Here is a 115,111-nt window from a genome sequence, read left to right as displayed (position 1 = left end):
CTACCCGAACACGGCATTCCTCAGCCCGGAAGGGGTGAACAGGGAACGCAAGTGGTGGAAATTCTGGCAGTAAGATAAGAAAAAACCGGGCTAGCCCGGTTTTTTTACTTATACACCCACTTTGCGACGAAACACCCAGCTGGTATCGTTCGAGGCTTCCGGCACGAAACCGTAGCCGTCGACGTCGAACTCTTTCAGCTGCTGCGGGTCGCGGATGGCGTTGACGGCCGCATAGCGGGCCAGCATGCCGCGCGCGCGCTTGGCGTAGAACGAGATGATTTTATATTTGCCGTTCTTCCAGTCCTCGAACACGGGCGCGATGACGGGCACGTCCAGCTGGCGCGGCTTGACGGATTTGAAATATTCCTCGGAAGCAAGATTGACCAGCACCTTGGCGCCCTGCTCTTTTGCCGTGCGGTTCAGGCCGTTGGTGATGGTGTCGCCCCAGAATGCGTACAGATCCTTGCCGCGCGTGGTCGACAGCCGCGTGCCCATTTCCAGGCGGTGCGGGTGGATCAAGTCCAGCGGGCGCAGCAAGCCGTACAGGCCCGACAGGATGCGCACGCGCGACTGGGCATAGTCGAGCTGGGCCGGCAGCAGGCTGCGCGCCTCGAAACCGGCATACACGTCGCCATTGAAGGCCATGATGGCTTGGCGCGCTTCCGCCAGCTTGGGCGTCCAGGAAGCGTAGCGAGCCACGTTGAGGGCCGACAAGGCATCGGAAATGCCCATCAGGCTGCCCACTTCGGCGGGCGAAAACTGGCGCATGCGGGCTATGAGCTGGGCGGAATGGTCGAGAAAATCGGGGGTGCTGTGCAACGAGGTTGTTGGCGGCGTCTCCAGGTCGAGACTCTTGGCGGGCGAAAGCACGATCAACATAAATTATCACTACAGAATAGAATTGCCGACATGATACCTGCTCCACAAAAACTCGTCCTCGACACCAACGTTTGCCTCGACCTGTTCGTCTTCAACGACCCGCGCTGGGCGCCCCTGCTGGCGGCCATGGAAAGCGGTGCCGTGCACGCCATCACGCGCGAAGATTGCCGCGCGGAATATCTTGTCGTGTTGCATTACAAACATTTGCCGCTCGACGAAGCCAGCCGCGCAGTCGCCGCCGCCCGCTTCGACGCCCACATCACGGTCGTGGCGCCGCCCGTCTCCGGCGTGCGCCTGCCCGTCTGCACGGACAAGGATGACCAGAAATTCCTCGAACTGGCGCGCGACGCCAACGCCGACATCCTCATCACCAAGGACAAGGCCCTGCTGAAACTGGCCCGCAAGACGGCCAAGGCCGGCATGTTCAAGATCATGGTGCCGGAAGGCTGGGCCTTGCCAGGCTGAGCCATCGAGGGCTGCACGGAACGCCACGCGCTGCGCTAGAATGGGAAACGATTCCACTTTCCGCACCGCGCCCCTACCGCTCATGAACAGCCCGTCCCTGCCCTGCACGACTCCCACCCTGACCACCCGCTTGCCTCTCGTGGGCACCACCGTGTTCACCCGCATGTCCAGCCTGGCGGCCCAGCATGGCGCCGTCAACCTTGGCCAGGGCTTTCCCGACTTCGATTGCGACCCGGCCCTGGTCGACCTGGTCAGCGACGCCATGCGCGCCGGCCACAACCAGTATCCGATGATGACGGGCGCCGCGCCCCTGCGCGAGGCCATCGCCGCGAAAATCGCCAGCTTGTACGGCCACGGTTATGATGCCGGCACGGAAATCACCGTCACGGCCGGCGCCACGCAGGCGCTCACCACCACCATCCTGTGCTGCGTGCACCCGGGCGACGAAGTCATCGTCATCGAACCGGCCTACGACAGCTATCTGCCCGCCATCGCGCTGGCCGGCGGCGTGCCCGTGCTGGTGTCCATGCAAGTGGGTGAGCAAGGCTACAGCGTGCCGTGGGACAAACTGGCCGCCGCCGTCAGCAGCAAGACGCGCTTGATCATCATCAACACGCCGCACAACCCGACGGGCACGATTTTGCGCCCGGCCGACATCGCCGCACTGGCCGACATCGTGCGCGGCACGCAAATATTGATCCTGTCCGACGAAGTGTACGAGCACATGGTGTACGACGGCGTGCCGCACGCCTCGCTTTCGCGCAACCCGGAACTGGCGGCGCGCAGCTTCATCGTCTCCAGCTTCGGCAAGACGTATCACGTGACGGGCTGGAAAGTCGGCTACGTGGCGGCACCAGCAGCCCTGACGGCGGAATTTCGCAAGGTGCACCAGTACAACGTGTTTACCGTCAACACGCCGATGCAGCACGGCATCGCCGGCTACATGGCAGACCCGCAGCCCTACCTGGACTTGCCCGCGTTTTACCAGCGCAAGCGCGACCTGTTCCGCGACGGCCTGGCGGGCAGCCGCTTTACCCTGCTGCCGGCCGACGGCACGTATTTCCAGTGCGTGCGCTACGATGCGATTTCGCAAGAGACCGAAGCGCAGTTCGCCGAATGGCTGACGACGGAAATCAAGGTGGCGGCCATTCCCGTCTCCGCGTTTTACGTGCAGGGCAAGGAGTCGGGCATCGTGCGCTTCTGCTTTGCCAAGAAAGACGAGACCTTGCGCCTGGCGCTGGAGCGCCTGCGCAGCATATAACCGAGCACTGAACATGGCTTCGCTGCGGCGGGGCAAAGGATGACAGATGGTACAGCGTCGCATCGGCCCGGCCGACCTGGTTCCCGGCGAACCCCTGCCCTGGGATCTGTTTTTGGCTGACCATAGTGCCGGCCCGCAACTGCGCAAGGGGCAGATCATCACGGATGGCACGCAGCTGGGCCGTTTGCTGCAGCTGGGCCTGTACGTGGGCGCGCCGGACCAGCCATCCGTCTTGCGCTTGCTCAATGAGGCGGCGCAACGCCTGGAACGGCTGCTACTGGACTTGCGCAGCGAAAGCAATGCCGAGCGCGACGTGCGCGACATCGCCCGCGAACTGCTGCGCGCGCTCGAACACGATGCCGATATCGCCCTGGCCAGCATCCTGCTCAACCAGATCGCCGGCAGCTACGCCGTGCGCCACTGCATCGAAACGGCCTTGCTGGCCATGCTGGTGGGCCGCGGCATGCACAAGTCGCACGATGAACTGCTGCTGATCGGCGCGGCCGCGCTGACGATGAACGTGGGCATGCTGCGCCACCACGACAGCTTCCAGGACCGGCGCGGCCCCCTGAACGACGACGAAATGCGCATCGTGCGCCAGCATCCGCAGGAAAGCACGGAATTGCTGCGCTGCGCCGGCGTCGATGACGAGGAATGGCTGAGCTGTGTACTCTTGCACCATGAAAACGACGACGGCAGCGGCTACCCGCAGGGGCGCACGGCCGATGAAATCCTGCAAAATGCCAAGCTGATCGGCCTGGCCGACCGCTATTGCGCCCGCGTCTCGGCGCGCAACTACCGCCGCTCCATCGTCCCCGACCAGGCGCTGCAGCACATCTTCCTCGACCAGGGCGTGCCCATCGACCCGCTGCTGGGCGAGCAATTCGTCAATCTGCTGGGCAAGTATCCGCCCGGCACCCTGGTACGCCTGCGCAGCGGCGAACTGGGAGTGGTGACGCAACGGGGCGCCGGCCATGTGCATCCGCTCAGCGACCCGCTGGGCGCGCCGCTGGCCGCCGCCGAGCTATCGCAGATGACGCCGCGCGACACGGGCGACAGCCAGTTCGCCATCGTCTCGTCGCTGCACGAAGACGATGCCGGCATGCATTTCAGCATGCGGCACGTGTGGGGCGACGAGGCGCGGCTGTAGGCTGGCCGGACACCAGGCACGGCTCACTTCACGGTTTCGGCGGGCGGATGCCCGTGTACTGTGCGCTGACCAGCAGCCATTGCTTGTCAACAAGCCGAGCGACATAGCCGGCGCGCAGGGCGAAATTGCGGGCTACCCCATCCTGGTTGAGACGGTAGGACAGCCGCGCCGAGATGAGCGCCGTATCGCCAAACAGGCGCACCACTGGTTCATCGACCTGCAGCTGGGGACTCGGCCGCTTCTGCTCCGGCGCATAGAAGGCGAGCATTTTTTCACGCCCGTCCACCTCGCCGACCGGCGATATTTCCACATAATTCTCCGCCGTGATGGCGTTCAAGGCCACTTGATCAAAGTTGCTCTGCGCCTGCGCATGGCGTTGCACCAAGGCGACCAGTTCGGCATCGGCGGGAGCCGCGTGCGCGCTGCCGATCGCACCGAAGGCGCCCAACAGACAAGTGGAGAGGACATGTGGAAGGGTCAATTTCATGCGTATTCATCCTGATCGGGGTCGTTGAGAAGCATCCGTTGCCTGCCGCGGCAGTATCGGACACTCGCTGGCGGGCGGCGCATCGCGAGAAAGCCCATCGTATGCTATCCCCTATCCCTCTTCTCGCGCATGCCATTGCGACAAAGCGCTTGAATCGGGGGTTGAAATGCCATTTCGCCGGCCCGGGATGCGCAGGGCGATGCCGTCAAAGACGCCCGCAAGCCATGCCTCAGTTCGCGCCTGCAGGAGCGTCCAGCAACTTCTGTTGCAGATCAAGGTTGAGCGCCCACTGCTCTTCCACGGGAATGGCGCGCCGCGAGCTGGTCTTGAGGGACCCTTCTTGCGTCCACAGAAACGGATAAAAATTCAGGCAGAGGTCGCCGGGCAAAGGCAATTCGGGCAATTCGTCAAACTCCTGCGCATCGCCGGGCTGCCGGCAGTAAAACTGCCGCAACTGGCGAGTAAAAGCCCATTCGACGAACGCCGTGTAGCCGATCTCCAGCGCTTCCCACGCCAGTGTCTCGGGCGCGAGGTAATACATCTTGCCCTGGTCGGCCCCGAGTGCGCCGCCGTTGATGGCAAAAAAGCCGCCGAGCACGTCGTCGGCCACCAACAGAAAGCCTTCGGCCTTTCCTTCGTTCCACATTGCAATGTTCCGCTCCAGCTTGCCATGTCCCGAGCCCAATATCCGCAGCCAGCCGTCATCCACCAGAATGCCCCCGGTTTCATAGGCGATGGCGCCGAGGGGGGAACGCGTGGTGACCTGCAGGCTCAGCAGCACATCTTCCCTGCCGGCCGAGGGCGGCAGCAATTCCACCGGGATGTCGGCCTCGCTGGCCCATTGCCGGATCAGCGGAAACGCCGGGTCTTCACTATCCAGTAATTCATTCAATGTACGCATTGCACCTGACCTTATCGATGACCGCTTCCGGCGGTCGGAGAGTTCATGACGACGCTGGCACTGCCAGGCGGGCGGCGCCCGGCATTCCAGCGGCTCGCCCCTGGCGCGATCCAGTATCGATGGCGACATCTGGACGCTGCGCAAATTTTACACATAGCCGCCCCGGCACCCCTGCACGCCTGCCAGCAGCCACGCAAAACCGGCCTGAGCCGCCGTCCCACATCCCGTGCATTCCCCCGAATCGACCGTTCATCCTGCGCCTGGCGCCATTCGTCGTCCCGCGCTCGCCCGTCAGGACGGCCGCACATACCATGCCGATATGACCACTCCACTCCAGTTCAAATCCGGCCAATTCTATGGCGACGTGCATCACGGCGCGCGCGGCAGCATCTTCGATATCCGCCGCCTGAAGGCCACGCGTGGCGAGGATGAAGTCGAAACGCACCGGCATGACGATGCCCACTTCGTCTTCGTTCTGTCCGGCACGTATATTTCCAGCGCCCTGCACGCCCCGCCGCGCGCGCCTTCGCCCACCCTCGTCTTCAATCCTGCCGGCACGACGCACCGCGACCGCTTCGTCGATGGCAAGGGCAGTTTCATGACGGTATCGCTCGACCCTGCCCTGCTGTCGGGCGCCGAGGAATTGCATGCGGCCCAGGAGTGCGCCACCGTGTTGCGCGATATGGCCAGCGCGGCGGCCGCGTTCCGGCTCGCGCGCGAAGTGGGCCGCGGCGGCGATAGCGCCTTGCTCGAAGCGGGCGCGTGGGAAATGCTGGCCAGCCTGCACAAGGCGCCCCGGCAGGCGCCCCCCGCCCTGCCCGGCTGGGCCCACCAGGCGTATGAAGCAGTGATGGACCTGGCCAATGACACGCATCTGCGCATCGCCGACGTGGCCGCCGCCCTGGATGTGCATCCCGTGCACCTGGCCCGCGTGTTCCGCCAGGCCTGGGGCTGTTCGCCGGGCGACCTGCTGCGCTGGCGCCGCGTCGACCAGGCCAGCGGCTTGCTGCGCCGCCCGGAACTGAGCATGGCCGACGTGGCGCTGAGCGTGGGCTTTGCCGACCAGAGCCATATGACGCGCGCCTTCCAGGCCCGTTACGGCATGACGCCCAGCAACTATCGCCGCCAAATGTTTCAAACGTCCAAGACAATGCCCAATTTGCAAGACTAGACTGCACTTTTCCAACTCAGGAGTACACCATGTTGCGATACATCCCCCTTCTTCTCGCCTTCGGCAGCAGCGTCCACGCAGGCGAGCTGGACGGCGTCACCACCGCCATCGAAGCGGGCGACTTCAAGCAGGTCACCAGCGTCGTGGTGGCGCAGCATGGCAAGCTGCTTTACGAACACTACTTCGACAAGGATGGCGCCGAAAGCCTGCGCAACACGCGCTCGGTGGGCAAGACGGTGGCCGGCATGCTGGTCGGCCTGGCCATCGAGCGCAAGCTCTTGCGCACCGACTCCCCCGTCCTGCCCTACTTTCCGGAACTGCGCCCACTGGCCCATGCCGACCCGCGCAAGGACAAGATCACGGTCGAGGATTTCCTGACCATGAGTTCGCTGCTCGAGTGCGACGACGACAACCAGCATTCGCGCGGCAATGAAGAGCGCATGTATCTGGTGGAAGACTGGAGCCGCTTCGTGGCGGACCTGCCGATCCGCGGCTTTCCCGAATGGCAGCCCCGCCCCGAGCAATCGCCGTACGGCCGCGCCTGGAGCTATTGCACGGCCGGCGTAACCCTGCTGGGACCGCTGCTTGAAAAGGTGAGCGGCCAGGGCGTGCCGGACTTCGCCGCCGCCAACCTGTTCAAGCCGCTTGGCATCGACAAGGTGAAATGGCAATTCCAGCCCAAGGGCAGCGCCATGACGGGCGGCGGCTTGCAGCTGCGCAGCGTGGATCTGATGAAGCTTGGCCAGCTCTACCTCGACGGCGGGCGCTGGCATGGCAAGCAGGTGATGCCGGCCGAATGGGTCAAGCGCTCGATCGCGCCTCACGCCAACGCGCGCGAAGGCATGGACTACGGCTACCTGTGGTGGCTGCAACCGTTCACGGCCAATGGCCGCACGGTGCAAAGCTATGGCATGGCGGGTTCCGGCGGCAATAAAGTGCTCGTCCTGCCGGAACTCGATGCCGTGGTCGTCATCACCACGACCAACTTCCAGGTGCGCGACGCCCATGGCATCAGCGAAAAATTGCTGACCAAGCTGATCCTGCCGGCATTGATGCGCCCGTAAGCGCCCTTCATTTTGCGGACGTCAGATACGCCCGCAAGCCATGCGTGAGCACGAAAGGAAACACGCTCGCGTGATCTTCATCCGCGAAGACGCGCAAGCGCGTCTTCAGGCCGGGGAACTTGCGCGATGTCAACTTCCCATCGAATTCGCGCAAGTCGGCCACCATGTCGGCGTCCTCTTCCGAACGCGAACGCTTCTTGCCCGCCGCCAACTTTTCCAGGCCGCCGATGCCGAAGAACACGGACGCGGGCAAGTCCTTGTGGCTGGCCGCATACGCCTGTTCGCGGTCGAACATGACGCCGGCGTCGTACCACAGCGACGGGCTGCCGAGGATGTAGTGCTCGAAGGTGCGCGGTTCCGTCAGCAGCAATTGCAGGCCCAGCAGGCTGCCGTAGGAATGGCCGATGAACACCTTGCGCTGCATGTTCGCGCGATATTGCTGCGCAATAAAGGGAAACACCTCGCCCCAGATGAACTGGCCATACGCCTTCGCTTCGCCGAACGCGGGCTGCCGCCCCGGCATGTCCGAGCGGTAATCGTGCTTGCGCGGCGTGGTGGGCGTGTAGTCGCGGCGCCGGCTGTACACCCCGCCATCGCCGTTGGCATACGACAAGCCGACCACGATGACCTCTTCCATCCCCGCATGCTTGTTCAGGCGCTGCGCGATATTGCGCACGACGGGAAACGCATAATTGGCGTCGACGACGAACAGCACCGGATAGCGCTTATTGCACTGCCGATAGGAATCGGGCAAGGCGACATATAGCTGATAGTCGCGTTTGAGGGCTTGCGCGCGGATGTCGCGCACTTCCGTATTTTCAAGAACGTAGCTGGCCGGGGCGCTGGCGGGGGCGGCCAGGGCGCTGTTGGCCAGGCAGCAAAGGACGATGAGCAGATGCAGAGGCTTCAAGCTGTTTCTTTCATTGAGGTAATAGTTACTTCGCCGTCGCCGCCGTCAGCTGCACCAGCTTGCGCTCGACAAAGGCCTGCAGCTGGGGCGACAGGGTTTGCAAGCCCTTGGCCCGTTCGAACGCCTGGCGCGCCTGGGCCGGGTGGTTGTCGGCTTGCAAGGCGATGCCGAGGCCCATCCACCAGACGCTGTTGTCGGGCACCGCCTGCAGGGCCAGCTGGTAGTGTTCGGCCGCTTCGCGGTAGCGCTGCTCGCGCTGCAGCACGCCGGCCAGGAAGGCGTGGTATTCGCCGCTGTCGGCGGCGTACGGCAAGCTGCGCATGAGGGTATCGAGGGCCGCCGCGCCGCCATTGGCCTTGTCCAGCTGCAAACGGGCCAGCATCATCGCTTGCGCCGGCTGTTTCGGGTCCAGCGCCAGACTCAGCTGTAACTGGCGGGCCGCCTCGTCGGGACGCTGCGCTTCCAGCAGCAGGCGCACCAGGGTTTCGCGCGCGCCCTGGTGGCGCGGATCCAGCTGCAGGGTCTGCTGCAAGGCCAGCATGGCGTCGGACACGCGGCCATCCTGCAACTGGGCCAGCGCGCGCCGGTATTCATTCTCCACGCGCTGCTGCGGCGTGACTTGTTTTCCGTCAATGATACGTTCACTCACAGCGGACGCGGCCGTCTTCACCACGGGCGCGCCAGCAGGCTTGACGGCTTGTTGCGTGATGCGGCGCATGTCGGCGGCACGCAGCTTGGCCGGCGCGGGGGCGGCTTCCTCGGCCTGAAATACGGGTTCGGGTTCCGCCGCCACGACGGGTACGGGCACGGGTGCAACAACGACGGCAGGCGCCGGTGCCGGCACTGGAACCAGGACCGGCGTACTGGCCACGCTGACCAGCACGGGCGGCACGGCCGGGCGCTTCAGGTAGACCCAGCCCAGGGCGATGGCGGCGGCCGTCAAGCCTGCGGCGCCGCCGAAGACCAGCGCGCGCGAGACGCCCCGCTCGCGTTCGGGCACGGAGCGGATACCGGCCGCGTCGCCGCGTCCATCGGGGGTGCCGCGGGCATCGAGGTCTTGCAACATCTTGTTAATCAGGCTCATCTACAGGCTCATCTTCGTCATCGGTTCAATAAAGTCCAGCTCGCGCCGCAGGCGGCGGCCAGCACGCCGGCGCCGGCCAGCCATGGCCACGGCCTGCGCCAAAAGCGGCGCGGCTTGCTGGCCAGGGTGTCGCTGGCGGCCAGCGCCACGTGGCGGCCGCCGACCTGCTGCCGCCCTTCGCCATACGCCACCATCAGCGCCTTGTGCGCCATGATATTGATCAGGCGCGGGATGCCGCCGGACGCCTTGTACAGCTTGGCCACGCCGCCACGGCTGAACAGACGCGCGCCATCGAAACCGGCCACGCGCAGGCGGTGCGCCACATAAAAATCCACGTCGTCGCGCGACAAGGGCCCCAGGTGATAGTGAAAGGTGATGCGCTGCGCCAGCTGGCGGATTTCCGGCAGGGCCAGCTTGACGTCCAGTTCCGGCTGGCCGAACAGCACGATCTGCAGCAGCTTGCGCTTTTCCGTTTCCAGATTTGTCAGCAGGCGCAGCGCTTCCAGGCTGTCGACGGGAATCGCCTGCGCTTCGTCCAGGCACAGCAGCACGCGCTTGCCTTGCGCCGCCAGGTTGAGCAGGCGCAAGTTGAGTGCGCGCAGCAACTGATGCTGCTCAATATCCTTTTCCAGCAAGACATCCAGGTCCTCGGCCAGCGCCAGGATCAGCGAACGGGGCGACAAGTTCGGATTCGGGATGTAGGCCGTGACGAAGTCCGGCCCCAAGGATTGCATGAACTTGCGGCAAAGAAAAGTCTTGCCGGTGCCCACTTCGCCAGTGATCTTGATGAAGCCCTCGCCATTGCGCGCCGCCACCAGCAAGGTGTTGAGCGCCTTTTGCGACTGCGGGCCGTTAAAGAAGAAACTGGTATCGGGCGTGAGGCCGAACGGCGCCTCGCGCAAGCCGAAATGGGCCTGGTACATTTAGCGCCGCTCCGACGGACGGCGCGGGTCGAGCGCCTCGATGCGCTTGCCCGAATCGAGCAAGTCCTCGTTCCAGCTATTGGCGCCATCGACGATGGTCGGCTTGATCAGCACCACCAGCTCGCGCTTCTGGATCACCTGCCCCGTGTTGCGGAACAGCGCGCCCAGCACGGGGATATCGCCCGCGCCCGGCACTTGCGAGCGGTCCGACGTCGTGGCCTGGCGCATCAGGCCGCCGATGGCGACGATGCGGCCGTCCTGGCTGCGCACCATGCTGTCCATCTCCGACGTGCTCGATGCCGCCAGCGGCAGTTTCAGGGAACCGGCGCTGCCCAGGTCGATTTCCTTGCTGATGGTCGACACCTGGCTGACGGATGGGTGCACGTGCAGGATGATGTTGCCATCCGCGTCGATCTGCGGCGTCACGTCCAGCACCACGCCGGAAAAGAAGGGCTGCAAGGTCACGTTGGGGCTGGTCGTCGCGCCGCTGGCCGTCGTATTCGTCGTGGTCGACACGCCCGTCACGTAAAACTCGTCCGTGCCGATCTTCAGCACGGCCTTCTGGTTGTTCATGGTGGCGATGCGCGGGCTCGACAGCACGTGCACGGAGCCTTGCGATTCCAGGAAGGAAATCATCGCCGCGAAATTGGCCGTCTGGAAGGCCAGGCCGAACATGGAACCGGCCGAGGTCGCCGCCGAGCTGAGGCCAAAGCCGCTGCTGGCCGTCAAGCCGCTGCCATTCGTCATGTTGGGCGGCTGGCCGCCATTGAAGGGCAGCGGCGCCAGGGTGCCGCCCGGCTGGATGAAGCCCGTCGAGATGCGGTTCGTGTGGCCGCTCTTGATCGAGGCGAACGAGGCCCAGTTGATGCCCGTCTGCGTGTTGTCGTTGAGTTCGACTTCGAGGATTTTCGCTTCCAGGATCACCTGGCGGTCGACGGACAATTGCGTGGCCTTCAAATACATGTCGACATTGCGCAACTCTTCCGGCATGGCGCGGATGACGATCACGCCCGATTGCGGGCTCAGCACCACTTGCCGGCCGCCGTCGCTGCTGCCGACGATGGCTTCCAGCGCCGCCTTCAGTTCCGGCCAGAAATCGGCCGTCGACGAGGTGGTCAGGTTGCTGCTGTCCAGCGTACGGCCGCCCTGGCCGCCATTCGTTTGCTGGTTCTGCTCGTTGTTGTTGCCCTGATTGTTATTGCCGCCATTTCCGCTGTTGCCGGAGCCGCCCGAATTGGTCGAGCCCACGGAACCGACCGACGTCGACGACACGCGCAAGTTGGAACTGCCGCGGCGCGCGCCCGTCAGGTAATTGACGTGGAACAAGCGCGTCTGCATGGTCAGGGGCTTGATGTAGATCTGCGTGCCCTCGACCTTGTAATCGTAGCCATACAGTTCGCGCACGGCGTCGAGCGCCTGGAACAGGGTCACGTCCTTCAGATTGGCGGAAATCGTGCCGCCGATGTCGGGATGGACCAGCATGTTGTAGCGCGTGCCGGCCACGATGGAAGTGAAGAACTGGCGCGCCGGCACATTGTTGAACGCCACGTTGAAGCGCTCGTCGAGCGCGGCGCGGGCCTTCGGCAATTGCTGGGCCAGGGCCGCCACGGGCGGCAGCAGCGCCGCTTCCACGGCATCCGGCTGGGCCGCCGGCGCCGTGGTGGCTGCCGCGCCCTTGACGGCATCGGTGATCGCATTATAGGTGTCGCGCTTGACGGGCGCGACATTGCAGCCGCCCAGGCCCAGGCTGACGCTGATGACAGCCGCCATCGTACTGATCTTGAACATGCTCGCCTTGTGTTGATTGAGTTGCTTGGCCACTTCTTCTACTCCTGCTTGCGGTCGGTCTTGCTATCGGTCTTGCGATCGGCCTTGTTGTTGGTCTTGCTACTGGGATACAGCTTGAAGGTTTCCAGTGATTTGCCACGCCGCAACAATACGGCCGTGTCGCGGATTTCCACCACCACGGCGTCGCCCACCTTGCCTCCCACCTTGACCGTCTGGCCATCGATGACGGCCAGGCGGCGTCCGCCCGGCTGGGTGGAAACGAGCACCGATTGCAGCTGCGGCCGGGCCGCGACGACGGGCGCGGCGTCGGCGGGCGCCCACAGGGCTGCGGGCGGGCGCGTCGGATCGTCGAGCGCCTGCGCCTGCGCGCCCGGCGATGCCAGGTTCAGGATCAGGAAGGGCGCCAGCAACGCGGAACCCAGGGTCAGAGTGCGATCCATGTATCGTCCATGCTGAGGGTATGTAAGGTCAGGGTCAGGGTGGCGCCCGGGTAACTGGCAGCGTCGAGGTGGGCGGCGCCCCAGAAGACGCGCGTCGGCATCGCTTGCAGCGCCTGCATGTATTGCACCATGTCGGCATAACTGCCTTGCAGCACCACTTCCACCCCATGCTGGTGCAGCAGTGGCGCCGGGGCCGGGGCCCTGGCCGCCGCATCGCCGTTCGCGCTGTCGGCCTGGCGCGCGCCCACGGCGCTGGCCGGCAGGGTTTTCAGCGACACCACGCGCAGTCCTGCGTGCCGGCGCAGCAAGTGTTCGAGCAAGGTGAGCATGCGCTCGGGCGCCACCAGACCATGCTGCTTCTCGCGCAGCGCCTGCGCCAGGGACGCCGTTTCCGCCTGCAAGGCCGCCAGGCGCTTGCGCGCTTCCTGGTCGGGATCGGTGGCATGGGCCAGCATGGTCAGCTCGATTTCCTTGTCGGTGGCGCTCAGGAGGCTTTGTTTTTGCGCAATGCTCGCCTCCAGCGCGGCGCGTTTCGCCAACAGGGGATTGAAGCTCATGAAATAGAACACGAACAGGACGGCGGCCGCACCGGCGCCGAACACCATCAGCCGCTCGCGCAGGCTGAGGGCGTCGAAGGCGGCGGCCCATTTCTTCAGCAAGGGCAGCATCAGCGTGTTCCTTCCGTAACAGGTTTCGGCGGCGTGGCAGGCCCGGCCGGGCCGGCGGCGCGGTCGGCCGACTGCAGGCTGAACGCGACATACGGCAGGCCAGGCGCCTTGCCCTCGGCCACGGCCGGCTGCCCGGACTGGTTAATGTCGAGGCTGGCGAAAGTCTTGCCTCGCAGTACTTCCTGCTGGCCCAGGCGCGTGATGTACGCGGGCAACAGCGACGCGTGCAAGGCGCGGCCCTGCAAGCCGAAGTCATTGCCGGCGCCGGCGATATCCACGCCCGTCAGCCATACGCCCTCGACCTTGGCCTGCGCCAGCGCGCGGAAATAGCCGGCATAGCCGAGGGTATTGCCCAGCTTGCCGCTTTCCAGCACGTTCGACGCATCCTGCAGCAACTGGCGTTGCGCCTCGACGGCCGCCAGTTCCTGCGCCAGCGTCGGATCTTTCTTGCGTGGAGGAAAATCGCGCAAAGCCTGGTCGCGCTTCGCCTCGCCTTGCGCCAGCGCCGCCTTGACGCCCGCTTCGCGCCGTTCCAGGCCGGTCAAGGCTTGCTGGGCCAGCACGCCCACGGCCAGCAGGGCCAGCGCCAAGCCGCCCAGAGCCAGCCCGGCCGTGCGCGCCGACATATGGTGTTTTTGCAGTTCAAACTGGGGATTGAACAGATTGATCTGCTGGCTCATGCGCCCTTCCCTTCATGCTTGCCCGGGTGCAGGCCAACCTCGCGCAAGCCGGCGCCGATGGCTAGGAAGTAGCGCGCCTGCATGGCGGGGTCGCGCAATTCGGCGGCCTGCGACAAGTCCAGCACCGTGGCCAGGTCCAGCTGCTCGACGGGCATGTAGAGGTTGTCGGCCAGATAGGCGTGCAAGCCGTCGGCCGCGCCCGTCATAAGCATCAAGCGGGCCAGCGAAATGAAATGAAACTGGCGGTCGAAGTGGTCGAACGAGCGCTGCAGTTCCAGGGTGACGCGGTCGTAATACTGGCTGGCGTCGGGCGACTGCAATTGCGTCAGGGTCACGTCGATGCGGCGCGCCTGGTAAAGCTCGCCATTGAAACTCATGGTCAGCAAGCCGCCGTCGCCATCGAAATACAGCACGGCGATGCCGCGTCCCGGCGTTTCCAGCAAGGTGGCGATATTGCGCTGCGCCATCTCGGGGATATCGATCACGGACAGGCCGATCTTGCATTCGGCGTACAGCGCCTGGCGCCGCGACACGGCGCTGTTGCGCGCGGCGACGGCAAACACGCTGCTGCCGCGCTGGGTGCCGTTCGGGTCGCCGGGGATGTCGAACACGTCGATGGTGGCTTCGGCCAGGGGAAAGTCAAGCATGTCCTTCAGGCGCCAGCCCACGGCCGTCTTCAGTTCCTCGCGCGGCACGGCCGGCGCTTCCAGCGACAGCAACTGGTACTCGCCGCCGGCCAGCACGGTGGTGCAGTGGCGCGCTGCCGCCTGCACGTCCTTGCCCAGTTTTTCCAGCACCTCGGCCGGCGCCGGCCGCGCGGCCGCCTGGTAACTGGCGCCCAGCACGCGCGGCATGCCGTCGGCGGGACGTTCGACAACGACAGCGCTGACGCCTTCCCGGCCAAACGCCGTGGCCAGCCAACCCTCATACTTCCTTGCTCTTGCGAATAAACCCATGCGACCTATCCAGTGTAAGTGCCTGCCCGATCTTGTCGCGCAGTTAATGCATCCAGCCAATTTTAATTCATGAAGCCAACTTTATTGTGTAAAAACAATAAATTAGCGATCTTTTTTTCATGCAGTTGACCTTACTGCGACAGCACGGCTTGCAGGCGGCGCTGGACGTAATCGGCGTTATTGCCCGCGTTAGGACAGAACGGCTTGACTGCGGCCGGCTGGTTGCACGCCGTGGCCGTGATGGTCCAGCTGGTCAAGGTGCCGGGCCCCTTGGCCGTGCTGCATTGCACGCTGACGCTGAACGACGACAGCGTCGTGCCCGCCGGCAAGTTGAAATCGGCCGGACCGATGCACGCCGCGCCGGCGGTCAGGCCGGCGCTGATCTGCTGCTGCAGCCCCCATTCGAGACCGGCGCGCGCGGCCTGTTCGGCGCGCACGCCCTGCACGTCCATGGCCGACTCCGTCTGCTGGAAAGTGGAGATATTCACCATCACGGCCGCCAGCGCGGCCAGCACCACCAGCAGGAAAATGGCCGTGACGAGGCTGAAACCGCGCATGCGGCCCGTGCGGTGGCGCAGCAAGCGCCTCATGGCGTATTCCTCGCCTGTACCTGTTGCACCAGACGCAGCACGCCCGTATTGCTGTTCGCCGCCCCCAGACTCAGGTCGATATTCACCAGACCCCGCTGCACGTTGGCCAAAATGCCATAGCTGAAACGGCAAGCCGTCACCTGGCGCGCCAGCAGTGCTCCCTTCTTCGCCTCCAGCGGCGCCGTGTTTTCCACAACCGGCTGGGTAGCCTGGATGACATAGCCCGCGTAACGGGTCAGGGTGCCGGTCGCCAGATCGCACGCATAGGTAACGGGCGTCGATACCACCTGGAAACGGTTCGATGGCGATGGCAGCGGCGCGGGCGCCGTCGTGAAGGGATAGCTGCCCAAGGTGACGACAGTGCCGGACACTGCCGTCACGGGCGCACGGTTGCAGCCATTTGCCGCGCTGCAGGCATACGCATTGTTCGGCGCGTCGTCCCCGCCCAGGTTGTAGACGACGATCTGATCGCCCACGCTGATCGCCTGGCGCGTGCCCAGCGCATCGGCGGGCATGGCGCCGACGACGGTGAAGCTCGCCGGAACGCCGGGGGCGGGAGGGGTCTCGAAGCTCAGCACATTGCCCAGACCGGCCGGGTCGCTGTCGCTCAGGTAGCGCCCGCCCGTCTTGGTCAGCAGCAATTCCAGGTACAGGCCATTGCCGCCCACGCGCACGCTGTTGGGCAGGGCCAGGCGCACGTCGCGCGTCAGGCGGCGCGCCGCCGTATCGGCCGTGTCGGCCAGCGCCGCGCGCGCGGTGGTGTCGATATAGCCTTGCACGGGCACGCGGATGAAGACGGCGACCATGGCGCCGATGATGCCCGTGATGACGATCACGATGACCATCTCGACGAGGGTAAAGCCGCGCGGGCGGCGCCTGGCGTTATAGAAATTTCTCATGGGATACTCATGGGATACTATTCGGCGCATAGCGCACGCGATAGCCGTCGAGCACGATCTGCTGGTCGGCATACGGCACGACCACCTGGATATGCAGGCTTTCCGTCGCAGGCAGGTTGTTCAGTGCTTGCTCGGTGATCGTCACCAAGGCAGTGTAATTCTGGGTGGGGCTGGCAGCCCAGGCATTACCCTGGGCATCCGTCGTGTACTCCTTGGCCGTGCCATACGCGCTCACGTAATCGTTGACGTTGTCGAACGGCCTCCCCGCGCCGTTCGCCTCTTCCCCCGGCCCTTCCGGGATGGCGCAGCCGGCCGGGCTGGTCGCCGTTTCCGCGGCCGGGTCTTGCGGATCGCAATAGGTAAACCGCGCCAGCTGGATTTCTTCCAGCATGCCTTCGGCAATCGCCAGCGCCTGCTTGCGCAGCTGCGGATCGGCGCTGTGTTGCGTCGTCAGGCTCATCACGCCCAGGATGGCGGCCGAGGCCAGGCCGACGATGACGATGAACAGCACCAGCTCGATCAGGGTCACGCCGCGTTCACGCTGGCGCCGCTGGCTAATGGACATAGCCGGTCTCCCCCTCGACCGTGACGACGCGCTCCGTGCCGTCACCCAGGATGCTGATGTTCAGCCGCGCCGGGAAAGCCGATGGCGCCGGGAACACATCGTTCTGCGCATATGGTTTGCCCAGCGCGTCGAAATAAAAACTGGGCTCGCCTGTCACATCGGTGGACAGCTTGACGCCGGACGGACGGCCTTCGCACAGCCAATTGCTCCCCAGGCAATACTGCTGCGTCTCCTTGCTGCCGCTGTTCTTGCCCGCGGGCGGCACCACTTTCTGGTCAGCGCTGCAAACGGCATCGAAGCACAGGGCCACGCTGTTGGCATCGATGCGCACAAACACGGCACGGTTTTGCGCCACCGCAAGTTTTTGCCCGTAGCGCACGATATTCGTCACCTGGTCGGCAAAACCGCGCGCGTCAAAAGTGTCGCGCTGGAAAAACCGGTTGACGGCAAAGGTCGCCAGCAAACCCGCCAGCACCAGCACGGCCACCAGCTCGATCAAGGTGAAGCCGCGTGGGCGGCACTGCAGCCTAGCCCGCGGTAGCGCCAGACGTTGCGGCAAGATGATCGATGGCAAGGACAATGGAGATACCCGTAAAAAAGCCCAACCGGCATAGCCTGGCGTTGGGCGGGCGGAAACATGGCGCGGCCGTGCCGGTTTGCCGGCACGGCATCTGCACGCCTGTATTAACTGCAGTTGGCCGGCGTGCCCAGGGCCGTCGCGTCAACCACCGGCGGCTGGATCGGTGTGGTGCCTGCGGCAGCCACGGCAGCCGTATAGGTCACCTTGCAATTTGGATGTTTACTGTCAGGCAATACAGTCAACACGGTCGCCGTTGCAGCAGTGGTGGTGGTATCGTAGTCAAGCAGACCACCTGCCGCCGCGGCGATGCCAGGCGAAGCGATAGACGGATAGCCGCTGACGCCCTTGACGTCCGTGCCTTCCATGGTGATGGCAACGCTGTCCGCAGGCGAACCCTTGACCAACCATTGTGCGTGGAACAGGGCCGAACCAGACTTCAAGGCACCCGCCGCCGCCTGCATCTTGGCCACGCGCGCCTCGGTCGACATGTCGATGAATTTAGGAATCGCCGTGGCGGCCAGGATGCCGAGGATCACGATGACGACGATCAATTCGATCAGGGTAAAACCTGCCTGGGCGCCGCTTTTCATACTACGTAAAGACTTGTTCATTCTTGCTTTCTCCAAAATCAAATAAAAAAACTTCAAAACCAACGCCATGACACCGTCGCTGCACCGGACCAGGAAGCGCGTCAGTTTGCCGCCGGGTCCGGCGATTGCCACACCACGATATCGGGTTCCTGGGCGAGCTTGTCAAGATCGGCATCCGCACGTGGCAAGGTTACCTTAAATTTCACTAAATCAACCCTTTTACTGGGAAAAATATTGCCATTACTAAACAAATAGATGATTTTTTGTTCTTTTTTATCGTACAGCCAATTCCCCGCAGGTAATTTTTCAAGCTCCGGCTGCGCGAACTCGCCCAGGTAGTTGGCCGGCTTATCCATCAGCCAGTCGAACGGGTTTTGCCGCGCCAGCGCCGGCAACTGGTCGCGCCGATCCGCCAGGTACAGGTGCAGCACCTGCACCCGCAAGCTGGTGCGCAGCACGCCCAGCATCTGCGCCACGGCCACCTGCTGCGCCTGTCGCTGGTAATAGCCGACGCGGTTCAGGAACACGGCCGTCAGGATGGCGAACACGCCCGCCACCACCGCCAGCTCGAACAGGGTGAAACCGCGCTGGCGGAACGGTTTTGCCATCAGTGCAGGGCCGCCCGGCCCAGGTCCCAGATCGGCAGGAAGATGCCCAGCGCCAGCACCAGCACCATGGCGCCGAGGAAGACGATCAAAATCGGCTCGATCTGCGCCGACAGGGTTTTCAGCTCGTAATCGACTTCGCGCTCGTACATGTCCGCGATCTCGTCCATCAGGTCGTCGAGCGAACCGGATTCCTCGCCCACGGCGATCATCTGCAGCACCACGGGCGTAAACACGCCGGCCGCGACCGAGGTGCGCAAGATGCTTTCTCCCCGCTCGACGCCGTCGCGCATCTGCTCCACGCGCGCGCTCAGATAGGTGTTGTCGACCGTTTGCGACACCACCGTCAGCGCCTGCACGATGGGCACGCCGCTCGTACTCGACAGGGCGAAGCTACGCGCGAAGCGGGCCATCGTGCCTTTCAGGATGATCTTGCCGGCGATCGGCAGGCGCAGCTTGGCGCGATCCCACTTATATAAACCCTCTTTCGTGCGCAGCCAGGCGCGCCAGCCGAAAAAGCCGCCCACGCCCAGCATCAGCAGGATGGGCCAGTACGTCACCGTAAAGCGCGAGATACCGATCAGGATGCGCGTCATCAGGGGCAGTTCTGCATGGAAGCTGGCGAACACCTTCTCGAACTGGGGAATGACGAAGATATTCACCACGATCATGGCGGCCAGCATGGCGAAGACGACGAAGGTCGGGTAGCGCGTCGCCGTTTTCACGCGCGCGCGCATGTCGCGGTCGAATTCCAGGTGGTCGAACAGGCGCAAAAACACTTCATCGAGGCGCCCCGTCATTTCACCCACGCGCACCATCGACAGGTAGAACGGCGTGAAGATGGCGGGATGGCGCGCCATGGCGGCCGACAGTTCGCGGCCCGCGTCGAGCGATTCGCGCACATCCTTGATGATGCGCCCGAATGCGGGACTGATGGCCGACTCCTGCAAGCCGGCCAGGCCGCGCATGATGGGCACGCCCGCCTTGAGCAGGGTGTACAGCTGGCGGCTGAACAATTGCACGTCCATGGGCGTGACCTTTTTCTCGGTCAGCTTGTCCCACCAGCCCAGTTGGTTGGCGCCCGCCTTCGTCACCGTCTGTTTCGTGGCGCTGATGTCGACGGGCGTGCTGCCGCCCGCCATCAATTGGTCGGCCACGGCGCCGCTGTCGGCACCTTCCATGACGCCGGTCAACAGTTCGCCGCTGGCGCTGCGCGCCTTGTAGGAGAAAAACGGCACCTCAATCCTCGCTCTGGTTGCTGATGCGCATCGCTTCCATCACCGTCGTGCGGCCCTGGACCACCAGCTGCACGGCGTGGCGGCGCAGGGTTTCGCCCGCCATCTGCGCCGTCGCCACCTTCATGAAGTGGGACGGATCGGCATGGTTGGCGGCATCGGCCACGGCGCGCGTGATTTCCAGCAATTCGTACACGCCCGTGCGGCCCCGGTAGCCCATGCCGTTGCAATGCGAACAGCCCTTGCCGTGGAAATACTGGTTGCGTTCGACCAGCTCGCCCAGTTCCAGGCGCAGCCATTCGTATTCGTTCGGCGTGGGCGCGTATGGCGTGCTGCAGCTTTCGCAAATCACGCGCACCAGGCGCTGCGCCAGCACGGCTTGCAGCGAGCTGCCCACCATGTAGCGGGGCACGCCCATGTCCATCAGGCGCAGCGGCGTGCTGATGGCGTCGTTGGTATGCAGGGTCGACAGCACCAAGTGACCCGTCATGGCGGCGCGCAAGCCGATTTGCGCCGTTTCCTGGTCGCGCATCTCGCCCACCAGCACGATGTCGGGATCTTGCCGCAGGGCCGAGCGCAGCACCCTGGCGAAATTCAGCTCGATCTTGTCGTTTACTTGCACCTGGTTAATGCCCGGCAAGCGGTACTCGACGGGGTCTTCCACCGTGATGAGCTTTTTTTCCACGGAGTTGAGTTCGGACAAGGCGCAGTACAAGGTCGTCGTCTTGCCGCTGCCGGTCGGCCCCGTCACCAGCACGAGGCCGTTCGGGCGGCTGACGATGGCGCGAAATTGCGCCACCAGCGCGGGCGGCATGCCGATGGCGTCCAGGCGCAAGGTCGTGCCGCCCTGGTTCAACAAGCGCATCACCACCGATTCGCCGTACTGCGTCGGCATGGTGGAAATACGCACGTCGATGCGCTGGTTTTTCACGCGGATGGCGAAGCGGCCATCCTGCGGCAGGCGTTTCTCGGAAATATCGAGGTCCGACATCAGTTTCAGGCGCAGCGCCAGCGAACTGGCGATCTTGCTGTCCGCTTCCGTCTGCAGGTGCAGCACGCCGTCGATGCGGAAGCGGATCTGCAGCCGGCCTTCCTGCGGCTCGATGTGGATGTCCGAGGCGCGCACCTGGGTGGCATCCTCGAACACGGATTGCAGCAGCTTGACGATGGGCGCCTCTTCCAGGCCAGGATTGGCGGCCAGCGCGCCGAAGTCGACGGAAACGTCGCCCAGGTCCTGCTCCAGCTCGCGCGTCAGGGTGGAAATGTCTTCCGTGCGGCGGTAGATGCGGTCGATGGCGGCCAGCACTTCCGTCTCATTGACGACGGCCAGTTCGATATGGCGCTTGACCAGGCGCGAGATTTCATCGTACGCGAACAGGTCCGTGGGATCGGACATGCCGACCAGCAAGCCCTCGCGGCGGTCTTCCAGCACCAGCGCGCGGAAGCGCCGCGCCTGGGTTTCCGGCAGCAGCCGCACCAGTTCGGGATTGATGTTGAAAAACTTCAGATTGATATAGGGAATGTCGAGCTGGCGCGCCAGGGCGCCCGAAATCTGCTCTTCCGTGACGAAACCGTGCTCGACAAAAACGCGGCCCAGCTTGCGTCCCGAACGCTTCTGTTCCGTCAAGGCCTGGCCCAACTGTTCTTCCGTCAGCAATTTCTGCTGCACCAAAATTTCACCGAGCCGGACTTTCTCTGGCCTTGCCATGCTTGCTCCTCGACAGATTCATCAGACGATGCACGCCAGCGGCGCGCGGGGGTATTTTATTCCAGAACCTGTTGTTTCTTAAAGAAAATACATTCCATCATTTGATTTTTGCGCATTTCAACACTCAGCAAGTAAACACTTGCCGCCCGCCGGCACCCATGACAATAATGGCGGTCGTACCCCGTCTTGCCTGCCGACCATTGCCACTATGAACGCCTGCGCCATCGAGTTCCACAACGTGCATCTGCAGCTGGCGGGCAGCATCGTGCTGCGCGGCGTCGACCTGCAGGTGCGCGCGGGAGAACTGTTCGGTCTGGTTGGCGTGAATGGCGCGGGCAAGACTTCCCTGCTGAAATGCCTGCTGGACTTCTGTACGCCGGAGCGGGGCGAGATCGCCATCTTCGGCCAGCCGCACCGGCATGGCGCGGCGCGCCAGCCCCTGTCGTTTCTGCCGGAGCGCTTCCAGGCGCCGTATTACCTGACGGGCGGCGACTTCCTGCGCTACCTGGCGCGCCTGCACAAGGTGCGCCCCGATGCGCAAGCGCTGCAGCAAACCCTGGACGCGCTGGACCTGGCGCCGGACGCCCTGCTGCGCCCCGCGCGCGAGTATTCGAAAGGCATGATGCAGAAACTGGGGCTGGCCGCATGCTTGCTATCGGGCAAGCCGCAACTGTTGCTAGATGAACCGATGAGCGGACTCGACCCGAAGGCGCGCGCGCAATTCAAGCAAGTCTTGCGGCAAGCGCGCGCGCAAGGCCGCGGCGCCCTGCTCACCTCGCATGCGCTGGCCGACGTGGAAGAATTGTGCGACCGCATGGCCATCCTGCATGGGGGCCGCATCGTGTTTACGGGCACGCCCGCCGAATGCCGCGCGCGTCACGGCGGCGCGCAAGACGCCAGCCTGGAACAGGCTTTCCTCAATTGCATCGCGGCATGAACGCCGACACGCACGTCCCGCCCTCCACGCCGCCCGGACGGCCGTATGCGCCCTCGCCGCACGGCATGTATCTGCGCCATTTCGGCTTGCGCACGGCGCCGTTCGGCATCACGCCGGATCCGGCCTTCTTTTATACGGGCAATACGCGGGGCGAGCTGCTCGCTGCGCTGCTGTATGCCGTCACGCAAGGCGAAGGCATCATCAAGCTGACGGGCGAAGTGGGCAGCGGCAAGACCATGCTGTGCCGCATGCTGGCCGAGCGCCTGCCGCCCCGGGTCGACGTGCTGTACCTGCTCAATCCCCGCCTGGAACCGGACGAAGTCCTGCACGCCATCGCCGCCGAACTGGGTCTGGAACTGGATGGCTGCCGCGCCGACGCCGTCCTGCGCGCCCTGCACGGCGAGCTGATCGCCAGGCATGCGGCGGGACGCCAGGTGGTGTTGCTGGCCGAAGAAGCACAAGCGATGCCGGGCGCCACCCTGGAAGCGCTGCGCCTGCTGACGAACCTGGAGACGGCCAGCCACAAGCTGCTGCAGATCGTCCTGTTTGGCCAGCCGGAATTGCAGGACACCCTGGACTTGCCCCAGTTCCGCCAGTTGAAGGAACGCATCACCCACAGTTTCAGCGTGCCGAGGCTGCCGCCAGCCTTGCTGGACGACTATCTGGCATGCCGCCTGGCCGCCGCCGGCCGCACGGCGCCGCTCGTTTTCACGCCGGCCGCGCGGCGCCGGCTGGCGCGCGCGGCGCAGGGCATCGTGCGCAGGATCAATATCCTGGCCGACAAAGCCTTGCTGGCCGCGTTTGCGGACGATGCGCAGGAAATCAGCGCGCGCCACGTGCGCCTGGCCATCGCCGACAGCCCCTTTTACCGCCCGCCCTGGCATGCGGGCAAGCTGCTGGCAGGCGCCTTGAGCGCGCTGATGCTGCTGCTGGCCTTTGCTCTGCTGTGGCAATGGCGGGCGGGCAGCGAGGATCCGACAGCGGCGACAGCCAGCATGGCGACGCCGGCAAGCCAGGCCTCCCAGGCACGCTCCGCCGCGCCCGCCGACGCGGCCCCAGAGACGCTCAAGGCAGCGCTTATGCGCGCACCGCAGCCCGCCCCGTCAACGCTGCTCGACAGCAAGCTGGCCGAATCGCGCGACTGGCTGGCGCGACAAGGGCCGAAGCAACTGGTGCTGCACATCGCCAGCCTGCCCGCCACCGAGACAGTTGCGGCGGAAACCTTCCTGCGGCAGGCGCAGCAAGCCACCGGCCTGCACGACCTCCACGTGTTTCGCCTGCCTGGCGCCATGCCCGCAACCGCGTCCGCGCCCGCAAATACGCCGCCCGCGACCTCCGCCGCGCGCCTGCTCATCGTCTATGGCAGCTTTGCCGACCAGGCCAGCGCCGAAGCCGTGTGGGCCAGGCTGGCCCCGGCGTCGCCGCAGAAAATATTGCTGAGCGACATAGACAGTATCCGCACAGAAATAAAAGCCCTGGCACCGGAAAAACCGGGGCGTGGCGCCCCCTGACTTTATTTCAGCATATTGCCTCCCAAGCCTGCACAGCCGATTGCTTTTAAGCGATCATGCTGGGTAAAATTACAAAAGCACAACACGACTTCAAGGGCGAACTTTTCATGACTCAACACCCTATTCCTGTGCTGACCTCTTGGGTCGCCCTCGCCTGCAGCACCATGCTGGCCGGCTGCGCCACGCATCAAACGCCGCTGTCGCCGGCCCACCTCAATGCCGCGCCCGTCGCCGCCGGCGTCATTCCCGAACCGGTGCAGCAAAGCAGCGCGCTGGCCGCGCCCCTGCCCGCGCCCAAGGTGGAAACCTACAGCGTCACCGTGCACAAGGTGCCTGTGCAATCGCTGCTGTTTGCGCTGGCGCGCGACGCGGGCATGAATATCGACATCCACCCGCAGATCGAAGGCAGCGTCACCCTGAATGCTCTGAACCAGACCCTGCCGCAATTGCTGGCGCGTATCGGCAAGCAAGTCGATATGCGCTACGAAATCGATGGCAAGAACCTGACGGTGCTGCCCGACGCGCCCGTCTGGCGCACTTACAAGGTCGATTACGTCAACATGGCGCGCAGCACCAACAGCAGCGTGAATATCGCCACGCAAATCTCCACGGCGGGCGGCGGGTCGAACAACGCCAGCAACCCCGTGGGCAGCACGCAAGGCAGCGGCGGCAACGGCAATAACAATTCGACCACCCTCGTCGTGAATCGTTCGGAAAATAATTTCTGGTACAGCCTGGAAAAGAATATCCGCGACCTGCTGCGCGAGACCACGCTCAACGACGTGCAGGTGGACCCGCTGGCGCAGCTGAACCAGCAATTGACGAGCATGCCCGGCCAGCAGGGACAGCAGGGACAGCAGCAGAACCAGGCCGGCGCCTACCCTGCCGCCGGTGCGGCGGGCCAGTACGGCGCCCAGCCGCCGATGCAGTATGGCAACCCGAACGGGAACCAGAATGTGCCGGGACAGCAGGCGCCCGGCCAGAATGCAGCTCCCGGCCAGCCGCTGGACGCGAACGGCATGCCGCTGCTCAAACTGGCCAACAAGGGCAGCCCCTCGTCCGTCGTCGTCAACGTCGAGGGCGGCCTGATCGCCGTGCGCGCCACGGGCCGCCAGCATGAAAAGATCGCCGAATTCCTCGACGCGGTATTGCACAGCGCCAAGCGGCAAGTGCTGATCGAGGCAACCATCATCGAGGTGCGCCTGAGCAATGAATACCAGCAAGGCATCAACTGGTCGCGCCTGACGGGCAGCCTGCAATTGCGCCAGGGACAAGTGGGCACGGCGGGCCTGTCCAGCGGCGTCACGCCGAACGCCACGCCCGGCATCTTCCTGCTCAATTATTTGAAAGACAGCTTTTCCACCACCATCCAGCTGCTCGAATCGTTCGGCAAGGTGAAAGTGCTGTCCAGTCCGAAGATCAGCGTGCTGAACAACCAGACGGCCATGCTGAAGGTGGTCGACAACAATGTCTTCTTTACCATCAAGGTGACGCCCGCCGTGATCAGCTCGACGGGCACCATCACCACGCCGGCCACCTATGAATCGAAGCTGGAAACGGTGCCCGTCGGCTTCGTCATGAGCGTCACGCCGCAGATTTCCGACAGCGATGAAGTGACCCTCAACGTGCGCCCCACCATCACGCGCATCGTCGGCTACGTGCAAGACCCGAATCCGGCCCTGGCCACGGCCAACGTGCAAAGCCGGGTGCCCGTGATCCAGGCGCGCGAGCTGGAATCGATCATGAAAGTGGGCAATGGCCAGATCGCCGTGATGGGCGGCCTGATGCAAGACTCCATCGACAATGCCAAGGATGGCGTGCCGGGCCTGTCCAGCCTGCCCTTGGTGGGCAATCTGTTTACCTACCGCAATGAGGCAAGCAGCAAGACGGAGCTGGTGATCTTCATGCGCCCCGTCGTCGTCAAGGATGCCAGTGTCGAGGGCGATTACCGCGATTACCGCTACCTGCTGCCCGGCCAGGCGCCGCTCAACACCCAGCCCTACACGGATGGCCCGCCAGCGGCGCCCATCCGGCCGCAGGCGCGCTTGCAGGGAGACTTCCCATGAGCTTGCTGATGCAGGCGCTCAAGAAAGCCGAGCGCGCCAAGCAGAACAGCCTTTCCGACGAAGAACTGGAAAAGCCGTCCGAAGCCTACGACCAGGTGCTGGAACTGGCGCCGGCCGACGCCCTGCCGCCCCGTCCCGCACCGGCGCCAGCGCCCGTGCAGCCGGCAAGCACCTTGCGCCTGGAGCCGCTGACGGACGCGCCCGCGCCGCAGCCGGCACAGAGTGCCTCCCAGCCTGAGCCACAGCCAGGGTCACAGCAAGGCGCGCAGTCAGGCCCGCCGCCCGAGCCGCCGCGCGCCCGTCCGGAAGCGCCGCCCGCCCGGCCACGCGCCAGCCGCAGCAATCCGCCGCCGAAAGGCCCCACGGGCCCCATCAGCGTCGACCCGGTCACCGTGCGCCTGGCCGTGCTGCTGGCGATCCTGCTGCTGGTGGTCGGCTCCATGGCGTACTGGTACTGGCGCGCCAGCACCAGCCCCGGCGCGGGCGCCAACTTGCCCGGCGTGCCCATGCCGCTGACGGATGCCCCTGGCACGGCCGGCGTCGCCGGCCCCGTCGTGGTGGTGCCGGCGACGGGTGCCGCGCCGCCGGACGCCATGACGCCCGCGGCGCTGCCGCCCGACACCCCGCGCGACGCGCGCCAGCCAGAGTCAGCACAGGACCAGCAGGCGATGATACAGGCGGCGGCCCAGGCCGCCGTAGCGGCGCAGCTGGCGCACATGGCGCCGCCCGCAGCGCCCAGCCTGCCACCGGTGGCCGCGCCCGACAACAGCCAGATCCAGGTGCAGCGCAGCGTGGCCGCGCCGCAAATCAACCCCGACGTGCAGCAAGCCTATCAAGCCTTCAACGGGGGCCAGTTGGGTCTTGCTCGTCAGCAATATGAAACGGTGCTGCGGCAGGATGCCACCAACCGCGACGCGCTGCTGGGCCTGGCGGCCGTAGCCCTGCGCGAAAACCAGGGCGCGCAGGCGGCGGCCCTGTACGTGCGTTTGCTGGAAATCAATCCCGACGATGGCGAGGCGCTGGCCGGCCTGATCGGGCTGCGCCAGGGCGACGTGGCGCAGAGCGAGGCAAAATTGAAAGCCATCCTGGCGCGCAACCCCGACAGCGCCCCCGTGCTGTTTGCACTGGGCAATGTGTACGCCAAGCAGCGCCGCTGGAACGAAGCGCAGCAGCAATTTTTCCGCGCCTACGGCGCCGCGCCAGGCAATCCCGACTATGCCTTCAACCTGGCCGTGGGCCTGGACCGGCTGAACCAGCCCCGGCTGGCCGCCACGTATTACCAGCGCGCCTTGACCCTGGCGCAAACGACGCCCGCCGCCTTCGACCAGGCCGTCGTGCAAACGCGCTTGCGCGAACTGGCTGCCCCTGCGGCCCCGGCCGAGCCGGCCATCATCACCCCCCGTCAGGAATAAGCATCACATGGCAGAACAGGCAAAACTTCCCCTCGGCAAGCTGCTGATCCAGAAAGGCGTGATCAGCGAAGACCAGTTGCGCATCGCCCTGATCGAACAGCGGCGCAGCAGCGAACCGCTGGGCAAGCTGCTGATCACCCTGGGTTTTGTCACGGAAGCCACCGTGCGCGAGGCGCTCAGCGAAAACCTGAAACAGGTCAGCGCGGACCTGTCCAGCCTGGTGGTCGACGCCATCGCCCTGAAATTGATCCCGAAGGACGTGGCCAAGCGCTACCGCGTCTTTCCCATCGTCTACGAGCGGCAGGCGGATAACCTGATCCTGGCCATGGCCGACACGAGCAACATCGTTGCGCTCGATCAAATCAGCGCCATGCTGGTCAAGGGCATCACGATTTCCACCGTGCTCGTCAACGAATCGGACATTTCGCGCGCCATCGACCAGTACTATGGCTTCGAGCTGTCGATCGACGGCATCCTGCACGAAATCGAGACGGGCGAAGTCAGCTATCAAAGCATGGCCTCGCCGTCGGACGAATACAGCCAGCCCATGGTGCGCCTGATCGATGCGCTGCTGGCCGATGCCGTGCAGAACGGCGCCTCGGACATCCATTTCGAGCCGGAACAGTCGTTCCTGCGCATCCGCTACCGTATCGACGGCATCCTGCGGCAAATCCGCAGCCTGCACAAATCGTACTGGCCGGCCATGGCCGTGCGCCTGAAGGTGATGTCGAACATGAATATCGCCGAGGCGCGCGCGCCGCAGGATGGGCGCATCAGCATCAAGTTTTCCGGGCGGCAAATCGACTTCCGCGCGTCGGCGCAGCCCACCACGCATGGCGAAAACGTCGTGCTGCGCGTGCTGGACCGGCAAAAGGGCATCGTGCCGCTGGACGCGCTGGGCCTGGCCGAGGCGGAATTGAACTTGTTGAAACTCATGATCGCGCGCCCCGACGGCGTGATCCTCGTGACGGGCCCGACGGGCAGCGGCAAGACCACCACGCTGTATTCGATACTCAACCATATCAATACGGAAAGCGTCAACATCATGACCCTGGAGGACCCGGTCGAGTATCCGATGAACATGATACGCCAGACCTCCGTCAACGAATCCGTCAAGCTGGGCTTTGCCGACGGCATCCGCTCGATGATGCGGCAAGACCCCGACATCATCCTCGTGGGCGAGATCCGCGACCGCGAAACGGCGGAAATGGCGTTTGCCGCCGCCATGACGGGCCACCAGGTGTATTCCACCCTGCATACGAGCTCGGCCATCGGTTCCGTGGCGCGCCTGCTCGACATCGGCATCTTGCCCGACATCATGGCCGGCAACATCATCGGCATCGTGGCGCAGCGCCTGGTGCGGCGTTTGTGTCCGCATTGCAAAGAAACCGTCATCGCCGATACCATCGAACGGCGCCTGCTGGGCCTTGTACCCGAGGCGCCCGCCGTCAGCATCTGCCGCGCCGCCGGCTGCGAACGCTGCGCGCACCAGGGCTACAAGGGCCGCCTGGCCATCATGGAAATCCTCAAGATGACGGCCGAACTCGATGAATTGACGGCGCGCCGCGCCAGTTTGCGCGAGCTCAAGGCCGCGACGCGCGCGGCCGGTTTCAAGGGCATCGTCGACGACGGCATGCGCCGCGTGCTGGAAGGCGTCACCACCTTGGAAGAAGTGGGCCGCGTAGTCGACCTGACGGAAAGGTTGGCCTGATGGCGCAATATGTCTACCGCGCAATGGATGCGGCCGGCGCCCTGATTCCCGGCAGCATGGAGGCGGCCAACGTGCCGGACCTGGAAGCGCGCCTGCACCGCATGCAGCTCGACTTGATCGACTGCAAGATCACGGGCCAGTACCTGGTGCTGCTGGGCAAGCGCATCATCCACCGCCGCGACCTGATCAATTTCTGCTTCCACATGGAGCAATTGACGGGCGCGGGCGTGCCCATCCTGGAAGGCTTGAACGACTTGCGCGAAAGCACGGACCACCCGCGCCTGCGCGAAGTCGTCACGGATCTGATCGAAAGCATCGAGGGCGGCCTGCCCCTCTCGGGCGCGCTGGCCCAGCATGGCGACATCTTCGACGCCACGTTCACCAGCCTGATACTGGCGGGAGAACAGAGCGGCCGGATCGCCGACGTCTTCAAGAACCTGTCGGAAAGCCTGAAATGGCAGGACGAGCTGGCCTCGCAGACGCGCAAGATCGTCATGTACCCCGTCGTCGTCGCCATCGTCGTGGCGGCCGTGACGTTTTTCCTGATGATTTACCTGGTGCCCCAGCTGACGGCGTTCATCCGCAACATGGGCGGCGAATTGCCGCTGCACACGCGCGTGCTCATTGCCGTGTCGAATGTCTTCATCGATTACTGGTATCTGCTGCTGGCCCTGCCCGTGCTGCTGTTTTTCGGCTTGCGCACGCTCATCCGCCGCAGCGGGGCGGCCCGCTACGCCTGGGATGGCTTGAAACTGCGGTTGTGGCTGATCGGTCCCGTGCTGCACAAGATCATCCTGGCCCGCTTCGCCACGTTTTTTGCCCTGATGTATGCCTCCGGCATCACCATCCTCGAATGCATCCGCCTGTCCGAGGGCATCGCCGGCAACCAGGTGGTGGCGGCCGGCCTGCGCCGCGCCGCCCAGCTGATCAGCGAAGGTTACGGCGTCACCGCCGCCTTCCAGCACACGGGCATCTTCCCGCCGCTGGTGATCCGCATGCTGAAGGTGGGCGAGTCCACGGGTTCGCTGGACACGGCCTTGCGCAATGTCAGTTACTTTTATAACCGGGAAGTGAAGGAATTGATTGAAAAAGTGCAAGCCATGATCGAACCGGCCATGACGGTCATCCTGGGCCTGCTGCTGGGCTGGATCATGCTATCGGTGCTGGGGCCGATCTACGACGCCATCAGCACGATCAAAACCTGAGGCCGCCGTGTTCCGCAAACAATTACTCTACCTCACCAGCGACGCCCTGTGCGCCTACGACTGGAACCACGGCGTGCTGGGCCCCGGCCAGGCCTTCCCCGCCAGCGCGGCCGGGCTGGACGGCTTCGCCGCGTGGCTGGAAGATCCGCAGGAGCGCAGGCTCGACGTGCCCGCCTACCTGCTGACGGACTTGATCGAGGAAGATTTCCAGCATCAGCTCGTGCCCCACGTGCGCGGCAAGGCGGGCCGCGCCCTGCTGGAGCGGCGCAAGCAGCAATTACACCGCGACACGCCCTACCGGGGCAGCACCCTGCTGGGGCGCGAAAGCACGGGACGCCACGACGACCAGGTACTGTTTTTCGCCCTCACCAATCCCACCTTGCTGCAACCGTGGACGGAGGCGCTCGAACACTTGCGCGTGCCCGTGGCCGGCATCTATTCGACCAGCCTGCTCAGTATCGCGCTGGTCAAAAAGTTGTCGATCGCGCATGAACACTTGCTGCTGGTGACGCAGCAATCGGGCGGCTTGCGGCAAAGTTACTATGAAAAGGGCCAGCTGCGCTTTTCGCGCCAGACGGCGACCATCGCGCTCGACGGCGTGGCTGTGAATATCGCGCTGGAAACGGAAAAGACACGGCAATTTCTCACCAGCACGCGCATGCTGGCGCGCGGCGACGTCCTGAATACCGTCATCCTGGCGCCGGCCGCACAGATCGCCAAGCTCGAACTGCTGTGCGACAACGGCGTCGAAGTGGCTTACCACTTCATCGACCTGCAGTTGGCCGGCGAACGGGTGGGCTTGCGCCAGACGCCGGCGCTGGCCGACGAATTGCTGCTGACCTTGCTGGGCAAGCATCCGCCGTCCAGCCACTATCCGCCCGGCGCGCTGGCCCGCTATTACCACTTCCAGCGCGCGCGCAAGACGCTGTACGGCGCCAGCGCCCTGATCGGCGCGTCGGCCGCCCTGTGGTGCGTGATCAATTTGCTTGGCGGCATCGCCGACGGGGCCAGCACGCAGCGGCTGGCGCAGGAAACGGCGTCCTACCAGGAGCGCTACCGCAGCGTCATGTCGACCCAGCCGCCGGCGCCGGCCAAGACGCAGAACATGAAAGTGGCCGTCACCCTGGGCCAGATGATCGCCAGCCAGGCGCCGGAGCCGGGCCGCCTGCTGGGCATGCTGAGCGCCGCGCTGGACCAGGCGCCGCAGGTCGCGCTGGGCCAGCTGCACTGGCATGCGGGCCAGGCGCCCGCGCGCACGGCCGCTGGCCAGCCGCCGCCGCAGCAGACTGCGCCGCCCCACAGCGCCCTGGCCGGCATCCCTGTCGCGCCGCCGCAGGCGCTGCGCCTGGAAGCGGACGTAGCCATGCCGAACAATGACTACCGCGCCGCCCTGGCCGCCATCACGGCCTTCGCGCAAACCCTGGCGCGCCAGCCGGGCATGCAGGTGACGATCGAGGAAACGCCGCTCGACCTGCGTCCCAGCGCGGCCCTGTCCGGCAAGAGCGCAGCGCCGGCGCAGGACAGCCAGGCCCGCTTTACCCTCTTGCTGGAGTGGCAGCCATGAGCGGCCCCGTGAAGCAGCCACCCCTGCCCGGCATGCAGCGGGCAGGCACGCCCATGCGCACCCTGCCCGCCTGGCTGGGCGAACTGCACCTGGTGCGCGCCGCCCTGCTGTGCTTTGCGCTGACCTTGCTGGCCAGCCTGCTGCTGCTGAGCCTGACCGCCGCCTATCGCATGCGCGAAGCGCAACAGCTATACCTGGCCCAGCACACGCGCGCGGCGGCGGCCACCCTGTTCAACCACGCGGAAGCGGAAAAACAGGAAATCCGCGCCTACGAACCGCAATTTTTGGCCCTGCGCCAGCGCGGCCTGATCGGCGAGGAAAACCGCCTGGCCTGGATCGACGCCATCCGCCGCAGCCAGGAACAGCGCAAATTGCTGCCGATCAGCTATGACATCAGCCCGCAGCAAGCGCTGCCCGTGCCATTGCCCATGGTGATGGGGCAATATCACCTGCGCGGCAGCCGCATGCGCCTGCAGATGGATTTGCTGCACGAAATGGACTTGCTGAACCTGTTTGACGATTTGCGCCAGGCCGGCTATTTCGCCGTGCAGGATTGCACGCTCAAGCGCCATGGCGCGGCCGGCGGCGAGGCGGTGCCGACCCTGGGCGCCGAATGCGAACTGCTGTGGCTGACCGTCAACAGCGTGCCCGTGCCGGGGCGGCCATGAGGTCCGCCCGCATCCTGTGCGCGCTGCTGGCCGGCGCCGCGCTCACGGCACAGGCGCAGCCGCTGGGACGTTTGTTCCTGTCGCCCCAGCAGCGCGCCCAGCTCGATGCGCAGCGCTACGGGCCGCCGCCACCCGATCCCGCCCTGGCTGCCCCCACGCCCCCGCCACCGCCGCCGCCCGCGCCGCCCGTGGAATTGAATGGCGTGGTGCAGCGCAGCAGCGGCCGCTCCACCGTCTGGCTGAACCAGGAAGCGCAAAACGAGCCGCACAACCGCCTTGCCCGCGACAAGCCCGGCACCCTGACCCTGCGCCTGTCGAATGGCCAGGCGGTGCTGCTGAAACCTGGCCAGCGCTACGACCCGGCCAGCGGCACGGTCACCGAGGCGCAGGAGACGCCGCCATGACGCCACGGCAAGCTCATTGTCAACCTCATCGGCAAGCTCGTTGGCAACCTCGTCGCCAGCGCGGCGCCGCCCTGTTGCTGCTGGTGGCCGTGCTGGGCCTGGGCGCGGCCAGCCTGCTGATCAGCGCCTTTGGCCGCAAGACGGGCGAGGCCGAACGCCAGCAGCGCACGCTGGACACCCTGGCGCAGGCGCGCGAAGCCTTGCTGGGCTTTGCGGCGGTCAATGGCCGCCTGCCCCGTCCGGCCGCCTCCGCCCTCGACGGGCGCGAACGGGCCGCCGACTGCGCCGACGATGCCGCCTGCAGCGGCTTCCTGCCGTGGGTGGCGCTGGGCGTGGCGGGCAGCGACGCCTGGGGCAAGCTGCTGCGCTACAGCGTCACGCCGGAAATGGCGCGCGCGCCCATCGTCTCGTTTTCCGCCGTCGCCAACCGGGTCGTGCTCGAGCGCGACGCGCGCGGCGAATTCGCCTACGTCGCGGGCCAGGCACTGTGCGACGTCAGCGTCGAATGCCTGCCCGTCGTGCTGTTCTCGCAAGGCAAGGACCACTACGGCACGGCCGCCAGCGGCGTGACGCAGATCAATACGGCACGCGGCAATGTCGACGAAGCCGCCAACGACCGCGCCAGCCGCAGTTTCATCGCCCGCCCAGCCACCGACAATGCCGCGCTGCCCGGCGGCGCCTTCGACGACATGCTCACCTGGATTACCTTGCCCACCCTGTACCAACGCATGCGCGCCGCGCGCAACCTGCCATGAGCCCCCGCCCGCATCCATCGCGCCGCCAGGGCGGCTTTTCCCTGATCGAGATCGCCATCGTGCTCGTCATCGTGGGCTTGATGATAGGCGGCCTGGTCACGCCCTTGACGGTGCAGCTGGAACAGCGCAAGGTGGCCGAGACGCAACAGGCGCTGAATGAAGCGAAGGAAGCGCTGACGGGCTACGCGCTGCGCTACGGCTACCTGCCCTGTCCCGCCATCTCCGCCATGAGCGGCCTGGAAGACCGGCGCGGCACCCGCTGCACGGGCGAAAAGCGCGCCGGTTTCCTGCCCTGGGCCACCCTGGGGCTGCGCCAGGGCGACAGCTGGAACAATCTGTTCCGCTACAGCGTGACGCCGGCCTTCAGCGACAGCGGCCAGCTTTTCAGCCTGTCGACGCCGCGCGACATCAGCATCGTCACGCGCAATGGCGGCGCGCTGCTGCAGGCGACGGCCTTGAACGACATCCCAGCCATGATCATGTCGCACGGCAAGAACGGTTTCGGCGCCACGGGCGTGCAGGGCCAGCGCCAGGCTGTGCCTTTCGGTAACAATGTCGACGAGCGCAACAATGCTACGAACGCTACCACCGTCATCAGCCGCGCCGCCAGCGGCCCGCAGCAGCCCGGCGGCGAGTTCGACGATATCGTCGCCTGGCTGTCGCCGAACATCCTGTTCAACCGCATGGTGGCCGCGCAAAGGCTGCCCCGCTGATGCCCATGCTCTCGCCCGCCGCCACCATCGCCCGCTACACCTTGCTCGAAGCGCTGCGCAGCCGCCTGCCGTGGCTGTTCCTGCTGGCCGCCTGCGGCGCCGCCGCCCTGGCCGGCTTCCTGCAGCAACTGGCGCTGACGGAAAGCGGCGCCGTGCAGGCGGCGTTGCTGGCGGCCGCCTTGCGCCTGGCCGGCGTCTTCCTGCTGGCCACCTTCATCATCACCAGCATGGCGCGCGAAGCGGCCGACCGGGGCCTGGAACTGCTGCTGGCGCTGCCCATGCCGCGCGCCGCCTACCTGCTGGGCAAGCTGCTGGGCTACGGGGCGCTGGCGGCCGTGCCCGCCGTGCTGTTCGGCCTGTTGATGACCCTGTTCGCCGCACCCGCGCAAAGCGCGCTGTGGGCGCTGTCGCTGCTGGGGGAATTGTGGATCGTCGCCGCCTTCAGCCTGCTGTGCGCGGCCAGCCTGCAGCAAGCCCTGCCGGCGCTTGCCGCGACCAGCGGTTTCTATGTGCTGGCGCGCATGCTGGGCAGCCTGCAACTGCTGGCGCACGGCCCGCAGGCGGGCGACTCGCTGGCGCAGCGGGCCACGGCCGGCGCCATCGACGTGCTGGCCCTGTTGCTGCCCCGCCTGGACGCCTTTGCGCGCACGGAATGGCTGCTGTACGCCACCGGCGACTGGCCAGCCCTGGCCAATGTGGCGGCGCAAACCGGCATCTACGTGGCCTTGCTGGCCAGCTGCGCGCTGTGCGACTTTTACCGCAGGAACATCTGATGGCCGCCGCCCAGCGCCCCTGGAGCAGCGTACCGCGCCCCCTGTGCTGGCTGCTGGCGGCATGCCTGCTGCTGCAGCTGGGCTGGCGCCTGGCGCAGCAGCAAGCGCCGGCGCAGGCGCGGCCCCTGCCCGCCGCGCCGCCGGCTGGCGTGGCGCGCCTGGCCAGCCTGGGCGAGCCGCTGGCCATGTCGAAAGCCATGCTGCTGTACCTGCAGTCGTTCGAAGACCAGGCCGGCGTCAGCCTGCCGTGGCGCCAGCTCGACTATGACCGCCTGGCCGGCTGGCTGGAAACGGCGCAAACGCTCGATCCGCGCAGCCAGTATGCGCTGGTGGCCGCCAGCGAAGTGTACGCGGGCGTGGCCGACCCACAGCGCGTGCGGCGCATGCTGGCCTTTGTCGCCGCCAGCTTCGCGGCCGACCCGCAGCGCCGCTGGCCCGCCATGGCGCAGGCGGCGCTGGTGGCGAAGCACCAGCTGCACGACCTGCCGCTGGCCCTGTCGTATGCGCGTGAACTGCGGCGGCTGGCGACGGGGCCGCAAGTGCCATCCTGGGTGCGCGAGATGGAAGCGTTCATCCTGGAAGACATGGACCAGCTCGACAGCGCCCGCCTGGTGATCGGCGGCCTGCTCGCCAGCGGCCAGATCAGCGATCCGCACGAACTGGCCTTCCTCGCGCGCCGGCTCGACGAACTTGCCAAGAAGAAAGCAAAGGCCACGCCATGACCCTGCCCTGCGCGCCCGGCATCAAATGCAGTAAACTGCCAACCCAAGTTGTCGCACTTTTTTTCCAAGGAAATCCCATGCTCCCACGCCGCCAGCACGGCTTTACGCTCGTAGAAATCGCCATCGTCCTGGTCATCATCGGCTTGCTGCTCGGCGGCGTGCTCAAGGGACAAGGCTTGATCGACAGCGCCAAGGTGAAAAACATCATCCAGCAATCGAATGCGCTGACGGCCGCCGTCAACGCCTACCAGGACAAGTTCCGCGCCCTGCCCGGCGACGACCTGCAGGGCACCCTGCACGTGCCCAATTCGGCCGGCAACGGCAATGGCGACGGCCAGATCGGCGACGGCCAGCCGCGCGAATTCACCCTGGCGCCGCAGCACCTGGCCCTGGGCGGCTTCATCACCGGCTCGTTCAACGGCACCTCGCAATTCATGACCAGCGCCCAGGGCGGCGCCGTCTACCTGTACAACGACGAAGTGGGCGGCCGCGCCGGCAACGGCATCCGTTTCGACAACTTGCCCGAAAGCTACGCGGAACAGATCGACAGCAAACTCGACGATGGCGTGGCCAGCACGGGCAGCGTCCGGGCGAACATGCCCTATGGCAATGCCGGTGCTATCATCCCCCGCACCGCCGTCTTCTTCTGAGCCGTCAGTCACTATCAAAGGAATACCATGCCACTGCACCGCAAACTCATCGTCTCCCTGGCCGCCTGCGCCTTGCTGGCCGGCAGCGCGCACGCCCAATACGTGGGCCCGACGGCCGGCCCGGCCGCACCCAGCAGCGTGGCCGCCATCCTGAAAAACCCCGTCGACGACCAGGCCGTCGTGCTGCGCGGCCATTTGCTGCGCAAAGTGGGCAAGGAGAAATACACGTTCTCCGACGGCACGGCGGAAATCCGCGTGGACATCGACGACAAGGTCTTCATGAACCGCAAGATCGACGCCAAGACCCAAGTGGAAATCCGCGGCGAAGTGGAGAAAGATTTCATGGAGAGCCCGGAAATCGATGTCGACGTACTGACCGTGGTGCAATAAGCATCGCCGCCCTCCCGCCGCCATGGCGGGATGGGCGTCCCCCCCTCCTCTGTATGCCTTGCGCAACCTTTTTTCCATTCCAGAAACTAGGCTTGTCAGAAGAATCAATTTCGTCTAGCATCTTTTCATTCAAGGTCAGCCAGCGCCAGCGTGAGCCTGCCTGTCGACTCATCCATTCTGGGAGCTTTCCGGGTGCAAGATTTGCCTTCGATACGCTCAAGAATTTCATGGCTGGTGCTCGCCTGGGTCATTCCGACGGCGCTCGTGTTTCTCCTGCTCGTGGCGCAAAGTTACACGCGCGAACGCGACCATGTCGTCAGCGAAACGGCGCAGGCGGCGCGCGCGGTGGCCGCCGCCGTCGAACGCGACTTGAACGGCGCCCAGATGGCCGCGCGCATCCTGGCCGGCTCGCCCGCCCTGCAAGCGGACGACATCGGCGCCCTGCGGGCCCTGGCCGCCGGCCTGCTGCAGCCTGGCCTGGCCGTCAGCGCCTTCATCGTCTCCGACGCCAAGGGCCGCCAGCTGATCAATACGACCCTGCCCGCCAGCCAGGCGCCGCCTCCCCTGCCGCAAAAATGGGCCGCCAGCATGGAGCGCACGCGCGACTCCGGCAAGCCGCGGCTGACCAGCCTGACCAAGGCGCCCGACAGCCTGCCGCAGCTGGCCCTGAACCTGCCCTTGCCGCGCAGCCAGGGTAGCGCCTACGTGCTGACGGCCCTATACCCGCCCGACTACTTGGCCGTGCTGCTGCGCGAGCTGCACCTGCCAGCCTACCTGGGCGCGGCCATCATCAATGCCGACGGCATCAACGTGGCGCGCACGCTGGCGCCGCAGCGCTATGTGGGCCAGCGCAGCGCGGCGCCCCTGCTGGAACAGATACGCCAGGCGCGCGAAGGCGTGCTGCGCCATGCCACGCTGGAAGGCATCGACGTGTATACGGGCTTTCGCCGCGCTCCGGACGCCGCCTGGACGGTGGCCGTCACCATGCGCACCAGCACGGTGGCGCAAGCCCTGCTGCGCTCGGTAGTCACGGGTTCCCTCATCCTGGCGCTGCTGCTGGGCGCCGGCTTCGCCCTGGCATGGCGCGTGGGCGGCCGCCTGGCCAGCACCCTGCAGGAACTGACGCAGCAGATCCATGCGCTGGCGCAAGGCAAACCCCTGCTCTCGAACCGGCACGCGGACCGCGAATCGGCCGACATGGCCAGCGCCCTGGGCGCGCTGGAACGCGACCTGCGGCGTCACCGCACGCAGCTCGAAAGCCTGGTGGCCGAGCGCACGCTGGCCCTGGGGAAGTCCACGCGCCTGCTGGAAACCGTGTACGCGACGGCGCCGATCGGCATGCTGTTCGTGGACCTGGACTTGCGCATTGTCATGATCAACCACTACCTGGCCGCCATCAACGGGGCCAGCGTGGCGCAGCACCTGGGCCGTCCCGTGGGCGCCATGCTGTTCGACGACGCCGTGCGGGCGGAGGTGGAACGCTGCGTGCGCCAGGTGCTCGGGACGGGACAGCCCATCGTCGACATCGAATTGAAGGGCCATAGCGGCCAGCAGCGCGAGCAATTGAGTCACTGGATCGTCTCGTACCACCCGATCTTCGGCCCGGAACAGCAATTGCTGGGCGTATCGGGCCTGTGGCTGGACATTAGCGAGCGCAAGCGCAGCGAAGCGGAATTTCGCCGCTCGAAACACCTGTTTGGCACCATTATCGAAAACATCCCGGCCATGGTCTTCGTCAAGCGCGCCGACAAGCTGAGCTTTGAAATGGTCAACCGCCACGCGGAACTGACCCTGGGACGCTCGCGCGAACAGTTGCTGGGCAAGACGGACCACGATTTCTTCCCGCCGCAGCAGGCGTCCTCCTTCGTCAGCGCCGACCGCAAGCTGCTGGCCACGGGGCAGATGGTGGAAATCGAACAGGAAGCGATCAATACGGCCGACGGCACCACGCGCCACTTCACCACGCGCAAGGTGGTCTTGCGCGACGATGCGGGGCGCGCCAGCCATGTGCTGGGGGTATCGATCGACATCACGGAACGCAAGCGCGCCACCGAGGTGCTGCACGCCACCACCTGGCGCCTGGAACAGAACGAACGCTTCATCCGCACCGTCACCGACAACCTGCCCGGCATGGTGTCGTACTGGGGCGCCGATTTGCGTTGCCGATTTGCAAATAAATTCTATAACGAATGGTTTGGCCGCAGCAGCGCCGAGCTGGCCGGCATCCACATGAGCGAATTGCTGGGGCAGGAACTGTTCGACGTGTATGCGCCCCACGTCGAGGGCGTGCTGGCGGGCCGGCCGCAAAGCTTCGAGCGCGACCTGCTCGATCCCGGCGGCCAGGTGTGCCACACGTGGACCAATTACATCCCCGATTTCGACGACGGCGGCGGCGTGCGCGGCTTCTTCGTGCTGGCCTCGGACGTTTCCGAACTCAAGCGCACGGAATTGCGCCTGCATGAACTCAACGAGCAGATGGTGCGCGCGCGCGACAAGGCCGAGGCCGCCAGCGTCGCGAAAAGCGAATTCGTCGCCAACATGAGCCATGAAATCCGCACGCCGATGAACGCCATTATCGGCCTGGCGCGCCTGCTGGAAGAGTCGCCGCTGGAAAGGCGCGAGCGCAGCTATGTAGGCAAGATCCAGATGGCGACGCAGTCGCTGCTCAATATCGTCAATGACGTGCTCGATTTTTCCAAGATCGAGGCGGGACAGATGGTGCTGGAGCAGCGCCGCTTCCAGCTCGAGCGCATGTTGGGCAGCGTGGGCGTGTTGCTGGCCAGCAGCGCCTGGGCGCGCGGCGTGGAGCCCGTGTTCGTGCTCGCCCCCGGCGTGCCGGACGAACTGATCGGCGACGCCCTGCGCGTGGAGCAAATCCTCATCAACCTGATGGGCAACGCTGTCAAGTTCACCTCGCATGGCGAAGTGGTGCTGTCGATCGACAAGGTGGCCGAGGATGCGGACAGCGCCACCCTCGAGTTTTCCGTGCGCGACACGGGCATCGGCATCGGCGCGGCCGAGCAGGAACGCATCTTCGACGCGTTTTCCCAGGGCGACAGCGGCACCAGCCGCAAATATGGGGGCACGGGACTGGGGCTGGCCATCTGCCGGCGCATGGTGGAATTGATGGGCGGCACCCTCAGCGTGAAAAGCACGCTGGGCAAGGGCTCCGACTTCCGCTTCCGCTGCCGCTTCGACAAGGTGGCGCCGCCGCCCGAGCCGCCCGGCAAGAGCGCGCCCAGGGTCCAGTCGCTGCTGATCATCGACGACAATGCCAGCGTGCGCGCCATGCTGGAAGAGTGGTGCGCGGCGCAGGGCTGGCACAGCCGCAGCGCCGACAGCGGCGCGGCCGGTCTGGCCCTGCTGCGCGCCCACAGCAGCGGCGGGCCGGCGGCGGACCTGGTGCTGCTCGACGCAGCCATGCCCGGCATGGATGGCATTTCCATGCTCACCGAGGCGCGCGCCGACGAACGCCTGGTACTGCCGCCCGTGATCATGCTGGTGGCCGACCAGGATAGCGAAAACCTCGAACGCCTGGCCGACAGCCTAATGTTGGCAGGCATCGTTTCAAAGCCGGCCACCCCGGCGCGCCTGCTGGCGGCCGTGACGGCCGTGCGCGAAGGCCGCAGCACGCCTTCGGCGCTGCCCGTGTCCACGCCCTTGTCGGGTTTGCTCACAGGCATGCGCGTGCTGCTGGTGGAAGACAATGAAATCAACCAGGAAGTGGCGCAATACATCCTGCTGCATTCGGGCGCGCGCGTGACCGTGGCCGCCAACGGCCGGCTGGCCGTCGACTTGCTCACCAGCACGCCGGACGCCTGGGACGTGCTGCTGATGGATTTGCAGATGCCCGTCATGAACGGCTACGACGCCACCCTGGCCATCCGCGCCCTGGGCTTGCCGGACTTGCCCATCATCGCCATGACGGCCAATGCCATGGACGAAGACCGCCTGCGCGCCATCGCCAGCGGCATGAATGCGCATGTGGCCAAGCCCATCGACGTCGACGAGATGATACAGACGCTGACCCGGCTGGTGCCGTCGCCCCCGGCTGGCGGCGACGGTGCCGTGCAGGCAGCCGACGCCGTCGCGCGGACGCTGGACTTGCCCGCCACGGTGCCCGGCATCGACCTGGCGGCGGCCCTGCACCGATTCGGCGGCGACTACGGCGCCTTCCTGGCCCTGCTCAAGCGCTTTGAGAATTCGCAAGGCGACGCCGTCGAGGAAACGCGGCGCCTGCTGGCCGCCGGCCAGGTGCAGCAGGCGGCGCAGCTGTTGCACCGCGTGTGCGGCGTGGCGGCCAACCTGGGCGCCACGCAGATCGCCAGCCTGGCCGCCGAGACGGAGAAAACGCTGAAAACGGGGCAATCGCACGCCACGGCCGCCATGCTGGGCCGCCTGGAACAGGCGATGGCCGAAGTCATCGAAGCGGCGCGCACCCTGCCTTCGCCCCTGCGGCGCGGCCAGCCGGCGGCGGCCGCGCCCGGCAGCGGGCCCGTCGACCTGCACGCCGGCCTGGCCGAATTGCTGGTCTTGATCCGCAACAACAACCTGAAAGCGCTGGCGCAATTTCACGCGCTGCACCCCGCCCTGCAACAGTCAGACCGGGAAGCGGCGCTGGCGATGGCACATGCGATTGAAACGCTGAATTTTGCCGAGGCGGAAGAACTCGTGCTCGATCAGCTGAAACGAGAGGAAAACAAGTGAGCTGGACCAACCTTGCCATGAACGGGCGCATCCTCATCGTCGATGACGCCATGGAAAACATCCAGATCCTGCACCAGCTGCTGCGCGAGGAGCACGACGTGCTGTTCGCCCTGAGCGGTGTGAAGGCGCTGGAAATTGCGCATAATCAACTGCCGGACCTGATCCTGCTCGACGCCGTCATGCCCGGCATGGATGGCTATGCCGTGTGCAGCGCGCTGCGCGAATCGGCCCTGCTGAGCGCCATTCCCGTCATCTTCGTCACGGCCCTGAACCAGCCCGAGGACGAGACGCGGGCGCTGGAAGCGGGCGCCGTCGATTTCATCACGAAACCGTTCAACGCGGCCGTCGTGCGCGCCCGCGTGCGCAGCCAGCTGACCATCAAGCGGCAGGCGGACGCCATGCGCGAACTGTCGCTGACGGATTCGCTCACGGGCGTGGCCAACCGGCGCAGCTTCAACGACACGATGGACAGCGAATGGCGGCGCTGCGCGCGCGACGGCGTGCCGATGGCCATCATCATGGCCGATATCGACCATTTCAAGGATTACAACGATACGTATGGCCATCAGGCGGGCGACCTGTGCCTGCAGCAGGTGAGCGCCGCCCTGCGCCGCTGCGCCGTGCGCCCGCCCGACCTGCTGGCGCGCTATGGCGGCGAGGAATTCATCATCCTGCTGCCGCAGGAAACGCGCGACGGCGCCGAAGTGGTGGCCCAGCGCATCCTCGACGAAGTGCGCGCGCTGGACATTCCCCACGCCAAATCGAGCGTCGGCCCGCACGTCACCGTCAGCCTGGGCATGGCCAGCGTCATGCCCACGGAAGGCATGGACCCCAGCACCCTGATCCGCGCCGCCGACGCCCTGCTGTACCGCGCCAAGCATACGGGGCGGGACAGATATTGCGCGTCGGAAGAGGAGTGAGCTGGCAGGCTAGCGGCTCCTTGCCGGCGCGGCATTGGAACGATTGGTCCCCGACGGCCGTCCCGTCGTGCTGGGCCAGCCGCCCGCATTGCCCGGGCCAGGACCTCTGCCCGTAGCGCCGCTGCCCCCGGCGGCCGCCTTGCCGCTGCCCGTGGCGCCCTTGCCGGCGCCGCTATTTCCACTGTTTGCCTTGTTGGACATCATCGCCTCCTTCGCCGGAAACCGCCGGCGCGCCAACAGCGTACACCTGGCGCACGCGCAGAAGCGCACGACTGCCTGCCGGCCGGCGAAGCGGGTTCAACTTGCCGCTCAGGGATAGCAGCGCATCAAAAACTCCGCCACGCACACGGGCTTAGTATCACCTTCCCGCTCCATGGTGACGGCCCAGTTGACTTGCGCCCCTTCCGGCAAGTCGTCGACGGAGAGGATGTCGAGGCGCGCGCGCAGGCGGCTGTTCACGGGCACGGGCGCGGGGAAGCGCACCTTGTTGAGCCCATAATTGATAGCCATGCGGATGCCGGCCATGTGCAAGGCCCCCTGCAGCATGGCGGGCAACAGGGACAAGGTCAAGAAACCGTGCGCCACGGTGCAGCCGTACGGCGACTCGCGCGCGCAGCGCTCCGCGTCGACGTGGATCCACTGATGGTCGTCCGTCGCATCGGCAAAGGTGTCGATGCGCTGCTGGGTGATGGTGAGCCAGTCGGAAACGGCCACGTGCTGTCCCGCCAGGGCCTGGAAACCGGCGATGCCGGCGATATCACGCATGGTGTTGCTCCGCTGGCTCCGCCGGGCGGCGGCCGAACATGCCCATGCCCTCCACCGTCGTCACCACTTCGCCGTGCTGGTTGCGCACGCTCCACACGGAAATGACGATGCCGCGGTCCGGTTTCGACGTGGATGGGCGCACTTCCTTGACTTGGTAGGTCAGCTGCAAGGTATCGCCCGCGCGCACGGGCTTGAGCCAGCGGATGCTGTCCAGGCCGGGCGAGCCCATGCTGGACGAATGCTTGAGCAGGTTATCCACCACCAGGCGCATCATCATGCCGCACGTGTGCCAGCCGCTGGCGATGACGCCCTTGAAGATGGTTTTTTCGGCGGCCGCATGGTCGACGTGGAACGGTTGCGGATCGAAATCCGTGGCGAAGGCGATGATTTCCCGCTCCGTCACGTGGCGCTGGCCCAGGTCGATTTCCAGGCCTTGCGTAAAATCTTCGAAATACCAGTGCTTGGGTTTGATTCCAGTCAATGCGGTCATGCGGTCTCCGTCGGCAAAAAGCCCGGCTGGGCGATAAAGCGTTCGATATGGTGCTCCACGTCGCCCAGGGTCAGGGCGATCATGGAGAGGCGCTTGAAATGGTGGGCGGCAGGCAATTCGTCCGTCACGCCCATGCCGCCATGCAACTGCACGGCTTGCTGGCCGACAAAGGTGGCGGCCAGGCCCACCCTCGCCTTGGCGGCGGACACCGTGCGGCGCCGCTCGGCCGCGTCGGCGCTGTCGGCCTTGGCGGCGGCCAACATGGCCATCGAGCGCGCCTGCTCCAGGTGGATGAACATGTCGGCCATGCGGTGCTGCAAGGCCTGGAACTTGCCGATGGGCGCGCCGAACTGCTGGCGCGTCTTCAGATACTCGAGCGTGGCGGCGAAGATGGCGTCCATGGCGCCCACGGCTTCCGCGCACAGCAGGGCGGCGCCGTAATCGACGGCCGCGTCCAGCACGGCCCAGCCCTGCCCCACCTGACCGATCAGCGCGTCATGCCCCAGCACCACTTGCACGAGGGTGACGGTGGCGGCGCGCTGGCCGTCGATGGTGCGGCAGTCGCGCACGGTCACGCCCGGTGCATCGGCGGGAACGAGGAACAGCGAAATGCCGTCCGTGTCGTCCTGGCCGCCGCCGCTGCGCGCGGAAACGATCAGGGAATCCGCCTGCGCGCCGTGGATGACGACGGTTTTCTCGCCGTCCAGCACGAAACCGTCGCCGCTGGCGGTTGCCGTGGTGGCGATGTCATGCAGATCATGGCGCGACTGGCGTTCGCCCAGCGCACACGCCAGTTTGAGGCTGCCGCTGGCAACCTGCTCCAGCACGGCGCCATGACCGCCCGCCAGGGTCAGGAAGCGCGCCCCCAGCACGGTGGCGAAATACGGTTCGACCACGAGGCCGCGTCCCAGTTCCTGCATCACCAGCAGCATGTCCACGGCCGTGCCGTCGAAGCCGCCCGCCGCGGCCGGCAGCGGCAAGGCCGTCATGCCCAGCTCGGCCAGGGTGGCCCAGGCAGCGCTTGAGACGCCCGTGGCCGAGTGGACGATCTGCTTGCGTGTTTCAAACGAGTAATCCTTGTCGACCCAGCGCCGGAGCGCATCGGCGAATTGCTGCTGTTCCTGATTAAAATGGAAGTCCATGTCGTCTCCTTCTGGCTTACAGGCCCAGGATCATCTGCGTGATGATATTTTTCTGGATTTCATTCGAGCCGCCATAGATCGATGTCTTGCGGTAATTGAAGTAATACGCGGCCAAGGGCGCTGCCAGGTCGTCGCCGGCTGCACTGTGCGGCGCGCCGCCATCGAGGAAAGCGGGATCGAAGGGCAAGGCTTGCGGGCCGATGGCTTCCACCATCAGTTCCGTCAGTTGCTGCTGCAATTCCGAACCGCGCACCTTCAGCATCGACGCCTGCGGTCCCGGCCCCTTGCCTTCATCGCTGATGACGCGCAAGACCGTCATTTCCAGCGCCATCAATTCGATTTCCAGGGTAGCGACCTTGGCCGCAAAGGCGGGATCGTGCAGCAGCGGCGCGCCGCGCTTGGTTTGCTGCATGGCCAGTTGCTTGAGGAAAGTCAATTCGCGCTTGGAGCGGCCGACGGCGGCGATGCCCGTGCGCTCGTGCCCCAGCAGATACTTGGCGTAAGTCCAGCCCTTGTTTTCCTGGCCCACCAGGTTGCTGACGGGCACGCGCACGTTGTCGAAGAAGACTTCGTTCACTTCATGTTCTTCATCGAGCATGATGATGGGACGCACGGTGATGCCCGGCGTTTTCATGTCGATCAACAGGAAACTGATGCCTTCCTGCTTGCGCACCGTGCTATCCGTGCGCACCAGGCAAAAGATCATGTCCGCGTGCTGGCCCAGCGTCGTCCAGGTTTTCTGGCCATTGACGATGTAATGGTTGCCGTCGCGCTGGGCCGTGGTTTTCAGGGAAGCGAGGTCGGAACCGGCGCCCGGCTCGGAGTAGCCCTGGCACCACCAGTCGTCGCAGTTCAGGATGCGCGGCAGATAATATGCTTTCTGTTCGGCGTTGGCGAAGGCCATGATGACGGGCGCCACCATGTTGACGCCGAAGGGCAGGATGGGCGGCGTGGCGGCGCGCGCGCACTCGTCTTCCCAGATGTGGCGCTGCACGGCCGTCCAGCCCGTGCCGCCATGTTCGACGGGCCAGGCCGGCGCGGCCCAGCCTTGCTTTGCGACAATCTTGTGCCAGCGCACGTAATCGTCGCGGTTCAGGCGCAGATGCTGGCGCACCTTGCGCTGCAAGTCCGCCGGCAAATGGGTGTCGAGGAAGGCGCGCACCGTGTCGCGGAACGCCGTCTCCCCGGCCGTGTAATGCAGGTCCATGTCTGTCTCCTTGTTCTTATCGGTTGCCGTGATGACTGCACGCAAGGAAGCTCAGCGCACAAAAAAGCACGACCGTTCTCAAGGATTGTACAACAGATTGGGAGCGGCGCCAGGGGTTTTACAAAGGCTGGCGCGCAAGGGAAGCGGGCGGAATTGATTGCCTGCTGCCGCAGGTACTTCGCCTATATGTGCGACAGGATATTAATGAGCTTGCCGAAAGGGTCGCGCACGAAAAACCGCCTGACACCCCAAGGTTCATCGACAGGACCATATTCAATGGGAAACCCCGCCACACGCATGCGTGCCAATGCGGCATCCACGTCATCGACTTCTATGGAAAGATCGGGCACAGCGGTGTTCGAGCCGCCTTGCGTCGCGAAGCTCACTTGCACGCTCATCTCGCTTTGCGAACCATACGTCATGATCCAGCCATGGTCCATCAACAGGCTCAGACCCAGCACGTCCTCGTAAAACGTCCGCGCCAGGCCCGGATCCGACGCCGGGAAATTTGCAACGATACGCTTGACTTGCATATTTTTCCTCCATGTCTATATAAGTCCAACCCTGCTCAATATCGTCATCCACGTCTCCAGACGTGTCCGCTTCTGGCGAGATTGCCACTGTACACAATTACCTTTGAAGCAACATCCCCCGCAGCAGCAATTCCAAAGCCGCGATTGCTTTTATCAGGCGCGCATTGCCTTCGTCACCGTCTGCGATCCAGAACGCCGCTTCTGCCAGGCTGCCGTAGATCAGCGAAGCCAATGCCTGTGGGCAAGCGTCAGCCACGATGCCTTGCTGAATCAGCTGCTGGATCAGCTTTTGCATCGACTCGAGGCAATGGCGCTGCGAGTCCGGTGAAGCGCCACCGAGGACTGCCCTGGCATCGCGCAAGACGATGCGCTGAATTTCCGGCTCCAGGGCCATCTCCAGATAGGCACGGCAGCGGCTGCGAAAGCCTTCCCACGAGTCTGCGGCGCTGTCGGAGATGGCTTGCAGGCGGCCATCCATTTCCGCATCGATCTGCTCCACCACGGCCAGCAGCAAGCCCTTCTTGTCGCCGAAGTGATGATACAGGGCGCCACGCGTCAGGCCTGCCTGCGCGGTCAGGTCGTCCATCGATGTGTCGGCATAGCCGCGCTCGCTAAACACTTTGCGGGCCGTGGCCAGCAACGATGCACGGGTTTCTTCCATTTCCACACGGGTGCGGCGAACCATTGCTCTCTCCTTACATACGCAGCGTATGATTATTTACATTCATCACGTATGTATATATACTATTCATACGCGCTGTATGTATTATCACTTTGATGCCCCTCCGTTGCAAGCAGGGCATGCGCCGTATATCAAATGATCACATGAAGGAAATGAACCATGAGTACGTCTCCCCACGTTGCCACAGAAACCACTGTGCGCCACCCATGGCTGGCGGTCGGCGCTGTCGGCATGGCCACCTTTTCGGTCGTGACGACGGAAATGCTCCCGGTCGGCCTGTTGACGCCGATTGCAGACACGCTGGACACCTCCACGGGAACCGCCGGCCTGATGATCTCGCTGCCAGCATTGCTGGCGGCCATGTTCGCGCCGCTGGTCGTGGTCGCATCGGGAAGCCTGGACAGGCGCAAGATTCTCTGTGGTTTGCTGACACTATTGGTGATCGCGAACATTGCCTCGGCCCTGGCGCAGAATATGGCGTGGATGCTGGCTGCCCGTGTGCTCGTCGGTTTTTGCATGGGCGGCATCTGGGCCATCGCCGGCGGCCTCGCTTCCCGCCTGGTTCCTGCCCGCTCGACCGGCCTGGCAACGTCGATCATCTTCGGTGGCGTGGCGGCAGCTTCCGTGCTGGGCGTGCCACTAGGCGCACAAATCGGCGACGTTGCAGGATGGCGCTGGGCCTTCGGCGTCATGGCGCTGTTCAGTAGCCTGGTACTGGCGCTGCATCTGGCTGTCATTCCCGCACTGCCCGCGGCCGGTGCGGCGACCTGGCGCCAATTCGGCAAACAGCTGCGCAACAGGCAGTTGCAAGCGGGGCTGCTTCTGACTCTGTTGCTGGTGAGTAGCCATTTCATGGCCTTTACCTTCGTGCGCCCGCTACTGCTGTCCGTGTCGGGGTTTGATGCGCAATGGCTGGGCGCACTGCTGTTTGCCTATGGCTGCGCGGGCATCATTGGAAACTTCCTGGTGGGCGTGGTTGCCGTGCGGCGCACGGCGACTACCATCATCGCCATCTCGGGCGGCCTGCTGCTCACGCCGCTGCTGTTCCTGGCGATCGGCGATTCCGGCATCGGCGGCGGCATGGTATTGCTGGCCTGGGGACTGGCCTACGGCGGCGTATCGGTCGGCCTGATGACCTTGATGCTGAAGGCGGCGCCCCGGGCCGTGGAGATCGTCGCCGCGCTGTATGTGGGCGTCTTCAATATCGGCATTGCGCTCGGGGCGTGGACCGGTGGCCAGGCCGTGGACAGGCTGGGCCTCTCAGCCAACCTGTGGCTTGCCGCAGGATGCGCCGCGGCCGCCTTGCTGTTGTCTTTTGGCATCCGTTTTGTTGACACCAACAAGCAGCCTGGCACCGCAAGAGACTGACTGTGGCCGCCATCATCCGTACAGATGCAGCAGCACCTGCACGGCAACGATCTTGACGATGGTCATGCTGGGGAAGATCATGGCGTAGCCCAGGTTCGGGCGGTCCGACTTGGCCAGGCGGTTGGCGAACACCAGCACGGCCGGGTTGCCCGTGGCGCCGGCCGCGATGCCCAGCAATTCAGGAAACGGCAGGCGCAGGAAGATCTTGCCCAGGATCACGACGAGCGCCACCACCACCAGCACCGTCACGGCCCCCAGCGCCAGCATGGGCAAGCCATCGGCGCCCACCTGCTGCACGAAGGGCAAGCCGGACGCCATGCCGACGGAGGCGAGGAAAATCGTCAAGCCATAGTTGCGCATCACCAGGTTGGCCGACAGCGGCAAGCGCCAGCTGATCTTGCCGACCCTGCCCAGGCGCCCCAGGATCAGCGCCATCACCAGCGGACCGCCCGCCAGGCCCAGGCTGAACGAACCGATCCACGGCAAGGGGATAGGTACCAGGCCCAGCAATACACCCAATACCATGCCCATGCCCAGCGAGACATAGCTGAACTCGGCCGTGGCCGTGATGGAATTGCCGAACAGCTTGCGCACGTCGGCTGCATGTTTCGCCGGTGCAATGGCCATCACCCTGTCGCCGAATTCCAGGGTCAGGAACGGGTGCGGCAGGATCATGGCGTCGCCACGGCGTATGAAGGCGATCTGCAGGGGAAAATCTTTCCCAAGATTCAGCTCGCCCAGGGGCACGCCGACGATTTCTGCATCCGATACGAACACTTCCGTGCCATCGAACGCGCTGCGGTCCTTCATCAGGCGGCCCGGGTCCAGGTGGCCCAGCGCCGTGCGCGCCGCTTCCACGCCCGCCACCGTGCCCGACACCATCAGCGCATCGCCCACGCCGAGCACGAGGCCCGGATCGGGCAAGCGGTTCTGGTGGCCCTGGCGCACGCCGATCACTTGCACGCCCGCCAGGGGGCCATCGGCCAGTTCGGACAGGGCCGCGCCCGCCAATTTCGCTTCATCGATGGTAATTTCCGACACGACGATGGGCGCCGGCGGCGGCGTCAGCACGGGTTTTAATATGCGCCCCGCCAGGTACAGGCCCAGCATGGGGCCGACGACGCCGAACGGGTACGCGACGGCATAGCCGACGGCCGCGTCGCCATTGCCGTGCGACGCTTCCAGCGCCGCCTGCAGGGCTGCCGTACTGGTCATGGCGCCGGCAAACACGCCGCTGGCCATGCGCAGCGAGATATCGATCCACTGCCCGCCCCAGACGGACACGGCCAGGCCGCCCATGACGGCGGCAAAGGCGATCAGGTTATGTTTCTGCCCCGCACCGCGCAAGCCGGCGAAAAACTGCACGCCATACTGCACGCCTATGCCATACAGAAACAGCAGCAAGCCGATGGAGCCGACCATCGGCGGCGGCACGGCGCCGGGAGCAAACGCGCCCAGCGCCAACCCCGCGAACAGCACGCCGCCCACGCCCAGCGAAAAGCCGAACACGCTGATGCGTCCCAGCGCATAACCGGCGCCGATGACGAGAAACAGGGCGAGGATGGGCGTGGACTCCAGCGTGTGGCGAAATAATTGAAGCATCAGGCAACCTTGGTCTGGGGAAGGCCCAGTTTAGCATGCACAAAAGCAACACGATGGCGATGATGGCAAGCAAGCGTGCGCAGCTTTGTGCATATAAAACGGGCAAAAAAAAGCCCGCTGCGGGAGCGGGCTGAATCTAATTCCTGTGAGGAAGTAGAGGAGACAGGTGCAATGATGCCGCATCGCAACATATAAATCCAATTGCATGTTGTGATGATGGAAATATGTTTCATCAATATCTGACCTGGGACGTTCCAAAAATGAGGAGTTTTCGATGCGATCGTTGTTCGCGCGTCACCAGCACGCGGGCTTGCTCCACGCTTACGCAAGTCTGCGGCGCAAACCCTGCCGGCACGGTCTCCACATCTCGCGCGATGACTTGCGGATCATTAAGCACGTCATAGTCTGCACGCTTGAAAAACAGTTGCTCGATACCGGCGTCTCCCGCCGGCAACGGCTTGACGACGATGAGCGACCAATGGCCTTCATCCCCCAGAAATTGCTTTTGCTTCAGGAAGGCGTTGACGCGACCTGCATGGGGCGCCGATTCGCTCAGCTCGCTCTGATAAAGACCCAGCGGGCACAGCGCCGTGCCGGCCGGCCACCCCATGTCGGGCAACGCTGCGACCGTGACCGGGCGCAACTGGGCCAGATGGCGGTCGAGCGAATGCTTTTCCGCCGAACAGGCGCCAAGCGCCGTCAGCGCGAGCATGCCGGCGGCGCGTAACAGAGCAATCATCGGGTGGTTTCCTTCTGGAGGGTAGGATTACGTGAAGGTATGGTAAGCGATAAGCCGATGGAAACGGGCAAAAAAAACCCGCTACGGAAGCGGGCTGAATCTATTTCCTTGGAGGAGATAGAGGAGACAGATGAATGATGCCGCATCGCAGCATCATTATCCAATTGCATGTTGTGATGATAGAAATACGATCCCGCTATATCTCTACATGCCTCCCCTGCCCCGCCATCCTCAGACCTTGTCGCCGCGCAAGGTTTTCGCCGCCGCCACCATATTGGCCAACGCGGGAATGACCTCTTTCCAGCCGCGCGTCTTGAGGCCGCAATCGGGGTTGACCCACAGGCGGTGCGCGGGGATGCGTTCGGCCGCCTTGCGCATCAGCTTGACCATCTGTTCCTGGCTCGGAATGTTGGGCGAGTGGATATCGTAGACGCCGGGGCCGATTTCGTTCGGGTAATTAAAATCATCGAAGGCGTCCAGCAATTCCATATCGGAGCGCGACGTTTCGATCGTGATGACGTCCGCATCCATGTCGGCGATCTGCGCGATGATATCGTTGAATTCCGAATAACACATGTGCGTGTGGATCTGCGTTTCATCGGCCACGCCATTGGCCGTGATGCGGAACGATTCGACGGCCCAGCGCAGGTACTCGGCCCATTGCGACTTGCGCAGCGGCAAGCCTTCGCGCAATGCCGCTTCATCGATCTGTATCACGCGGATGCCGGCCTGCTCCAGGTCCTGCACCTCGGCGCGCATGGCCAGCGCCAGCTGGTGGCACGACACGGAACGGGGCTGGTCGTCGCGCACGAAAGACCAGTTCAGGATGGTGACGGGGCCCGTCAGCATGCCTTTCATCGGCTTGTCCGTCAGCGACTGGGCATAGGTGCTCCACTCGACCGTCATGGCGCGCGGGCGGCTGATGTCGCCGAACAAAATGGGCGGCTTCACGCAGCGCGAACCGTACGATTGCACCCAGCCGAACTGGCTGAAGGCGTAGCCGTCCAGCTGTTCGCCGAAGTATTCCACCATGTCGTTGCGTTCCGCTTCGCCGTGCACGAAGACGTCCAGGCCCAGGCTTTCCTGTTCCTGCACGCAATGGGCGATTTCCGCCTGCATCAGCTTTTTATAGCCGGCTGCATCGAGATGGCCGCTGCGGAACTGGCTGCGGGCCTGGCGGATTGGCGCCGTCTGCGGAAACGAGCCGATGGTCGTCGTCGGGTACAGCGGCAGTTGCAGCAGCGCGGCTTGCTTGGCGGCGCGCTCGGCATAGCCGCTGGCGCGCTGGCCCAGGCTGGCGTCGATGCGGGCCACCGCCGCCTTGACTTGGGGATTATGCACGCGCGGCGACTGGCGGCGCGCTTGCACGGCCGCGAAATTCGCGTCCAGCGCCACTTGCACGGAGGCGCGTCCCTGGTTCAGGGCGCTGGCGATGGTGTGCACTTCATCGAGCTTTTGACGGGCAAAGGCCAGCCAGGATTGGATATCGGTGTCGAGCTTTTGTTCGCTGTCCAGGTCGACGGGCACGTGCAGCAGGGAACACGACGGCGCGATCCACAGGCGCGACTGCAGCCTGGCGTACACGGGTTCCAGCCACGCCAGCACCTCGTTCAAATCCGTCTTCCAGATATTGCGGCCATTCACCACGCCCAGCGACAGGACGCTGGAACTTGGCAATTGGGCGATCACTTGCTCGACTTCCTCGCGGGCATTGACGGCGTCCAGGTGCAAGCCTTGCACGGGCAGCGTGCACGCCAGTTCCAGGTTGTCTTGCAGCTTGCCGAAGTACGTGGCCAGCAGCAGTTTGACGCTGTTGACCTTGCTCAAGGCAGCGTAAGCCGTGACGAGCGCCTGCTGCCAGGCGCCGCCCAGTTCCGTGACGAGTATCGGCTCGTCGATCTGCACCCACTCCACGCCCTGCGCGGCCAGTTCCTGCAGCAGTTGCACGTAGACGGGCAGCAAGCCTTCCAGCAGCGCCAGCTTGTCGGAGTCGTCCTTGGCCTTGCCCAGCCACAAATAGGTGACGGGCCCGATCAGCACGGGCTTGGCCTTTACATTCAGCTGGCGCGCCTGCGCCAGTTGCTGCAGCAGGCGGCTGCTGTCGAGCTTGAATTGCGTGCCGGCCGAAAATTCCGGCACGATATAGTGATAATTGGTATCGAACCATTTCGTCATTTCGCCGGCATGGACGCAGCTGCAATCGCTGTCGCTGGCCGAGCGGCCACGGGCGACGCGGAAATAGTTATCGAGCGCCGCGCCAGTCAGGTGGCGCACACGCTGCGGCAGGTTGCCGACGGTAAAGCTCAAGTCCAGCACCTGGTCATAGAAGGAAAAGTCGCCGACGGGCGCCAGGTCCAGCGCGTCCTGGTCTTGCCAGTGGCGCTGGCGCAACTCGGCGCCCTGGCCTTCCAGCGCGGCCAAGGTGCTGCCGCCCTTCCAGTAATCTTCCAGGGCGAATTTCAGTTCACGTTTGGCGCCGATGCGCGGGTAGCCCAGATTGTGTGTCGTGACGGTCATGGCGGTAGTGCCTCCTAGTGAAGTATGAATGCATCATAGTGGCTTTTATCCATGAAAAATAATGGTAAAACTTCATACATCCATTATTGCCACTCATGTGAATACATGCTCGAACACCGACGGGGCAAAAAAAAGCCCGCTGCGGGAGCGGGCTGAATCTAATTCCTGTGAGGAAGTAGAGGAGACAGATGAATGATGCCGCATCGCAGCATATCAAGCCAATTGCATGTTGTGATGATGGAAATATGATTCATCAATATCTGTCGCAGCCGGGGCATCTCAGGCGCTGGCCCGCGCGATCAGCTGGTAGGCCAGCGGCGCCAGGGCCGGCGGCGCGGCGCCCTCGTCCACTTCCCCCAGGCGCTGCAGGATGGCTTGCGCGGCCAGCCGGCCGATGTCATAGCGGGGCACGCGGATCGTCGTCAGCGCCGGCATGAGTTTTTCCGAGAACGGGAAGTCGCCAAAGCCCGCCACCGCGCATTGCTCGGGAATGCGGATGCCCAGGCGCGCCGCTTCATAGATGGCCCCGGCAGCCATGTTGTCGTTGGCAAAAAACAGGGCGTCGGGACGCTCGGCGCGCGCCATTTGCTCGCTGAATACTTGCCCGCCCGCGTCGAGCGGTGCCGTCACCGATGCTTGCACGATTTCCGGACGCAAACCCAGCTGCTGCATGGTTTCCTCATAGCCCTGGGCCCGCTTGCGCGCGCGGAAATCGCTGCCGATGCCGCTGTCGACGTAGACGATGCGCCGGTAGCCTTGCGCGTGCAGGTACAAGGTCATGTCGCGCCCGGTGGCGATGTGCGAAAAACCGATTTGCGGATACGGCCGCTCGGGGCGGATATCCCACGTTTCGATGACGGGGATCTGCAAGCCGGCCAGCAAGGTTTCCGTGGCGGCGCTGTGGTCGGCGCCCGTCAGCACCAGCGCGCGCGGCGACCAGCCGAGAAAGGCGCGCACCACCTTCTCTTCCGTCTCGATCGAGTAATCGTGGGTGGCCAGCAGCAACTGGTAATTGTGCTGCGACAATGTGGTCGACAAGCCCTGGATGGTTTCCGCAAAGATGGAGTTCGACACGCTGGGCACGATGGCGCCCACGATGCGGCCCTGGGTCGACGCCAGGCCGCCGGCCGCCTCGTTGCGGATGTAGCCGAGCTGGTCGATGGCGCTCTTGATGCGCTCGCGCGTTTCCTGCGACACGCGGTCCGGCTCCTTGAAATAGCGCGACACGGAAATGGCCGAGGTCTGTGCCAATTTGGCCACATCGAACACGGTGCTGCGGCCGAGGCCACGCCGCTTGCGTACTGGGTCGTTCATGGGTACTGCCTTCTCAAAAATCGGTGATCACCATGCATCATGCCATGGCCGGCGGCACAGAGGATGCCAGCGTGGCGCCGCTGCGCCGCGGCGCACCGCGATGCATGCCGGCCGGGCCGCAGAAGTTCCACCCTGGAAATTGGTGCCATTGAAATCATGCCGATAGTGTAATGGCTACGCGCATTCCCCCTGCATTAAATCTGTTGACAGTCCCCTGCGATTCAAATTATATTTCGCTGTACTTGCAATGTTAGCGCTAACAAAGGCGACAGGCAAGACCCGAGACAGCAGCACTGGAACGCCATACGCAGCGCGCCAGGCAACCAAAAAGGACACACATTGAGCTCCGCTACCTCCCGCCGCACGCTGGAATCCCTGCGCAGCCAGCGCTGGCTGGCCCCAGACGACATGCGCTCGTTCGCCCACCGCCAGCGCCTGCAGCAGATGGGCCTGCGCCGCGAGGAATTCCTCGACCGCCCCGTCATCGCCATCATCAATACCTGGAGCGACCTGTCGCCGTGCCATTCGCACCTGCGCGAACGGGCCGAAGCCGTCAAACGGGGCATCCTGCTGGCCGGCGGCTTCCCCGTCGAACTGCCGGCCCTGTCGCTGGGCGAAGTGATGGTCAAGCCCACCACCATGATCTACCGCAACTTCCTCGCCATGGAAACGGAAGAACTGCTGCGCTCGCTACCCATCGACGGCGCCGTGCTGCTCGGCGGCTGCGACAAGACGACGCCCGGCATGCTGATGGGCGCCATCAGCATGGACATCCCCGCCATCTTCTGCCCCGCCGGCCCCATGCTCAACGACCGCTACCGTGGCCAGAGCGTGGGCGCGGGCACGCATACCAAGAAATTCTGGGACGATTACGTGGCCGGCGACATCGCCAAGCCCGAGTGGATCAAGCTGGAAGCGAAAATGACGCGCTCGCCCGGCACCTGCAACACCATGGGCACGGCGTCCACCATGACGTCCATCGTCGAAGCCATGGGCTTTACCTTGCCGGGTGCCACCAGCATTCCCGCCATGGATGCCAACCACGTGCGCATGGCTTCGCAATGCGGCGAGCGCATCGTCGGCATGGTGTGGGAAGACTTGAAGCCGTCGCGCTTCTTCACCCGCGCCGCGCTGTCGAATGGCGTGGCCGCCTATATGGCGCTCGGCGGCTCGACCAACGCGGCCATCCACCTGGTCGCCATCGCCGGGCGCGCCGGCCTGGCCCTGTCGCTCGATGAAATGGATGCGATGGCGCAAAAAGTGCCCGTCATCGCCAACCTCTTCCCGTCCGGCGACAAGCTGATGGAAGATTTCTTCTATGCGGGCGGCATGCCGGCCCTGCTCAAGGAAATCATGCCGCAGCTGGACTTGACGGCCTTGACGGTGACGGGCCGTACCCTGGGCGAGAACATCGCCGACGCCGTCTGCCTGGACGACAGCGTCATCCGCAAGGTGTCGCAGCCGGTGGCCGACGGCGCGGCGCTGGCCGTGCTGCGCGGCAACCTGTGTCCCGGCGGCGCCGTCATCAAGCCGTCGGCCGCCAACCCGAAGTTCGCCAAACACCGGGGACGCGCTCTCGTGTTCGACTCGAACGCGGAAATGCTGGCGCAAATCCACGCGCCCGACCTGGATATCGATGAAAACACGGTCTTGATCCTGCGCAATGGCGGCCCCATCGGCGCGCCCGGCATGCCGGAATGGGGCAATCTGCCCGTGCCGAAAAAGCTGCTGCAGCAGGGCATACGCGACATGGTGCGCATCTCCGACGCGCGCATGAGCGGCACCCATTACGGCACCTGCGTGCTGCACGTCACGCCCGAAGCGGCCGTCGGCGGCCCGCTGGCCCTCGTGCGCAACGGCGACATGATCGAACTGGACATCGCCGCGCGCAGCCTGAACATGGATGTGACGGACGAGGAACTGGCACGCCGCCGCGCCGAGTGGCAGGCGCCCGCGCAGAAATATGCGCGCGGCTACACCAAGCTGTACATGGAGCACGTGACGCAGGCGGACCAGGGCTGCGACCTGGACTTCTTGCTGGGCAACGCCGCCACGCCGGAGCCGCCGATTTTCTGACGCCGCCGCCTTCCCTACCTATATAGAGAGCACAACTATGGATATCCTGGACAACCCTTTCCGCGCCTTGCTGGCGGACAACGCAGTACCGCTGGGCAGCTGGCTGATGGCCGGCACGCCCGTCACGGCCGAAGCCATGGGCTGCGCCGGCTTCGACTGGCTGGTGCTGGACATGGAACACGTGCCCATCGATTACCAGGATGCCTACCAGATCCTGCAAGCCTTGGGCGGCACGCCGGCCTGCCCCGTCGTGCGCCTGGCCTGGAACGACCTGGTGCAGATCAAGCGCGCGCTCGACATCGGCGCGCAAACCCTGATGTTCCCGTTCGTGGAAAACGTGGCCGAAGCGCGCAGCGCCGTGGCCGCCACCCGCTATCCGCAGCCGGGCCAGGCCATTCCCGGCACGCGCGGTTTTGCCGCCATGCACCGCGCCAGCCGCTACGGCACCGTGCCTGACTACGCCACGCGCGCCAACGGCGCCGTCTTCTCGATTATCCAGCTGGAAACCCCGGCCGCCCTGGCGCAGCTGGAAGAGATCGCCGCCGTCGATGGCGTCGACGCCCTGTTCGTGGGACCGGGCGACCTGTCGGCCGCCATGGGCCATATCGGCAACATCGGCCACCCGGACGTGCAGGCGGCGATCGCCGACGCGGCCCGCCGCGCCCGCGCCATCGGCAAACCCATCGGCATTGTCGGCCCATCGCCGGAAATGGTGCACACTTTCATCCATTACGGTTATGACTACGTGGCCATCGCTTCGGACATGGGCATGATGATGCGCCAGGCCAACGCCTTTATCACGGCCCTGAAACCGTCGCTGGCGAAAGCCCTCGACACGGGCGCCTACTAATTGTTCTGTTGCAACACATTGTTGCAACGCACGTAACGCGCTCAGACGCGTCATTCGCATCTTTTGGAGACAAGCATGTCAGGTGTAAAACTGGAAAAGGTTGTCAAGAAGTACGACAACGGCGTCGAAGTCATTCATGGCATCGACCTGGAAATCAAGCAAGGCGAATTCGTCGTCTTCGTGGGCCCTTCGGGTTGCGGAAAATCAACACTGATGCGCATGGTCGCGGGCCTGGAATCGATCACGGGCGGCACTATCTCCATCGAGGGACAGGTCGTCAACGACTTGCCGCCGCGCGAGCGCGATATCGCCATGGTGTTCCAGGACTATGCGCTGTATCCGCACAAGTCCGTGTTCGACAACCTGGGCTTTGGCTTGAAACTGCGCAAGTTCCCGAAGGCGGAAATCGAACAGCGCGTGCGCGCCGCCGCCGCCATCCTGAAAATCGACCATTTGCTCGACCGCAAGCCGCGCGCCCTGTCCGGCGGCCAGCGCCAGCGCGTGGCCATGGGCCGCGCCATCGTGCGCCAGGCCAAGCTGTTCCTGTTCGATGAGCCGCTGTCGAACTTGGACGCCCTGCTGCGCTCGGAAATGCGCACGGAAATCAAGAAATTGCACCAGCGCATAGGCGCCACCACCATTTACGTCACGCATGACCAGGTCGAGGCGATGACCCTGGCCGAGCGCATCGTCGTGCTGTCCGGCGGCAACATCATGCAGGTCGGCACGCCGGACCAGATCTACAACGAACCCGTGTCGAAATTCGTCGCCGGTTTCACGGGCTCGCCGCCGATGAACTTCCTCGGCGCCAAGGTGGCGCGCAACGGCGCCGGCCTGGCCGAGATCGTCCTGGGCGCGGCGCGCCTGGCCCTGCCGCCGGAGCGCCAGGCCGCATGCGGCAAGCTCGACGGCCGCGCGGTGGAATTCGGCATCCGCCCGGAAGACATCACGCTGGAAGCGGCCAGTCCCGCCAGCGCCGCCCTGGCCGCGACAGTCGTGGTGGTCGAACCGCTGGGCGCGGAAACCCTGGTCATCTTCCAGTGCGAAGGGGGCGAATTGACGGCGCGCCTGCCGCCCACCTTCGCCCTGGCGCCTGGACAGCAAGTGACGGTACAGCTGGACATGGAAAAATTCCATCTGTTCGATCCGCAAGGGGGCGCGGTACTGCCCTCCCGATAAGCCGCGAACGACCGGCATACCCATTCCAAAAAAACAGGAGACAACATCATGCGTATCAAATCCCTCGTCCTGGCGCTCGGCGCCACTTTCGTCCTTGCCACCGGCTTGGCCACCAACGCCCACGCGCAAACGGTCAAGGTGTTCGTCGGCGGCCAGGAGCGCCCCGAAGTCATGCGCGAACTGTTCGCCAAATTCATGGCCGCCAATCCCGGCGTCAAGATCGACCTGGAAACGGGCGGCGCCACGTCGGAATTGCAGCAGAAATACCTGAACACGGTGCTGTCGGCCGGCGACACCACCCTGGACGTGTTCCTGATCGACATCATCCGCCCGGCCCAGTACGCGTCGGCCGGCTGGATCGAAAGCCTGGACAAATACCTGGGCGCCGACCGCGACAAGATCATGGGCCAGTACCTGCCCGCCTACAAGCAAGCGAATATGGTCGACAACAAGGTCGTGGCCCTGCCCGCCTTTGCCGACGCCATGTTCCTCTATTACCGCAAGGACTTGCTGGCCAAGTACAAGCTGGCGGCGCCGAAAACCTGGGATGAGCTGGCCAGCGTGGCGCGCACCATCCAGGCCGGCGAAAAGAATCCGGATTTGCAAGGCATCAGCTTCCAGGGCAAGGCCATCGAAGGCGCCGTCTGCACCTTCCTGTTGCCGTACTGGAGCCAGGGCGGCGAACTGGTCACAAACGGCAAGCTGACCCTGGACAAGCCCAAGGCGGAAGCGGGCCTGGCCATGTGGCGCAAGCTCGTCGACCAGGGCGTGGCAAAGAAAAACATTGCCGAAGTGGCCACCGACGATACGCGCAAGGAGTTCCAGGCAGGCAATGTCTTGTTCGCCGTCAACTGGGGCTATGCGTGGAACCACTTCCAGGATGGCGCCGACAGCAGCGTGAAAGATAAGGTTGGCGTCGTCAGCCTGCCGGCCATGGCGGGCGGCAAGCCGGCCTCGTGCATCGGCGGCTGGCAGTGGGCCGTGTCCTCGTTCTCGAAGAACAAGGAGGCGTCCGCCAAGCTGGTGCGCTGGCTGTCGAGCCCAGAAGTGTCGAAGCAGCTGGCCCTCAAGGCGTCCAACCTGCCCGTCTACCCCTCCGTCTACCAGGACAAGGAAGTGCTGGCCGCCAATGGCTGGTTCGCCGATGCCCTGCCGGTGGTGCAAAGCGCCCGCTCGCGCCCCGTCACGCCGCGCTACAGCGAAGTGTCCGAAGCCGTGCGCGTCAACACGAATGCCGTGATGGCGGGCGTGAAGACGCCGGCGGCGGCCGTGGGCGAGATCGAAAACCGCGTCAAGCGCATCCTGCGCTAAGGGGATCACGTCCGTGCCGCCACGACGGCGGCGCGGGCGGCACACGCATACGCACACCGCAACAGACGAGGAAATCATGAGGCAACGCACCCTGAAAAGCCGCATCACGGACCCCAGCGAAACAACGCTGGCCTGGGTCCTGCTGACGCCGGCGATTCTCTTTTTACTGCTGATCGTGGCCTACCCGGTCAGCAAATTGATCTACAACAGCTTTTTCGACATCCGCCTGTCCGGCGGCAGCCTGCCCAGTTTCGTGGGCCTGGACAACTACAAGATGGCGCTGGAAGACGCGCTGTTCTGGAAGTCGCTGAAAAACACCGTCATCATCACCGTCGTCACCGTACCGGGCGCGCTGGTGGCGGGCCTGGGCCTGGCCATGCTGGCCAACATGCCGTTCAAGTACCGCTGGCCCGTGCGCCTGGCGCTGCTGCTGCCGTGGGCACTGCCGCTGGCCTTCGTCGGCCTGATCTTCGCCTGGTTCTTCCACAGCGAATACGGCCTGGTCAACGACATCATCCGCCGCATCGACCTCTTGATCCCCGGCCTGGGCTGGGAACCGCAGATCTGGTTCAATTCGCCCGCGCTGACCATGGCCGCCATCTGCATCACGACCATCTGGAAAACCTCGTCGTTCATGGCCCTGATTTTATTGGCCGGCCTGCAAACCATCCCCGCCTCGCTGTATGAAGCGGCCGAAGTGGATGGCGCCAGCAAATGGAAGCAATTCACGGAAGTGACCCTGCCGCTGCTGGTGCCATCGATGCTGGTGGCGCTGATCTTCCGCACCCTGACAGCCATCCAGTCCTTCGATATTCCGTACAACATGCCCGGCCCTGGCGACGAAACCAAGACCCTGGCCATGTACATCCAGTCCAATACCGTCGATTACCTGGACGTGGGCTACGGCTCGACCCTGGCGGTATTCATGTTCCTGCTGTCGATGGCCACCACGTTTGTGTATCTGAAATATGTAAGAGGAGACAAAGAATGAGCGGCCTGTTTTCATCGAAGCGCCTGCGCTGGTTCGCCGCCGCGATCGTCATCCTCAACGGCGTCTTCCCCGCCCTGTGGATCCTGTTTACCTCGCTCAAGACCGAGAGCGAACTGACGCAAAAGCCGATCACTTACTGGCCGCACGAACCGACCATCGGCAATTTCATCTCCGCTTTCCAGGACCAGCCGCTGCTGACGTTCCTGACGAACAGCCTGATCGTGGCCGGCCTGTCGACCCTGCTCAGCCTGTTCATCAGCGCGCTGGCCGCGTATGCGATCGCCCGCCTGCGCCTGCGCTTCCGCGGCCTGATCCTCACTGCCATCATCGGCGTGTCGATGTTCCCGCTGGTGACCCTGATGGTGCCGCTGTTCGAGATCATGCGCAGCCTGGGCTTGCTGAACTCCTACTGGGCGCTGGTGCTGCCCTACACGGTGCTGAACCTGCCCATCTGCACCCTGATGATGGTGAGCTTTTTCCAGGATATCCCGCGCGACATCGAAAACGCGGCCATGCTCGACGGCTGCACCCGGTTGAGCGCCCTGTGGCGCATCGTGCTGCCGCTGGCCGCGCCGGGCGTGGCGACGGCGGCCATCCTCGCGTTTGTGAATTCCTGGGACGAGTTCCTGCTGGCGCTGTCGATGAATTCAGCCGTGGCTTACCGCACCCTGCCCGTCGGCATCCAGCTGTACCAGGGCGAGTTCGCCTTCCCGTGGCCGATCATTTCGGCGGCGCTGGTGGTGGCCATCGTCCCCATCGTCGTGCTGATCGTGATTTTCCAGGAAAAGGTCGTCAGCGGCCTGACCTCGGGCGGCTTGAAGGGCTGAAAATGGACCACCAGTCTCCCTTCACCCTGGCGCACGGCGACTGCCGCGCCGACGTCCACCCGGCCACGGGTGGCGCGCTGGCGGCTTTCCGCTGGCGCGGGCGCGACATCCTGCGCGCCGCGCCCGCCGCTGCCAACGTGCGGCAAATGGCCTGCTATCCTTTGGTGCCGTATTCGAACCGCATCGGCGGCGCCCTGCTGCAGGCGCAGGAACAGACGCATGCGCTGCGCGCCAACTTCCCGCCCGAGCCGCACAGCATCCACGGCTTCGGCTGGCAGCGCGCCTGGCACGTGGCGGTGCGTGCGGACGACAGCGCCGAACTGCTGCTGGTGCACGGCGGCGACGCCGACTGGCCGTTCGCCTGCGAGGCGCGGCAAACCGTGCTGCTCGACGCTGCCGGCCTGCGCCTGACCTTATCGGTGCGCAATGACGATACGCGCGCCATGCCCGCCGGCCTGGGTTTTCACCCCTACTTTCCGCTGGCGCCCGGCCTGCGCCTGCAAACGCAATGGGATGGCGTGTGGAGCATGGGCGCCGACCACCTGCCGGCCGGTCTGGCGCCCGTGGCGCAAGCGTCGCCATTCGCCACGCCGCAGCCCGTGGCCGGCTGGCACAGCGACCATTGCTACAGCGGCTGGACGGGCCGCGCCAGCCTCGATTACGGCGACTACAGCGTGCAGCTGTCGGCCAGCGACAATTGCCGCCACCTCGTGTGCTTCGCGCCCAACGACGAACGCAGCTTCATCGCCATCGAACCCGTCACGCACGCCAATAACGCGTTTGCGCTGGCAGCGCGCGGTGCGCACGACACGGGCATGCGCCTGCTGGCGCCCGGCGAGACGCTGCACATGGCCATGCGCCTGGCGATCGAGGAGAGCAAGCATGCGTGAATGGCAAGCCGAACTCGTGCTCGACGCGCGCGCCCAGCTGGGCGAATGCCCGCTGTGGAGCGTGGCCGAACAGTGTTTGTACTGGATCGACATCGCCGGACGCCGCCTGCACCGCTACGATCCGGCGACCGGTCTTGATCGCGTCTGGTGGGTGCCGTGCGAACCGGGCTGCATCGCCCTGGCGGAAAAAGGCGGCCTGGTGGCGGCCCTGCGCGACGGTTTCTACCGTTTCTACCCGCAGGAAGGCTTGCTCGACAAGCTGGCCGATGCGCCCTACGACAGCGCCGACATGCGTTTCAACGATGGCCGCTGCGACAGCGCCGGGCGCTTCTGGGCCGGCGCCATGTACGAGCCGCGCACAGCGGAACTGGCTGCCATGTTTTGCCTGGAACGGGGCGCCACGCGCCTGGGCTGGGGGCCGCAGCAGGGCCTTGGCGTGAAAGTCAGCAACGGCCTGGCGTTCGCCGCGGATGGCCAAGCCCTGTTCCAGTCCGACACGCCGAACCACGTGATCTACCGTTTCGCGTTTGACGCGGCCAGCGGCCAGCCGGGCGAGCGCAAGGTGTTTGCCCGCCTGCCCGCCAAGGGCGAAGACGCCGTGTACGGCGGCCGCCCCGATGGCGCGGCGCTCGATGCGGAAGGCTGCTACTGGAGCGCGCAATACGAAGGCGGCCGGGTGCTGCGCTTTTCGCCGCAGGGCGAGATCATCGGCATCGTGCGCGTGCCCGTCACACGCCCCACCATGATCGCCTTTGGCGGCGCCGACCTGCGCACCCTGTACATCACCAGCGCGCGCGAAGGCGCCAGCGACGACGAACTGGCGCGCCAGCCGCAGGCGGGCGGCCTCTTTGCCGTGCGCCTGGACGTGGCCGGCCGCCCCGAACCCCTGTACCGGGATTGATACCCGGATCTTCACCCTGAGGACAGCATGAACGCCAACATCACTCTCTACCCCAGCCTGCAGGACCGCGTGGTCTTCGTTTCCGGCGGCGGCTCCGGCATCGGCGCCGCCCTGGTCGAACACTTCGCCCTGCAAGGCGCGCAAGTGGCTTTTTGCGACATCGACCGCGACGCCAGCGCCGCCCTGGCCGCGCGCCTGGCGCCCCTGTGCCGCCATGCGCCCTGTTTCGTCTACAGCGACATCCGCGACATCGCCGCCTACCAGGCCAGCCTGGCCGACGTCGAGGCGCGCTTCGGCGCCATCCGCGTGCTGCTCAATAACGCGGGCCGCGACGACCGCCATTCGCTGGCCGAACTGACGCCCGAGTACTGGGACAACTGCCTGGCACTGAACCTCAAGCACCACGTGTTCGCCATCCAGCAGGTGGCGCCCGGCATGGCCGCCGCCGGCGGCGGTTCCATCATCAACCTCGGCTCCATTTCATGGATGCGCGGACGCCCCAACCTGGTCGGCTACACCACGTCCAAGGCGGGCATCGCGGGCCTGTCGCGCACCCTGGCGCGCGAGCTGGGCGAACAGAATATCCGCGTCAACGCCATCGCGCCGGGCGCCATCGCCACGGACCGCCAGGCCGCGCTGTGGCGCGACCCGGAAGAAGACCGCCGCTTCATCGAACTGCAATGCCTGAAATACCGGCTCGACGCGGGCCACGTGGCGCGCACGGCCCTGTTCCTGGCAGCCGACGATTCGGACGGCATCACGGGACAGAACATCATCGTCGATGCCGGCCTCGCGCAAGTATCTGTAGCTGGCTAAGCCCCCATTCAAGGAGAATCCTCATGTTGAACCTGCAAGACGCAAGCCTGTTGAAACAGCAATGTCTGATCGACGGCGCCTGGTGCGACGCCGATGACGGCGCCACCATCGCCGTCACCAATCCCGCCACCGGCGAAGTGATCGCCACCGTGCCGCGCATGGGCGCGGCCGAGACGCGGCGCGCCATCGCCGCCTCGCATGCGGCCTTCCGGCTGTGGCGCAAGCAGACCGTCAAGGCGCGCGCCACGGTACTGCGCGCCTGGCATGCCTTGATTTTGCAGCACGCGGACGACCTGGCGCTGATACTCACCACGGAACAGGGCAAGTCGCTGGCCGAAGCCAAGGGCGAGATCGTTTCGAACGCGGCCTACCTGGAATGGTTCGCCGAGGAAGGCAAGCGCGCGTATGGCGACGTCATCGCGCCGCCGTCGAACGACAAGCGCATCGTCGTCATCAAGCAGCCGATTGGCGTGTGCGCGGCCATCACGCCGTGGAATTTCCCGAACGGCATGATCACGCGCAAGGCCGGCCCGGCCCTAGCGGCCGGCTGCAGCATGGTCTTGAAGCCGGCGTCGCAAACGCCGCTGTCGGCCCTGGCCCTGGGCGAACTGGCGCTGCGGGCCGGCGTGCCGCCTGGCGTCTTCAATGTGGTGACGGGCGCGGCGCAGGCCATCGGCACGGAACTGTGCCACAACGACCTGGTGCGCAAGATCACGTTTACGGGGTCGACCGAAGTGGGCGCCTGGCTGTCGCGCGAGGCGGCCGGCACGATCAAGAAGCTGTCGCTGGAATTGGGCGGCAACGCGCCCTTCATCGTCTTCGAGGATGCCGACATCGACGCGGCCGTCGAAGGCGTGCTGATGTCGAAATACCGCAACAGCGGCCAGACCTGCGTCTGCGCCAACCGCATCTACGTGCAGGACAGCATCTACGACGACTTCGCCGCCCGCCTGGTGGCCAAGGTGGCCGAGCTGAAACTGGGCAATGGCCTGGACGCGGGCGTCACGCAAGGCCCGCTGATCGATGAAAACGCCGTGCGCAAGATCGAGCAGCACATCGCCGACGCGCTGGCCAAGGGCGGCAAGCTGGCCATCGGCGGCAAGCGCCACGCGCTGGGCGGCAGCTTTTTCGAGCCCAGCGTGGTGCTGGAAGCGAACAGCGACATGCTGGTGGCCACCGAGGAAACCTTCGCCCCGCTGGCGCCGCTGTTCCGCTTCGGCAGCGAAGAGGAAGTCGTCGCCATGGCCAACGCCACGCAGTTCGGCCTGGCCGGCTATTTCTACAGCCGCGACCTGGGCCGTGTCTGGCGCGTGGCGGAAGAACTGGAAGTGGGCATGGTCGGCATCAACACGGGCATGATCGCCAATGAAATGGCGCCGTTCGGCGGCGTCAAGCATTCGGGCATGGGCCGCGAAGGCTCGCACTACGGCATGGACGACTTCCTCGATATCAAATACTTGTGCATGGGAGGAATTTGATTATTTCAATGTAAGCAAGGCAGGGATCAGCAACCATACTCATAAAAAACACAGGAGACAAGATCATGCAAACGACATTCCGCAAGACCACCCTGGCCGCGGCCATCACCGGCGTGCTTCTCGCGGCGCCATTTGTTAGCGCTAACGCACGCGCTGATGAACTCAGCGACATGAAGGCCATGCTGGCACAGTTGCAGGACAGGGTGGCGCAGATGGAAGCGAAAGCGGCCCAGCCCGCACCAGCGACGATGGCGGCCGCACCGGCAACGTCGGCGGCGGCCCCCATGCAGCCCGCCACCGGCTTCAACTGGAAACTGTACGGCCGTGGCGACATCGGCTATACGGTGTCGCGCGGCAAGGATGCCAGCGGGCGCCAGCTGACCAACCACCGCCTGAACCAGGGCGAGATGGCCAGCCGCCTGGGCCTCACGGGCGCCTGGGTCTTCAGCGACGAGTACAAGGCCATCTTCGGCGTCGAGACGGGCTTGAACTTGTTCAACGGCAATGCTGGCGGCGGCACGCAAAACAACACCACCTCATCCGTGCTGTTCAACCGGGGCTCCACCGTCGGCTTTGCCTCGACCACCTGGGGCTCGATCGAAGGCGGCACCATGTACATGGCGCCGTTCTGGGTCTCGCTGGGCGCCGACCTGGCCTCGGCGCACAATTACGGCGCCAACGACTTCAGCGCCCTGTTCTCGCTCACGCGCCCCGAATCCCTGGGCCGCTACCTGAAGGACCCCGTGACAAACAACGCCAGCAAGACGACGAGTTTGGCCGGCAACAACTCGGGCACGGCCTTGTTCTACGGCAATGCGCTGCGCTACCGCAGCCCCACCTGGAACAACATTTCTGCGGAAGTGTCGTATTCGGCCGGCCAGCAAGCGTCTTCCGCCACCGACCTGGAAAACGATGGCCGCAGCTGGGCCGCCAACGTGCTGTACAAGAAGGGCGACCTGTTCCTCGGCTACGCGCACATGGATTACCAGCAGAGCAACGACATCAGCACGGGCGGCACGCCGAACTTCCTCAAGCGCAACCAGGTCACGGACATCGTCGGCGCGCGCTACAAGTGGAACGATTTCACCTTGGGCGGCTCCTACACCTCCTACCGCGTGTCGAACGCGGGCGGCTATGCGGCCGACGCCTTTGGCGTCTCGGGCGCCTACGACCTCGGCAAACACCGCATCGAGGGCAGCCTGGCGCACATCAGCTATGACGGCGCCAACGCCAAAGGCGCTTTCGGCACCAACACGGGCGATGGCGTGGGCAAACCCACGTCGACGGCCTACTCGCTGGGCTACCTGTACAACTTCCAGCCGACCCTGTCGTTCTACGCGTACGCCACGCGCATCGCCAACAACAGCCATGCCAAGCTGGGCGTATTGCAGTTCCGGGGGGACAATAACTACTTCGGCTACAGCCCCGTCGAGCTGACCGCCGGCATGTTCCTCGTCTTTTAATTCAGTGCTTATTTGTTGATGCACCGCCGGCCCGCCCCACGCCCACCATGCGGGCGGCCGGTTTTCACAGGAGTTGATCGTCATGCAGTACACACTACACCAGGAAAATGACAACGTCGCCCTGCGCTGCGCCGGCCGCTTGCTGCTGCGCCACGGCGCCGATGCGCCATGCGTGTTCGTCGGCCAGGGCCGCGAAAGCATGGAAATGTACCGTGGTAACTTCGAAATCGAGGATTACGTCGAGGAGCGCAGCGCCCTGCGCGCGCTGGCCGTCACGCAGGACGGCGACGGCGCCACCCTGAGCTTCGCGCGCCATGCGGGCGACACGCCGCAGTTGGTGCTGGCCGTGCAAGCGGCGCCGCATGGCGTGCACCTGGTGGTGCGCTACGCGGCGCCGGGCTGGAACCGGCTGTGGCTGCGCCTGCCCGCGGAACAGGACGAGCATGTGTGGGGCTGCGGCGAGCAGATGTCGTACTTCAACCTGCGCGGCCGCCACTTCCCCCTGTGGACGTCCGAGCCGGGCGTGGGCCGCGACAAGTCGACCCATTTGACGTGGCAGGCGGACGTGACGTCGAAGTCGGGCGGCGACTATTACCACACGAATTATCCGCAACCGAGCTTCATCTCGTCGCAGCGCTACTGCCTGCATGCCGAGACGACGGCGTATGCGGACTTCGATTTCCGCCAGCCCGACTTCCACGAGCTGCAATTCTGGGCCATGCCCGAGCGCCTGGAATTCATGCTGGCCGACTCCTTCGTCGACCTGGTCGGCGTCGTCTCGCAACGCTTCGGCCGCCAGCCGCAATTGCCTGCCTGGCTGCAAAATGGCGCCATGCTGGGCCTGAAAGGCGGCGAAGAGCATGCGCGCACCATCCTCGCGCAGGCGCAGGAACGCGGCTTGCCCGTCAGCGCCCTGTGGTGCGAAGACTGGGTGGGCTTGCGCCAGACGTCGTTCGGCAAGCGCCTGTTCTGGGACTGGCGCTGGCAGCCGCAGCGCTATCCGGACCTGAAAAACTGGATCGCGGACCTGGCCAGGCAGGACATCCGCTTCCTCGGCTACGTCAATCCGTATTTATGCAACGACGGCACCCTGTACCAGGAAGCGCTGCAGCAGGGCTTTTTGGCCACGGCCACCGATGGCGGCGCCTACCTGGTGGACTTCGGCGAATTCGATTGCGGCGTCGTCGACTTCACCAACCCGGCCGCCGCGCTGTGGTTCGAGGAACGCATCCTGCGCCAGGAAATGCTCGACTTCGGCCTGTCCGGCTGGATGGCCGATTTCGGCGAATACCTGCCGATCGACCTGCGCCTGCACAATGGCGTCGATGCGCGCCTGATGCACAACGCCTGGCCGACCCTGTGGGCCGAAGTCAATGCGCGCGCGATTGAGGCAGCCGGCAAGACGGGCGAGGCCACCTTCTTCATGCGCGCCGGCTACACGGGCGTGCAGGCGTACTGCCCGCTGCTGTGGGCCGGCGACCAGTCGGTCGACTTCAGCCGCCACGACGGCTTGCAGACGGTGATCTGCGGCGCCCTGTCGTCCGGCCTTCTGGGCAACGCCTACCACCACAGCGACATCGGCGGCTATACCAGCCTGTTCGGCAACCTGCGCACGGCGGAACTGTTCCAGCGCTGGACGGAGATGGCTGTTTTCACGTCGATGATGCGCACGCACGAAGGCAACCGCCCGGACGAAAACTTCCAGTTTTACCAGGATGAACAGGTGTTCCAGCACTTCGCCCGCATGACGCGGCTGCACGTGGCGCTGGCGCCCACCATCCGCGCGCTGGCCGAAGATGCCGTGGCGCGCGGCCTGCCGCTGCAGCGCCCCCTGTTCCTGCACTATGAACACGACCGCGCCACCTACGCCATCCAGGATCAATACCTGTTCGGCCCCGACCTGCTGGTGGCGCCTGTGCATGCGGCGGGCGCTGCGCGCTGGAGCGCCTACCTGCCGCAGGGCGACGCCTGGATCCACCTGTGGAGCGGCGCCGTCTTCGAAGGCGGCCAGCGCGTGGAAGTCGACGCCCCCCTGGGCCAGCCGCCCGTCTTCGTGCGGCGCGGTTGCGCACAGCAGGATTTCTTCCTGTCGCTGGCGAAATGAGCCTGGCATGAGCGTGGCGTCGCATCTGCTGTTCCTGGCCTGCGTGGCGCTGGCCAGCGTCGCGCAGAACCTGACGGGCTTTGCTTTCGGCCTGATCCTGCTGGGCCTGACGGCCGTGCTGCACCTGGCCAGCCTGGGCGACGTGGCCAACGTGGTCAGCGTGCTGGTGCTGGTGAATGCGGCCATCACCTTTGGCCGCACGCGCCCGCAGCTGGCCTGGCCCGTGTTCGGCCCTTCGCTGGCCGTCAGCCTGCTGGGCGTGGGCGCGGGCGTGGCCCTGTTGGGCTGGTTCAGCGCGCAACAGGTGACCCTGCTGCGCTTCCTGCTCGGCTGCGCCATCGTCGTCTGCGCATGCATGCTGGTGCTGCGCGCCAGCGCGCGCCGGCGGCAATCCGGCCTGCCCGCCTTCCTGTTCTTCAGCGGCGTGTCCGGCGTGATGGGCGGCCTGTTCGCCAGCGCCGGTCCGCCCATGGTGTACCACCTGTACCGCCAGCCATGGCCGGCCGACATGATCCGCCATTCGCTGATCGTGCTGTTTGCCGCGAATGCCGTGCTGCGCCTGGCCCTCGTGCTGGCGCACGGCCAGTTCAGCCTGACGGCCCTGTGGCTGACCCTGGAAGCCTTGCCGCTGGTGACGGGGCTGACGTGGCTGGCCCGCCGCCACCCTTCCCGCCTGCCCATCGAGCACGTGCGCCGCGCCGTCTTCGTGCTGCTGCTGATCGCCGGCCTGGCCCTGGTGCTGCCGCCCGTGCTGGCCCTGGCCGCCTGAGGCGGCGCCTTTTCACTGTTTACCCTTTTTTACGAGACGAACCTTCCATGTCCGCTTCCCGCTTTTCCTCCCTGCCCGCCGACTGCGACCTGCTGGTCGTCGGCGGCGGCATCAATGGCGCCGGCATCGCGCGCGACGCGGCCGGCCGCGGCTTGCGCGTGGTGCTGTGCGAACAGCACGACCTGGCGCAGCACACCTCGTCCGCTTCCACCAAGCTGATACACGGCGGCCTGCGCTACCTCGAATACTATGAATTCAAGCTGGTGCGCAAGGCGCTGCAGGAACGCGAAGTGCTGCTGCGCGCCGCGCCGCACATCATGTGGCCGATGCGCTTCGTCATGCCGCACGACGCCGCCCAGCGCCCCGCCTGGATGATACGCGCGGGCCTGTTCCTGTACGATCACCTGGCCAAACGGGCCTTCCTGCCCGCCTCGCAAGGCATTGCGCTGGACCGCCATGCGGCGGGCGCGCCGCTGAAGGCCGGTTACCGCAGGGGCTTCGTGTATTCCGACGGCTGGGTCGACGATGCGCGCCTGGTGGTGCTCAACGCGCTCGACGCGCAGGAACACGGCGCGCATATCCTCACGCGCACGGCCTGCGTCGACGCGCGCCGCGACGGCGACGCCTGGCACGCCACCCTGCAAGCCGAGGGGGGCCAGCGCAAGACCTTGCGCGCGCGCGCCATCGTCAACGCGGCGGGACCGTGGACGGCGCAATTTGCAGGCGCGGCCGGCGGCGGCAAGACGCAGGGGTTGCGCCTGATCAAGGGCAGCCACATCATCGTGCCGCGCCTGTTCGACCATCCGAACGCCTACATCTTCCAGAACCCGGACCAGCGCATCATCTTCGCCATCCCCTACCAGGATGACTTTACCCTGATCGGCACCACCGACGAGGAATACAAGGGGGACGTGAGCCAGGTGAAGATCAGCCAGGCGGAGATCGATTACCTGTGCCAGGCGGCGAACCGCTATTTCAAGCGCGAAATCGGCCCCGCCGACGTCGTGTGGACGTACTCCGGCGTGCGCCCCCTGCTCGACGACAGCGCGCAAAACGCGTCGGCCGTCACGCGCGACTACCTGCTGGAAGTGGCGCGCGGCGCAGCGGCGACGGGCGCGCCCCTGCTCAATATCTGGGGCGGCAAGATCACCACCTACCGCAAGCTGGCCGAAGAGGCGCTGGGCCTGCTGGCGCCCCTGCTGGACAATGCTTCCCCGGCCTGGACGGCCCATGCGCCCCTGCCCGGCGGCGACCTGCAGCAGATGAATCAACTCGTGGACAGCCATGATTTCGACGGTTTCCTCGCGCGCTTCCAGCGCGACCACGCCTGGCTGCCGCCCGCGCTGGCGCGCCGCTACGCGCGCGCCTATGGCAGCCGCGCCGCGCGCCTGCTGACGGGCGCCACGTCGATGGCCGACCTGGGCGCGCAACTGGCGCCCGGCCTGTACGAGGCCGAAGCGTGCTATCTGGTCGAAGTGGAATGGGCCAGGAGCAGCGACGACATCCTGTGGCGCCGCAGCAAACTGGGTTTGCGCTGCGCGCCGGCCGACGTGGCGCGCCTGCAGCAGTGGCTGGCCGCCCATCCTGCGCAAGAGGTGGCGGCATGACGTATTTGCTGGCCCTCGACCAGGGCACCTCCAGCTCTCGCAGCATGGTCTTCGATGAAACGGGCGCCATCGTCGCCGTGGCGCAGCGCGAATTTCGCCAGATCTTCCCGCAGCCGGGCTGGATCGAGCACGACCCGATGGAAATCTGGCACAGCCAGCTGGCTACCTGCCGCGAAGTGCTGGCCAAGACGGGCTTGCAGGCCGATGCCCTCGGTGCGCTGGGCATCACCAACCAGCGCGAAACGACGGTGGTATGGGACCGCGCCACGGGCGAGCCTGTCTACAACGCCATCGTCTGGCAAGACCGCCGCACGGAAGCGCTGTGCGAGGACTTGCGCGCGCGGGGTCTGGCCGGCGCCATCCATGCGAAGACGGGCCTGGTGCTCGACCCGTATTTTTCCGGCACCAAGCTGCGCTGGATACTCGACGCCGTGCCCGGCGTCCGCGCGCGGGCCATGCGCGGCGAACTGGCCTTCGGCACCATCGATACCTGGCTCGCATGGCAGATGACGGGCGGCCGGCTGCACGTGAGCGACGTCACCAACGCTTCGCGCACCATGCTATGGAACCTGCACGAAGGCTGCTGGGATGCCCAGCTGCTCGACTGGCTGGGCATTCCCGCCAGCCTGCTGCCGACCGTCCACCCTTCGAGCCACGTGTATGGCGAAACGGATGCGGCGGTGCTGGGCAGCCCCGTCATCATCGGCGGCATCGCCGGCGACCAGCAGGCGGCGCTGTTCGGCCAGACCTGTTTCACGCCGGGCATGGCCAAGAATACCTATGGCACGGGCTGCTTCTTGCTGCTCAACACGGGCGAGCAGTGCGCGCAATCGCAGCATGGCTTGATCAGCACGGCCGCCTGCCAGGTGGGCGCGCAGCCCGCGTATGCCCTCGAAGGCAGCGTCTTCATCGGCGGCGCCGTGGTGCAGTGGCTGCGCGACGGCCTGGGCGCCATCGGCCACGCGGGCGAAGCGGAAGGCCTGGCCGCCTCCGTGCCCGATTCCGGCGGCGTGGTCTTCGTGCCCTCGTTTACAGGCCTGGGCGCACCGTACTGGGTGCCCTCGGCGAAAGGCGCCATCCTGGGCTTGAGCCGGGGCAGCACGGTGGGCCACATCGCCCGCGCCGCGCTCGAAGCGATCGCCTTCCAGAGCGCCGCCCTGCTGGGCGCGATGACGCGCGACGCGCAAGCGCCCATCACCGAGCTACGCGTGGACGGCGGCGCCTGCGCCAACAACCTGCTGCTGCAATTCCAGGCCGACTTGCTGGGCATCCCCGTCGTGCGCCCGCAAGTGATCGAAACGACGGCCCTGGGCGCGGCCTACCTGGCGGGCCTGGCCATCGGCCAGTACCGTGGCGTCGACGAGCTGGCAACGCACTGGCGCGCCGACAGGACGTTTCTGCCCGCCATCGGCCGCGACCAGGCGGCCAGCCTGATGCAGCAGTGGGAGGTGGCGGTACGGCGGTTTACAGGTGCCGGCGACGCATAGCCGCGCGGAACGACAGGCAAAAAAAAGCCCGCTGCGGGAGCGGGCTGAATCTATTTCCTTGGAGGAGATAGAGGAGACAAATGAATGATGCCGCGTTGCAGCATATAAAACCACTTTATATTCGTGATGTCAGAAATACGCGGCAGTGATATTAGGGGCAACAGACAATTCCATACGGCAACTTTTACGTTGCCGTTTCCGTTTTTGCGTCGCCGGAACGCAACATATTCTTGATGCCGCGCAAAGCTTGCCGGACGCGCGCCTCGTTTTCGATCAGGGCAAAGCGCACGTATTCATCGCCGTATTCGCCGAAACCGATGCCGGGCGACACGCTCACCTTGGCTTTTTGCAGCAGCAGCTTGGCAAATTCCAGCGAACCCAGGTGGCGATACGCTTGCGGGATATGCGCCCAGATATACATCGAAGCCTTCGGTTTTTCCACCATCCAGCCTGCCTCATGCAAGCCTTTCACCAGCACGTCGCGGCGGCGCTGGTACTGGGCGCAGATGTCCGTCACGCAACTTTGGTCGCCTTCCAGCGCGGCGATGGCCGCCACTTGCACCGGCGTAAAACTGCCGTAGTCGTGGTAGCTCTTGATGCGCGCCAAGGCCGCCACCAGTTCCGCATTGCCCACCATGAAGCCGATGCGCCAGCCCGCCATGTTGTAGCTTTTCGACATGGTAAAGAATTCCACGGCCACGTCGCGCGCGCCCGGCACCTGCATGATGGACGGCGCCTTCCAGCCGTCGAAGGTGATGTCGGCATACGCCAGGTCATGCACCACCAGGATATTGTGCTGTTTCGCCAGCGCCACGACCCGTTCGAAGAATTCCAGCTCCACGCACTGCGCCGTGGGGTTGGACGGGAAGCCCAGCACCATCATCTTCGGTTTCGGGTAGCTTTCGCGGATGGCCCGTTCCAGTTCGGCAAAGAAATCCACGCCCGGCCCCATGCGCACGGAGCGGATATCGGCGCCCGCGATGACGGCGCCCCAAATGTGGATCGGGTAGCTGGGATTGGGCACCAGCACCGTGTCGCCACGGTCCAGCGTCGCCAGCATCAGGTGCGCCAGGCCCTCTTTCGAGCCGATGGTGACGATGGCTTCGCTGTCCGGGTCGATGTCGACCTCGTAGCGCTTCTTGTACCAGTGGGCAATCGCGCGGCGCAGCCGCGGAATGCCTTTGGAGGCGGAATAGCCGTGCGTATCGGGGCGTTTCACCGTCTCGACCAGCTTGTCCACGATGTGGGCCGGCGTGGCGCCATCGGGATTGCCCATCGACATGTCGATGATGTCCTCGCCACGGCGGCGCGCGGCCATCTTGAGTTCGGCGGTGATATTGAAAACGTAGGGGGGAAGGCGATTGATGCGCGAAAAGCTGCGCGGAGCTTGGCTGTCGGTCATGGTTATCTCTGTACGTAAGCGCCCGGATCCGTCCGAGCGACGTTGGCGCAGTGGCTGCGCCTGCAACGATACTAACCCGGCTTCGCAAGAACTGGCAAGGCCGATTCGGACAAGCTACAATACGCGCTGATCGAAAATGAGCGCACCGGTTGGTAACCCGGTAAGTGCCCGGCACCGTCCGGCATGCTCCCGCCCACGCGGACCCACGGCGCTGACCCTTGGCTGTTACACCAGCCGGGGAGGTGTTCTGGTTCGTGCATTTTCCCGCCGCGCCATCCCTCCCCTGCTTTGATTAGGAATAAAAACAGATGGCAACACACGACACCGCAGTAAGCAACATGACCCTGGACCGCGCCGGCATCGAGCAGCAGCTGGCCCTGCCCGTGCGCCACTTCATCGATTGTGCATTCGACGGCGAAGACTTGTCGCGCCTCGATTTGCAGGGCTGTACCTTCGAGCGCTGCACCTTTGCCGAAACCAATTTGTTCGCCAGCAAACTGGCGCGCAGCACCTGGCGCCGCTGCCGCGCGGGCAGCGCCGATTTCGAATCCGTCGATGCCGTCGACGCCACGTTTGAAGGCTGCGACCTGAACAACACAAAATGGCGGCGCGCCAAGCTGGCCTCGGCCACCTACCGCGGCTGCAAGCTGACGGGCGCCTCGTTCGAGGAAGTGGCCCACCTGGGCCTCACCTTCGAAGACAGCCTGCTGGTGGGCGCCGACCTGCGCGGCTTCTCGTTCCGCAAGGCAATATTAAAGCAGCTGGACTTTTCCGACGCCTACCTGGCCGGCTGCGACTTCCGCGACGCCGTCTTCGAAGGGGGCAGCCTGCGCAACGCCACCATCAAACTGGCGAAGTTCCAGGGCGCGGACTTGCGCGGCGCCGATATCGACGGGTTCAAATTGAGCGAAGCGTCCTTGCTGAAAGGCGCCGTCATCACGCATGCGCAGGCGGCGAACTTCATGCGTGCGCTCGATCTGGTGGTCATTTAAGCCTTGCCGCGCAGCTGCCATAGACAGCTGGCCTGCGACGAAAAGAGGCCAAATCCCGTATGCCGCCAAAGCGGCCCAAGATAGGCGATGAGTGGAATTGTGATAGCCAGAATAGTCATCCCCCATCGCTCGCCCATTCTCCGCCACATACACAGCGAACCGTTGATCGCCCAGGTTCCGCCGTCTCCGGAGAATGTGCGGTCAATATAGTTCCCCACTCAGACACCACGCTGGCCAAGCCATGAGAAATACTGCGTGCTATATTTCCTTGGAAAATCCCCATTCAACATCCAACAATGGTTCAGCTGAAATGCAAGAAATCACAATAATGAAGGCAGTCAAAATAATATCATTTTTATTTCTGCTCCTGATGACGCTATTTTGCACTCCGCCACTGGGCATCATTTTTATCTACATGGCATTGCATGAAAATAAGGACGGCATAAAAAGCATCATAGAAGAAGTACATCCTGGCATAGAAAAAATTGGCAAAAATATTTCAAAAAGATATGCCAAGCCAAGAACCATGATCCTGCTGTCCATTTTTTTCATTGCAACATTGATAAGTTTTTCCTTTTTGGCCTCACATCTGAACACTCCGGAAACGGATGACTATGTCAATTACATCTTCGTCCAGATGGCGCTGACAGGTATTTTTGCGAGCGGCATCGTCGCTATCGCGTGGGTATTGCTATCGCTGAAAAGTATTTTTAAAAGCCTGCTGGCAAAAGTACTGCTTTCCCTGGTCGTTTCAGCCTGTATTATTTTTTCGCGCCTGGGAGCAGTTGAATTCTTTTCTGCCAACTTCCCATTCCCACCGTCCTACATGCCCTTTTCTTTCGGCCTCGCCACCCTGATATCGGCCTTCTCGTTGAGCGCCTTTGCCTTTGCCGCACTGGCGATCATATTTGAATTTATTTTTCTTTCCCTCTTGTTTATTTACAATTTCAAAAAAGAAGCCATGCGAACACTGTTCTTTTTTGCAATTTCTCTTGCCGGCTTTATTGGAAGTTTTTCGGCAGCGCTGGCCATAATCCAGGGAACGTCAAACAAAGGGCAACTTTTCATGATCAAGGCTGCTGAAAGATATGACTTCACGCAAAATCACATGTGCCAAGCCCGGGAGGGAGAAACTGTGCTCTTCATTGATAACGTAGCGGACCGCGCCATTGCGGCCACTTTCCCACCGCCGCCAAAGAAGAACAAATTTCCCACTCGGAAGATTTCGGATGACATATTAAAATCATATCTTCCCACAGATTTTCGCACCATCCATTGCAACCCGCTGGCCGAGCCAAGGAAGGAAGCCGGCTGGTGCGAAAATCCACGGCGCTATGGTTTTTGCGATGCCCATGGCCAGGCATCCAGATAAACAGGCCAAAAAAAAGCCCGCTACGGAAGCGGGCTGAATCTATTTCCTTGGAGGAGATAGAGGAGACAAGTGCATCTTGCGGCATCGCGGCATATCACGCCACTTTATCTTCATGATGATAGAAATAGCCACCAGTGATAACGAGCCGCCATCAGGGTTTCAAGCCGTGCGGCGCGCGGCCAGCGGCAGAAATTCTCCCAGCCATACCAGCAGGGCCAGGCCCGGAAACGCCATGCCGGTCAGCAAGGTCGCTTGCCAGCCATAGCTGGCATACACCCAGGCGCCGATGGCCGAGCCGGCTGCACCGCCGGCGAAGAACAGGGCGAAATACAGGCCGTTCAGGCGGCCCCGCACTTCCGCGCCCAGGCTGAAGATGGCGCGCTGGCCCAGCACCAGATTCGCCGCCACGCCCATGTCGAGCACGATGGAAGCGACCACCAGCAAGCCCAGCGCCACGTGGCTCGACTCCGGCGCCAGCATCGGCAAGGCAAACGCGACGACGCCCAGCGCCAGCGCGGCGGCCGTGGCGGGCAAGGTGTGGCCCGCATCGGCCAGGCGGCCGGCGATGGGTGAAGCGACGGCGCCCGCCATGCCCACCAGGGCGAAGATGGCGATGCCCGTTTGCGACAGGCCGAACGCGGGGCTGGACAGCACCAGCGGCGTGACGGTCCAGAACAGGCTGAAGGCGCCGAACAGGCCAGCATGATAGGCGGCGCGGCGGCGCAGCACGGGCGTGCCCAGCAGCAAATGCCACAGCGAGGCCATCAAAGCCGGATAGCGCATGCTCGACACGGGCTGACGCACGGGCAAGGCGCGGCGCAGCACCAGCGCCAGCAAGACCATCAGCACGGCGGCGCCGCCAAACACCACGTGCCAGCTCGCATGGGCCGCCACCAGCGAGGCCACGGGACGGGCCAGCATGATGCCCAGCAACAGGCCGCTGACCACCTTGCCCACCGTCTGCCCCCGCGTCGCTTCCTGCGACAGGTGGGCGGCAAACGGCACGATCACTTGCGCCGCCACGGACCCGAGGCCGATGGCCAGCGCGGCTGCCAGGAACACGATGGCACCCGTGGAAAGGGCCGCCGCCACCAGGGCCGTGGCCGTCACCAGCAAGGCAGTGACGATCAGGCGGCGGTTTTCCAGCAAGTCGCCCAGGGGCACGACAAACAGCAGGCCCAGGGTATAGCCGACTTGCGTCAGGGTAACGATCAGCCCGGCCGCCTTGGCCGACAGGCCCGTGGAGGCGCTGATGGGCCCGACGAGGGTTTGCGCGTAATACAGATTGGCGACGATCAGGCCGGAAGCGACGGCCAGCAGCAGCACCATGGCGGGCGCAATGTCGTGGGGAGCAGAAGGTGAGGCCTTGTTCATGTTGTTTCCTCGGTTCGGTAGGGATGTGGCCATTCTAGGCAAAACCGGGGCAAAGATAATTAGGGCATAATCGGCCTACACTTTTCACATAAGATGAACAATACAAGGACAGGCTATCCCATGGACAAGATCAAGGCCATGCAGACCTTCGTGCGCATCGTCGAGGCCAACAGTTTTTCCAAGGCGGCCGAAACCTTGAATTTGCCGCGCGCCGCGCTGACGGCCACCCTGCAAAAGCTGGAAGCCTACCTGGGCACGCAACTGCTGCAGCGCACCACGCGCCGTTTGTCCCTGACGCCGGAAGGGGCCGAGTATTTCCGCCATTGCCTCGAAATTTTGAAAGCCGTCGACACGGCGGAACTGGCGTTCCGCGGTCCGGACGCGAAAAAACCCCGTGGCTTGCTGCGCATCAACCTGCCCAACACGGTGGGCAGGCGCCTCGTCATGCCCCATATCGCGCAATTCCACGCCGCCTGGCCGGACGTGCAACTGCAGCTGAGCCTGACTGACCGCCTGGTCGACCTGACGCAGGAAGGCATCGATTGCGCCTTGCGCGTGGGCACCTTGCAGGATTCCGCCTTCATCGGCAAACAGATCGGCCTGATGCGCTTCGTCACGTGCGCCTCGCCCGCCTACCTAGCGCGGCACGGCACGCCGCAGACCCTGGCGGACCTGGCCGCGCACCAGGGCATCATGCATTACTCGGGCCGCACGGGACGCGCCTTCGACTGGGATTTCCTGCAAGGCAAGGAGGTCGTGCGTGTACAGATGGCCGGCCCCATCGCCGTCAACGATGCCGACGCCAGCGTCGCTTGCGCGCTGCAGGGACTGGGACTGGCGCAGGCGGCCGTGTACCAGGTGCGCGCGCACCTCGACAGCGGCGCCCTGGTGGCCGTGCTGGCGGATCACCCGCCGACGCCGATGCCCATGTCGCTGCTGACGCCGCAAGGCCGGCTGGCCACGCCCAAGCTGCAGGCGTTTGCGGGCTGGATCACGGCCCTGTTCGAAGCCAATACGGATCTGCAGCCGCCTGCCAGGGAGGCTGCCGCACGGGCCGGCTAGCCGGGGCAAGCACGGCCCTGGCTGTTACGGCATGGCCGGGCCGCTGGCAATGCCGGCCGGCAACAGGATGCCGCCGTCGAGCACGCTCAATTGCAAGCCCGGCAGCACCTGGCGGGATGCCTGGCCGGCCACGCTGGCCACGACAGGCGCGTCAGGGCCGGCCGCCGCTTTGCCGCCATGGGCATGCTCCGCAACCACCATATTGCCCGCCAACGGCACGGCGGCGACGGAAGCGGCCGCTGCCGTCACCGCATTGCGCAAGGCTTCGGCCGGCTTCACCTTCAAGCTGCCGGCCACATAGCCGATCACATAGTTGTTCGACGTCTGCCCTGCGGCGGCAACCTTGTAGTTGCCGGCCGGCGAACCCGCACCAGCCTCCGTACTGAACAGCAGTTCGCCGCGCAGTTCCGATGCCACGCTATCGCCTGCCAGCAAGCCCGCATAGCCGACGTCAAAGACAGGATTAGGGCGCCCCTGGTCTTTCTCGGCATTGTTCACCGTCACGGTCAATTTCGCCTGCGTAATATCGGCCCGCGCCGACGCCGCCGTGTTGACCACATAATTGCCGGCGTCCAGCCCGCTCAAGCGTATGCCATCCACGCGCACCGTCTTGCCCTGTCCCGCATTCTTGTCGGCAAACTGGGCAGCATTGCTGCTGATGCTCAGTTGGTCGCCGGCAAGACGGTCGTCGCGCCAGTTCACGCTGGCAGCGACGCTCGCATCGTAAACCTTGTTGACACCCGTGATACCCACCGTCAGCGCCGCCGGCGTGATGCTGGCCGTCAAGCCGTTCGGGTCGGCCACCGTGTAATTGCCGGCCAAGCCGCTGGCCGTGTCGGCCAGGGCCGTGCCCGTCACCGTCACCGCCTTGGCCTTGCCCGCGTTCTTGTCGCCGAAGCTGGCCGTCATCCCGGTCACGCCCAGGCGTTCGCCTTCGACCAGGCCGGACAGCACGCCGCCGCTGACGCTGGCCTGGCGCGTGCCGTCGTAGACCTTGTCGAGCGCCGCCGCCCCCGTCACCGTCAAGGCTTTGGGCGTGATGCTGGCCGTCAGGCCGTTCGGATCGGTCACCGTGTAATTGCCGGCCAAGCCGCTGGCCGTGTCGACCAGGGCCGTGCCCGTCACCGTCACCGCCTTGGCCTTGCCCGCGTTCTTGTCGCCGAAGCTGGCCGTCATCCCGGCGATGTCCAGGCGCTCGCCTTCAACCAGGCCGGACAGTACGCCGCCGCTGATGCTGGCCAGGCGCGTGCCATCGTAGACCTTGTCGAGCGCCACCGCGCCCGTCACCGTCAGGGCCTTGGGCGTGATGCTGGCCGTCAATCCGCTCGGGTCGGCTACCGTGTAATTGCTGGCCAAGCCGCTGGCCGTGTCGGCCAGGGTCGTGCCCGTCACCGTCACCGCCTTGGCCTTGCCCGCGTTCTGGTCGCCGAAGCTGGCCGCCATCCCGGCGATGCCCAGGCGTTCGCCTTCGACCAGGCCGGACAGAACCCCGCCGCTGACGCTGGCCAGGCGCGTGCCGTCATAGACCTTGTCGCCCGCCACCGCGCCCGTCACCGTCAGGGCCTTGGGCGTGATGCTGGCCGTCAAGCCGTCCGGGTTGGCCACCGTGTAGTTGCTGGCCAGCCCCGTATCGCTGGCCAGCACGGCGCCCACCGTCACGGCCTTGCCGTTGCCGGCGTTCTTGTCCGAAAAATAGCCGCTCAGGCCAGACAAGATCACGTTTTCCGAGCCGACGAAACCGCTCAATGTGCCGCCCGTCACGCGCGCGTCGGCATTGCCATCGTAGACTTTATCTTGCGCGGCGACGCCGCCGAGCGTCAGCGCCTTGGGCCGGATGGTGCCCGTGATGACGGCGTCCGTGGCGGCCAGGATATAGTTGCCGCTGTCGGCGCCAGCCAGCACGATATCGCTGACATACACCGTTTTGCCGCTGCCCGCATTCTTGTCCGCGAAATTGCCTCTGGCAGTGACCACGGCAAGACTGTCGCCGCTCACCATGCCGTGCAAGACCGCGGAAGCGCCGCTCAGGCTGGCCCCCAGGCCGCCGTCATACACCTTGTCATCGGCCTTGATGCCCGTCACGCTGCTGATGGTGGCTTTGGTGATCGCGCCGCTGAAGTCGCCGATTGGCGCCAGCGTGTAGTTGCCGGCCGCACTGCCGCCCAGCGTGGCGCTGGCCGTAATGGCGAGATTGTTGCCGACATTCTTGCTGGCATACGAGCCGGACAGCAAAAAGCTCAGCTTGGCCACGTCATCGCCCAGCACGCCACTGAGGCTACCGCCAGCCAATACGGCAGAGGTGTTGCCGTCATATACCTTGTTGCCCGCCGAAACGCCATTCAGGCTGATCTGGCGCGGCGTAATGGTCACGCCGCCATCGACATAGCTAATCAGGTAGCCATTCTGGGCCGTGGAATACACGCCGCTGGCCCGCACCACATAGTTGCCGGCATTGACCGGGCTACCGGACGCATTATCATATGTCAACGAGCCTTGCAGCAGGGAAGGATCGACCACCCTGGAATAGCTTACGGTGACCGGATCGCTGGCGAGGCCATCATAGACCTTGCTGCTATGCGACACCGTCACCACCAGAGGCGTCAGGAAGGAACGCAGCAATGGCGTGCTCTGTCCTTCGTAAATCACCCAGGTATTGTTCAAGTCCCACGCCGGGCTGCCCGCGCCGTTGCTGCCGTTATAGTTGGCCAGTTTTTTCAAATCGGCCGAACTCAAGCCCGTGCCGCCCTGGCTGCCCGCCTGCCCGCTGATCTGCGTATCCCAGTAACTGCCCGTGGCATCGGCGGCGGAGGCGCCGCCTGCCAGCCCGCCCAGCCCCGCTGCGCCGCTGACGGCAACGGCCGCATAGCTGTTACGGATGCTGCCGCCGCGGCTGTCGCCAGCCAGGCCGCCCACATTCACGCCGCCCGTCGCGCTGCCCAACGCGTAACTGTCGACAATTTCACCCGTATTGCTGCCCACGAGGGCGCCGACCTGCGCATCGCCCGTGACATTGCCGGTAACGAAACTGCCGCTGATTTTGCCCGCATTCGCGCCGGCGAGCGCGCCCACATCGCTGCCGCCGGTGATCCGGGCGTCGCTCAAGCCCAGATCCGAGATACTGCCATTTTTGCCGAGACTGCCGATCAGGCCGATTGCAGCGCTCCCCTGCCGGAAGATGCGCAAGTCGGAAATGATGTGGCCGGCGCCATTGAGGCTCCCCGTGAACGGCGACGCGGCGTCACCGACAGGCACGAAGCCTTTGCCGCCCCAGATATCGCCGCCGGCCGTCGCCCCCGCGCTGAAGCTGCTGCCCAGGGTATAGGCAGCCGCCTTGTCCATCGCCATCAGCTGCAGCTGGTGCGCGGAATTGATGGTGGTCGAGTACTCGCCGCTGAACATCGGCAAGGTGCCGCCCTTGCCGTTCATGCCGCCGTTCGATCCCACCGTCACCCAATTGTTGCCCGTGGCGCCAGCCGTCGTCGTGAAATTGAATGTTGGATAACTTGCAGGATCACCCATCGCAAGGTCCGTCAAGCCGACGATATTGCTCGTTCTGCCATTGCCTTGGCCCAGGCCCGTCAGGCCGTGGTTGGCGCTGCTGTTGTAATAGGCATTGCTCACGTTGCCGCTGGAATCATTGTAGCCAACGATGCCGCCCCGGTTGTCGTGCTGCGCATTGACCGCGCCGACGGAATAGACATTGTCCACAATCCCCTGGTTCCGGCCGACGATGCCGCCCGCATAGTTGCCCGCATTGACGCTGCCGGTGGCATAGCTGTTGCTGATCCTGCCCGCATAAACGTCACCGACGAGGCCCCCAAAGCCTTGCTCGGACTGCGCATCGCCGGAAGAATAGACATTGCCTGTCGCATAGCTGTTGCTGATCGTCCCGCTCATGCGGCCAGCCAATCCCCCGGCGATGGAATTGCTGGTCACGCTGCCCGTCGCATAGCTGTCGCTGATATTGCCGGACGTGAATGCCGCCAGGCCGCCCGTAAAGGTATCGCCCGCGACGTCGCCCGTGGCAAAGCTCTTCGCGATGGCGCCAGCGTTTTCAAGCACCAGCCCGCCGGCCCTGCCCTTGACAACGGTCACTTTCATGCTGCTGCTACTGTTGCTGACGCTGCCGCCACGTTCATTTTGGGCAACCAGCCCGGCAGCTCCGCCACCGTAATTGGGAGTGTGTTCGATACTGCCGCTGCTGCGGCTATTGTTGACCACGCCGCTATTCACGCCCACCAGGCCCCCTGCATAAATCGACCCTGTCAGCTTCAGCTCGCCGTACGCACTGACGTTATCGATCAAGCCCGCGTTTCTTGCCGCCAGCATGCCCATCCGGATCTGCCCGTACTTGCCTTCCGGCGCCTGTATCCGGGTATTGACCAGATTGAGGTTGCGCACCACCCCCGACGCGCCGATGGCGCCGAACATGCCGACATCGGCATAGTCCGTCAGCCGGGTGAGGGACAATCCCGTGACGTCATGGCCAAGGCCGTCAAGCCTGCCCGTGAATGGCGTGCCTGCGCCACCGATAGGCACGAAGCCCGTGCCACCGCCCCAGTTGAGCGTGGCACTGGCGTCGATATGGCGGCCCAGCGCATAGTTGCCTCCCAGGTTGGCATTCATGCCCTGCAAATCGGCTGCGCTCAGGCTGCCAGCCGCACCTGCGCTGTTGATCACCGTATAGCTGATCACTGCGCCATCCGTGCCCTGCCTGGTGCTGAAGTTATTACCCGATGGCAAGTCCACTTCCGCCTTCACGTTGTAGGTGGACAGGTTGCCGGCGGCCACACCGCGCTGGCCATACTCGAGCGCGAGGCTGGCCGTGCCGGCACCGCGCAGCGGCGCATTGATATTGATATTATTGTGCGCCGTCAAGGTCAGCTTGTTGGCCGACCAGCTGATCGTGTCGTTGACATGGATATCGCCTGCCGCGCCGCCGCTGGCGACCGTTGCAATGGTGACATTGCTGGACTTGAGCGCATTGCTGTAAAACGCACCGGTCTGGTTGCCGCCCGATGCCGCGATTGTGAAATCGGTCGGATCGATCAGCCACATGCCCGTCGCGCCCTTCGTCGCGGCCGTGCTCACCTTCAGACCATCGTCGATCTTCACGTGCGCGGCCGAGGTGTCGATGAAGCCGCCATTGCCGCCCGCAGGCGCGCTGGCGTCCAGGGTGCCGGCCGCGTTCACCGTGCCGCTTTGCATGTCGCCCAGCAACTTGATCTTGCCGCCGCGCGTGTCGATGCTGTGCGCCTCGATCACGCCCGTGTTGTTGACGACGGTTTTCAGCAAGTCGCCCGCCGCCTGCGCCGTCAGGACGACGCTGCCGCCATCGGCCTGGATCAAGCCGCCGTTGTTCACGAGCGCGCCCACGGCGCCCCGGTCCACCGCCACGTTCAGCAAGCCATCGCCCGCCACGTCCAGCGTGATGGCCCTGCCCGCCGCCAGGGCCACCGAGCCCAGGCGTGCCTGGATCGTGCCTTCGTTCGATACGTTCGCGCCCAGCAAGGCCACATAGCCGCCCGGTGCGCTGATGTTGCCCTGGTTCAAGACTTTACCGCTGCCATTGCCGGAAAACTGGTACTTGCCCGCCATGAAGTCGGCATTGCTGATATCCAGCGTGGAAGCCACCAGGCCGGCCGTGTTCACGGACGCGCCGTGGCCGAACAGCACGCCGTTCGGGTTGACGATGAACACCTTGCCATTGGCCGACAGCTTGCCCAGGATGGTCGTGCCGTCGCTGCCCAGCACGCGGTTCAGGGCCACCGCATTGCTGTTGGGCTGCTGGAACTGCACCGATTCGCCCTTGCCGATATTGAAACTGGCCCAGTTGATGACGGCATGCTGGCTGCCCTGCTGGATCACGGTATTGCCCGGCGTACCATTGATGGAAGCCTGGCCCGCCACCACCGTGCCGCCCGCCGGCCCCGCCAGGGCCAGGGAGCCATAACCGAGCATCAGCGCCGCCGCCATGCCGGTCAGGGCGAAATGCGCGCCGCCCCCGCTGCTGCCCGGCATCGAGCGCTTGCCGGCGGATTTGACGTTTTCGGAAACGGCGGCGTAGGCGCCGGTGGCCTGGTTCCAGATGGAGCGGTAGATGCGGTTCATGGCAGTGTCCTGATGTTTTTATTGATGTAGTAATTTAGAAATACTTGACGGCTTGCAGCCAGAAGCGTCCTGCCGCATCCGGTGCCGAGGTCGCCTTGGCATTGCCCAGCTTGTGCGCGTAATACGCCTTCAGCACGAGCGCGTTGGCGCCCGTCCACGTCACGCCCACGCCCGCGCCGCTCAGGGTGCGGCGGTTGTCGCCGGCGCTCCAGGCATCGCGGTTCAGCTTGACGGTGCCCGTGTCGGCAAACGCCAGCACTTGCAGCTGGCCGGGAAAGGCCGTGAACGCCGTCACGTTCTGGCGCAGCTCCACATTCAGCACATAGCCCTGGTCGCCATACGCTTCGCCGCCCGGATAGGCGCGCACGCCGCCCACGCCGCCGATGCCCATCTTTTCGGACACATCGAGGTTTTTCGACGCCGCCTGGCCGCTGACGGTGCCGAACAAGCTCGTCTCGCCGCCCAGGCTTTGCACGCGCGCCGCGTTGAAGGCCAGCTTGTTGAAGTGGCCATTGCTGTTCACCGTCGCGCGGTCGAGCGCCAGGGTTGCCGGCGTCTCGATATCGATCTTGCCCGTGGTGAAGGTCAGCGAATACGTGCTGGCGCCGCCACCGCCCCAGCCATCCTTGCTGTCGCCATTCAGATTCAGCATCCACACCTTGGCCTTCTTGTCGTTGACGCTGCCCGTCGACTCCGTGCGGTCCTGGAAAGTCTTGTCGTCATAGCTGACCTGTGCATACAGATTGTTGCTGCGCGAGCGGATCAGCGGATAACTGCCGTAGGCGCTGGCGATCTTCGCCGTGCCCTTGGCGTCGAGCACGGCAAATTCCTTGCCCAGCTTGTAGTCCATATAGGTGTAGGCGCCGCCCAGGCGCAGCAAGCCCGCCTGCCCCTGGTAGGCGAGGCGGCCATAGTTCAGGCCGTCGGCCGAGGTGAACGCGCGCACGGTGGCCACGTCGCCGATGCCGGCCAGTTCATTGATGTTCAGGGTGGCGCCGATGCGGTTGCGGCCCGTGTAACGGTTGCCCTGGTTGTCCAGGTCGATGCTGCCGTTGAAGCGCGAGCCCGGCTGCACGTCGACGATCAGGTCGGACGCCCCCAGCGAGGCGCCCGGCGCCAAGGTCGAGCTGACCTGCACGCCCGGCAAATCCGACAGCAGCAGCAAGCGGCGTTCCAGCGGCGCCGTGGCGATCACCTGCCCGTCCAGGCCCGCCAGCACGGTGCCGGCCAGGCCGTCGGACAGATTGCTCTGGTTGCGCAGTTGCACCTGGCCATACTGGCCTGGCAACACGCTGATCGTGACGACGCCATCCTGGATATCTTGCGCGGGCAAATAGGCTTGCGCGAGGAAATAGCCGCGGTTCTGGTAATAGCTGGCGATGTTGGACGCCATGGCGCGCAACTCGCCCAGGGTCAGCTCGCTGCCCGGAGTAAATCCCGAGGCGGCCACCAGTTCACTCTCGGTGAAGACTGGCGGCGCCGCGACCTGCAGGCGCTGCACGGCGATGCGCGTCGTGTCGCCCACCGTGGTGGCGGGCACATTGCCCTGCTGCACGCGGATGGCCGGCGGCGCTTTCGGCAGCGAGGGCGCCACGGGAATCTGCTGCAGCTGGCTGCCGGCACCGGGAGGATCGACGGCCCAGGCGGTCTGTATCAGCGCCAGCAAGGGCAGCAGGGTCAGGGGAAGAAGTTTACAACGCAAGATAAGCCTCTCGGTCGCCGCTGGCGGCATGACGGAATGAATAAAGGAAAAAGCATGCGGTGCCGGCGTCGGGCGCTATGCATCAGGCGCAGGCAGCCATGGGACGGCGCACTGCGTGGCGGATAACGCGCTTTGTTGCCGCGCTAGACCGCGCTGCCATTACAGAAAGCCAAAGAAAATTTCTTTGTGGGAATATAACAAGAATGGAAAATGTATAACGGAGCAAATCTGAGCGATTCCCGACAATTTCAGTCGGGATTGAACGCTTGCAGCGGCATGCGGAGGGCAGACTTGAGGAAACGCGGCGGGCGCCACGCAAAAAGCAAGGCAAAAAAAAGCCCGCTGCGGGAGCGGGCTGAATCTATTTTCTTGGAGGAGAATAGAGGAGACAGGTGCATTATGCTGCGTCGCGGCATATCAATCCAATTGATTGTTGGAATGATAGAAATACACCAGGCAGATAACTGATGGCACAAAAAAAGCCGGCTCCGCAAGGAACCGGCTTCTTACGCGACCACAAGCCTTATTTCGCTGCCGTCACCGGCGTCGCCTTGCTGTCCGCGCCATATGGCAAGACCTTCGACGCCATGCGGCTATCGGCCTTGATCAGCGCCACTTCGTCGGCCAGGATGCGCGCTGCTTCGTTCAGCAGCACGTCCTTGGCGCTCTTCGCGGCCGTTTCAGCGTCCAGTTCGGCACTCAGCGCCCGTTCGTCACCCTGCAAGCCGTCGTCCGTGCGCAAGGCGCCCTTCACGGCGGCGATCTGCTTGGCCGTCTTGTTGGCCGCTTTCGCGCCCTTCAGCACGTCCTTCGGATCCGGAATCACCACCAGGTCGTCGGCAGGGTTCGAAATCTGCGCGATCAGGCGTTTTTCACGGGCCTTGGCGCGCGCTTCCTGGGCATCGCGCTCCTTGCGGCGCACGGTTTCATTGAGCGAAATCTGGTTTTCCTTGCGCTGCTTGACGACGAGAGCTATGTCATCGAGCAAGTACTGGAAATCCTTGTCCTTGGCCACGCGCGCATCATGTTTCTTGTCCAGCAGCGGCACGATCTCCTTCAGGTCGCCCGTCGGTATGTAAGGCGCCGGCTTGATCGCGACCCATGGCAGGGCATTGTCATAGCTCGACTCGCCGAAGTTTTCCGCGTCCGACATGGCTGGCAGCTTGATGTCTGGCGTGACGCCGCGCAACTGCGTGGTGCCGCCATTGATGCGGAAGAACTGGGCGATGGTCATTTTCAGCTCGCCGAAACGGGCTTTCTCGCTGCCGCCGAAACGGTCAAGGTTGAACAAGGTCTGCACCGTGCCCTTGCCGAAGCTGCCTTCGCCGATGATGACGCCACGGCCGTAGTCCTGCACGGCGGCGGCGAAAATCTCGGAAGCGGAAGCCGAACCGCGGTTGATCAGCACGCCCATCGGGCCATCCCAGGCCAGGCCGGCATTCGTATCGCTTTCCACTTCGACCTTGCCTTCGGCATTGCGCTGCATCACGACAGGGCCCTTGTCGATGAACAGGCCCGTCAGTTCGACGGCTTCGTTCAGCGAACCGCCGCCGTTGTTGCGCAAGTCGATCAGGACGTTGTCGACCTTGTCTTTCTTCAACTCGGCCAGCAAGCGGCTGACGTCGCGCGTGGCGCTCTTGAAGTCCTTGTCGCCGCGGCGGCGCGCTTCGAAGTCCTGGTAGAACGTCGGCAGGGAAATGACGCCGATGCGGCGCTTGACGCCATTGTCGCGCACTTCGATGATCGATTTCTTCGCCGCCTGCTCTTCCATGCTGATTTTCTTGCGCACCAGAGGCAAGACCACGTGCTTGGCGTCCGGGCCGGCGTCGGCCGGCAGGATGTCGAGGCGCACCACGGAATCCTTGGCGCCGCGGATCAGCTGCACCACGTCGTCGATGCGCATGCCCAGCACTTCGGTGATGGGGCCGCTTTCGCCCTGCCCCACGCCGACGATGCGGTCGCCCACTTTCAGCTTGCCCGACAGGCCGGCCGGGCTGCCCGGCACGACTTCGCGCACCACCGTGTATTCGTCGCGCGTCTGCAGCACGGCGCCGATGCCTTCGAGCGACAGCCGCATGGCGATGTCAAAGTTGTCCGACGCGCGCGGGCCCAGGTAATTGGTATGCGGCTCGATCGACATGGCATACGAATTCATGAAAATCTGGAACACGTCTTCGCTGTTGAGCTTGCGCGAACGGGTCGTGTAGCTTTCATAGCGCTTGTCCAGGGTCTCGCGGATGGCCTTGTCTTCCTTGCCCGCCAGTTTCAGGCGCAGCCAGTCGTTCTTGACGCGCTTGCGCCACAGGTCGCGCACTTCCTCGTCGTTCTTCGGCCAGGCAGCCTTTTCGCGGTCGAGCTGGTAGCTCTCGTCGGCCGTGAAGTCGAACTTGGTTTTCAGCAATTCACGCGCATACGCCATGCGCTCGTCGAAACGCTGCTGGTACAGGTTGTAGATGGCAAACGGCGCCGTCAAGTCTTCATTGATGATGGCGTCATCGAGCTTGGTGCGCAGCGGCGCGAAACGGTCGACGTCGGCTTGCACGAAAAACAGTTTTTCCGCGTCCAGGGACTTGAAGTAGCGATCGAAGATTTTCTCCGACATGGCGTCGTCGAGCGGCATGGCCTTGTAATGGACGCGTGTCAATACGCGCGATGCCCACAAGGCGGCCTGCGTTTGCTGGGCCAGCGGCTTCATGGGTAGCGGAGGAGCGGCGCTCTTGTCCGTCTGGGCTGCGCCAGCGTGGGCTGACAGGGCAAGCACCAGGGTGACCAGCATCATTTGCTTCTTCATCGGCTTCTCCGAAAATTAGTTGAATCAATTCCAGGCGGCGCAGATAGGCATGCGCCAGCCAGCAAGACAGTAAGGGGAATACACGACTGGTCTGCATATTATTCTACAGGATACGGCCTGGCAGGCTCCCATGGAATATCAGTTTCTTCCTGGAAGCTTAAACGCGGATTAAAGGCAGCGTGTCATTCATTACAAAGTGAAACATTCGTGACAAAAATCGCATCATCCGCCAGTGACGAACAGAAACATTCATTATTGAAATCAAAAAAGTCAATAGTCAGTCTTTGCAATCCTTGATGCAGATGATGTTTTTACGCAAAAGAAATGATTCCTGCGGGAAACACTTAGTAACAAAAGACAAGCAACATGCTATCATCGCGCCCTGAAATTCAGCTTGCCTGTGCGCGGCCCGACAGCCGGCGCGCCTCCGTTTCAAGCGCATTCCCCACCAGATCCCCTCCCCGCGTGTCATGTCATGACCAGGAATGGCCGAGCTGATTACCCTTTGCCAGACTCACACTATGCCTACAATTTCCTTCTCCCCCCGCCACTGGAGTGTCGGCGGCAAGATCACCGTCTTCACGTTTGCGCTGGTCAGCCTGATCCTCGCCAGCCTGACGACCCTGATCAGTATCCGCACCTCCAATGCCCTGGAACAGCGCGCCGAAGCGGCCGTCACCAGCGAACTCAATAGCGTCATGACGACCACGGAAGTATTTCATACCGCCATGGTCAACGAGGCGGCCAGCTTTGCCCGCCTGTTCGCGGCCGAATTTCCCGGCCCGTTCTCGGTCGACACGGGCGCCATGGTGGCCGTGGCCGGCAAGGCCACGCCGGCCCTGGCCAACGGCAACAGGGTGCTCAACCTCGATACGTCCCTGGTCGACCGCTACACGGCCCAGACGGGCGTGATCGCCACCATTTTTGCTGCCAACGGCGATGAATTCGTGCGCATCAGCACTTCGCTGAAAAAACAGGATGGCGAACGGGCCGTCGGCACCCAGCTCGACCACAACCACCCCAGCTATGCGCCGCTGCGCGCAGGCCAGCGCTTCGTTGGCATGGCAACACTGTTTGGCAAGCAATACATCACGCAATATGACCCCGTGCGCGATGCGGGCGGCAAGGTGGTGGGCGTGCTGTTCATCGGCCTCGATATCAGCAAGAATCTGGCCATGCTGAAAGAGAAGATTCGCCAGGTCAAGATCGGCCAGACGGGTTACATCTATATCGTCGACACGGCGCCCGGCGCCAATTACGGCCACCTGGTGCTGCACCCGAACAGCGAAGGCAAGAGCGCGCTCGAGTTCAAGGCCAGCGACGGCCGATTGTTCATCCAGGAAATGCTGGCGCAAAAGGATGGCGCCATGCGCTACACGTGGACGGCGCCGGGCGAGACGAGTGCCAGCGCGCGCGAAAAGCAGCTGTTTTACCGTCAATTCAAGGATTGGCAATGGATCATCGCGGGCGGCACGTTCACGGATGAGATCACCCTGGAAGCGCGCCAGATGCGCAACCAGCTGGCCATTTCCGGCTTCATCGCCCTGCTCGTCTTCGCCCTGCTGCTGTACTGGCTGGTGCGCACCCTCGTGTCGCGCCCGCTGGCCGCCGCCGAAACGGCCGCCGCGCAAATCGCCGCCGGCGACCTGACGGTGCACCTCGATACCAGCAGCCTGGACGAAATCGGCCGCCTGCTGCTGGCCATGAACCGCATCAGCGACAACCTGTCGCAAGTGGTCAGCAATGTACGCGGCAGCGCCGGGCAGATCGCTACGGCGTCCGGTGAGATCGCCAGCGGCAACCTGGATTTGTCGAGCCGCACGGAACAGCAAGCCAGCTCGCTGGAAGAGACGGCCGCCTCGATGGAAGAACTGAGCTCCACCGTGCGCCAGAACGTTGATCACGCACAACAGGCAAGCCGGCTGGCGCACGACTCGTCCAGCCTGGCAGCGGAAGGCGGCGCGGCCGTGGCGCAGGTGGCCAGCACCATGGACGCCATCCGCAGTTCCTCGGGCAAGATCGCCGACATCATCGGCGTCATCGACGGCATCGCCTTCCAGACGAATATCCTGGCCTTGAACGCGGCCGTGGAAGCGGCGCGCGCCGGTGAACAGGGACGGGGCTTTGCCGTCGTCGCCACGGAAGTGCGCACCCTGGCGCAGCGCTCGACGGCAGCGGCGAAAGATATCAAGGATTTGATCCAGGCGTCCGCCAGCACGGTGGACCTGGGCCACGCGCAAGTGAGCCAGGCCAGCGCCACCATGGACACGGTGGTGGCCAGCGTGCAGCAAGTGAGCACCATCATGGCCGAAATCGCCCAGGCGAGCGAAGAGCAGCGCAGCGGCATCGAGCAAGTCAACCAGGCCATCGCCCAGATGGACCAGGTGACCCAGCAGAACGCGGCCCTGGTGGAAGAAGCGGCCGCGGCGGCGGACGCCCTGCAGGAACAGGCGCAGGAACTGAACCAGGTGGTGGGCGTGTTCAAGCTGTAAGGGCTAGCCTGGTGCTAAGATGGGGTCGAATCCACCTTGCCAGGAGGCACCATGCACGATGACTACGTTTTAATTGCCCGGCTGATGATACCCACGGATGCGCACGTCATCCGCGGCTGCCTGGCCGCCGCCGGCATCGACGTGCTGCTGACGGATGACCAGCACATGCAGGCCGACATGCTGCTGGCGGCCGCCATCGGCGGCGCCCGCGTGATGGTGCGCGAACACGACGTGGCGCGCGCGAATGACATCCTCGCCGCCTTCGAGCGAGGCGACCTGGCGCTGGCGGATGATGCCGATGTGGGCGCGCCCGTCGCCGAATAAGAACACCTGTCAAAACCTACTGCGCGTCGTAATTTGCGGTCTGCGATGCTCACTGTACCTTCGTACAGTTGCGCTTCTCAACCACAACTTCCTTCCGCTCGCTACGGTTTTGCTAGGCGTTGTAAATCAGGCATAGAAACAGCGTCCGCACGCCTGGCGGTAACTTTCGTTGCCGCCAATACTGATCTGCTCGCCTTCCTTGATGCGGCGGCCCTGCTCATCCACGCGGATGTTCATCGTGGCCTTCTTGCCGCAAGTACAGATATTCTTCAATTCCTCGATATCGTCGGCCAGCGCCAGCAGATAAGCCGAGCCGGGGAACGGTTCGCCCTTGAAATCCGTGCGCAAGCCGTAGCAGATGACGGGCACGCCCTTCACTTGCGCCAGCTGGTGCAATTGTTGCACTTGTGCCGTGCTGAGAAATTGCGCTTCGTCAACCAGCAGGCAAGCGACCTGGGGAATTGCATCGAGGAAATTCGTGTCGGCATGGAAGATGTCGACCTGGCGCTGCGGGCCCAGGCGCGAAGTGACCCTTCCCACGCCGTAGCGGCTGTCGATGGCGGCCGTGTACAGGCGCACCTGCTGGCCCTGCTCTTCATAGTTGTGCGCGACCTGCAACAAGGCCGTCGACTTGCCCGCGTTCATCGCGGAATACCGGAAATAAAGTTTTGCCACTGCCGCCTGCCCTGTTCGTCTGGTTTTCAGGATACTGTTTAGTTCCTTTTCGAGGCGTGATTATAAATCGCAATGGCGGGCTTGCGGCAGCTTAATAGTCGTGCCGTTGGCGCGGCAAGCGGGCTAAAAACGGCGCATACTCGAAGCGCGCACGCTGTAGCCGCGCTGCTGCTGATATGCGAAAGCCGCATATGCAAGCATGCAAACATTCGTTCGCCGCACCCGTGCACCCGCCTACACTGCGCGACACGGAAGGCGGCTCGGGACACAATCCGGAGCGGCTGTTTCTCTGACAGGAGCCACCATGAATGATCGAATGCCATCCCCATCCCAGCCGCCGGCGCTATACAAGCTGATCGGCAATACCCCACTGGTCGAAGTGACCAGGCTCGACACGGGCCTGTGCCAGCTGTTCCTGAAACTGGAATCGCAGAATCCCGGCGGTTCCATCAAGGACCGCATCGGCCTGTCCATCATCGAAGCGGCCGAAGCCGACGGCCGCTTGCAGCCGGGCGGCACCATCGTCGAGGCGACGGCCGGCAATACCGGCATCGGCCTGGCGCTGGTGGGCCGCATCAAGGGCTACCGCGTGATTCTCGTCGTGCCCGACAAGATGTCGACGGAAAAAGTACTGCACCTGAAAGCCCTGGGCGCCGAGGTGCACACCACGCGCTCGGACGTGGGCAAGGGCCATCCCGAGTACTACCAGGATTACGCGGCGCGCCTGGCGCGCGAACTGCCGGGCGCCTTCTTCGCCGACCAGTTCAACAATCCCGCCAATCCGCTGGCCCACGAAACGACGACGGCGCCCGAAATCTGGGAGCAAAGCGGCCATGACGTGGACGCCATCGTCGTCGGCGTCGGCTCCTCCGGCACCCTGACGGGCCTGACGCGCTACTTCCGCAAGGCCCAGCCGAAGCTGGAATTCGTGCTGGCCGACCCGCAAGGCTCCATCCTCACCGAATACATCGACACGGGAAAGGTATCGGACACGAGCGGCTCGTGGGCCGTCGAAGGCATCGGCGAAGATTTCATTCCCTCGATTGCCGACATGGACAGCGTCACCAAGGCCTACACCATCAGCGACCAGGAAAGCTTTGATTCCGCGCGCGCCCTGCTGCTCGCCGAAGGCATTTTAGGGGGCTCGTCAACGGGCACCCTGCTGGCCGCCGCGCTCAAGTACTGCCGCGAACAGACCACGCCCAAACGCGTCGTCACCTTCGTGTGCGACACGGGGACGCGCTATCTGTCGAAGGTCTACAACGACGGCTGGATGCGCGACCAGGGCCTGTTGCAGCGGGCATTGTCCGGCGACTTGCGCGACCTGATCGGACGCCGCTACGACGAAGGCGACGTGGTCAGCGTGGCGCCGGGCGACACCCTGCTCACGGCCTTCAACCGCATGCGCGCCAGCGACCTGGCGCAGCTGCCCGTCATCGACGGCGGCCAATTGGTCGGCATCCTCGACGAATCGGACTTGCTGCTGCACGTTTCCGGCGACGCCGCGCATTTCGCGGGCCTGGTGGGCGCCACCATGACGACGCAGATCGAAACCCTGGCGCCGTCAAGCGGCTTGCCCGCCCTGCGCGCCACCCTGGACCGGGGCTTGACGGCCGTCGTCGCCGACGACAGCGCCTTCTATGGCCTGATCACCCGCTTCGACCTTCTCAACCACTTACGCAGGACACTATCTTGAGCCAACAAACGCCCCGCAAGAGCCGCCTCGCCACCCGCGTCATCCACGCCGGCCAGTCGCCCGACCCGTCGACGGGCGCCATCATGCCGCCCATTTACGCCACCTCCACCTTCGTGCAGGACAGCCCCGGCGTACATAAAGGCCTGGACTACGGCCGCTCGCACAATCCCACGCGCTGGGCGCTGGAGCGCTGCGTGGCCGACCTGGAAAGCGGCAGCGCAGCTTTCGCCTTCGCCTCGGGCCTGGCCGCCATCTCGTCCGTGCTGGAATTGCTGGATGCGGGCAGCCATATCGTCGCCGGCGACGACATGTACGGCGGCACCTACCGCTTGTTCGAGCGCGTGCGCCGCCGCTCGGCCGGTCATGAATTCACGTATGTCGACCTGATGAATCCGGAAAACCTGCTGGCCGCGCTGCGCCCGGAAACGAAGATGGTATGGGTGGAAACGCCCACCAACCCGATGCTGAAACTGGCGGATTTGCGCGCCATTGCCGACATCTGCCGCGAACGGGGCATCATCGCCGTGGCGGACAACACGTTTGCCAGCCCGCTGGTGCAACGCCCGCTCGAACACGGCTTCGACATCGTCGTGCACTCGACCACCAAGTATTTGAACGGCCACTCGGACATCATCGGCGGCATCGCCATCGTCGGCGCGGAAGAACGCCAGGCGGAATGGCGCGAGCAACTGGGCTTTTTGCAAAACTCCGTGGGTGCGATTGCCGGGCCGTTCGACAGCTTTTTGGCCCTGCGCGGCGTGAAGACCCTGGCCATCCGCATGCAGCGCCATTGCGAAAGCGCCCTGGCCCTGGCGCAGTGGCTGGAACAGCAAAAGGAAGTGCGCAAGGTGTTTTATCCGGGCCTGGCCTCGCACCCGCAACATGCGCTGGCGCAGCGCCAGATGGATGGCTTCGGCGGCATCATCTCGATCGACCTCGATACGGATTTGGCGGGCGCGCGGCGCTTCCTCGAACGCTGCGAGGTGTTCGCCCTGGCCGAAAGCCTGGGCGGCGTGGAAAGCCTGATCGAGCACCCTGCCCTGATGACGCATGCCAGCATCCCGGCCGAGCAGCGGGCCAGGCTGGGCATCGGCGATGGCTTGATCCGGCTGTCGGTGGGGATCGAGGATATCGAGGATTTGCGCCATGACCTGCGCACGGCGCTCGACGCGATTTGATACACCCGGCGGCTATTTTCCGGGGTGGTATCTGCGCTCCAGGTGCTTCGCCACGTCCTCGGGATAAAACAGCACGTCCTTGAATTCGCCGCGCGCATACATGGCCGCCTGGTCCCGGAAGTGCGGCGACTTCGGGTCGCCGCTCTGGCCACCGGCGAGGATGCTTTTCGCCTTGATGCGGGGGCCGAATTCCACGGCCGCCACAAAGCTGTTGCCGCGCTCGCCGTAAATCCTGCGCGTGGTGCTCTTGCTGCTCTGTCCATACGCGGCCAGCGCGCCCCAGTTGCCCGACGCGTAAGGCACGGGCAGGCTGGCTTGCGCATCGTCAAACGGCTGCACGATGTCGCCCGTCAGGCGCTGGAAGCGGTTGATCTCCCCCCACGGCGTTTGCCAGTTGCCGAAATCGCGCTGCAGTTTATCGGCGGCGCTGGCCAATGCCGCCAGCCGCTGCGCCGCCGTGACCTTGTCCGTCGCCAGGAAATCGACGACGGGCACGCCCTGCTCGCGCGCCTGTTTTCCCGCCAGCTCGGCCAGCTCCTGGCCCCAGAACACGGCCAGCGAGGTGGCGGTGGAGTCCAGCGCATAGCGCCAGTCCCAGGCCCGCAGCAAGGCCACCTTGTCGGCCAGCGCCAGCTTGAGCGCGTCGCCCGCCGGCAGCGCATCGTATGCCGCGAACAGGGGCGGCAACAACGCTTCGAAGGCCGTCAGTTCGCTGTCGTACGAGGCGGCGATCAGCTTGTCGAGCGTGAAATCCTTCTGGTTCTGGAAAACCTTGACGGCATGCAGGCCGCGCGCGTTTTCGCCGTACACGGACATGTAGGCGGGATAGTCGCTCTGGCGCGGGCTGTGGGCGCCAGCCGCCGAATACGGCCAGTTGTTCGTGTTCTGTATCCAGCCATTCTTCGGATTGAACAGGGTGATGGTTTGCGCCACAGTATGCAGCCCTTTCCATTCCGTGGCCGGGTCGCTGCCGTCGACAGGCTGCTTCCAGTTGAAACGCGGGTCGCGCACGGGGATGAAATTGCCGTGAAAGTAGGCGATATTGCCATCCGCATCCGCATACACCGTGTTGTTCGACGAATTCGTGCGCAATTCCATCGTTTGATAAAACGCAGCATAATCGCGCGCCTTGGTGCGCGTGTACGACTGCATCAAAGCCTTCAACGGTTCATGCATCAGGCGCACGGCCACCCATTTACCATCGTGCGCGCGCACGATGGGGCCGTGGTGGCTGTAGTGGACGGTGATGGTCTTCGATGCCATGCCGCCATCGGCCAGTTTGTAGGGCAAGGTGATGGGCACGGTTTTCAAGGGCCGCAAGCCGCCGTCATAGCGGTAGAACCAGGCGCCGTCCTTGTCGACGATGCTTTCCAGGTATTCGTCGATGACGTCGCCGCCGCCCGAGGTGTGCATCCAGCCCAGGCGCTCGTTAAAACCCTGGTAGACGAAGAACTGGCCCCAGGTGACGGCGCCATACGCGTTCAAGCCTTCGCCGCTGGTGACCTGCACTTCGGGACGGAAGTAGAACGAGGTGTGCGGGTTGATCATCAGCAGCGCATGGCCATTTTTCGTGATGGCGGGCGCGATGGCGAAACCGTTCGAGCCGCTGGGCTCGGGATCCAACCCGGTCTCGATGCTGGCCAGCGCCACGGCGGCAGGACTGGCCTGCTGGCCGTAAAACGCTTCGAGCTGCGCCAGGTTGATCGATTCGATATCGCCGCCGATGCTGCCCTCGCTGAAACTCAAGGCCATCCACGGCTCGAAATGCGCGATCAGCCGCGGTTTGACGCGCGGATGCGTGGCCAGGTAAAAGTTCAGGCCATCGGCAAAGGCGTCCATCAACTTGCGCAGCCACGCCGGGCTGGCGCGGTACTGCGCCTGCAGCTCAAGCGGGTCGATGAAGAGCTTCATGCGCAGGTCGCGGTACAGCTCCCGTTCGCCCTCCACTTCCGCCAGGCGCCCCATGGCGTTGATGTAATTGAGTTCCACGCGGGGGAAATCGTCCTCGGCCTGCGCATACATCAGGCCAAACACGGCGTCCGCATCCGTCTTGCCCGTCACATGGGGCACGCCCCAGGTGTCGCGCGCGATGCTGACATTGGCCGCCTGCGCCTGCCAGCGGGCCATGTCCTTGACAGAAACAGCGGGTGCGGCCAGCACGGGAATACTGGCGACAGCAACTGAGGCAAACAGGGCACTGCTATGTAACATGCCAAAACTCCAGATCAGGATGCGTCAATCAGGGCCGCGATGCGCTGGTTCAACTCCACATTTTCCGCCTGCAGCTGCGCCACCTTCTGTTTCAGGCTGGCGATCTCGCCGCGCAGGCGTTCCGTTTCGGACGGCGCCTGGGCCGCGTTCTCCGCCCACGGCTCGTTGCCCGTTTCCGGCGTGTCCTGCGATACATGCACCTTCGGCTCGCGCGGCGTGCGCGTGGCGGCGCGCTGTTCGCGGATTTCCTTGGCCGCCTGGCGCAGCAGTTTTTTACCGCCGGCGACGGCCGCCACCTGTTCTTCCGGCGGCAGGGATGCCACGGTGGCCGCCGCATTGATCGAGATCGTGCCCGAACGGACGGCTTCCACCAGTTCCGGCGACGCCGCCTTCTGGATCTTCTCGATCTGGCTGATCTGGTTGCTGCTCAATCTCGCCGCCTTGGCCACCTCTTCGCGCGTGCTCATGGGTGCCTTCGGCGCGTTTTCGCCTTCCGGCGCATCCTGGGCGCTGACGGGTGCCGGGCTGCGCGCGGCGACGATTTCCTTCTTGCGCAGGGCCAGCACGCCGCGCTGGAAGTCCGATACACTGCGGCGCGCCAGGTGATTGTCGATCATCCACAGCATGACGTCGTCGAGCGAGGTAAAGCTGGTGTTCTGGATGGTCTTGAATTCGATGCCGTGCTGGCGGCAGATGGCGTAGCGGTTATGCCCGTCGATCAGCACGTCGTTCCACAGCACCAGCGCATCGCGGCAGCCTTCGGCCAGCAGGCTGCGCTCGAGCGCCGCGTACTCGCTGGCGGTGAGCGGGTCGATATACGACTGCAGCACCTGATTGATAGTGATATTCATGGTTGTCCTCAATATTGCGGCGCGATGGTCCGCGCCGGCACGAATGCTACACCATCCGCCGCCCATCCAGCTGATCGAGGTCCGCCATCGGCCGTCACAATGGAAAAAAGCGCATTTTCCCTTTCTTTCATAGGCAACTGAACTTATCATTTGGCAATATTTAGCTACCCTTCCCCTTAATCGCGCCGGCTTGTGCATGAGCGCGCCCAAGACAAACAAGGAAATCAATGAAAAAGTTATACCGCGTCGCCATCGCTGCGCTGCTACTCAGCGGATGTGCCACCATGGAAGTCCGCGAGACGACCCGCACGATGGAGCGCATCGGCCATGATCCGCAACTGAACATCGTTTCAAAGGTCACTGCTGGTGAAGCGCTATTGTCCACATTCCAATACACAAGCAAAACGGGCTATCAGATCTACGATGGACGCGCCGTGTCCATCGGCGGCGGCCGCGTTGCCGTCATCGAGGGCGACTTCCTGTACCGCGCCGATATTGAAGGCAAGCCCGCTTACTGCACCGAACGCCAGGTCTTCAACATGCTGCTGCCCGGGATGACCAGGAATGCCTGTTTTGCCGACCGCAACAATGATGGCCTGCTGGACCAGGTGATGGTCGCCAGCGATCTGATGTGGTGGCACGAAGATGTCAACCCCGGCATCAAATTCGGCCCGGGAGTGGAAACCGCGCCTATCGACAGGTCCATCAATTCGCAGTTGCTATACCAGGGCTACAGCAATCACACCTTGCGCATTGCCTACAGAGAATATGCAGGCGACCTGGCACGGCCGTCGTTTTCGCAAGACTTGTCGTTTGAGATCACCAGTTTTCCCGCGGAAGTCACCTTCCGGAAAATCCGGATCCAGATACGCAGCGCAGGAAATCAAGGTTTGGAATACCAGATCCTTGGCGGCTATTGACCCCCGCGTGCAAGCTGCGACCCAACGAGCCATAGCATGAAAAGAAAGTACGCCACCGCGCTCATTTTTACCGTCGCCGCCATCGGCTTCACCTGGGTCAGCCCCTATATCGCCATGTACCGCATCAGTATCGCGGCGAAATCCGTGCGCCTGGAAAACCTGGCGCAGCAGGCCGACCTGCCCGCCGTGCGCGCCAGCGTGGCGCGCCAGCTGCGGGCGGCCGGCGAAACGGCCAATGAGGACGATTTCAAGGAAATGCTCGACACCATCGTCTCGCCGCCCGGCATCACGGTATTGATCCTGCATGGCAAGCACGGGGCGGACGGCAAGCGCCACGACTTCGGCATGGCGTACCGCTCGTGGAACGAAGTGGTGCTGCGGCGCAGCGGCGCCGGGCCCGCCGCCAGCCAGTTTTTGCTGCGCCGCCATGGCATCTGGGACTGGAAACTGACGGACATCACCTTGCCGCCGGAATTACTTTAAAGAAACTTGATCTAAAACAACACTTACTTAAACCTCTATATTGATTTTGGGAAATATTATGTAGAATGCCAACACTTCAGGCGCACCGGGTCGCCAGGCATCCGAGAGATCGCACGATGAAAAGAATGATGCTTCTCGCTGTAGTGGCACTGGTCGCGCTGGCTGGCGTCTTCTATGGCAGCCCGTATTTCACCATGAACAAGATTCGCACGGCAACGATGGACGAGGATACCCAGGCCCTCGCTGCGCATATCGACCTGCCCCAGTTGCGCGGCAGCCTCGGGCAACAACTGCACACCCTGTTTTCGGCGCCCGAAGTGGCCGACGACATCAGTCCCGACGTCATCGACCCCTTGCTCGATACCATGCTGATGCCCGAAGGCATCGTCGCCTTGATGAAGCTCAATGACCGCTACGAAAAACCGCTCGCCAAGGTCAGCGACATCAGCGGCCGCAAGCGCAATACCAAGCCCGACTACAAACTGCGCTACACCTCCTGGGACAGCGTCGTGGTGCAGCGCGCCCACAGCAAAAGCCATATCGGCGAACTGACGCTGGCGCGCGACGGCCTGTGGCACTGGAAGCTGGTATCGGTGGCCCTGCCGAAGAACTTGCTGGCCGACGCCTGAGGCGTCGGCGCAGCCCTGCTCCCGGGGCGATCAGCGCCGGTCCGTCACCCTGCCCGTCGTATCGGCAAACCAGCGGCTATGCGACACCACTTGCAGCGCGCCGGCAGCCACTTGCCCCGCCAGCCATGCCAGCAATTCATCGATGACCGCATACGAGGTCTGGTAATCGGACGTTGGCGTCCTGACGATATCGTGGCCGTTGACAAACACAAAGCTGTCGTCGCCCACCGCCGTCTGGATCGCCGCCTGGACTTGCGCAAAGCTGGCGTCGTTTGTCAGGTTGACCGTGGAGGTGTTGAGGATGTAGGCATCCTTGTCGTTGCCAGTGAAAAACATCTGGTCGAAGCCGCGCTCGGCCGTATAGCCGGCGCCGCGCGCCGACAGGAAACCGGCGGCGCGCATGGCGTTGATGGCCGTATTCGTCCACAGCGATTCGACCCACGCATGGTGCGATGGCCCATCGCCGCCGATACCGGCGGCGCGCATCTTGTCCCGCCCCACCTGCAGCGCAGTGACGTACTGGGCCGAACCCTGGACCGCCACATTGTCGTGCACGCTCTGGTGCAAAGTAAAGTCGAACAGGCGCGACGGATCGTCGAAGCGCGCCTTCATGCGCTCGGCCGACATGTAGTCTGGCTGCCCCAGCAGGGACGTGACGATGGCAAACGAGGCCGGCAAATCATAGTATTTCAGCCGCTCCATCAGATACGTATCCCAGGACGCATAACCATCGTCAAAGGACAAGATGACGGTGGGCAATTTACGCTTCGGCAACGCCGCAAGCATGCCCAGCCAGATGGTTTCCGGCTGCGTCGTGGCGGCGGTCAGCTGCACGGTAAATTTCCCGCGTGACAGGTTTTGTGCCGTGGGCGTGCCCTCGCTATCGAGCGGCGTGGCCAGCTTGGGCACCCACCACTCATTGTTGACGAACATCAAGGTGTCGGCGGCGGCGGAACCGCCGTAATGCAAGGCATTCAGGAAGCCGGACCAGAAACTGCTGTAATCGCTGTTGCCCAGGTAAATCATGCCCCCCGTCTGCATGATGGCGGCATTCGTCGAGCGCAGCGCGAAGGAAAAGCGTTGCAAGTCCCAGTTGAACGGGATGCGCGGCTGGCCCTTGCCGGCAGCCCCTGTCGTGCCCACTTTCACGACGGTACCGGCAGGCAAGCCGGCTGGCAGGTCGATGCGCAAGGAGGGGTAGCCATCCTTGAACGACACGGCGGCATCGAGCGACACCATGCAGCCCGACGTCACATCGCTGTCCCAGAAGGACAGATCGTGCGTGGGCATGAATTCCAGCGGCGTATTGGTGACCGGCGGCGGGGGCATGGAAAAGCGGGGCGGGGCGTCAGGGTACTGGCTGGACATGGTGCGGCTTTCAAAAGTAGTGCGCGCGGCGCCGGCGGAACAAACGCAGCACGGCAGAAAAGGATCAATCAACATTGCCTTGCCAAGCTTTTTCGCCAGGAGTGCTTGTCAACTATATCACTTAATTGCCATTATGCAAATAAATAATGAAGCCCCGCCATGCCTGCCGCGGCGGCCATGGCGCAGCCCATGCGCCAGGCCGGCACGGCATCGCCCAAGCCCGCGCGGCACTGCTATCATCGAGCTTTGATTTCCATCGGAGGCTCCATGTCAGACCTGGTACAACACGCACTGGCCCACGCGGGCAAACCGGCCACCACGCCCTGGGTGGTGACCCTGATCAGCGGTGAAAAACTCACCGGCCCCATTTCCCCGCTCAGCGACGGCTGCTACGCCATCGGCCTGGGGCAAATCAAGTATTTTTCCAGCGATAAGGTCGCCTGCCTGAATGTGTCGGGCGCGGGCGCGTTTCCCATCTGAAGACCTTGGCAATGGACCACACGCCGAACCAGATGCAGGACAGCGCACGCCTGGCGGCGCAGCTGCAAGCGCTGGAAGCGGCGCTGCAAAGCCAGGCCGTGCGCGCCGACAGCGCCAGGATGGCAGCGCTGCTAGCCGACGAGTTCGTCGAATTCGGCAGCTCGGGCAAGCTCTGGACACGCGCCGCGACCCTGGCGGACTTGCCGGCAGAAGATTTTTGTCCGCGCAGCATCAGCGATTTTCAAGCCCGCCTGCTGGCCGAGGATGTGGCCTTGGTGACCTACCGCTCGCAGCGCCACGCCAGCGGCGCCCTGCCCGCCAGCGCCAGCTTGCGCAGTTCGCTGTGGAAGTGGCGCGATGGCCGCTGGCAAATGATTTTTCACCAGGGCACGCCGATTCCCGGCTGATCCGCACAGGGGATGGCCGCCACCGGCACCGTCCCCTGTCGCGCAGCAACAACACGCCCCTGCCGAAAAAAATCCGCGGCAGCTGTTGTATTTCCAGTGCCCGGGCGCGGGCCGCGCGGCCACAGCCCTCCCTCTGTTTGCGTTTCCGCAGGAAACCGCCATCGCCATGCCAGGCCACTTTGCGCTCGCGCAAGCCTGCCGGCACTCCACTATGCACCCGCCAAATATTGACGACAAATACGATTTTATTCGCGTATTCAGTCGAAAAACATATGAATGAGCGCGCCTGAAAAATGGCATGAATACCAAAACTTTCCGTGCTAGCATGATTTTTCGTCCAGCTGGCCAGCGCCAGCTTGCAGCGCCCCAACAACCTTCACCGACAGGAGCCGTTTCATGATGACACCGCATGCCAGCACACGCGCCAGCACAGTACGCCACACCCTGATTGCCCTGGCAATCACTGCCGCCTTCCCCCTGCAGGCGATGGCGCAAGACAGCGTCCTGCCGCCAGCCACCGACGCGCCTGCCGCCCCGGTGACGCAGGCCGGTCCTGGCCAGCTGGAAACGGTGATCGTGACGGCGCAGCGGCGCGCGGAAAACATCAAGGACGTGCCCATGTCCATCGCCACCCTGAAGGGCGATAAGCTCGACACCCTGACGGCCGGCGGCGCCGACATCCGCTTCCTCAACAGCCGTTCGCCCAGCGTCTCCGTCGAATCGGATTACGGCCGTACCTTTCCCCGTTTCTACATTCGCGGCCTGGGCAATACCGACTTCGACCTGAATGCCTCGCAACCGGTAGGCCTGGTGATGGACGACGTGGTGCAGGAAAACGCCATGTTGAAGGGTTTTCCCGTATTTGACGTGGATCAGGTCGAGGTGCTGCGCGGCCCGCAAGGCACCTTGTTCGGCCGCAACTCGCCGGCCGGCGTGATCAAGTTCGATTCCGCCAAGCCCGTCTTCAAGACGGAAGGCTACCTGAGCGGCGGTTTCGGCAAGGATGGCATGAAGAACCTGGAAGGCGCCTTCAACGTGCCCGTCAGCGACACGGTGGCCCTGCGCTTTTCCGGCCAGACGCAGCGCCGCGACGACCGCGTGCACAACCCGCGCCCTACCGGCACGCGCGACTTCGAAGGCTATGAAGACAGCGCCGCCCGCCTGCAGGTACTGGTCAAGCCCACGCGCGATTTCACCGCCCTGTTCAACGTGCATGCGCGCAACCTCGACGGCACGGCCACTTTGTTCCGCGCCAACATCCTGAAACAGGGCACGAATGACCTGGTCGACAACTTCGATTACAACTCCTATCCGACCGACGGCATCAACCGCCAGCACCTGAAAACCAAGGGCGGCAGCATGCGCCTGAAATGGGACTTGCCCGGCGTCACCCTGCATTCGATCACCGGCTACGAAAAACTCGATTTCTTCAGCCGCGCCGACGTCGACGGCGGCTATGGCGCCGTGTACGCCCCGCCGATGGGCCCTGGCTTCATCCCCTTCGTCGTGGAAACGGCCGACGTGATCCCCAACCACAAGCAGATTTCGCAGGAATTCCGCGCCGAATCGTCTGCCCGCGGTCCGCTGCAATGGATAGGCGGCTTGTTCTACTTCAAGGAAGATATCCAGATCGACAGCATCAGCTTTGACAGTCTGGCGCCCGGCAATCCGCAAAACAGCGCCTACGCCACGCAAAACCAGAGCTCGAAATCGTATGCGGCCTTCGGCTCGCTCAACTACACGGTCTCGGACGCCCTGAAACTGCGCGCCGGCCTGCGCTACACGAGCGACAAGAAGGATTTCTCGGCCAAGCGCGTGGAAGCGACCACGGCCGGCCCATTCAACTTGCACGACACCTCGCACAACGTCAGCTGGGACTTGAGCGGCACCTATGTGCTCACGCCGGAAACCAACGCCTACGCGCGCATCGCCACCGGCTACCGCGCGCCGTCGATGCAGGGCCGCCTGAACGGCCTGGCCGACCGCCCTTCGTTTGCGGGCGCCGAGAAAGCGCTGTCCGTCGAGGCGGGCATCAAGCAAGACCTGTTCGACAAGCGCGCGCGCCTCAGCGTGGCCGTGTTCCAGTACCGCGTCAAGGACAAGCAGCTGACGGCCGGCAGCGGCGCCGTCAACATGAACCAGCTGATCAATGCCGACAAGGCCACGGGCCGTGGCGTGGAACTCGATTTCCAGGCGAATCTCAGCGATTCGCTCAGCATGACCCTGGGCGGCAGCTACAACCACACGGAAATCCAGGACAAGAAACTGTTCGTGCAAAGCTGCGGCAACGCGCAAAACAACCCGGCCAGCGGCTGCACCGTCACCGATCCCGTCGGTCCGTTCAAGGGCACGGCCTACATCGACGGCAACCCGCTGCCCCGCGCGCCGGAGTGGCAGACCAATTTCACCCTGAAATACAGCATTCCCCTTGCCAATGGCGAGTTCTACGCCTACACGGACTGGGCCTATCGCACCAGCTACAACTTCTTCCTGTATGAAGCGAAGGAATACAAGGCCAAGGAACTGCTGGAAGGCGGCTTGCGCGTCGGCTACAAATGGGACAAATATGAAATCTCCGCCTACGGCCGCAACATCACCAACCAGATCCAGTCGCTGGGCGCCATCGATTTTGACAACCTGACGGGCATCATCAACGAACCGCGCACGTACGGGGTGCAGTTCAAGGCGACGTTCTGACGGCAGGCAGGTAAAACCAAGCTGTCCGGCGCAAACCGGACAGCCTGGCTCAGGCACAAGATGGCATTATGGGCATCACCTGTGCTAGAATCTCGCCGCGCTGCCCGGATGGTGAAACTGGTAGACACTGGAGACTTAAAATCTCCCGCCTGTAAGGGCGTGCCGGTTCGATTCCGGCTCCGGGCACCAGCGCATAGAATTCAGAAACATCAAAAAAGCCATTAAACCCAATACAATCAACGGGTTAGTGGCTTTTTTACGTCCCGACATTTCCCTTGATACAGATTAAACCCGACAAAAACCGGTAGCGATTACGCCAGACTTACGCCGTGATTACGCCTCAACGAGAGGGATGCATGGCTTCACTCAGGAAACGGGTTGGCGGTTGGCGGGCGGAGATCGCCATCCTCGGCACACGGGAATCTAAGACATTCAGCACCTAGGCCGAAGCTGCGGCCTGGGCGTCGGAACGCAAAACCGAAATCCGGCGCGGCGCCGACAGCGGCATCGTCGTCGGGAAAAGCTGCGGCGACGCATTCGACCGATACCTGGAAGAAGTCTCCATCCACAAGCGCGGCGAGCGCTGGGAGAGGCTGCGGCTCAATGCCATCGGCGAAGTGGTCATTGGCGGCGTGAAAATCAAAGATATCAAGCTGGCCAACTTGACACCAGAGCTGCTCGGCACCTGGCGCGATCAGCGCATGACCGGGGAAAACACGGTCACTGGCGCCACCGTGAATCGTGAACTGAACTTGCTTTCCCACGTTTTTACGACTGCGCGCAGGGAATGGAAATGGCTTGCGGCCAGTCCGACCAGCGACGTGCGCCGTCCCAAGCCTGCCGCCTCGCGCGGACGCATTCCTACCGAGGATGAAATCGAGCGCCTGTGCAACGCACTTGGCTTTGCCGACGAGCCTGTGACGACCAAGAGCCAGGCTGTGGCGGTCGCCTACTCTGCGCGCCAGGTCGGCCAACCTGATCGACACCTTCAAACAGCAGCAGGAACACAGCTTTCACAAGACCACCCTGGGCGCCATCATCGAGGCGATTGCCTTTCGCAACGAGCTGGCGTCTGGCGTATCGGCGCACCTGCGCGATACCGCCGTCGAGCACATCGACCAGACCCATGAAAGCGATGCGGCCTTCCTGCGCCGGCGGGGCAGGAAATACCACGCGGTGGCCACCGTCAAGAACGACACTTTGCTCTTTATCCCCATCAACCAGAGCCGCACCGCCAGCGGCAAGGCGCTGCCCGTCATTCCCATCACGCGCGCCCTGGGCGATGGCCACCGCTACCACAGCGCCGAAAGCGATGCCTACACGGGCGTGCGCGCCTTCTGGCACGACGAGCGCTACGCACGCCGCCGCAGCGTCGTGGCCGGCGTGCCCGGCAACAGCAAGCGCCTACGGGCCACCTTCGCCAACGAAACAGACGCGCGCGCGGCGGCCGTGGCCGAATGGCAGCGCATCCTGCGCGGCCTGGCCACCTTTGAAATGAACCTCGCCCTGGGCAACCCGGCCGTGTTCCCGCAATCGCCCGTGACAGTCAAAGGGTTCAAGCCCGAGATCGACGCCACCGAATGGCTATCGGTCAAGGTCACGCACAGCCTGGGCGGCAGCGGCTTTACCACGCGGGTGGAGTTTGAAACGAAGACGGAAGCGGTCGAGGCGGAACGAGAGAACGAGAAAGACCCGGACGAAGGCATCACGGGCGTGGTGGCCAAGTGGAAGGATGTGGCGGCGAAGAAGAAAAAGGCGGGGCAGGAACAGGTTGGCAGCAAGACCAAACTCAAAATATTAGAACATCTCTACAAAAGTAGGCAAGCCGCAAAACGAGCGTCAATCAACTACTGGAAGCAGATTCAAGAAGTGCGCGATATCATCAAAGAGAATAAAGAGGAATCTTGGAAACCGTAAACGACGATTTCCAAGGATAGTGCTATGAAAATCAAACTCAGCCAAACAGTTCGCATCAATCAAAAATCGCTTCTGTCATAGAGATGAAATATTGAAACAACAATTCAGCAAAAAAAACACAGTCATTGCCATACTCATTAAATTTTTTATGAGCATCAATCCATAGAATTGCCTTACACTGCCTCGGCCAAATCACTTTTCGCATCATCTTCCCAAGGACCACCTAAAGGAAAGCATTCAAACGATGATATAAGCCCTTCCCAATCATCTTTATCGACGGGATATATTGGCACTATGCGGGGTTGCACACCTTTAAAAAATCGCTCCAATTGCGGTGGCGATTTGAAATATTGAGTAGCTATTTTTTCTGCTTCTTCTACGGTCGAATAGAAAATAGTATTGATTTTCTTCACGACCTTCAAACCATCACCTGCCAGAGCTACATTTTCAATGCATCCATCAAAGAAGCGGCCGAGAATCAGCTCATCAATTACGGGAACACCTTGTGATTCAAAGCCAACATGACTAGACGAACTTGTAATAACCAACGAAATCACTTCAAAATTCGCGGAAATATCCCAGCCAAATTTCCTCATGGAATCAACAAAATCAGACCTATTTTCCTCGATAGAGCGCGCCTTTCGAAGTACCTGTATAGCAGCACCATTCACAGTTTTACGATGCATAGCAACGCCTTTGGAGTCTACTGGCTCTAATATGCATTTAGCTTCCGCTACAAAGACGGTCTTACCGATAAAGAATAGCAAATCAATTTGTTCTGAACGACTACCTACAGGTTTAAATGTATAATCATCTGAAAGGCTTTTAGAAAAATTTGCCAATAATGGCGAAGTTTTAATCGACTCTGATACACTTGCCCTAATATGAGCTTCAAATTCTGGCCCACGCCTACCCAAATCCACACCAGCTTGTTTCATCCAAACATCTATAAGACGCCTAAGATTCGGACTAACTATTGCTGGAAAATATGGCGCAACAGAAACATTGCCAACTGGAATTAATGGTTGGGCCCAAATTTCTTGATCGCCCGCTCCTCGATAAGTAAAAAACTCAACTGCCCGAGCAGCCTCGATTCGATTAATGCCTGTTGCGACAGACAATGCATCAACCAGTGCAGTCACTTGTATAACCGGCACATACTCAGGGAACCAGGCGTGAGGCAATGCGTCAGGGTTAATTGCGGAGTTATGCTTTTCCGTTAATTTTCGAAGAAGAATTTGAGAAGTTTGTGATATTACTGTCCAAACGCGGGTGAGAAGCGATAAATTTAAACCAGCAAGTTTTGGTTGAGCCTCATTAAGCAATTCAGTGTAATATGGTTCCGATGCAAATGCCCACATTGCCATCAAGTCTTGATATGCATCAGATGGATTTTCATTTTTTGAAACCTTTATAACCTGATGCTTACCTTTGCGCTCGATTGACTTCACCTCCCTAATGTTAGGAAAAATTCCTTTATCATATAACTCTCGGTAATATTTCGCACTTAAAATATTAAATGTGCCACTCAACGAATTTCTCCGTGCAAGGCCAAGACTGTAACTTTTTACCACATCGAGATCAGTCGGAAGAAACAAAATCACGCCCGCCTCGTCTGCCGACACATATCCATTCCAAAGACAATCATTCCATATGTCTTCGATCATACGATATAAAGTTCCTAAATTAAGCTCATGGGCCATTTCCTTCCACGCGACCAAATTCATCTTCGGCGCCCCACTCAACACCGGGGATCCTTGAAGCGCAAATCTAATGGGAATTTCCATACCATCAACTAAACCTTCGACTATCTCATTTGGCCCCCAAGCGAAACCTCCTTTTAATTTAAGTTTAATATTTGTTAAATCTTCTAAGCCATAACCGTTAACTTCGCGCTCTTGCAACTCTTTCGCAAGCTTCCCCATAGCTTCGTGAGTACGCTTAGCATTAACAATAAATTCATGGTTCGCCATTGCAACAAATGCTCGTAGTTTAGTGGTTGCCGAAAGCGACGAAGAATTTGAAAGCTTTAGAGAGTTTCTAATGTTTTTTAACTTATCACTGACCAGCACCCCAGATTTAAACAAAGCCAAATCTTCCACATCTGGATCAATACATTTTTTAAATTCGTCATTCCATTTCTTTTTAGTAAATTCACGGCGAAGGGGACCTGGAATTTCATCACCTCGCACTCGCCTCAAAAAATCTCCCATATTTACCCTTAAATAGACATAAATCAAACAAACTAGACTTAAATATTTTCTACTTTCCTTGCGTTTCTTACGTTTGAGGCTCATGCGTTTAAAGGTCAGGTCTGCCATTCCGACACAGGCCCCGCTATGCGAATCCCCAAGCTGAAAGCTCTACGTAAGCTCAGCGTCAAACCTATAAACTTTGGATGTCTTCCTCGCTATGCCAAGGCGGTGTGCTACTCCCGATTTAGGTCGGCATCAAGGTTGACACTTTTGAACACATTTTCGATCAAACCCTCCCAGCGAGTACCTGCGTACTCAACACGAATTCTCTTGCATGCCTCAAGGAAATTATTAGGACCGGAGCCGAAGTGTTTTTCATAACTATTGCGATTAGCGTATAAGTCCATGTTTTTAAGCAGGAACAACCTGAGCTGTTCGCCACGAAGGCTCAGAATTGTTTGCTTGAAATCATCTATGGTCGCCGCTTGGATAACAGCCTCGTCGGCATGGCCCCATGCGTCTCTCTCGGCAAGGATAAGGATTACGTCCAGTAAGGTGCGTCGCTGCTCGACATGACCGCGAGCCTCTGAAAAAGCGGACACGATTGATGGATGCACATTTTGGTTAGTCCATTTACTGAGTTCGAATTGACTAGGATCAGCACCTGGGGCTGCCGCAATTTTCTGCAAGTGTTCGATCCAAAGGGTGATCATCTGTCCAGCAACCTCTTTTCCTCCCTCCACGTTCGCCAAGAGATCGTGCAATGAAGTGACCGTATAGCAATCGAGATACTGAACGTCGGCGAGAACTAATTGGGCGGTTTTCAGAATCTCATTAGGCGGTAGTTCTGGATCCCAAATCGTGGACTGAATAAACTCTCGCGCTCGTGCCTGTGCGCCTGCACGTCGCCGTTCCTGACTATAGCGACCGATAATCGCATCGACTGAAGAGCGATCAACAAGGCCTGCGCTCAGGTAGTCGGACACGAGTATTTCGTATTCATCAGTGTGCGAAATATTTAGACGATTAAGCAAAAGCTCCCATCGCGCATGGAGTTTGTCCTCATCGGATGCATCCTCACCACGCTCCGCCCGCTCGCGCCGTTCGAAATGGCGACTGATAGAAGATTGTGAATCAAGAACGAAAGCAGTGGTGGGACCGTCCTCAATTCCTTTGTAATGGATAGCAGACAAAAGCACAGTAGAGGGGATCATGCGGTTCAGAACGTCATCGAGAAGTGCTGAATTCCCGGAAAGGATGTTATTTACGGCTCGAATAATCTTGCGAATAATTCTAATATTGGTGAGTCCACAAGCTTCTACCGCCGGTTGAATCTTCGGCGCGAACTGACTTGGGGAAAGCTGGACGGCAATGTCGAAGGCTTCGGCCGACGTCGTATCCAACCGCAATTCTGCATCAATGACCTTTTCCCTAAACTTATCCCATACAGTCTTGTCGGCCAGCTGATCAGTGTTTAGTATCAGCAAAATCCGGCACCCATAATTTTGCGTGAAGTCGTCGATGAACCCTAAGACTTCGTCGATAGCAAGCTTGTCGTGCTTCCGTTCTATATCGTCGATTACGATAAACTTATCCCGTACCAATGCTGGAATGGCAAGCATGGTAAGTTCGTCTAGGGCTGAGCCGAGCTTAAAAAATGACTGTACAGCTATCTTTGCTGTGTTGATTGCACCTTTCACAGCATCCGCTCTAGGACCTTTCTTCTCAAGCAAGGGCATTGCAGATTGGCAGAGCTTCAACTTTAATTCTCCTACCGATGCAGCCCCAAATAGCGATACGTAGAGCGCCGATTTTATCTCGGGATCACGCGAGGTAGCACGCAGGAGTTTCCACATATGGCTCTTGCCCGTACCCCACTTCCCGAACAACGCCATAACCCTAACCTGTCGGTCAACGAGAAGTTCCTCGAAGCTCGCCTTTGTAATAGCCATGCTCATTTAATCCACTCCATGTATGCAATTTTTTGAATTTCGGGACTTTCGAAAAATGAAGGCGAGACCGTGATAGCGAATTGAGACTAAACTTAAACTTGTTTCCGCTAGGAGATGACTTTTTCAGAACGAAAGATGCCGGCCGAGACCAAATTCCCGACGAGGAGCAGACGTTAGAAAAGTTAAAGAACCACCTGCCAAAAGAACTAGATTTGGATATGATGCCAAACTGAGCCTTCCAATTTTCCTGCTTCAAACGCTCGCTTCCGAGAATTACAGCTGCTGGAAATTATGCAAAGCAAACAGGCAGCAATTACAATAAGCATAAGAAGGTGAATCATTTGCAGACTATTTTTCCTTTTTTCGTCCGCTGCCGGCCACATTAAAAGTCTGCGGCCCAATGATATTCCCCACGAAATTTTGCCCAATCTTGCCGTGGGTTTCAACGTGTGGGGCATTCCCTGCAAGAGATGCCTGGGGCATTGGCAGGCGCATGCCGCCAATCATTCCAAGAACACCAGCTCGTCCGCGTGCATCTAGGTTCCGGAAACCCGAAACTAATTCACTTTCATCCGGACTGAGCGCCGCAGCTGAAACGCTGCCAGTCATTACATACCAAACGTCTACGCCAATCTCTAATAGCGCACATAGGTAGACAGCATCCGGGGATCGCTCATCTTTTTCATACGAAATTTGAGCGCGCTTTTTGACCCCGCCAACCGCTGCGAAGTCATCTTGATTCATGCCCAGACGTTGACGCTCTCGCTTTAATCTTTCACCAAACATGCTCATACTCACATCTTTTTATTGATTAGCGCGTTTTTAGACACCATATTTACGCCATCCTGTAGCGATTACACATCATAACATTATGAAAAACATATCCAAAACCGGGCGCACTGCCAAGGGCGTCACTTCGCAACCGTTGGGCGTCCGCTTGGCGCCTGATGAAGTGGTGGAAGTCGAAGGCTTTGCCGCCGCGCAACAACGATCCCGTGCATGGTTCCTGCGCTTTCTGATCCTGCGCGGCCTGGCGGACTACAAACGCGAACTCGCATCCAAACCCATCCACTAAGAACCACGTCATGTACCCCGATGCAAAACGTATCCGCAGCCACCGCGTCATGCTACGCCTGGACGATTACGAGCACCAGCTTGTTTCCTCGATCGCCAACTACCAGGGCGAAGAGCTTACAGTGCTGGTGCGCCAGATCGTGATGCGTGAAGCCTTGGCCGTGATCGCCTTGGATGACGCCACTATCGACAGCGTACAGCGTCGCAGCGTTTAAACCGAGTCACTTTTGAGCAACTCTAAAGTTACAGAAAATGCCAGACCATCAAATTCACCTCAATGACGAAGAGCGCGCGGTGCTGGAACTCGTGCGCCAGCGCCAGGGGCTGGCAAGTATCGATCAGGCGGCTGAATGGCTCGTCAAGTCGCGCTTACGCATACAGTCGAAAAACATGACAGGTCGCGGTCGCGCCCTGTACCAAGTGGAAAGAAAGCTGAAATGAGAGTCATCGGCCTGCCCTGCCCGCATTGCGAAAACACCGTCCGCGCCGTCAAGAGCCGCACGATGTCCGCCATGTTCAAGGAAATCACCTGCGTGTGCCAGAACCCCGACTGCGGGCACTCCTTCGTGGCAGGCCTGGAAGTGCTGCGCACCCTCTCGCTGTCCGCCATGCCCAAGCCGGATATCCGTCAGATACCGTCTTGAACGGCAAGCCCTTTTGTCAAATAGTGCGCGTCAAAGGCCCCGCCTTTTCACCGGTGGCTGGCGGCAACGGCGGAAAGTAAACGGTGCTGCGCACCAACGAGGCTCGGACACAAGAGGCTAGCGCCACGCGCAGGCAACAAGGCGGACAGCATCCGATAGCGTCATAAAAATATTGTTGCGTGTCGCAAACGTTCAAGACCGGCTTAAGCAACCAAACGATACTACCTCCATCTGATGCCAACCGAGGGAGTCTCATGAATACCGCTGTCATGTCCGCCTTGCGCGATATTGCTTATT

General features: G+C 63.3%; 101 protein-coding genes and 1 tRNA gene (1 of these 102 only partly in view). 58 read left to right on the top strand and 44 right to left on the bottom strand.

The genetic code is table 11. The annotated features are described in order from the left end of the window. Nucleotides 1-73: the 3' end of an outer membrane protein assembly factor BamD gene (locus tag O3298_RS09595; protein WP_289904697.1), read on the top strand. It extends 731 nt beyond the left edge of the window; the window shows 73 of its 804 coding nt (coding positions 732-804); its start codon lies beyond the left edge, outside the window; the stop codon is at nt 71-73. A gap of 35 nt (nt 74-108) precedes the next feature. Here O3298_RS09595 and yaaA read toward each other — a convergent pair whose 3' ends face one another. Next, nucleotides 109-879 carry a peroxide stress protein YaaA gene (gene yaaA, locus O3298_RS09590; protein WP_305059126.1) on the bottom strand — a complete coding sequence of 257 codons (771 nt, stop codon included), beginning with the start codon at nt 877-879 and terminating at the stop codon, nt 109-111. A gap of 30 nt (nt 880-909) precedes the next feature. On the opposite strand from yaaA, the gene O3298_RS09585 reads away from it, so the two are divergent. The 3 genes from O3298_RS09585 to O3298_RS09575 all read left to right on the top strand — a co-directional run bounded on the left by O3298_RS09585 (nt 910) and on the right by O3298_RS09575 (nt 3,755). Then, nucleotides 910-1,344: a putative toxin-antitoxin system toxin component, PIN family gene (locus O3298_RS09585; RefSeq protein ID WP_070281998.1), complete on the top strand. Its 435-nt coding sequence runs from the start codon at nt 910-912 to the stop codon at nt 1,342-1,344. Nucleotides 1,345-1,426: 82 nt separating this feature from the next. After that, nucleotides 1,427-2,605, top strand: coding sequence for a pyridoxal phosphate-dependent aminotransferase (locus O3298_RS09580; protein ID WP_305059125.1), 1,179 nt, complete (start codon nt 1,427-1,429; stop codon nt 2,603-2,605). 46 nt (nt 2,606-2,651) lie between these two features. Further along, a complete protein-coding gene (locus tag O3298_RS09575) occupies nt 2,652-3,755 on the top strand; it encodes an HD-GYP domain-containing protein (protein WP_099667534.1) in 1,104 nt (367 codons plus the stop codon). A 28-nt stretch (nt 3,756-3,783) separates the two neighbouring features. Here the strand turns inward: O3298_RS09575 and O3298_RS09570 are convergent, their stop codons facing one another. Beyond that, nucleotides 3,784-4,242, bottom strand: a complete 459-nt coding sequence (locus O3298_RS09570; RefSeq protein WP_289914329.1) for a nuclear transport factor 2 family protein — start codon at nt 4,240-4,242, stop codon at nt 3,784-3,786. Nucleotides 4,243-4,471: 229 nt separating this feature from the next. Beyond that, nucleotides 4,472-5,143 (bottom strand): DUF2625 family protein, encoded by a 672-nt coding sequence (locus O3298_RS09565; RefSeq protein WP_305059124.1) that lies wholly within the window; start codon nt 5,141-5,143, stop codon nt 4,472-4,474. Nucleotides 5,144-5,462: 319 nt separating this feature from the next. Between O3298_RS09565 and O3298_RS09560 the strand changes: the two genes are divergently transcribed. Next, nucleotides 5,463-6,314 carry a helix-turn-helix transcriptional regulator gene (locus O3298_RS09560; protein WP_305059123.1) on the top strand — a complete coding sequence of 284 codons (852 nt, stop codon included), beginning with the start codon at nt 5,463-5,465 and terminating at the stop codon, nt 6,312-6,314. Between the two features lie 29 nt (nt 6,315-6,343). After that, nucleotides 6,344-7,378, top strand: coding sequence for a serine hydrolase (locus tag O3298_RS09555; protein ID WP_305059122.1), 1,035 nt, complete (start codon nt 6,344-6,346; stop codon nt 7,376-7,378). A 7-nt stretch (nt 7,379-7,385) separates the two neighbouring features. Here O3298_RS09555 and O3298_RS09550 read toward each other — a convergent pair whose 3' ends face one another. From O3298_RS09550 to O3298_RS09475, 16 genes are all read right to left on the bottom strand, one after another. Further along, a complete protein-coding gene (locus O3298_RS09550; protein ID WP_305059121.1) occupies nt 7,386-8,288 on the bottom strand; it encodes an alpha/beta hydrolase in 903 nt (300 codons plus the stop codon). A gap of 25 nt (nt 8,289-8,313) precedes the next feature. Next, nucleotides 8,314-9,372, bottom strand: coding sequence for a tetratricopeptide repeat protein (locus tag O3298_RS09545; protein WP_305059120.1), 1,059 nt, complete (start codon nt 9,370-9,372; stop codon nt 8,314-8,316). A gap of 17 nt (nt 9,373-9,389) precedes the next feature. Continuing rightward, nucleotides 9,390-10,295 (bottom strand): ExeA family protein, encoded by a 906-nt coding sequence (locus tag O3298_RS09540; RefSeq protein ID WP_251348319.1) that lies wholly within the window; start codon nt 10,293-10,295, stop codon nt 9,390-9,392. Further along, on the bottom strand, nt 10,296-12,083 hold the full coding sequence (mshL, locus tag O3298_RS09535; protein ID WP_289897537.1) for a pilus (MSHA type) biogenesis protein MshL: 1,788 nt from the start codon (nt 12,081-12,083) through the stop codon (nt 10,296-10,298). Nucleotides 12,084-12,121: 38 nt separating this feature from the next. Further along, nucleotides 12,122-12,523 (bottom strand): MSHA biogenesis protein MshK, encoded by a 402-nt coding sequence (locus O3298_RS09530; protein ID WP_305059119.1) that lies wholly within the window; start codon nt 12,521-12,523, stop codon nt 12,122-12,124. Continuing rightward, a complete protein-coding gene (gspM, locus tag O3298_RS09525; protein WP_305059118.1) occupies nt 12,508-13,191 on the bottom strand; it encodes a type II secretion system protein GspM in 684 nt (227 codons plus the stop codon). The genes O3298_RS09530 and gspM overlap by 16 nt, the downstream gene beginning before the upstream one ends. Next, nucleotides 13,191-13,871 (bottom strand): MSHA biogenesis protein MshA, encoded by a 681-nt coding sequence (locus O3298_RS09520; RefSeq protein WP_305059117.1) that lies wholly within the window; start codon nt 13,869-13,871, stop codon nt 13,191-13,193. Before O3298_RS09520 ends, gspM begins: the two co-directional genes overlap by 1 nt. Then, complete coding sequence (locus O3298_RS09515) at nt 13,868-14,827, bottom strand: agglutinin biogenesis protein MshI (protein ID WP_077405827.1); 960 nt, start codon at nt 14,825-14,827, stop codon at nt 13,868-13,870. The genes O3298_RS09520 and O3298_RS09515 overlap by 4 nt, the downstream gene beginning before the upstream one ends. Nucleotides 14,828-14,958: 131 nt before the next feature. Next, a complete protein-coding gene (locus O3298_RS09510) occupies nt 14,959-15,417 on the bottom strand; it encodes an agglutinin biogenesis protein MshP (RefSeq protein ID WP_305059116.1) in 459 nt (152 codons plus the stop codon). Beyond that, on the bottom strand, nt 15,414-16,316 hold the full coding sequence (locus O3298_RS09505) for a prepilin-type N-terminal cleavage/methylation domain-containing protein (protein ID WP_289904681.1): 903 nt from the start codon (nt 16,314-16,316) through the stop codon (nt 15,414-15,416). The genes O3298_RS09510 and O3298_RS09505 overlap by 4 nt, the downstream gene beginning before the upstream one ends. A 7-nt stretch (nt 16,317-16,323) precedes the next feature. Next, the gene (locus tag O3298_RS09500) at nt 16,324-16,881 is read right to left on the bottom strand and encodes a type II secretion system protein (RefSeq protein WP_289904679.1); all 558 of its coding nucleotides are present in this window, start codon (nt 16,879-16,881) and stop codon (nt 16,324-16,326) included. Further along, nucleotides 16,871-17,440, bottom strand: coding sequence for a type II secretion system protein (locus tag O3298_RS09495; RefSeq protein ID WP_305059862.1), 570 nt, complete (start codon nt 17,438-17,440; stop codon nt 16,871-16,873). The genes O3298_RS09500 and O3298_RS09495 overlap by 11 nt, the downstream gene beginning before the upstream one ends. A gap of 125 nt (nt 17,441-17,565) precedes the next feature. Beyond that, entirely contained in the window at nt 17,566-18,183 is a 618-nt protein-coding gene (locus O3298_RS09490) for a type II secretion system protein (protein WP_305059115.1), read from the bottom strand. Continuing rightward, complete coding sequence (locus O3298_RS09485) at nt 18,153-18,659, bottom strand: type II secretion system protein (RefSeq protein ID WP_305059114.1); 507 nt, start codon at nt 18,657-18,659, stop codon at nt 18,153-18,155. Before O3298_RS09485 ends, O3298_RS09490 begins: the two co-directional genes overlap by 31 nt. Further along, nucleotides 18,659-19,894 carry a type II secretion system F family protein gene (locus O3298_RS09480; RefSeq protein ID WP_289904674.1) on the bottom strand — a complete coding sequence of 412 codons (1,236 nt, stop codon included), beginning with the start codon at nt 19,892-19,894 and terminating at the stop codon, nt 18,659-18,661. Before O3298_RS09480 ends, O3298_RS09485 begins: the two co-directional genes overlap by 1 nt. A 1-nt stretch (nt 19,895) precedes the next feature. Next, nucleotides 19,896-21,599, bottom strand: a complete 1,704-nt coding sequence (locus tag O3298_RS09475; protein ID WP_034781098.1) for a GspE/PulE family protein — start codon at nt 21,597-21,599, stop codon at nt 19,896-19,898. Nucleotides 21,600-21,807: 208 nt separating this feature from the next. On the opposite strand from O3298_RS09475, the gene O3298_RS09470 reads away from it, so the two are divergent. From O3298_RS09470 to O3298_RS09390, 17 genes are all read left to right on the top strand, one after another. After that, entirely contained in the window at nt 21,808-22,536 is a 729-nt protein-coding gene (locus tag O3298_RS09470; RefSeq protein ID WP_289910486.1) for an ABC transporter ATP-binding protein, read from the top strand. Continuing rightward, on the top strand, nt 22,533-24,047 hold the full coding sequence (locus O3298_RS09465) for an ExeA family protein (RefSeq protein WP_305059113.1): 1,515 nt from the start codon (nt 22,533-22,535) through the stop codon (nt 24,045-24,047). Before O3298_RS09470 ends, O3298_RS09465 begins: the two co-directional genes overlap by 4 nt. 107 nt (nt 24,048-24,154) lie before the next feature. Then, nucleotides 24,155-26,113 carry a pilus (MSHA type) biogenesis protein MshL gene (gene mshL / locus O3298_RS09460; RefSeq protein WP_305059112.1) on the top strand — a complete coding sequence of 653 codons (1,959 nt, stop codon included), beginning with the start codon at nt 24,155-24,157 and terminating at the stop codon, nt 26,111-26,113. Further along, on the top strand, nt 26,110-27,525 hold the full coding sequence (locus O3298_RS09455; RefSeq protein ID WP_305059111.1) for a tetratricopeptide repeat protein: 1,416 nt from the start codon (nt 26,110-26,112) through the stop codon (nt 27,523-27,525). The genes mshL (O3298_RS09460) and O3298_RS09455 overlap by 4 nt, the downstream gene beginning before the upstream one ends. A 7-nt stretch (nt 27,526-27,532) precedes the next feature. Then, the gene (locus tag O3298_RS09450) at nt 27,533-29,236 is read left to right on the top strand and encodes a GspE/PulE family protein (protein WP_305059110.1); all 1,704 of its coding nucleotides are present in this window, start codon (nt 27,533-27,535) and stop codon (nt 29,234-29,236) included. Beyond that, entirely contained in the window at nt 29,236-30,441 is a 1,206-nt protein-coding gene (locus O3298_RS09445) for a type II secretion system F family protein (protein ID WP_289910491.1), read from the top strand. The genes O3298_RS09450 and O3298_RS09445 overlap by 1 nt, the downstream gene beginning before the upstream one ends. Before the next feature lie 7 nt (nt 30,442-30,448). Then, complete coding sequence (locus tag O3298_RS09440; protein ID WP_289910492.1) at nt 30,449-32,005, top strand: hypothetical protein; 1,557 nt, start codon at nt 30,449-30,451, stop codon at nt 32,003-32,005. Beyond that, nucleotides 32,002-32,673, top strand: coding sequence for a hypothetical protein (locus O3298_RS09435; protein WP_251348301.1), 672 nt, complete (start codon nt 32,002-32,004; stop codon nt 32,671-32,673). The genes O3298_RS09440 and O3298_RS09435 overlap by 4 nt, the downstream gene beginning before the upstream one ends. After that, complete coding sequence (locus O3298_RS09430) at nt 32,670-33,077, top strand: hypothetical protein (protein ID WP_289910493.1); 408 nt, start codon at nt 32,670-32,672, stop codon at nt 33,075-33,077. Before O3298_RS09435 ends, O3298_RS09430 begins: the two co-directional genes overlap by 4 nt. Then, nucleotides 33,074-33,832 carry a hypothetical protein gene (locus O3298_RS09425; RefSeq protein WP_289910494.1) on the top strand — a complete coding sequence of 253 codons (759 nt, stop codon included), beginning with the start codon at nt 33,074-33,076 and terminating at the stop codon, nt 33,830-33,832. The genes O3298_RS09430 and O3298_RS09425 overlap by 4 nt, the downstream gene beginning before the upstream one ends. Continuing rightward, complete coding sequence (locus tag O3298_RS09420; RefSeq protein ID WP_289910495.1) at nt 33,829-34,545, top strand: type II secretion system protein; 717 nt, start codon at nt 33,829-33,831, stop codon at nt 34,543-34,545. The genes O3298_RS09425 and O3298_RS09420 overlap by 4 nt, the downstream gene beginning before the upstream one ends. Next, nucleotides 34,545-35,318, top strand: a complete 774-nt coding sequence (locus O3298_RS09415; RefSeq protein WP_305059109.1) for an ABC transporter permease subunit — start codon at nt 34,545-34,547, stop codon at nt 35,316-35,318. The genes O3298_RS09420 and O3298_RS09415 overlap by 1 nt, the downstream gene beginning before the upstream one ends. Then, nucleotides 35,318-36,040, top strand: a complete 723-nt coding sequence (locus O3298_RS09410; protein WP_305059108.1) for a hypothetical protein — start codon at nt 35,318-35,320, stop codon at nt 36,038-36,040. Before O3298_RS09415 ends, O3298_RS09410 begins: the two co-directional genes overlap by 1 nt. Nucleotides 36,041-36,117: 77 nt before the next feature. After that, nucleotides 36,118-36,690: a prepilin-type N-terminal cleavage/methylation domain-containing protein gene (locus O3298_RS09405; protein ID WP_289897521.1), complete on the top strand. Its 573-nt coding sequence runs from the start codon at nt 36,118-36,120 to the stop codon at nt 36,688-36,690. Between the two features lie 27 nt (nt 36,691-36,717). Further along, nucleotides 36,718-37,080, top strand: a complete 363-nt coding sequence (locus O3298_RS09400; protein WP_305059107.1) for a YgiW/YdeI family stress tolerance OB fold protein — start codon at nt 36,718-36,720, stop codon at nt 37,078-37,080. Nucleotides 37,081-37,314: 234 nt separating this feature from the next. Then, nucleotides 37,315-41,787, top strand: coding sequence for a PAS domain-containing protein (locus O3298_RS09395; protein ID WP_305059106.1), 4,473 nt, complete (start codon nt 37,315-37,317; stop codon nt 41,785-41,787). Then, nucleotides 41,784-42,707 (top strand): diguanylate cyclase domain-containing protein, encoded by a 924-nt coding sequence (locus O3298_RS09390; RefSeq protein WP_099667505.1) that lies wholly within the window; start codon nt 41,784-41,786, stop codon nt 42,705-42,707. The genes O3298_RS09395 and O3298_RS09390 overlap by 4 nt, the downstream gene beginning before the upstream one ends. A 9-nt stretch (nt 42,708-42,716) precedes the next feature. Here O3298_RS09390 and O3298_RS09385 read toward each other — a convergent pair whose 3' ends face one another. The 7 genes from O3298_RS09385 to O3298_RS09355 all read right to left on the bottom strand — a co-directional run bounded on the left by O3298_RS09385 (nt 42,717) and on the right by O3298_RS09355 (nt 47,529). After that, a complete protein-coding gene (locus tag O3298_RS09385; protein WP_289897519.1) occupies nt 42,717-42,908 on the bottom strand; it encodes a hypothetical protein in 192 nt (63 codons plus the stop codon). Between the two features lie 108 nt (nt 42,909-43,016). Continuing rightward, the gene (locus tag O3298_RS09380) at nt 43,017-43,472 is read right to left on the bottom strand and encodes a MaoC family dehydratase (protein ID WP_251348291.1); all 456 of its coding nucleotides are present in this window, start codon (nt 43,470-43,472) and stop codon (nt 43,017-43,019) included. Further along, on the bottom strand, nt 43,465-43,962 hold the full coding sequence (locus O3298_RS09375) for a MaoC family dehydratase (RefSeq protein ID WP_099667501.1): 498 nt from the start codon (nt 43,960-43,962) through the stop codon (nt 43,465-43,467). Before O3298_RS09375 ends, O3298_RS09380 begins: the two co-directional genes overlap by 8 nt. After that, nucleotides 43,959-45,104: an acyl-CoA dehydrogenase family protein gene (locus O3298_RS09370; RefSeq protein WP_305059105.1), complete on the bottom strand. Its 1,146-nt coding sequence runs from the start codon at nt 45,102-45,104 to the stop codon at nt 43,959-43,961. Before O3298_RS09370 ends, O3298_RS09375 begins: the two co-directional genes overlap by 4 nt. 16 nt (nt 45,105-45,120) lie before the next feature. Beyond that, complete coding sequence (locus O3298_RS09365) at nt 45,121-46,311, bottom strand: acyl-CoA dehydrogenase family protein (RefSeq protein WP_305059104.1); 1,191 nt, start codon at nt 46,309-46,311, stop codon at nt 45,121-45,123. Between the two features lie 182 nt (nt 46,312-46,493). Further along, nucleotides 46,494-46,844: a VOC family protein gene (locus O3298_RS09360; RefSeq protein ID WP_099667498.1), complete on the bottom strand. Its 351-nt coding sequence runs from the start codon at nt 46,842-46,844 to the stop codon at nt 46,494-46,496. A 97-nt stretch (nt 46,845-46,941) separates the two neighbouring features. Continuing rightward, entirely contained in the window at nt 46,942-47,529 is a 588-nt protein-coding gene (locus tag O3298_RS09355; protein ID WP_305059103.1) for a TetR/AcrR family transcriptional regulator, read from the bottom strand. 156 nt (nt 47,530-47,685) lie between these two features. Between O3298_RS09355 and O3298_RS09350 the strand changes: the two genes are divergently transcribed. Next, nucleotides 47,686-48,894: an MFS transporter gene (locus O3298_RS09350; RefSeq protein ID WP_305059102.1), complete on the top strand. Its 1,209-nt coding sequence runs from the start codon at nt 47,686-47,688 to the stop codon at nt 48,892-48,894. A gap of 12 nt (nt 48,895-48,906) precedes the next feature. On the opposite strand, the gene O3298_RS09345 is transcribed toward O3298_RS09350, so the two are convergent. The 5 genes from O3298_RS09345 to O3298_RS09325 form a co-directional block, all read right to left on the bottom strand. After that, on the bottom strand, nt 48,907-50,496 hold the full coding sequence (locus tag O3298_RS09345) for an aspartate:alanine exchanger family transporter (RefSeq protein WP_099667495.1): 1,590 nt from the start codon (nt 50,494-50,496) through the stop codon (nt 48,907-48,909). After that, on the bottom strand, nt 50,496-50,729 hold the full coding sequence (locus O3298_RS09340) for a hypothetical protein (RefSeq protein WP_305059101.1): 234 nt from the start codon (nt 50,727-50,729) through the stop codon (nt 50,496-50,498). Before O3298_RS09340 ends, O3298_RS09345 begins: the two co-directional genes overlap by 1 nt. Beyond that, nucleotides 50,729-51,235, bottom strand: coding sequence for a hypothetical protein (locus tag O3298_RS09335; RefSeq protein WP_305059100.1), 507 nt, complete (start codon nt 51,233-51,235; stop codon nt 50,729-50,731). The genes O3298_RS09340 and O3298_RS09335 overlap by 1 nt, the downstream gene beginning before the upstream one ends. A 231-nt stretch (nt 51,236-51,466) precedes the next feature. Further along, entirely contained in the window at nt 51,467-53,752 is a 2,286-nt protein-coding gene (metE, locus tag O3298_RS09330; protein WP_305059099.1) for a 5-methyltetrahydropteroyltriglutamate--homocysteine S-methyltransferase, read from the bottom strand. Between the two features lie 279 nt (nt 53,753-54,031). Further along, nucleotides 54,032-55,066 (bottom strand): LacI family DNA-binding transcriptional regulator, encoded by a 1,035-nt coding sequence (locus O3298_RS09325; RefSeq protein ID WP_099667492.1) that lies wholly within the window; start codon nt 55,064-55,066, stop codon nt 54,032-54,034. 408 nt (nt 55,067-55,474) lie between these two features. Between O3298_RS09325 and araD the strand changes: the two genes are divergently transcribed. From araD to glpK, 15 genes are all read left to right on the top strand, one after another. Further along, a complete protein-coding gene (gene araD, locus O3298_RS09320) occupies nt 55,475-57,142 on the top strand; it encodes an L-arabinonate dehydratase (protein ID WP_369811582.1) in 1,668 nt (555 codons plus the stop codon). A 37-nt stretch (nt 57,143-57,179) separates the two neighbouring features. Further along, nucleotides 57,180-57,992 (top strand): HpcH/HpaI aldolase/citrate lyase family protein, encoded by an 813-nt coding sequence (locus O3298_RS09315; RefSeq protein WP_305059098.1) that lies wholly within the window; start codon nt 57,180-57,182, stop codon nt 57,990-57,992. Nucleotides 57,993-58,067: 75 nt separating this feature from the next. Further along, nucleotides 58,068-59,171, top strand: coding sequence for an ABC transporter ATP-binding protein (locus tag O3298_RS09310; RefSeq protein ID WP_251348281.1), 1,104 nt, complete (start codon nt 58,068-58,070; stop codon nt 59,169-59,171). A 48-nt stretch (nt 59,172-59,219) separates the two neighbouring features. Continuing rightward, nucleotides 59,220-60,482, top strand: a complete 1,263-nt coding sequence (locus O3298_RS09305; protein ID WP_305055814.1) for an ABC transporter substrate-binding protein — start codon at nt 59,220-59,222, stop codon at nt 60,480-60,482. 76 nt (nt 60,483-60,558) lie between these two features. Then, a complete protein-coding gene (locus tag O3298_RS09300; RefSeq protein WP_289910511.1) occupies nt 60,559-61,473 on the top strand; it encodes a carbohydrate ABC transporter permease in 915 nt (304 codons plus the stop codon). Then, entirely contained in the window at nt 61,470-62,300 is an 831-nt protein-coding gene (locus O3298_RS09295) for a carbohydrate ABC transporter permease (protein ID WP_034755232.1), read from the top strand. The genes O3298_RS09300 and O3298_RS09295 overlap by 4 nt, the downstream gene beginning before the upstream one ends. Nucleotides 62,301-62,302: 2 nt before the next feature. Beyond that, nucleotides 62,303-63,190 (top strand): aldose 1-epimerase, encoded by an 888-nt coding sequence (locus O3298_RS09290; protein ID WP_305059097.1) that lies wholly within the window; start codon nt 62,303-62,305, stop codon nt 63,188-63,190. Further along, entirely contained in the window at nt 63,183-64,091 is a 909-nt protein-coding gene (locus tag O3298_RS09285) for an SMP-30/gluconolactonase/LRE family protein (RefSeq protein WP_305059095.1), read from the top strand. The genes O3298_RS09290 and O3298_RS09285 overlap by 8 nt, the downstream gene beginning before the upstream one ends. Nucleotides 64,092-64,118: 27 nt before the next feature. After that, on the top strand, nt 64,119-64,907 hold the full coding sequence (locus tag O3298_RS09280; RefSeq protein ID WP_289914293.1) for an SDR family NAD(P)-dependent oxidoreductase: 789 nt from the start codon (nt 64,119-64,121) through the stop codon (nt 64,905-64,907). Between the two features lie 23 nt (nt 64,908-64,930). Next, nucleotides 64,931-66,385, top strand: a complete 1,455-nt coding sequence (locus O3298_RS09275; protein WP_289910515.1) for an NAD-dependent succinate-semialdehyde dehydrogenase — start codon at nt 64,931-64,933, stop codon at nt 66,383-66,385. A gap of 65 nt (nt 66,386-66,450) precedes the next feature. Then, nucleotides 66,451-67,848, top strand: coding sequence for a porin (locus O3298_RS09270; protein WP_305059094.1), 1,398 nt, complete (start codon nt 66,451-66,453; stop codon nt 67,846-67,848). A gap of 82 nt (nt 67,849-67,930) precedes the next feature. Next, a complete protein-coding gene (locus O3298_RS09265; RefSeq protein WP_305059093.1) occupies nt 67,931-69,952 on the top strand; it encodes an alpha-glucosidase in 2,022 nt (673 codons plus the stop codon). Nucleotides 69,953-69,959: 7 nt separating this feature from the next. Further along, nucleotides 69,960-70,721: a TSUP family transporter gene (locus O3298_RS09260; protein ID WP_305059092.1), complete on the top strand. Its 762-nt coding sequence runs from the start codon at nt 69,960-69,962 to the stop codon at nt 70,719-70,721. A 47-nt stretch (nt 70,722-70,768) separates the two neighbouring features. Then, on the top strand, nt 70,769-72,328 hold the full coding sequence (gene glpD / locus O3298_RS09255; protein WP_305059091.1) for a glycerol-3-phosphate dehydrogenase: 1,560 nt from the start codon (nt 70,769-70,771) through the stop codon (nt 72,326-72,328). Next, a complete protein-coding gene (gene glpK, locus O3298_RS09250; protein ID WP_305059090.1) occupies nt 72,325-73,815 on the top strand; it encodes a glycerol kinase GlpK in 1,491 nt (496 codons plus the stop codon). The genes glpD and glpK overlap by 4 nt, the downstream gene beginning before the upstream one ends. Before the next feature lie 184 nt (nt 73,816-73,999). Here the strand turns inward: glpK and alaC are convergent, their stop codons facing one another. After that, nucleotides 74,000-75,217 (bottom strand): alanine transaminase, encoded by a 1,218-nt coding sequence (alaC, locus tag O3298_RS09245; protein ID WP_305059089.1) that lies wholly within the window; start codon nt 75,215-75,217, stop codon nt 74,000-74,002. A 308-nt stretch (nt 75,218-75,525) separates the two neighbouring features. Here alaC and O3298_RS09240 point away from each other — a divergent pair, with 308 nt between their 5' ends. Beyond that, nucleotides 75,526-76,209, top strand: coding sequence for a pentapeptide repeat-containing protein (locus tag O3298_RS09240; RefSeq protein WP_289910522.1), 684 nt, complete (start codon nt 75,526-75,528; stop codon nt 76,207-76,209). A gap of 328 nt (nt 76,210-76,537) precedes the next feature. Beyond that, nucleotides 76,538-77,581: a hypothetical protein gene (locus tag O3298_RS09235; protein WP_305059088.1), complete on the top strand. Its 1,044-nt coding sequence runs from the start codon at nt 76,538-76,540 to the stop codon at nt 77,579-77,581. Nucleotides 77,582-77,740: 159 nt separating this feature from the next. On the opposite strand, the gene O3298_RS09230 is transcribed toward O3298_RS09235, so the two are convergent. Next, complete coding sequence (locus O3298_RS09230) at nt 77,741-78,955, bottom strand: MFS transporter (protein WP_305059087.1); 1,215 nt, start codon at nt 78,953-78,955, stop codon at nt 77,741-77,743. A 120-nt stretch (nt 78,956-79,075) separates the two neighbouring features. Here O3298_RS09230 and O3298_RS09225 point away from each other — a divergent pair, with 120 nt between their 5' ends. Continuing rightward, nucleotides 79,076-80,017: a LysR family transcriptional regulator gene (locus O3298_RS09225; RefSeq protein ID WP_305059085.1), complete on the top strand. Its 942-nt coding sequence runs from the start codon at nt 79,076-79,078 to the stop codon at nt 80,015-80,017. Between the two features lie 24 nt (nt 80,018-80,041). On the opposite strand, the gene O3298_RS09220 is transcribed toward O3298_RS09225, so the two are convergent. From O3298_RS09220 to O3298_RS09210, 3 genes are all read right to left on the bottom strand, one after another. Next, the gene (locus O3298_RS09220) at nt 80,042-86,128 is read right to left on the bottom strand and encodes a YDG domain-containing protein (protein ID WP_305059084.1); all 6,087 of its coding nucleotides are present in this window, start codon (nt 86,126-86,128) and stop codon (nt 80,042-80,044) included. A 34-nt stretch (nt 86,129-86,162) separates the two neighbouring features. Continuing rightward, a complete protein-coding gene (locus O3298_RS09215; RefSeq protein ID WP_305059083.1) occupies nt 86,163-87,830 on the bottom strand; it encodes a ShlB/FhaC/HecB family hemolysin secretion/activation protein in 1,668 nt (555 codons plus the stop codon). Nucleotides 87,831-88,353: 523 nt separating this feature from the next. Next, a complete protein-coding gene (locus O3298_RS09210) occupies nt 88,354-90,621 on the bottom strand; it encodes a carboxy terminal-processing peptidase (protein WP_099667474.1) in 2,268 nt (755 codons plus the stop codon). Between the two features lie 521 nt (nt 90,622-91,142). Between O3298_RS09210 and O3298_RS09205 the strand changes: the two genes are divergently transcribed. Together O3298_RS09205 and O3298_RS09200 are read left to right on the top strand one after the other, a co-directional pair. After that, nucleotides 91,143-93,113 (top strand): methyl-accepting chemotaxis protein, encoded by a 1,971-nt coding sequence (locus tag O3298_RS09205; RefSeq protein WP_251348263.1) that lies wholly within the window; start codon nt 91,143-91,145, stop codon nt 93,111-93,113. A gap of 51 nt (nt 93,114-93,164) precedes the next feature. Continuing rightward, a complete protein-coding gene (locus tag O3298_RS09200) occupies nt 93,165-93,437 on the top strand; it encodes a putative signal transducing protein (protein ID WP_099667473.1) in 273 nt (90 codons plus the stop codon). A 126-nt stretch (nt 93,438-93,563) separates the two neighbouring features. On the opposite strand, the gene O3298_RS09195 is transcribed toward O3298_RS09200, so the two are convergent. Further along, the gene (locus O3298_RS09195) at nt 93,564-94,112 is read right to left on the bottom strand and encodes a thymidine kinase (protein ID WP_099667472.1); all 549 of its coding nucleotides are present in this window, start codon (nt 94,110-94,112) and stop codon (nt 93,564-93,566) included. A gap of 304 nt (nt 94,113-94,416) precedes the next feature. On the opposite strand from O3298_RS09195, the gene O3298_RS09190 reads away from it, so the two are divergent. Beyond that, nucleotides 94,417-95,808 carry a pyridoxal-phosphate dependent enzyme gene (locus tag O3298_RS09190; RefSeq protein WP_369811520.1) on the top strand — a complete coding sequence of 464 codons (1,392 nt, stop codon included), beginning with the start codon at nt 94,417-94,419 and terminating at the stop codon, nt 95,806-95,808. Further along, on the top strand, nt 95,805-96,986 hold the full coding sequence (locus tag O3298_RS09185) for a PLP-dependent aspartate aminotransferase family protein (RefSeq protein WP_305059082.1): 1,182 nt from the start codon (nt 95,805-95,807) through the stop codon (nt 96,984-96,986). Before O3298_RS09190 ends, O3298_RS09185 begins: the two co-directional genes overlap by 4 nt. Before the next feature lie 12 nt (nt 96,987-96,998). Here the strand turns inward: O3298_RS09185 and O3298_RS09180 are convergent, their stop codons facing one another. Next, nucleotides 96,999-99,197, bottom strand: a complete 2,199-nt coding sequence (locus tag O3298_RS09180) for an acylase (protein ID WP_305059081.1) — start codon at nt 99,195-99,197, stop codon at nt 96,999-97,001. Nucleotides 99,198-99,211: 14 nt separating this feature from the next. After that, nucleotides 99,212-100,048, bottom strand: a complete 837-nt coding sequence (locus tag O3298_RS09175; protein ID WP_251348259.1) for a hypothetical protein — start codon at nt 100,046-100,048, stop codon at nt 99,212-99,214. A 227-nt stretch (nt 100,049-100,275) separates the two neighbouring features. Here O3298_RS09175 and O3298_RS09170 point away from each other — a divergent pair, with 227 nt between their 5' ends. From O3298_RS09170 to O3298_RS09160, 3 genes are all read left to right on the top strand, one after another. After that, nucleotides 100,276-100,968: a hypothetical protein gene (locus O3298_RS09170; protein ID WP_251348258.1), complete on the top strand. Its 693-nt coding sequence runs from the start codon at nt 100,276-100,278 to the stop codon at nt 100,966-100,968. Between the two features lie 36 nt (nt 100,969-101,004). After that, a complete protein-coding gene (locus O3298_RS09165; protein ID WP_305059080.1) occupies nt 101,005-101,451 on the top strand; it encodes a DUF2939 domain-containing protein in 447 nt (148 codons plus the stop codon). A gap of 125 nt (nt 101,452-101,576) precedes the next feature. Beyond that, on the top strand, nt 101,577-102,080 hold the full coding sequence (locus O3298_RS09160) for a DUF2939 domain-containing protein (RefSeq protein WP_180278753.1): 504 nt from the start codon (nt 101,577-101,579) through the stop codon (nt 102,078-102,080). 30 nt (nt 102,081-102,110) lie between these two features. Here the strand turns inward: O3298_RS09160 and O3298_RS09155 are convergent, their stop codons facing one another. After that, on the bottom strand, nt 102,111-103,448 hold the full coding sequence (locus O3298_RS09155; protein ID WP_289914276.1) for a polysaccharide deacetylase family protein: 1,338 nt from the start codon (nt 103,446-103,448) through the stop codon (nt 102,111-102,113). Nucleotides 103,449-103,715: 267 nt separating this feature from the next. Here O3298_RS09155 and O3298_RS09150 point away from each other — a divergent pair, with 267 nt between their 5' ends. The 4 genes from O3298_RS09150 (at nt 103,716) to O3298_RS09135 (ending at nt 107,221) form a co-directional block, all read left to right on the top strand. Next, nucleotides 103,716-103,928, top strand: coding sequence for a hypothetical protein (locus O3298_RS09150; RefSeq protein WP_010399127.1), 213 nt, complete (start codon nt 103,716-103,718; stop codon nt 103,926-103,928). An 11-nt stretch (nt 103,929-103,939) separates the two neighbouring features. Further along, nucleotides 103,940-104,335: a nuclear transport factor 2 family protein gene (locus O3298_RS09145; RefSeq protein ID WP_305059079.1), complete on the top strand. Its 396-nt coding sequence runs from the start codon at nt 103,940-103,942 to the stop codon at nt 104,333-104,335. Between the two features lie 399 nt (nt 104,336-104,734). Continuing rightward, nucleotides 104,735-107,032 (top strand): TonB-dependent receptor, encoded by a 2,298-nt coding sequence (locus O3298_RS09140; RefSeq protein ID WP_305059860.1) that lies wholly within the window; start codon nt 104,735-104,737, stop codon nt 107,030-107,032. Nucleotides 107,033-107,134: 102 nt separating this feature from the next. Continuing rightward, a tRNA-Leu gene (locus tag O3298_RS09135) sits at nt 107,135-107,221 on the top strand. A gap of 173 nt (nt 107,222-107,394) precedes the next feature. Here the strand turns inward: O3298_RS09135 and O3298_RS09130 are convergent. Beyond that, on the bottom strand, nt 107,395-108,024 hold the full coding sequence (locus O3298_RS09130; RefSeq protein WP_305059078.1) for a hypothetical protein: 630 nt from the start codon (nt 108,022-108,024) through the stop codon (nt 107,395-107,397). On the opposite strand from O3298_RS09130, the gene O3298_RS09125 reads away from it, so the two are divergent. Continuing rightward, nucleotides 107,969-108,949, top strand: coding sequence for a contractile injection system protein, VgrG/Pvc8 family (locus O3298_RS09125; protein ID WP_369811581.1), 981 nt, complete (start codon nt 107,969-107,971; stop codon nt 108,947-108,949). The two genes, O3298_RS09130 and O3298_RS09125, sit on opposite strands and share 56 nt — an antisense overlap. Nucleotides 108,950-109,122: 173 nt before the next feature. Here O3298_RS09125 and O3298_RS09120 read toward each other — a convergent pair whose 3' ends face one another. The 3 genes from O3298_RS09120 to O3298_RS09110 form a co-directional block, all read right to left on the bottom strand. Next, the gene (locus O3298_RS09120; RefSeq protein ID WP_305059077.1) at nt 109,123-111,270 is read right to left on the bottom strand and encodes a hypothetical protein; all 2,148 of its coding nucleotides are present in this window, start codon (nt 111,268-111,270) and stop codon (nt 109,123-109,125) included. Nucleotides 111,271-111,377: 107 nt separating this feature from the next. Beyond that, the gene (locus tag O3298_RS09115; protein WP_305059076.1) at nt 111,378-113,102 is read right to left on the bottom strand and encodes a hypothetical protein; all 1,725 of its coding nucleotides are present in this window, start codon (nt 113,100-113,102) and stop codon (nt 111,378-111,380) included. 342 nt (nt 113,103-113,444) lie between these two features. Further along, nucleotides 113,445-113,888: a helix-turn-helix domain-containing protein gene (locus tag O3298_RS09110; protein ID WP_305059075.1), complete on the bottom strand. Its 444-nt coding sequence runs from the start codon at nt 113,886-113,888 to the stop codon at nt 113,445-113,447. Between the two features lie 79 nt (nt 113,889-113,967). On the opposite strand from O3298_RS09110, the gene O3298_RS09105 reads away from it, so the two are divergent. The 4 genes from O3298_RS09105 to O3298_RS09090 are packed head-to-tail and all read left to right on the top strand — an operon-like array spanning nt 113,968 to nt 114,814. Beyond that, nucleotides 113,968-114,171, top strand: a complete 204-nt coding sequence (locus O3298_RS09105) for a hypothetical protein (RefSeq protein ID WP_305059074.1) — start codon at nt 113,968-113,970, stop codon at nt 114,169-114,171. Between the two features lie 10 nt (nt 114,172-114,181). Next, nucleotides 114,182-114,385, top strand: a complete 204-nt coding sequence (locus O3298_RS09100; protein ID WP_305059073.1) for a hypothetical protein — start codon at nt 114,182-114,184, stop codon at nt 114,383-114,385. A gap of 37 nt (nt 114,386-114,422) precedes the next feature. After that, complete coding sequence (locus O3298_RS09095; protein ID WP_035825591.1) at nt 114,423-114,611, top strand: hypothetical protein; 189 nt, start codon at nt 114,423-114,425, stop codon at nt 114,609-114,611. Further along, a complete protein-coding gene (locus tag O3298_RS09090) occupies nt 114,608-114,814 on the top strand; it encodes an ogr/Delta-like zinc finger family protein (RefSeq protein ID WP_305057494.1) in 207 nt (68 codons plus the stop codon). The genes O3298_RS09095 and O3298_RS09090 overlap by 4 nt, the downstream gene beginning before the upstream one ends. Nucleotides 114,815-115,111: the final 297 nt, after the last annotated feature.

The organism is Janthinobacterium sp. SUN137 (genome assembly GCF_030587265.1).
Taxonomy (GTDB): domain Bacteria; phylum Pseudomonadota; class Gammaproteobacteria; order Burkholderiales; family Burkholderiaceae_D; genus Janthinobacterium; species Janthinobacterium kumbetense.
This window is presented reverse-complemented; position numbering and strand designations above follow the sequence as displayed.

What these genes read in the sequence shown, in the direction of transcription:
- O3298_RS09560 (WP_305059123.1), top strand. Translation starts at nt 5,463, where the DNA reads ATGACCACTCCACTCCAGTTCAAATCCGGCCAATTCTATGGCGACGTG.
- O3298_RS09220 (WP_305059084.1), bottom strand. Translation starts at nt 86,128, where the DNA reads ATGAACCGCATCTACCGCTCCATCTGGAACCAGGCCACCGGCGCCTAC.
- O3298_RS09305 (WP_305055814.1), top strand. Translation starts at nt 59,220, where the DNA reads ATGCGTATCAAATCCCTCGTCCTGGCGCTCGGCGCCACTTTCGTCCTT.
- O3298_RS09310 (WP_251348281.1), top strand. Translation starts at nt 58,068, where the DNA reads ATGTCAGGTGTAAAACTGGAAAAGGTTGTCAAGAAGTACGACAACGGC.
- O3298_RS09300 (WP_289910511.1), top strand. Translation starts at nt 60,559, where the DNA reads ATGAGGCAACGCACCCTGAAAAGCCGCATCACGGACCCCAGCGAAACA.
- O3298_RS09425 (WP_289910494.1), top strand. Translation starts at nt 33,074, where the DNA reads ATGACGCCACGGCAAGCTCATTGTCAACCTCATCGGCAAGCTCGTTGG.
- O3298_RS09290 (WP_305059097.1), top strand. Translation starts at nt 62,303, where the DNA reads ATGGACCACCAGTCTCCCTTCACCCTGGCGCACGGCGACTGCCGCGCC.
- O3298_RS09275 (WP_289910515.1), top strand. Translation starts at nt 64,931, where the DNA reads ATGTTGAACCTGCAAGACGCAAGCCTGTTGAAACAGCAATGTCTGATC.
- O3298_RS09265 (WP_305059093.1), top strand. Translation starts at nt 67,931, where the DNA reads ATGCAGTACACACTACACCAGGAAAATGACAACGTCGCCCTGCGCTGC.
- gspM (WP_305059118.1), bottom strand. Translation starts at nt 13,191, where the DNA reads ATGCTGCCCTTGCTGAAGAAATGGGCCGCCGCCTTCGACGCCCTCAGC.
- araD (WP_369811582.1), top strand. Translation starts at nt 55,475, where the DNA reads ATGCGCTCGTTCGCCCACCGCCAGCGCCTGCAGCAGATGGGCCTGCGC.
- O3298_RS09370 (WP_305059105.1), bottom strand. Translation starts at nt 45,104, where the DNA reads ATGGACTTCCATTTTAATCAGGAACAGCAGCAATTCGCCGATGCGCTC.
- O3298_RS09565 (WP_305059124.1), bottom strand. Translation starts at nt 5,143, where the DNA reads ATGCGTACATTGAATGAATTACTGGATAGTGAAGACCCGGCGTTTCCG.
- O3298_RS09465 (WP_305059113.1), top strand. Translation starts at nt 22,533, where the DNA reads ATGAACGCCGACACGCACGTCCCGCCCTCCACGCCGCCCGGACGGCCG.
- O3298_RS09375 (WP_099667501.1), bottom strand. Translation starts at nt 43,962, where the DNA reads ATGACCGCATTGACTGGAATCAAACCCAAGCACTGGTATTTCGAAGAT.
- O3298_RS09295 (WP_034755232.1), top strand. Translation starts at nt 61,470, where the DNA reads ATGAGCGGCCTGTTTTCATCGAAGCGCCTGCGCTGGTTCGCCGCCGCG.
- O3298_RS09450 (WP_305059110.1), top strand. Translation starts at nt 27,533, where the DNA reads ATGGCAGAACAGGCAAAACTTCCCCTCGGCAAGCTGCTGATCCAGAAA.
- O3298_RS09115 (WP_305059076.1), bottom strand. Translation starts at nt 113,102, where the DNA reads ATGAGCATGGCTATTACAAAGGCGAGCTTCGAGGAACTTCTCGTTGAC.
- O3298_RS09510 (WP_305059116.1), bottom strand. Translation starts at nt 15,417, where the DNA reads ATGAGGCGCTTGCTGCGCCACCGCACGGGCCGCATGCGCGGTTTCAGC.
- O3298_RS09530 (WP_305059119.1), bottom strand. Translation starts at nt 12,523, where the DNA reads ATGGATCGCACTCTGACCCTGGGTTCCGCGTTGCTGGCGCCCTTCCTG.
- O3298_RS09350 (WP_305059102.1), top strand. Translation starts at nt 47,686, where the DNA reads ATGAGTACGTCTCCCCACGTTGCCACAGAAACCACTGTGCGCCACCCA.
- O3298_RS09435 (WP_251348301.1), top strand. Translation starts at nt 32,002, where the DNA reads ATGAGCGGCCCCGTGAAGCAGCCACCCCTGCCCGGCATGCAGCGGGCA.
- O3298_RS09100 (WP_305059073.1), top strand. Translation starts at nt 114,182, where the DNA reads ATGTACCCCGATGCAAAACGTATCCGCAGCCACCGCGTCATGCTACGC.
- O3298_RS09555 (WP_305059122.1), top strand. Translation starts at nt 6,344, where the DNA reads ATGTTGCGATACATCCCCCTTCTTCTCGCCTTCGGCAGCAGCGTCCAC.
- O3298_RS09260 (WP_305059092.1), top strand. Translation starts at nt 69,960, where the DNA reads ATGAGCGTGGCGTCGCATCTGCTGTTCCTGGCCTGCGTGGCGCTGGCC.
- O3298_RS09380 (WP_251348291.1), bottom strand. Translation starts at nt 43,472, where the DNA reads ATGCGTGATATCGCCGGCATCGCCGGTTTCCAGGCCCTGGCGGGACAG.
- O3298_RS09580 (WP_305059125.1), top strand. Translation starts at nt 1,427, where the DNA reads ATGAACAGCCCGTCCCTGCCCTGCACGACTCCCACCCTGACCACCCGC.
- O3298_RS09570 (WP_289914329.1), bottom strand. Translation starts at nt 4,242, where the DNA reads ATGAAATTGACCCTTCCACATGTCCTCTCCACTTGTCTGTTGGGCGCC.
- O3298_RS09280 (WP_289914293.1), top strand. Translation starts at nt 64,119, where the DNA reads ATGAACGCCAACATCACTCTCTACCCCAGCCTGCAGGACCGCGTGGTC.
- glpK (WP_305059090.1), top strand. Translation starts at nt 72,325, where the DNA reads ATGACGTATTTGCTGGCCCTCGACCAGGGCACCTCCAGCTCTCGCAGC.
- O3298_RS09430 (WP_289910493.1), top strand. Translation starts at nt 32,670, where the DNA reads ATGAGGTCCGCCCGCATCCTGTGCGCGCTGCTGGCCGGCGCCGCGCTC.
- O3298_RS09360 (WP_099667498.1), bottom strand. Translation starts at nt 46,844, where the DNA reads ATGCAAGTCAAGCGTATCGTTGCAAATTTCCCGGCGTCGGATCCGGGC.
- O3298_RS09210 (WP_099667474.1), bottom strand. Translation starts at nt 90,621, where the DNA reads ATGAAGAAGCAAATGATGCTGGTCACCCTGGTGCTTGCCCTGTCAGCC.
- O3298_RS09355 (WP_305059103.1), bottom strand. Translation starts at nt 47,529, where the DNA reads ATGGTTCGCCGCACCCGTGTGGAAATGGAAGAAACCCGTGCATCGTTG.
- O3298_RS09160 (WP_180278753.1), top strand. Translation starts at nt 101,577, where the DNA reads ATGATGCTTCTCGCTGTAGTGGCACTGGTCGCGCTGGCTGGCGTCTTC.
- O3298_RS09365 (WP_305059104.1), bottom strand. Translation starts at nt 46,311, where the DNA reads ATGGACCTGCATTACACGGCCGGGGAGACGGCGTTCCGCGACACGGTG.
- O3298_RS09540 (WP_251348319.1), bottom strand. Translation starts at nt 10,295, where the DNA reads ATGTACCAGGCCCATTTCGGCTTGCGCGAGGCGCCGTTCGGCCTCACG.
- O3298_RS09475 (WP_034781098.1), bottom strand. Translation starts at nt 21,599, where the DNA reads ATGGCAAGGCCAGAGAAAGTCCGGCTCGGTGAAATTTTGGTGCAGCAG.
- O3298_RS09140 (WP_305059860.1), top strand. Translation starts at nt 104,735, where the DNA reads ATGACACCGCATGCCAGCACACGCGCCAGCACAGTACGCCACACCCTG.
- O3298_RS09505 (WP_289904681.1), bottom strand. Translation starts at nt 16,316, where the DNA reads ATGAGAAATTTCTATAACGCCAGGCGCCGCCCGCGCGGCTTTACCCTC.
- O3298_RS09415 (WP_305059109.1), top strand. Translation starts at nt 34,545, where the DNA reads ATGCCCATGCTCTCGCCCGCCGCCACCATCGCCCGCTACACCTTGCTC.
- O3298_RS09180 (WP_305059081.1), bottom strand. Translation starts at nt 99,197, where the DNA reads ATGTTACATAGCAGTGCCCTGTTTGCCTCAGTTGCTGTCGCCAGTATT.
- O3298_RS09545 (WP_305059120.1), bottom strand. Translation starts at nt 9,372, where the DNA reads ATGAGCCTGATTAACAAGATGTTGCAAGACCTCGATGCCCGCGGCACC.
- O3298_RS09335 (WP_305059100.1), bottom strand. Translation starts at nt 51,235, where the DNA reads ATGATTGCTCTGTTACGCGCCGCCGGCATGCTCGCGCTGACGGCGCTT.
- O3298_RS09205 (WP_251348263.1), top strand. Translation starts at nt 91,143, where the DNA reads ATGCCTACAATTTCCTTCTCCCCCCGCCACTGGAGTGTCGGCGGCAAG.
- O3298_RS09405 (WP_289897521.1), top strand. Translation starts at nt 36,118, where the DNA reads ATGCTCCCACGCCGCCAGCACGGCTTTACGCTCGTAGAAATCGCCATC.
- O3298_RS09120 (WP_305059077.1), bottom strand. Translation starts at nt 111,270, where the DNA reads ATGGCAGACCTGACCTTTAAACGCATGAGCCTCAAACGTAAGAAACGC.
- O3298_RS09470 (WP_289910486.1), top strand. Translation starts at nt 21,808, where the DNA reads ATGAACGCCTGCGCCATCGAGTTCCACAACGTGCATCTGCAGCTGGCG.
- O3298_RS09385 (WP_289897519.1), bottom strand. Translation starts at nt 42,908, where the DNA reads ATGTCCAACAAGGCAAACAGTGGAAATAGCGGCGCCGGCAAGGGCGCC.
- metE (WP_305059099.1), bottom strand. Translation starts at nt 53,752, where the DNA reads ATGACCGTCACGACACACAATCTGGGCTACCCGCGCATCGGCGCCAAA.
- mshL (WP_289897537.1), bottom strand. Translation starts at nt 12,083, where the DNA reads ATGTTCAAGATCAGTACGATGGCGGCTGTCATCAGCGTCAGCCTGGGC.
- O3298_RS09340 (WP_305059101.1), bottom strand. Translation starts at nt 50,729, where the DNA reads ATGAAACATATTTCCATCATCACAACATGCAATTGGATTTATATGTTG.
- O3298_RS09175 (WP_251348259.1), bottom strand. Translation starts at nt 100,048, where the DNA reads ATGAATATCACTATCAATCAGGTGCTGCAGTCGTATATCGACCCGCTC.
- O3298_RS09345 (WP_099667495.1), bottom strand. Translation starts at nt 50,496, where the DNA reads ATGCTTCAATTATTTCGCCACACGCTGGAGTCCACGCCCATCCTCGCC.
- O3298_RS09105 (WP_305059074.1), top strand. Translation starts at nt 113,968, where the DNA reads ATGAAAAACATATCCAAAACCGGGCGCACTGCCAAGGGCGTCACTTCG.
- O3298_RS09145 (WP_305059079.1), top strand. Translation starts at nt 103,940, where the DNA reads ATGGACCACACGCCGAACCAGATGCAGGACAGCGCACGCCTGGCGGCG.
- O3298_RS09585 (WP_070281998.1), top strand. Translation starts at nt 910, where the DNA reads ATGATACCTGCTCCACAAAAACTCGTCCTCGACACCAACGTTTGCCTC.
- O3298_RS09200 (WP_099667473.1), top strand. Translation starts at nt 93,165, where the DNA reads ATGCACGATGACTACGTTTTAATTGCCCGGCTGATGATACCCACGGAT.
- O3298_RS09170 (WP_251348258.1), top strand. Translation starts at nt 100,276, where the DNA reads ATGAAAAAGTTATACCGCGTCGCCATCGCTGCGCTGCTACTCAGCGGA.
- O3298_RS09225 (WP_305059085.1), top strand. Translation starts at nt 79,076, where the DNA reads ATGGACAAGATCAAGGCCATGCAGACCTTCGTGCGCATCGTCGAGGCC.
- O3298_RS09445 (WP_289910491.1), top strand. Translation starts at nt 29,236, where the DNA reads ATGGCGCAATATGTCTACCGCGCAATGGATGCGGCCGGCGCCCTGATT.
- glpD (WP_305059091.1), top strand. Translation starts at nt 70,769, where the DNA reads ATGTCCGCTTCCCGCTTTTCCTCCCTGCCCGCCGACTGCGACCTGCTG.
- O3298_RS09410 (WP_305059108.1), top strand. Translation starts at nt 35,318, where the DNA reads ATGGCCGCCGCCCAGCGCCCCTGGAGCAGCGTACCGCGCCCCCTGTGC.
- O3298_RS09455 (WP_305059111.1), top strand. Translation starts at nt 26,110, where the DNA reads ATGAGCTTGCTGATGCAGGCGCTCAAGAAAGCCGAGCGCGCCAAGCAG.
- O3298_RS09190 (WP_369811520.1), top strand. Translation starts at nt 94,417, where the DNA reads ATGAATGATCGAATGCCATCCCCATCCCAGCCGCCGGCGCTATACAAG.
- O3298_RS09155 (WP_289914276.1), bottom strand. Translation starts at nt 103,448, where the DNA reads ATGTCCAGCCAGTACCCTGACGCCCCGCCCCGCTTTTCCATGCCCCCG.
- O3298_RS09515 (WP_077405827.1), bottom strand. Translation starts at nt 14,827, where the DNA reads ATGGGTTTATTCGCAAGAGCAAGGAAGTATGAGGGTTGGCTGGCCACG.
- O3298_RS09315 (WP_305059098.1), top strand. Translation starts at nt 57,180, where the DNA reads ATGGATATCCTGGACAACCCTTTCCGCGCCTTGCTGGCGGACAACGCA.
- O3298_RS09165 (WP_305059080.1), top strand. Translation starts at nt 101,005, where the DNA reads ATGAAAAGAAAGTACGCCACCGCGCTCATTTTTACCGTCGCCGCCATC.
- O3298_RS09325 (WP_099667492.1), bottom strand. Translation starts at nt 55,066, where the DNA reads ATGAACGACCCAGTACGCAAGCGGCGTGGCCTCGGCCGCAGCACCGTG.
- O3298_RS09240 (WP_289910522.1), top strand. Translation starts at nt 75,526, where the DNA reads ATGGCAACACACGACACCGCAGTAAGCAACATGACCCTGGACCGCGCC.
- O3298_RS09520 (WP_305059117.1), bottom strand. Translation starts at nt 13,871, where the DNA reads ATGAGCCAGCAGATCAATCTGTTCAATCCCCAGTTTGAACTGCAAAAA.
- O3298_RS09150 (WP_010399127.1), top strand. Translation starts at nt 103,716, where the DNA reads ATGTCAGACCTGGTACAACACGCACTGGCCCACGCGGGCAAACCGGCC.
- O3298_RS09500 (WP_289904679.1), bottom strand. Translation starts at nt 16,881, where the DNA reads ATGTCCATTAGCCAGCGGCGCCAGCGTGAACGCGGCGTGACCCTGATC.
- O3298_RS09230 (WP_305059087.1), bottom strand. Translation starts at nt 78,955, where the DNA reads ATGAACAAGGCCTCACCTTCTGCTCCCCACGACATTGCGCCCGCCATG.
- O3298_RS09285 (WP_305059095.1), top strand. Translation starts at nt 63,183, where the DNA reads ATGCGTGAATGGCAAGCCGAACTCGTGCTCGACGCGCGCGCCCAGCTG.
- alaC (WP_305059089.1), bottom strand. Translation starts at nt 75,217, where the DNA reads ATGACCGACAGCCAAGCTCCGCGCAGCTTTTCGCGCATCAATCGCCTT.
- O3298_RS09485 (WP_305059114.1), bottom strand. Translation starts at nt 18,659, where the DNA reads ATGGCAAAACCGTTCCGCCAGCGCGGTTTCACCCTGTTCGAGCTGGCG.
- yaaA (WP_305059126.1), bottom strand. Translation starts at nt 879, where the DNA reads ATGTTGATCGTGCTTTCGCCCGCCAAGAGTCTCGACCTGGAGACGCCG.
- O3298_RS09110 (WP_305059075.1), bottom strand. Translation starts at nt 113,888, where the DNA reads ATGAGCATGTTTGGTGAAAGATTAAAGCGAGAGCGTCAACGTCTGGGC.
- O3298_RS09235 (WP_305059088.1), top strand. Translation starts at nt 76,538, where the DNA reads ATGAAGGCAGTCAAAATAATATCATTTTTATTTCTGCTCCTGATGACG.
- O3298_RS09575 (WP_099667534.1), top strand. Translation starts at nt 2,652, where the DNA reads ATGGTACAGCGTCGCATCGGCCCGGCCGACCTGGTTCCCGGCGAACCC.
- O3298_RS09095 (WP_035825591.1), top strand. Translation starts at nt 114,423, where the DNA reads ATGCCAGACCATCAAATTCACCTCAATGACGAAGAGCGCGCGGTGCTG.
- O3298_RS09400 (WP_305059107.1), top strand. Translation starts at nt 36,718, where the DNA reads ATGCCACTGCACCGCAAACTCATCGTCTCCCTGGCCGCCTGCGCCTTG.
- O3298_RS09270 (WP_305059094.1), top strand. Translation starts at nt 66,451, where the DNA reads ATGCAAACGACATTCCGCAAGACCACCCTGGCCGCGGCCATCACCGGC.
- O3298_RS09420 (WP_289910495.1), top strand. Translation starts at nt 33,829, where the DNA reads ATGAGCCCCCGCCCGCATCCATCGCGCCGCCAGGGCGGCTTTTCCCTG.
- O3298_RS09090 (WP_305057494.1), top strand. Translation starts at nt 114,608, where the DNA reads ATGAGAGTCATCGGCCTGCCCTGCCCGCATTGCGAAAACACCGTCCGC.
- mshL (WP_305059112.1), top strand. Translation starts at nt 24,155, where the DNA reads ATGACTCAACACCCTATTCCTGTGCTGACCTCTTGGGTCGCCCTCGCC.